The organism is Lactobacillus sp. PV034 (assembly GCF_014522305.1).
GTDB lineage: Bacteria > Bacillota > Bacilli > Lactobacillales > Lactobacillaceae > Lactobacillus.
On sequence record NZ_CP041982.1, the window covers coordinates 1,158,430 to 1,273,772 of the forward strand.

The 115,343-nt window shown below is 34.4% G+C and carries 102 protein-coding genes, 1 tRNA gene and 9 pseudogenes (1 of these 112 running past the window's edge); 35 read left to right on the forward strand and 77 right to left on the reverse strand.

The annotated features are described in order from the left end of the window. Positions 1-61 precede the first annotated feature (61 nt). The gene (locus tag FP432_RS05855) at positions 62-1,117 is read right to left on the reverse strand and encodes an AI-2E family transporter (protein ID WP_265488388.1); all 1,056 of its coding nucleotides are present in this window, start codon (positions 1,115-1,117) and stop codon (positions 62-64) included. 837 nt (positions 1,118-1,954) lie between these two features. Here FP432_RS05855 and FP432_RS05860 point away from each other — a divergent pair. Next, positions 1,955-2,131, forward strand: a complete 177-nt coding sequence (locus tag FP432_RS05860) for a hypothetical protein (RefSeq protein ID WP_265488389.1) — start codon at positions 1,955-1,957, stop codon at positions 2,129-2,131. A 137-nt stretch (positions 2,132-2,268) separates the two neighbouring features. On the opposite strand, the gene FP432_RS05865 is transcribed toward FP432_RS05860, so the two are convergent. The 4 genes from FP432_RS05865 to FP432_RS05880 all read right to left on the reverse strand — a co-directional run bounded on the left by FP432_RS05865 (position 2,269) and on the right by FP432_RS05880 (position 4,548). Next, on the reverse strand, positions 2,269-2,598 hold the full coding sequence (locus FP432_RS05865; RefSeq protein ID WP_265488390.1) for a type II toxin-antitoxin system PemK/MazF family toxin: 330 nt from the start codon (positions 2,596-2,598) through the stop codon (positions 2,269-2,271). Between the two features lie 27 nt (positions 2,599-2,625). Continuing rightward, a complete protein-coding gene (locus FP432_RS05870) occupies positions 2,626-2,904 on the reverse strand; it encodes an AbrB/MazE/SpoVT family DNA-binding domain-containing protein (protein WP_265488391.1) in 279 nt (92 codons plus the stop codon). Positions 2,905-3,039: 135 nt separating this feature from the next. Beyond that, entirely contained in the window at positions 3,040-3,135 is a 96-nt protein-coding gene (locus FP432_RS05875) for an SH3 domain-containing protein (RefSeq protein WP_265488392.1), read from the reverse strand. Between the two features lie 135 nt (positions 3,136-3,270). Continuing rightward, a complete protein-coding gene (locus tag FP432_RS05880; RefSeq protein WP_265488393.1) occupies positions 3,271-4,548 on the reverse strand; it encodes an MFS transporter in 1,278 nt (425 codons plus the stop codon). Between the two features lie 94 nt (positions 4,549-4,642). On the opposite strand from FP432_RS05880, the gene FP432_RS05885 reads away from it, so the two are divergent. Continuing rightward, complete coding sequence (locus tag FP432_RS05885; protein WP_265488394.1) at positions 4,643-5,497, forward strand: helix-turn-helix domain-containing protein; 855 nt, start codon at positions 4,643-4,645, stop codon at positions 5,495-5,497. A 204-nt stretch (positions 5,498-5,701) separates the two neighbouring features. Then, the gene (locus FP432_RS05890) at positions 5,702-5,764 is read left to right on the forward strand and encodes a putative holin-like toxin (protein ID WP_265489613.1); all 63 of its coding nucleotides are present in this window, start codon (positions 5,702-5,704) and stop codon (positions 5,762-5,764) included. Positions 5,765-5,978: 214 nt separating this feature from the next. Here the strand turns inward: FP432_RS05890 and FP432_RS05895 are convergent, their stop codons facing one another. Both FP432_RS05895 and FP432_RS05900 read right to left on the reverse strand, forming a co-directional pair. Continuing rightward, a complete protein-coding gene (locus FP432_RS05895) occupies positions 5,979-6,356 on the reverse strand; it encodes a type II toxin-antitoxin system PemK/MazF family toxin (RefSeq protein WP_265489614.1) in 378 nt (125 codons plus the stop codon). Further along, positions 6,356-6,598, reverse strand: a complete 243-nt coding sequence (locus FP432_RS05900; protein WP_265488395.1) for a hypothetical protein — start codon at positions 6,596-6,598, stop codon at positions 6,356-6,358. Before FP432_RS05900 ends, FP432_RS05895 begins: the two co-directional genes overlap by 1 nt. 126 nt (positions 6,599-6,724) lie before the next feature. Here FP432_RS05900 and FP432_RS08025 point away from each other — a divergent pair, with 126 nt between their 5' ends. Continuing rightward, complete coding sequence (locus FP432_RS08025; protein WP_416202890.1) at positions 6,725-6,796, forward strand: putative holin-like toxin; 72 nt, start codon at positions 6,725-6,727, stop codon at positions 6,794-6,796. A 169-nt stretch (positions 6,797-6,965) separates the two neighbouring features. Here FP432_RS08025 and FP432_RS05905 read toward each other — a convergent pair whose 3' ends face one another. The 8 genes and pseudogenes from FP432_RS05905 to FP432_RS05940 all read right to left on the reverse strand — a co-directional run bounded on the left by FP432_RS05905 (position 6,966) and on the right by FP432_RS05940 (position 15,838). Further along, complete coding sequence (locus FP432_RS05905) at positions 6,966-7,838, reverse strand: alpha/beta hydrolase (RefSeq protein WP_265488396.1); 873 nt, start codon at positions 7,836-7,838, stop codon at positions 6,966-6,968. Between the two features lie 5 nt (positions 7,839-7,843). After that, a complete protein-coding gene (locus FP432_RS05910; protein WP_265488397.1) occupies positions 7,844-10,672 on the reverse strand; it encodes a DUF3427 domain-containing protein in 2,829 nt (942 codons plus the stop codon). Positions 10,673-10,797: 125 nt separating this feature from the next. Next, positions 10,798-12,048 (reverse strand): MFS transporter, encoded by a 1,251-nt coding sequence (locus FP432_RS05915; RefSeq protein WP_265488398.1) that lies wholly within the window; start codon positions 12,046-12,048, stop codon positions 10,798-10,800. Between the two features lie 21 nt (positions 12,049-12,069). After that, positions 12,070-13,362 carry an alkaline phosphatase family protein gene (locus FP432_RS05920; RefSeq protein WP_265488399.1) on the reverse strand — a complete coding sequence of 431 codons (1,293 nt, stop codon included), beginning with the start codon at positions 13,360-13,362 and terminating at the stop codon, positions 12,070-12,072. Positions 13,363-13,456: 94 nt separating this feature from the next. Beyond that, entirely contained in the window at positions 13,457-14,284 is an 828-nt protein-coding gene (locus tag FP432_RS05925; RefSeq protein WP_265488400.1) for an exodeoxyribonuclease III, read from the reverse strand. Between the two features lie 33 nt (positions 14,285-14,317). After that, positions 14,318-15,149: pseudogene (locus FP432_RS05930) on the reverse strand (exodeoxyribonuclease III). 146 nt (positions 15,150-15,295) lie between these two features. After that, a complete protein-coding gene (locus tag FP432_RS05935) occupies positions 15,296-15,556 on the reverse strand; it encodes a GlsB/YeaQ/YmgE family stress response membrane protein (protein ID WP_265488401.1) in 261 nt (86 codons plus the stop codon). Positions 15,557-15,664: 108 nt separating this feature from the next. After that, positions 15,665-15,838, reverse strand: a complete 174-nt coding sequence (locus tag FP432_RS05940) for a CsbD family protein (RefSeq protein WP_265488402.1) — start codon at positions 15,836-15,838, stop codon at positions 15,665-15,667. Between the two features lie 238 nt (positions 15,839-16,076). Between FP432_RS05940 and FP432_RS05945 the strand changes: the two genes are divergently transcribed. From FP432_RS05945 to FP432_RS05955, 3 genes are all read left to right on the forward strand, one after another. Next, positions 16,077-16,268: a hypothetical protein gene (locus FP432_RS05945; protein WP_265488403.1), complete on the forward strand. Its 192-nt coding sequence runs from the start codon at positions 16,077-16,079 to the stop codon at positions 16,266-16,268. 149 nt (positions 16,269-16,417) lie between these two features. Then, on the forward strand, positions 16,418-17,254 hold the full coding sequence (locus FP432_RS05950) for a DegV family protein (RefSeq protein WP_265488404.1): 837 nt from the start codon (positions 16,418-16,420) through the stop codon (positions 17,252-17,254). A 23-nt stretch (positions 17,255-17,277) separates the two neighbouring features. Next, positions 17,278-17,424: a hypothetical protein gene (locus FP432_RS05955; protein ID WP_265488405.1), complete on the forward strand. Its 147-nt coding sequence runs from the start codon at positions 17,278-17,280 to the stop codon at positions 17,422-17,424. Positions 17,425-17,480: 56 nt separating this feature from the next. Here the strand turns inward: FP432_RS05955 and FP432_RS05960 are convergent, their stop codons facing one another. Both FP432_RS05960 and FP432_RS05965 read right to left on the reverse strand, forming a co-directional pair. Then, positions 17,481-18,188: a YjjG family noncanonical pyrimidine nucleotidase gene (locus FP432_RS05960; protein WP_265488406.1), complete on the reverse strand. Its 708-nt coding sequence runs from the start codon at positions 18,186-18,188 to the stop codon at positions 17,481-17,483. Between the two features lie 47 nt (positions 18,189-18,235). After that, a complete protein-coding gene (locus tag FP432_RS05965) occupies positions 18,236-18,748 on the reverse strand; it encodes a GNAT family N-acetyltransferase (RefSeq protein ID WP_265488407.1) in 513 nt (170 codons plus the stop codon). Between the two features lie 82 nt (positions 18,749-18,830). Here FP432_RS05965 and FP432_RS05970 point away from each other — a divergent pair, with 82 nt between their 5' ends. After that, positions 18,831-19,781 carry a low temperature requirement protein A gene (locus FP432_RS05970; protein WP_265488408.1) on the forward strand — a complete coding sequence of 317 codons (951 nt, stop codon included), beginning with the start codon at positions 18,831-18,833 and terminating at the stop codon, positions 19,779-19,781. Between the two features lie 218 nt (positions 19,782-19,999). On the opposite strand, the gene FP432_RS05975 is transcribed toward FP432_RS05970, so the two are convergent. Beyond that, entirely contained in the window at positions 20,000-20,326 is a 327-nt protein-coding gene (locus FP432_RS05975; RefSeq protein ID WP_265488409.1) for a putative quinol monooxygenase, read from the reverse strand. 151 nt (positions 20,327-20,477) lie between these two features. Here FP432_RS05975 and FP432_RS05980 point away from each other — a divergent pair, with 151 nt between their 5' ends. Further along, on the forward strand, positions 20,478-21,185 hold the full coding sequence (locus FP432_RS05980) for a TMEM175 family protein (RefSeq protein WP_265488410.1): 708 nt from the start codon (positions 20,478-20,480) through the stop codon (positions 21,183-21,185). 181 nt (positions 21,186-21,366) lie between these two features. Here the strand turns inward: FP432_RS05980 and FP432_RS05985 are convergent, their stop codons facing one another. The 7 genes and pseudogenes from FP432_RS05985 to FP432_RS06015 form a co-directional block, all read right to left on the reverse strand. Beyond that, positions 21,367-21,699 (reverse strand): hypothetical protein, encoded by a 333-nt coding sequence (locus FP432_RS05985; RefSeq protein WP_265488411.1) that lies wholly within the window; start codon positions 21,697-21,699, stop codon positions 21,367-21,369. 60 nt (positions 21,700-21,759) lie between these two features. Continuing rightward, entirely contained in the window at positions 21,760-22,338 is a 579-nt protein-coding gene (locus FP432_RS05990; RefSeq protein ID WP_265488412.1) for an ATP-binding protein, read from the reverse strand. A gap of 51 nt (positions 22,339-22,389) precedes the next feature. Then, positions 22,390-22,590, reverse strand: a pseudogene (locus tag FP432_RS05995) (transcriptional regulator); the annotation flags it as partial. 234 nt (positions 22,591-22,824) lie between these two features. Continuing rightward, positions 22,825-24,201, reverse strand: a complete 1,377-nt coding sequence (locus FP432_RS06000; RefSeq protein ID WP_265488413.1) for an MFS transporter — start codon at positions 24,199-24,201, stop codon at positions 22,825-22,827. Between the two features lie 169 nt (positions 24,202-24,370). After that, a tRNA-Thr gene (locus FP432_RS06005) sits at positions 24,371-24,443 on the reverse strand. Positions 24,444-24,538: 95 nt separating this feature from the next. Beyond that, positions 24,539-25,189 (reverse strand): NAD(P)-dependent oxidoreductase, encoded by a 651-nt coding sequence (locus tag FP432_RS06010; protein ID WP_265488414.1) that lies wholly within the window; start codon positions 25,187-25,189, stop codon positions 24,539-24,541. Positions 25,190-25,298: 109 nt separating this feature from the next. Next, positions 25,299-26,402 carry an ATP-binding protein gene (locus FP432_RS06015; RefSeq protein WP_265488415.1) on the reverse strand — a complete coding sequence of 368 codons (1,104 nt, stop codon included), beginning with the start codon at positions 26,400-26,402 and terminating at the stop codon, positions 25,299-25,301. Between the two features lie 359 nt (positions 26,403-26,761). Here FP432_RS06015 and FP432_RS06020 point away from each other — a divergent pair, with 359 nt between their 5' ends. Beyond that, positions 26,762-28,093 carry an APC family permease gene (locus FP432_RS06020; protein ID WP_265488417.1) on the forward strand — a complete coding sequence of 444 codons (1,332 nt, stop codon included), beginning with the start codon at positions 26,762-26,764 and terminating at the stop codon, positions 28,091-28,093. A 77-nt stretch (positions 28,094-28,170) separates the two neighbouring features. After that, entirely contained in the window at positions 28,171-28,497 is a 327-nt protein-coding gene (locus FP432_RS06025) for a toxin-antitoxin system (RefSeq protein WP_265488419.1), read from the forward strand. A 199-nt stretch (positions 28,498-28,696) separates the two neighbouring features. Here FP432_RS06025 and FP432_RS06030 read toward each other — a convergent pair whose 3' ends face one another. The 4 genes from FP432_RS06030 to FP432_RS06045 are packed head-to-tail and all read right to left on the reverse strand — an operon-like array spanning position 28,697 to position 31,430. Beyond that, on the reverse strand, positions 28,697-29,737 hold the full coding sequence (locus tag FP432_RS06030; RefSeq protein WP_265488420.1) for an ATP-binding protein: 1,041 nt from the start codon (positions 29,735-29,737) through the stop codon (positions 28,697-28,699). 15 nt (positions 29,738-29,752) lie between these two features. Then, positions 29,753-30,430, reverse strand: a complete 678-nt coding sequence (locus FP432_RS06035) for a sensor histidine kinase (RefSeq protein WP_265488421.1) — start codon at positions 30,428-30,430, stop codon at positions 29,753-29,755. A gap of 24 nt (positions 30,431-30,454) precedes the next feature. After that, positions 30,455-30,763, reverse strand: a complete 309-nt coding sequence (locus tag FP432_RS06040; RefSeq protein WP_265488422.1) for a hypothetical protein — start codon at positions 30,761-30,763, stop codon at positions 30,455-30,457. Next, positions 30,753-31,430: a response regulator transcription factor gene (locus FP432_RS06045; RefSeq protein ID WP_265488423.1), complete on the reverse strand. Its 678-nt coding sequence runs from the start codon at positions 31,428-31,430 to the stop codon at positions 30,753-30,755. Before FP432_RS06045 ends, FP432_RS06040 begins: the two co-directional genes overlap by 11 nt. A gap of 167 nt (positions 31,431-31,597) precedes the next feature. On the opposite strand from FP432_RS06045, the gene FP432_RS06050 reads away from it, so the two are divergent. Next, complete coding sequence (locus tag FP432_RS06050) at positions 31,598-32,137, forward strand: transposase (RefSeq protein ID WP_265488425.1); 540 nt, start codon at positions 31,598-31,600, stop codon at positions 32,135-32,137. Positions 32,138-32,158: 21 nt separating this feature from the next. Here FP432_RS06050 and FP432_RS06055 read toward each other — a convergent pair whose 3' ends face one another. The 5 genes from FP432_RS06055 to FP432_RS06075 form a co-directional block, all read right to left on the reverse strand. After that, entirely contained in the window at positions 32,159-32,482 is a 324-nt protein-coding gene (locus FP432_RS06055; RefSeq protein WP_265488426.1) for a DMT family transporter, read from the reverse strand. Between the two features lie 138 nt (positions 32,483-32,620). Then, the gene (locus FP432_RS06060; RefSeq protein ID WP_265488427.1) at positions 32,621-32,827 is read right to left on the reverse strand and encodes a DUF3923 family protein; all 207 of its coding nucleotides are present in this window, start codon (positions 32,825-32,827) and stop codon (positions 32,621-32,623) included. 174 nt (positions 32,828-33,001) lie between these two features. Next, on the reverse strand, positions 33,002-34,048 hold the full coding sequence (locus tag FP432_RS06065; RefSeq protein ID WP_265488428.1) for an LLM class flavin-dependent oxidoreductase: 1,047 nt from the start codon (positions 34,046-34,048) through the stop codon (positions 33,002-33,004). A gap of 230 nt (positions 34,049-34,278) precedes the next feature. Further along, positions 34,279-34,671 (reverse strand): MerR family transcriptional regulator, encoded by a 393-nt coding sequence (locus FP432_RS06070; protein ID WP_265488429.1) that lies wholly within the window; start codon positions 34,669-34,671, stop codon positions 34,279-34,281. A 55-nt stretch (positions 34,672-34,726) separates the two neighbouring features. Next, positions 34,727-35,833, reverse strand: coding sequence for an ATP-binding protein (locus FP432_RS06075; protein ID WP_265488430.1), 1,107 nt, complete (start codon positions 35,831-35,833; stop codon positions 34,727-34,729). Between the two features lie 185 nt (positions 35,834-36,018). Between FP432_RS06075 and FP432_RS06080 the strand changes: the two genes are divergently transcribed. From FP432_RS06080 to abc-f, 4 genes and pseudogenes are all read left to right on the forward strand, one after another. Then, positions 36,019-36,738 (forward strand): alpha/beta hydrolase, encoded by a 720-nt coding sequence (locus FP432_RS06080; RefSeq protein ID WP_265488431.1) that lies wholly within the window; start codon positions 36,019-36,021, stop codon positions 36,736-36,738. A gap of 296 nt (positions 36,739-37,034) precedes the next feature. Then, positions 37,035-38,258, forward strand: a complete 1,224-nt coding sequence (locus FP432_RS06085) for an ATP-binding protein (protein ID WP_265488432.1) — start codon at positions 37,035-37,037, stop codon at positions 38,256-38,258. 61 nt (positions 38,259-38,319) lie between these two features. Beyond that, positions 38,320-38,493: pseudogene (locus tag FP432_RS06090) on the forward strand (alpha/beta hydrolase); the annotation flags it as partial. Between the two features lie 289 nt (positions 38,494-38,782). Beyond that, positions 38,783-40,285 (forward strand): annotated as a pseudogene (gene abc-f, locus FP432_RS06095) (ribosomal protection-like ABC-F family protein). 73 nt (positions 40,286-40,358) lie between these two features. Here the strand turns inward: abc-f and FP432_RS06100 are convergent. Next, complete coding sequence (locus FP432_RS06100) at positions 40,359-41,315, reverse strand: zinc-binding alcohol dehydrogenase family protein (RefSeq protein ID WP_265488433.1); 957 nt, start codon at positions 41,313-41,315, stop codon at positions 40,359-40,361. 30 nt (positions 41,316-41,345) lie between these two features. Continuing rightward, complete coding sequence (locus FP432_RS06105) at positions 41,346-41,726, reverse strand: iron chaperone (RefSeq protein WP_265488434.1); 381 nt, start codon at positions 41,724-41,726, stop codon at positions 41,346-41,348. Positions 41,727-41,846: 120 nt separating this feature from the next. On the opposite strand from FP432_RS06105, the gene FP432_RS06110 reads away from it, so the two are divergent. Both FP432_RS06110 and FP432_RS06115 read left to right on the forward strand, forming a co-directional pair. Next, a complete protein-coding gene (locus FP432_RS06110) occupies positions 41,847-42,548 on the forward strand; it encodes an MgtC/SapB family protein (RefSeq protein WP_265488435.1) in 702 nt (233 codons plus the stop codon). A gap of 133 nt (positions 42,549-42,681) precedes the next feature. Then, positions 42,682-43,836: an Mbeg1-like protein gene (locus tag FP432_RS06115; RefSeq protein ID WP_265488436.1), complete on the forward strand. Its 1,155-nt coding sequence runs from the start codon at positions 42,682-42,684 to the stop codon at positions 43,834-43,836. Between the two features lie 55 nt (positions 43,837-43,891). On the opposite strand, the gene FP432_RS06120 is transcribed toward FP432_RS06115, so the two are convergent. The 14 genes from FP432_RS06120 to dnaA all read right to left on the reverse strand — a co-directional run bounded on the left by FP432_RS06120 (position 43,892) and on the right by dnaA (position 59,843). Continuing rightward, positions 43,892-44,776 carry an ROK family protein gene (locus tag FP432_RS06120; protein WP_265488437.1) on the reverse strand — a complete coding sequence of 295 codons (885 nt, stop codon included), beginning with the start codon at positions 44,774-44,776 and terminating at the stop codon, positions 43,892-43,894. A 68-nt stretch (positions 44,777-44,844) separates the two neighbouring features. Continuing rightward, on the reverse strand, positions 44,845-46,224 hold the full coding sequence (gene dnaB, locus FP432_RS06125; RefSeq protein ID WP_265488438.1) for a replicative DNA helicase: 1,380 nt from the start codon (positions 46,222-46,224) through the stop codon (positions 44,845-44,847). Between the two features lie 5 nt (positions 46,225-46,229). Next, entirely contained in the window at positions 46,230-46,685 is a 456-nt protein-coding gene (gene rplI, locus FP432_RS06130) for a 50S ribosomal protein L9 (RefSeq protein WP_265488439.1), read from the reverse strand. Between the two features lie 11 nt (positions 46,686-46,696). Next, on the reverse strand, positions 46,697-48,715 hold the full coding sequence (locus tag FP432_RS06135; RefSeq protein WP_265488440.1) for a DHH family phosphoesterase: 2,019 nt from the start codon (positions 48,713-48,715) through the stop codon (positions 46,697-46,699). A 122-nt stretch (positions 48,716-48,837) separates the two neighbouring features. Next, positions 48,838-49,758, reverse strand: a complete 921-nt coding sequence (locus FP432_RS06140) for a magnesium transporter CorA family protein (RefSeq protein ID WP_265488441.1) — start codon at positions 49,756-49,758, stop codon at positions 48,838-48,840. Between the two features lie 116 nt (positions 49,759-49,874). Continuing rightward, positions 49,875-50,111 (reverse strand): 30S ribosomal protein S18, encoded by a 237-nt coding sequence (gene rpsR, locus FP432_RS06145; RefSeq protein WP_008471430.1) that lies wholly within the window; start codon positions 50,109-50,111, stop codon positions 49,875-49,877. 24 nt (positions 50,112-50,135) lie between these two features. Next, positions 50,136-50,657: a single-stranded DNA-binding protein gene (gene ssb, locus FP432_RS06150; protein WP_265488442.1), complete on the reverse strand. Its 522-nt coding sequence runs from the start codon at positions 50,655-50,657 to the stop codon at positions 50,136-50,138. A 35-nt stretch (positions 50,658-50,692) separates the two neighbouring features. Further along, on the reverse strand, positions 50,693-50,989 hold the full coding sequence (gene rpsF / locus FP432_RS06155) for a 30S ribosomal protein S6 (RefSeq protein ID WP_117118256.1): 297 nt from the start codon (positions 50,987-50,989) through the stop codon (positions 50,693-50,695). 175 nt (positions 50,990-51,164) lie between these two features. After that, positions 51,165-53,657 (reverse strand): DNA gyrase subunit A, encoded by a 2,493-nt coding sequence (gyrA, locus tag FP432_RS06160; RefSeq protein ID WP_265488443.1) that lies wholly within the window; start codon positions 53,655-53,657, stop codon positions 51,165-51,167. Between the two features lie 14 nt (positions 53,658-53,671). Then, positions 53,672-55,633, reverse strand: a complete 1,962-nt coding sequence (gene gyrB / locus FP432_RS06165; RefSeq protein ID WP_265488444.1) for a DNA topoisomerase (ATP-hydrolyzing) subunit B — start codon at positions 55,631-55,633, stop codon at positions 53,672-53,674. Beyond that, positions 55,634-56,758 (reverse strand): DNA replication/repair protein RecF, encoded by a 1,125-nt coding sequence (gene recF / locus FP432_RS06170; protein ID WP_265488445.1) that lies wholly within the window; start codon positions 56,756-56,758, stop codon positions 55,634-55,636. Between the two features lie 3 nt (positions 56,759-56,761). Further along, complete coding sequence (gene yaaA, locus FP432_RS06175; RefSeq protein WP_265488446.1) at positions 56,762-56,983, reverse strand: S4 domain-containing protein YaaA; 222 nt, start codon at positions 56,981-56,983, stop codon at positions 56,762-56,764. A 189-nt stretch (positions 56,984-57,172) separates the two neighbouring features. Then, a complete protein-coding gene (gene dnaN, locus FP432_RS06180; RefSeq protein ID WP_265488447.1) occupies positions 57,173-58,303 on the reverse strand; it encodes a DNA polymerase III subunit beta in 1,131 nt (376 codons plus the stop codon). A 175-nt stretch (positions 58,304-58,478) separates the two neighbouring features. Beyond that, entirely contained in the window at positions 58,479-59,843 is a 1,365-nt protein-coding gene (gene dnaA / locus FP432_RS06185; protein WP_265488448.1) for a chromosomal replication initiator protein DnaA, read from the reverse strand. 480 nt (positions 59,844-60,323) lie between these two features. Between dnaA and rpmH the strand changes: the two genes are divergently transcribed. From rpmH to gndA, 7 genes are all read left to right on the forward strand, one after another. After that, entirely contained in the window at positions 60,324-60,464 is a 141-nt protein-coding gene (rpmH, locus tag FP432_RS06190) for a 50S ribosomal protein L34 (protein ID WP_117118249.1), read from the forward strand. Between the two features lie 48 nt (positions 60,465-60,512). Continuing rightward, positions 60,513-60,881: a ribonuclease P protein component gene (rnpA, locus tag FP432_RS06195; RefSeq protein ID WP_265488449.1), complete on the forward strand. Its 369-nt coding sequence runs from the start codon at positions 60,513-60,515 to the stop codon at positions 60,879-60,881. A 1-nt stretch (position 60,882) separates the two neighbouring features. Beyond that, on the forward strand, positions 60,883-61,755 hold the full coding sequence (locus FP432_RS06200; RefSeq protein WP_265488450.1) for a membrane protein insertase YidC: 873 nt from the start codon (positions 60,883-60,885) through the stop codon (positions 61,753-61,755). 104 nt (positions 61,756-61,859) lie between these two features. After that, complete coding sequence (mnmE, locus tag FP432_RS06205; protein WP_265488451.1) at positions 61,860-63,245, forward strand: tRNA uridine-5-carboxymethylaminomethyl(34) synthesis GTPase MnmE; 1,386 nt, start codon at positions 61,860-61,862, stop codon at positions 63,243-63,245. A 9-nt stretch (positions 63,246-63,254) separates the two neighbouring features. Further along, on the forward strand, positions 63,255-65,180 hold the full coding sequence (gene mnmG, locus FP432_RS06210; protein ID WP_265488452.1) for a tRNA uridine-5-carboxymethylaminomethyl(34) synthesis enzyme MnmG: 1,926 nt from the start codon (positions 63,255-63,257) through the stop codon (positions 65,178-65,180). Positions 65,181-65,469: 289 nt separating this feature from the next. After that, positions 65,470-67,272, forward strand: coding sequence for a pyruvate oxidase (spxB, locus tag FP432_RS06215; RefSeq protein WP_265488453.1), 1,803 nt, complete (start codon positions 65,470-65,472; stop codon positions 67,270-67,272). Positions 67,273-67,439: 167 nt separating this feature from the next. Then, positions 67,440-68,828, forward strand: coding sequence for an NADP-dependent phosphogluconate dehydrogenase (gene gndA, locus FP432_RS06220; RefSeq protein ID WP_265488454.1), 1,389 nt, complete (start codon positions 67,440-67,442; stop codon positions 68,826-68,828). A gap of 157 nt (positions 68,829-68,985) precedes the next feature. Here gndA and FP432_RS06225 read toward each other — a convergent pair whose 3' ends face one another. Further along, positions 68,986-70,257, reverse strand: coding sequence for an MFS transporter (locus FP432_RS06225; protein ID WP_265488455.1), 1,272 nt, complete (start codon positions 70,255-70,257; stop codon positions 68,986-68,988). Between the two features lie 332 nt (positions 70,258-70,589). Between FP432_RS06225 and FP432_RS06230 the strand changes: the two genes are divergently transcribed. The 4 genes from FP432_RS06230 (at position 70,590) to FP432_RS06245 (ending at position 75,128) form a co-directional block, all read left to right on the forward strand. Beyond that, a complete protein-coding gene (locus tag FP432_RS06230; protein WP_265488456.1) occupies positions 70,590-71,441 on the forward strand; it encodes a hypothetical protein in 852 nt (283 codons plus the stop codon). 16 nt (positions 71,442-71,457) lie between these two features. Then, positions 71,458-72,240 (forward strand): DUF4097 family beta strand repeat-containing protein, encoded by a 783-nt coding sequence (locus FP432_RS06235; RefSeq protein ID WP_265488457.1) that lies wholly within the window; start codon positions 71,458-71,460, stop codon positions 72,238-72,240. A gap of 244 nt (positions 72,241-72,484) precedes the next feature. Further along, a complete protein-coding gene (locus FP432_RS06240; RefSeq protein ID WP_265488459.1) occupies positions 72,485-74,044 on the forward strand; it encodes a ClC family H(+)/Cl(-) exchange transporter in 1,560 nt (519 codons plus the stop codon). A 115-nt stretch (positions 74,045-74,159) separates the two neighbouring features. Next, positions 74,160-75,128: an AEC family transporter gene (locus FP432_RS06245; RefSeq protein ID WP_265488460.1), complete on the forward strand. Its 969-nt coding sequence runs from the start codon at positions 74,160-74,162 to the stop codon at positions 75,126-75,128. Positions 75,129-75,354: 226 nt separating this feature from the next. Here FP432_RS06245 and FP432_RS06250 read toward each other — a convergent pair whose 3' ends face one another. The 4 genes and pseudogenes from FP432_RS06250 to FP432_RS06270 form a co-directional block, all read right to left on the reverse strand. Beyond that, positions 75,355-75,858: an Rgg/GadR/MutR family transcriptional regulator gene (locus FP432_RS06250; RefSeq protein ID WP_416202891.1), complete on the reverse strand. Its 504-nt coding sequence runs from the start codon at positions 75,856-75,858 to the stop codon at positions 75,355-75,357. Between the two features lie 191 nt (positions 75,859-76,049). Then, positions 76,050-77,257, reverse strand: a pseudogene (locus FP432_RS06255) (IS110 family transposase). Positions 77,258-77,519: 262 nt separating this feature from the next. Further along, positions 77,520-77,858, reverse strand: a pseudogene (locus FP432_RS06265) (helix-turn-helix domain-containing protein); the annotation flags it as partial. Between the two features lie 348 nt (positions 77,859-78,206). Then, the gene (locus FP432_RS06270; protein ID WP_265488466.1) at positions 78,207-79,085 is read right to left on the reverse strand and encodes a LysR family transcriptional regulator; all 879 of its coding nucleotides are present in this window, start codon (positions 79,083-79,085) and stop codon (positions 78,207-78,209) included. 128 nt (positions 79,086-79,213) lie between these two features. Between FP432_RS06270 and FP432_RS06275 the strand changes: the two genes are divergently transcribed. From FP432_RS06275 to FP432_RS06285, 3 genes are all read left to right on the forward strand, one after another. Then, positions 79,214-80,851: a malolactic enzyme gene (locus FP432_RS06275; protein ID WP_265488467.1), complete on the forward strand. Its 1,638-nt coding sequence runs from the start codon at positions 79,214-79,216 to the stop codon at positions 80,849-80,851. 116 nt (positions 80,852-80,967) lie between these two features. Beyond that, positions 80,968-81,138: a hypothetical protein gene (locus tag FP432_RS06280; protein WP_265488468.1), complete on the forward strand. Its 171-nt coding sequence runs from the start codon at positions 80,968-80,970 to the stop codon at positions 81,136-81,138. A gap of 266 nt (positions 81,139-81,404) precedes the next feature. Beyond that, positions 81,405-89,747, forward strand: a complete 8,343-nt coding sequence (locus FP432_RS06285; protein ID WP_265488469.1) for a Rib/alpha-like domain-containing protein — start codon at positions 81,405-81,407, stop codon at positions 89,745-89,747. 114 nt (positions 89,748-89,861) lie between these two features. On the opposite strand, the pseudogene FP432_RS08030 reads toward FP432_RS06285, so the two are convergent. After that, positions 89,862-90,093 (reverse strand): annotated as a pseudogene (locus FP432_RS08030) (MFS transporter); the annotation flags it as partial. Between the two features lie 538 nt (positions 90,094-90,631). Next, on the reverse strand, positions 90,632-91,192 hold the full coding sequence (locus FP432_RS06290) for a hypothetical protein (RefSeq protein ID WP_265488470.1): 561 nt from the start codon (positions 91,190-91,192) through the stop codon (positions 90,632-90,634). Between the two features lie 90 nt (positions 91,193-91,282). On the opposite strand from FP432_RS06290, the gene FP432_RS06295 reads away from it, so the two are divergent. Beyond that, positions 91,283-91,936, forward strand: a complete 654-nt coding sequence (locus FP432_RS06295; protein ID WP_265488471.1) for a Crp/Fnr family transcriptional regulator — start codon at positions 91,283-91,285, stop codon at positions 91,934-91,936. A 16-nt stretch (positions 91,937-91,952) separates the two neighbouring features. On the opposite strand, the gene FP432_RS06300 is transcribed toward FP432_RS06295, so the two are convergent. The 9 genes and pseudogenes from FP432_RS06300 to FP432_RS06340 all read right to left on the reverse strand — a co-directional run bounded on the left by FP432_RS06300 (position 91,953) and on the right by FP432_RS06340 (position 99,565). Next, positions 91,953-92,417 carry a hypothetical protein gene (locus tag FP432_RS06300; protein WP_265488472.1) on the reverse strand — a complete coding sequence of 155 codons (465 nt, stop codon included), beginning with the start codon at positions 92,415-92,417 and terminating at the stop codon, positions 91,953-91,955. A gap of 26 nt (positions 92,418-92,443) precedes the next feature. Further along, positions 92,444-94,365, reverse strand: a pseudogene (locus FP432_RS06305) (copper-translocating P-type ATPase). Further along, positions 94,365-94,652: a cupredoxin domain-containing protein gene (locus FP432_RS06310; protein WP_265488473.1), complete on the reverse strand. Its 288-nt coding sequence runs from the start codon at positions 94,650-94,652 to the stop codon at positions 94,365-94,367. Before FP432_RS06310 ends, FP432_RS06305 begins: the two are co-directional and overlap by 1 nt. A 16-nt stretch (positions 94,653-94,668) precedes the next feature. Beyond that, positions 94,669-95,046, reverse strand: a complete 378-nt coding sequence (locus FP432_RS06315; RefSeq protein ID WP_265488474.1) for a cupredoxin domain-containing protein — start codon at positions 95,044-95,046, stop codon at positions 94,669-94,671. A 10-nt stretch (positions 95,047-95,056) separates the two neighbouring features. Beyond that, positions 95,057-95,494 carry a CopY/TcrY family copper transport repressor gene (locus tag FP432_RS06320; protein ID WP_265488475.1) on the reverse strand — a complete coding sequence of 146 codons (438 nt, stop codon included), beginning with the start codon at positions 95,492-95,494 and terminating at the stop codon, positions 95,057-95,059. A 104-nt stretch (positions 95,495-95,598) separates the two neighbouring features. Continuing rightward, positions 95,599-96,012, reverse strand: a complete 414-nt coding sequence (locus FP432_RS06325; protein WP_265488476.1) for a peptide deformylase — start codon at positions 96,010-96,012, stop codon at positions 95,599-95,601. 2 nt (positions 96,013-96,014) lie between these two features. Further along, complete coding sequence (locus tag FP432_RS06330; protein WP_265488477.1) at positions 96,015-97,322, reverse strand: NCS2 family permease; 1,308 nt, start codon at positions 97,320-97,322, stop codon at positions 96,015-96,017. 142 nt (positions 97,323-97,464) lie between these two features. Then, positions 97,465-98,055, reverse strand: a pseudogene (gene ribB / locus FP432_RS06335) (3,4-dihydroxy-2-butanone-4-phosphate synthase); the annotation flags it as partial. Between the two features lie 199 nt (positions 98,056-98,254). Then, positions 98,255-99,565, reverse strand: coding sequence for an NCS2 family permease (locus FP432_RS06340; protein ID WP_265488478.1), 1,311 nt, complete (start codon positions 99,563-99,565; stop codon positions 98,255-98,257). 204 nt (positions 99,566-99,769) lie between these two features. Here FP432_RS06340 and FP432_RS06345 point away from each other — a divergent pair, with 204 nt between their 5' ends. Next, positions 99,770-101,020: an alpha-hydroxy-acid oxidizing protein gene (locus FP432_RS06345; protein ID WP_265488479.1), complete on the forward strand. Its 1,251-nt coding sequence runs from the start codon at positions 99,770-99,772 to the stop codon at positions 101,018-101,020. A 76-nt stretch (positions 101,021-101,096) separates the two neighbouring features. Here the strand turns inward: FP432_RS06345 and FP432_RS06350 are convergent, their stop codons facing one another. From FP432_RS06350 to nagB, 3 genes are all read right to left on the reverse strand, one after another. Further along, a complete protein-coding gene (locus FP432_RS06350; protein WP_265488480.1) occupies positions 101,097-101,786 on the reverse strand; it encodes a deoxynucleoside kinase in 690 nt (229 codons plus the stop codon). Positions 101,787-101,818: 32 nt separating this feature from the next. Further along, on the reverse strand, positions 101,819-102,466 hold the full coding sequence (locus FP432_RS06355; RefSeq protein WP_265489615.1) for a deoxynucleoside kinase: 648 nt from the start codon (positions 102,464-102,466) through the stop codon (positions 101,819-101,821). Between the two features lie 179 nt (positions 102,467-102,645). Continuing rightward, complete coding sequence (gene nagB / locus FP432_RS06360; RefSeq protein ID WP_265488481.1) at positions 102,646-103,350, reverse strand: glucosamine-6-phosphate deaminase; 705 nt, start codon at positions 103,348-103,350, stop codon at positions 102,646-102,648. 118 nt (positions 103,351-103,468) lie between these two features. Here nagB and FP432_RS06365 point away from each other — a divergent pair, with 118 nt between their 5' ends. Further along, on the forward strand, positions 103,469-104,308 hold the full coding sequence (locus FP432_RS06365) for an aldo/keto reductase (RefSeq protein ID WP_265488482.1): 840 nt from the start codon (positions 103,469-103,471) through the stop codon (positions 104,306-104,308). Positions 104,309-104,335: 27 nt separating this feature from the next. Here the strand turns inward: FP432_RS06365 and FP432_RS06370 are convergent, their stop codons facing one another. The 8 genes from FP432_RS06370 to FP432_RS06405 all read right to left on the reverse strand — a co-directional run. Beyond that, entirely contained in the window at positions 104,336-105,433 is a 1,098-nt protein-coding gene (locus tag FP432_RS06370) for a BMP family lipoprotein (protein ID WP_265488483.1), read from the reverse strand. A 114-nt stretch (positions 105,434-105,547) separates the two neighbouring features. Beyond that, positions 105,548-106,471, reverse strand: coding sequence for a prenyltransferase (locus FP432_RS06375; protein WP_265488485.1), 924 nt, complete (start codon positions 106,469-106,471; stop codon positions 105,548-105,550). A gap of 19 nt (positions 106,472-106,490) precedes the next feature. Beyond that, positions 106,491-108,236, reverse strand: a complete 1,746-nt coding sequence (gene cydC / locus FP432_RS06380; protein ID WP_265488486.1) for a thiol reductant ABC exporter subunit CydC — start codon at positions 108,234-108,236, stop codon at positions 106,491-106,493. Then, positions 108,233-110,041, reverse strand: a complete 1,809-nt coding sequence (gene cydD, locus FP432_RS06385) for a thiol reductant ABC exporter subunit CydD (protein WP_265488487.1) — start codon at positions 110,039-110,041, stop codon at positions 108,233-108,235. The genes cydC and cydD overlap by 4 nt, the downstream gene beginning before the upstream one ends. A 20-nt stretch (positions 110,042-110,061) precedes the next feature. Further along, complete coding sequence (cydB, locus tag FP432_RS06390; protein WP_265488488.1) at positions 110,062-111,096, reverse strand: cytochrome d ubiquinol oxidase subunit II; 1,035 nt, start codon at positions 111,094-111,096, stop codon at positions 110,062-110,064. Beyond that, positions 111,096-112,493 carry a cytochrome ubiquinol oxidase subunit I gene (locus FP432_RS06395; protein WP_265488489.1) on the reverse strand — a complete coding sequence of 466 codons (1,398 nt, stop codon included), beginning with the start codon at positions 112,491-112,493 and terminating at the stop codon, positions 111,096-111,098. Before FP432_RS06395 ends, cydB begins: the two co-directional genes overlap by 1 nt. Before the next feature lie 231 nt (positions 112,494-112,724). Beyond that, positions 112,725-115,067: an ATP-binding cassette domain-containing protein gene (locus FP432_RS06400; protein ID WP_265488490.1), complete on the reverse strand. Its 2,343-nt coding sequence runs from the start codon at positions 115,065-115,067 to the stop codon at positions 112,725-112,727. Between the two features lie 123 nt (positions 115,068-115,190). Next, on the reverse strand, positions 115,191-115,343 hold the final stretch of the coding sequence (locus FP432_RS06405) for a YdcF family protein (protein WP_265488491.1). The gene runs 945 nt beyond the window's last position; 153 of the gene's 1,098 nt are visible here — the last part of the coding sequence; the start codon falls outside the window, past its right edge; the stop codon is at positions 115,191-115,193.

Consider the following 115,343-nt stretch of genomic DNA (forward strand, 5'->3'; position numbering starts at 1 on the left):
GTATTTTTTAAAATTCACTATTGGGTAATTTGGTAGCACTTTTGAGTCCACCAAATTTTCCTTATTTAAATATTTTTTCTGTTTTCTTAAGATGAAGCTGATGTTTGGTCTTCACCGGTTTAATTCCTAAAATATCTAATAAGAAGGTAAAGATTGGCACCGCAACAATTAAACCCCAAATTCCAAAGAAGTGCTCCCCTACTAACAAGCAAACAAAGGTATAGAAAATTGGCAATTCAGTTTTGCTAGCCATTAACTTCGGGTTAAGCACATAAGATTCAACTGCATGAATCACCATAATCATGATGAAGATATAGATCACATATTGAATGCCGCCGACAGTATAAGAAACTATCCCAAGAGGTATCAATGAAATAATTACACCGGCTACTGGAATCAAACTTAAGACGAAGACAATAATTCCTAAAGCAAAAATCTGCGGAATGCGTAAAACAATCAAGCCAATTAAAGTCAAAACTGTATTACAAATTGCTATCAAAAATTGGGCTTCTAGTACTACGCCAAAAGTATTAACGAATTTTTTACCAAAATAAAAAATATCTTCAAAGAACCATTTTAAGATTCCTGTATTGACGAATGCTTGGGAGAACTTGTGTAAGTCTTTTAAATCAATAGTATAAAAGAAACTCAGCAGCAAGGACATCACAATTGAAACTGTTAAAGTTCCAAATCCCGTTACTGCATGGAAAACTATTCCCATCCCTTTCTTAGCCTGAGCAGCTAGTTCTGCATTGCTGACATAATGGTGAACAGATTTCATAATCCAGTCCCAATCATTATTTTGATAAAACTTCACTACAGAATGAACCATTTTGACCGTCTGGTGAGAAATAATTGGAATATAAATTGTGACTCCCAGATAAATTAGCGCAATCACCAATAAATACGTCACTACAACTACTACCTGGGACGGTAGTTTAGGTAAATGCTTTTTAACCAAATTAATCAAATGAACTATTAAATAAGTAAAGATGAAAGTCAGCAGGATTGTATTCATCAGCGAACGTGCCAAATAAAGCACACATATTATAATCGCCAGAACGACTGTCCGTCGCAGTGGCACATTTGCTTTAAAATTTTGCCAGGCTTTTTGCATTAATGCTCTCCGTTTCTTAAGGTTTATTTAATCTTCATTATAATATAAAGCACTACTTAGGAGAATAAAAAAAGGCTCTGCTTAACGCAGAACCCAAATAAGGAAAATCCTTAATTTATATACATACCAAATTTACTTTCTATTAAAATTATAACACCATAAGTTAAAATCACTGTTTTTAACGCTTATAAATTATAAAAAGTGTGACAAAGTTCATTACTTGTACCAAATACTAAGTACAACTACTAAAAGCTGCAATCGTTTATTTATAATATCTAAGTTAAAATAGTAATAGGCTTTTGGGTCGCTCCCAATAGCTTAGTAACTTTGAATGGCTCCTTCACCCCTCACCTATTTAAAAGTTACGGAGGTGAAAGCCATGAATAATCGAATAGACTGGAGTAGAAGCTTGCTTTGCCCATAGCTTTGGCTATTGCACTAGGGCTTGTGCTTAATGCTTTAGGCAATTTTGCGATCAAGTGTGCCAAGGCCTACGCAATAATAAAAAAAGCTAATCACAAAGATTAGCTTCCACCCAGTCATTCAAGTTACGATTGGGATTAACGAGTTGGAGTCGTTAATCCCTTTTCTTTTACAATTATACAAATAGATTGGGGTATTTTCAAGATAGTGAGTCCTTTTTAAACTTAACAAAAAAGGCTTACTCTGAGTGGTGTCTGAGTAAGCATTTTTGCGTTCAGTCTATTGAAATTGTGAACATATCCTTAATTTATAAGTTAATTATACATATTATTCTGACTACATTCAATTCCTAAAATAGAATGTATTAAAATATGTACTTATATAATGACATAATGTAAATACGAGGTGATAAAAATGAACAAAGAATATATGCACCTGAATGCAGGAGATAAATTTAAAAAAACAATCTCTCCAGATGGTCAAGTACTTCCTTTTAAGAAGAAACAAAAAATAAGTGCCGCAACTTTAAATATGATTAACGCGCTCTTTGATGAAAACAAAGAATTGATGGAAAAGCTCAAAGATAAATGAAATACCTATCATAGGATTTGCCCCGGGGGTGGTCTTCTTTTTTATCATTATAATTTAAAATAAACAATTAATTGAAATTAACAAAAAAAGCCTTATACTGTTTATAGGATATATCAAAACAACATAAGACTTAATTATTAGTAGGTAAGTGCAATGATCCTATCAACTTCTTTTACGAAGTCAGCTGGTGCCTTGCCTACTTTTTTATGTGGTCTGGAATTTAAGTCAATCGCTTTTTCTTGGGACAATAAAAGCTGACCGTGAACTGGCAGACCTTCTGGTAAATTTATATTTAAAGGGAAATCTTTAATTTTTGATGTAATAGGAACTATTTTATACATTCCATTACACATCTTATTAAAACCATTATTAGAAACAATCATTGCTGGACGCATACCAGCCTGTTCATGTCCCTTTACTGGATTAAGATTTACCAAGATTAAATCTCCCTTTTCTAAATAATTCAATCTGTCACCGCCTTTCAATTATTTTTATTACCAAATTTCTCTGCCTTGTGGTTCACCCCAGTCATATTCAACAGACTCATTAGGATGTTCTTTTTCCCAATCAGCCCAATACTTCTTATAATCAAAACCCTCAAATAGTTCTTCAATTGTTTGAGGCTTTTTCTTTTTTTCTAGAATAATATTTTTATTTTTATCAATTCTTACGATAAAAGTATCATCAGGTTTTACATGAGCTTCAGTTAAAATACTTTTGGGTAATCTTATACCTTGAGAGTTACCCCATTTTTTCAGTTTTACATTTTCCATAAAAAACTCCTTAGATCAAGTTCACGTGTTACAAGCTAAGTATAAACTATTGTATAAACTATGTAAATAAAAATAAGCCATCCAGGAATAATCCTAGGTGGCTTGTCGCCTTCACGGCAAACTAGATAAGCGTAGCTATCTAATCCAGACATATCCACCGTGACGAGAAAAAGCATCATATTTAATTGATGTTCCAGCTGGGAAGGTGGTAATTAGTTTACTTTGCGTCATAACATCCCAGCGAAGATTAATTTGAGTACTTCACTATTTCTAAAAAATATTGTATTAAATCATCATCTCAAAGCACTTCAATATTTCAGAGATAACTTTTATATTAGAATATAATTTCAAACTATCTATATTTCTTTATCCTTCACTTACTAAATCTGCATCTTCAAGATTATTTTTTTGCTTAAGCTTCATACTTACCCAACTTGCTACAACCAAAACAATCAAGATCAAACCCAACAATCCCAATAAGGCGTAGTTCACATTAGTAAGACCAGAAATTGTTGTAAATAAAGTCGTTAGCGCTGGTGAAGACACCATGATAATTGAATTTAATAAGCCCATAGATGAAGCGAGAATTTTGCGATCAATTACTTCTACTAACCACTGAGTCATCTTAATTGAAGCCGTACTGATCACAACTGCTAAAGAGAAGTATAAAGGTAAAATTACAAAAATATTTGCGACAAGTGCGGCAATAGTTGTGAATGCACTAAGAATGACGGCACTAATTATTAAAGTAAAAACTGAAATCTTTTTAAATAATTGTTGGCCAAACATACTTCCCAAGATAAAACCACAACTAACTACTACTCCAATAATAGCAATCGTAAAACTATAAGTAGAAATAATCATCGTAGTTTTGTGAGCTGCAATTACAATTGGGACTAAAGCGCCGATTACACCTAAGGTTCCATTTAGCATGGCAATTACCAAGATAATGGTAATTAAGCCGTGCTCTTTTTTTAGCTGCGTAAAGGAAGACTTCATTGTTGCCAAGAAATTTTGATCATTAACTTCTTCTGGTTTAACTGCTGCCTGGTCTTTTTTACGATACTTTAAGCCGATACTTGCATAGAGCAAGCCAGCAATTAAGAAAGTGGCCGCATTAACAAATGCCAAGTTTGAGTAAGATAAGAAAAGTAATAAACTTGCTCCTGCAAATTGAGCAACCATATTAATAATTTCACTTATTCCAGAAGTAAAACCTTCAGCTTCACCAAATTCTTTTTCACCAACTAGATTAACAATCAAAGGTGCAGTTAAGCCACCGGAATAGGAACCAAAAGTATCAGAAATCAAATTAATTCCAATTATCGCCAGCACAATATTCCATTGATTCAAATTACTAATTAATAAAAGTCCAACAATGCCATAAAGTACGAATCTACTGAAAGCCATCCAGACAATATTTCTAAATTTATTTTTAGTTTTATCAGCTAAATAACCAGCAAAAATTTCAAATACTTTTGGAACTGACTCAGAAATTGCAATTAAAGAAAGAGCCAAAGAGTAATTCTTTAACTTACTAGCATAAGTCATTAAAGCAAGATAAAAGAGAATATCCCCTGCTCCTGAGAGAAAACTTGCAATAGAAAACTTACGATAATCTTTGTTTCTTAAAAATACATTCATAAAATCCAACTCCTTTTTAAGCTTGATTTAATCTTAACAAGGAAGTAGACTATTTTTTGAAAATGTCATATTTGAAATTTTGGAGGAGATTTTTATGACAATTGGCGAGTTGCTAAAAGAATACCGGATTAGGCAAGATAAAAAGCAAAAAGAATTTATCGGTAATATCATTAGTCCCTCTTATTACTCTAAAGTAGAAAAAGATTTACACCGAATTACTGTTGAAGATCTCACTGCTTTACTGCATTACAATAATATTCCCCTATGGGATTTCTTCAGTCGCTTAGATTCAAGTGATGAATTTAACCATCAACAAATCAAAAATCTTAATGATATGATGCTTGATGCTTATTATTCAGGCGATAAAGAACGTTTTTCTGAAATTAGCAATTTAATTGATGAGAGCAACTTATCTCCTAAAGATAAAGAGGAACAAAAATTACTAGTAGCTGGATGGGTAGAATCAATGAAGAATGAAGAGGATCCAGCCGATGAAGAATTACGTAATAAATTAAAAGAGAAAATTTTTAGTATCCCTAATTTTAATGAAGATAAAATTGTTTTATTTTGTAATTTTATGGCATTTTATGACTTTGAGAGTAATAAAACAATTACTCGCCAAATTATGCTTCAATATCAAAATACCCAAAACAGAAAGATTCAAGAGGATATCTTAGCTATTATAGGTAATATGCTGGCACTTATTACCATTAATAAGAAATATGATCAAGCAGTTTTTTATATTGAAGCAGCTAACAAAATAAAAACTAGACCTGAGACTTTTTTCTATAAAAATATCATTTTCTTTCATGAAAACTTTATTAATTATCATTTAACAAATAATATTCTATATTTACAAAATTGCGAAAAAGCTGTTGAAGTAATCAATACATTGGGGATGTTAAACTATGCACATAAATTAAAAAAATTTTATCTTACATATAAATAAAAATGTCATATGTAGAACTTAAAAAGCCCGCAAAATTGCGAGCTTTTCTTCTTGTTCGTCTTCTATTCCGAACATATTTTCGCTATAATTATTTCTGCAGAAAGTTTTATGAGCGGTGGTTGTTTTTCCTCCCGGAGGTGAGGCCTATGGTCAATATACTAGTGAAAGGGTTCAACCATGTCGATTTACGATTGCATTTCTTTGATGCTTTCTTTTGGGATGTTCGTGTTAGCGTTGCTGACCTACATCGACAAGCACGACAAATAAAAAACGCCGCTCAATCTATTAACTTTGGAAGAGTTATTGAGCAACGTTTCTGACGTCTAAATAATATCGACCACCGCTCTTAAAGCGGGCTGCAAAGGAGACCTTTAGGTCTCCTTTTTTCATATAAATTATACCATATTTTTTCAATTAAAATTTCTTTTAGTGACTAAATGAAGTCAGAATGAAAAACAATTGTTCATTAATTGAGCGTAAATTATTCATGCCCTACCATATCGTCAACATATTGTTGTAATTCATCCATTAATTGTACTCCAATATGATTAACTATTTTTCCATTACGCGAATCAAAATCAAAATTTTGAAGTTGCCATAAAACTATGTATCCTTTTACGCCACTTCCATTAATTCCTGGTATTAAAATTGATTTATAGCGTGGATTATCTTTATACTTGCTCGATGTAGTTATTGGCATCCCTACAAACATATGAGTAGCTTCATTGTACTCAGTTGTACTCATGACCACATAATGTCGTCTTATATTTCCTTTGTTAGGATTATGACCACCCATTTCATGACCAGAATGTGGTTCTGCATCTACAACAACGATATCTCCCTTTTTAGGATACATTATTAATCTATAACCTCATGTCCTACAGATTTTACTGACTGCAATTCAGGATCGTTAGCTATATCCCTTTGATAGTCATAATTTTTCCAATCAGTAGTAGCAAAAATATTTTTTCTCTTAGTAATGGGCATAAAAACTATATCTGCACCATCATTTTTAACCATGTATTCATCACTAATTGTATTTATACCCTTAGGAACGGTCAAAGTCTTGGAATTACCAACTTTTCTTAATTTAACAGTCATTTAAGCCATCTCCATTCATGTATACTAAGTATACACCGTAGAATTTCCCCTTTCAATTATTTTTATAAATCATTTTGAGCCCGAATACATCTACCACTGGTTGCTCAAAATTAATTCAGAGACTGTATTTCCTTAATACTTTCGTTTGGGATGTTCGTGTTAGCTTTACTCACCTACATCGACAAGCACGACAAATAAAAAACGCCGCTCAACTGATAACTTTGGACGAGTTAGTGAGCAACGTTTCTGACGTCTAAATAATATCGACCACCGCTCTTAAAGCGGGCTGCAAAGGAGACCTTTGGGTCTCCTTTTTTCATGTAAATTATATCACATTATTAACGTTTTTATATCCTATACTTCACTCTTATTCCCACAGAAAATTAATAATATCCCTTTCTACTTGTGAGTTAAAAGTTAATCTTCCATGCTCCGCATTATGCCCAGTATAAGTTAAAACTTGATAAGATTTTGCCCGATCTTGTACTAAATATCCTAAAGACAAACTGGAAACATTTTTTACTACTCCATCACTATTATTTTGAGTATTACCAATAATATTCAATACCTCTACTTGATGAAGCGGATAGGTATGCCGTAGCTGCAACATTTGTTTATAAGCCTTGTTCATCTTATTAGGTTTACCATTCACTACTTTTAATCCCTTTGGCTGCGTCAAATCAGCGGTTAAGCCAGGTGAATCTACCCCATCGAAGTGGCCGGCAATATCTACTTGCTTTTGGAGTTGGGGCAAATTAGAATTAGTATCATTTTCTAACATATAATACATAATCGACATATTACCTAAAGAATGGCCCACCATATTCATTTTGGTAATGCCATACTTTTCTTGCAAAGCTTTGACAACATTAGTGGCGTAACGTCCCGCCTTATAAAAATCTATCTGCACATTATTCTTGTAGTTCACCATTACAATTGGGTTAACTGCGTTTTGCGGAATAGTTCCAACCAATTTGACTTTTCCATCTGCATTCACATCAGCACGAATCACGCTATTAGTTACCCCTGCTTTTTCGGCAGCCTTAACCAATGATTCTTCACTATGATAATTACTTAGTGCTCCGTGAAAATACAGGGTGGGGGTAGCTTTAACAACATAAGCTCGCGCAAAATGTTGTTCCTTAGGCTTTTTAGCAGACTGCGGTGTCTTACTGCATCCCACCAATCCCAAAACTAAAGTCATCAAAAATAAAATTTTTACTAGCTTAATCTTTTTCATTATCTCTACTCATCTAACAATAAAGCATACATTTGACTAGCCAGCGGTGTGGTTAATCTGAGATTCATCCCCACTGCTGGCTTTTTCTTACTGCCAATTAGTTCTTCTTTTACAGAATCTTTTTGAATAGTAGCTGGACCTAAATAGAAAAAATCTTTCCCTGCCGCATCACTTCGCTTCACAAATAATTCTAATCTCATCTTCGGTTCAAGCAATCTTTTGACTTCATCAGAATCAAGATGGCGTGGCGTGCGTGTATACCAGCGCAAACTACGACCGTCTTCAAAGGTATTTTGATAAATTGCGTTGCGTTTTTTATCCGAATCCTTTTTATAAGTAATAAAAATCGGGGTAACTTTTTCATCAACACGATAGCCATACATTGGTGCGCTGACATCTAAAGGCCAATTAAGCAGACGACAAACATCTTTACGATCATATTTTTGATAAAGCGTAAATTGTGTCTGCCCATCATATTCCTGGTTTAACTTAAGTCCCACTTCAATTGCGTCTCTAAATAGTTGTACAAAATCAGAATTTTTAAGACTATGCTTAATTGTTTCATTCAGCTCATATTTATCTTCATTAAATGAGACAAGTGCTTGCTTACCATATTGTTCCTTCTTAGTTGTCTCACCTGCTTTCACATCAAAAAATGCCAAACTTAGAATTTTTTCAATTGAATCAATTACCTCATCATCAATGTAAGCACCATTTTTGGCTAAATTTGTAAGATACGTTTCACGTGAAACTTGATTATTTTCTAACAGTAATTTTAACAAGATTAACTCATGTGGTCGTTTACCCAAAGCAAGTTCTTTAGTTACAAACGAGAGTACTTGCTTTTCATATTCGGTTAATTGAACTCTTTCTCCCATTTTCATCAAAAAGTCAGCATAGGAATTTAAAGCTTTATTTTTAATCAAAACAGTTGGGCTAGTTGAACCATATTTTGCAAAATCCATTAAATAAGGAATACGACCAATTTTATTCTTAAGGTCCTTGTAAGAAGCACGCAATTCTTTCATGCTATCAAGTTTAACTTGATCAAGTGAGGCTAGAATTTTTTCACTAGCAATCTTCGAAAAGTTAATTGTTGAAACACCAATAACTTCTGGCAGCTTAACCTCAGCCCGAGTTCTATCTTTATCCCTACTATTATCATTATTTAATGCCAACGGAATTAAATAGTTATTCTTATAATTACCAATGAAGTCAATTACCGTAACATAATCCTTACCAGGATATTTACGCAGCCCGCGCCCAAGTTGCTGAATAAAAACAATACTTGATTGCGTATTACGCAACATCACAATTTGATTAAGTGCGGGAATATCTACACCCTCATTGAAGAGGTCTACAGTAAAAATATATTCTAAATCTCCTACCTCTAATTGCTTGACGACTTCTTGCCGTTTCTTTTCACTATCTTGATTAGTTAAGGCTTTTGCAGGATGTCCCTTTTTAGTAAATATATTAGCTAATTCTTTAGCTTCATCTTGACGACTACAAAAAACTAGTCCCTTCGCCTGCTTACCACAATAACCATAATAAGCTAGTTCTTTTAAAACATAATCAACTCGGGCTTGAGCCGTCAAGCGACTCAAGTTACTAGTTTCATCAATTACTTCACCATCTTGTTCATAGTCTTGGACACCAACATAGTGAAATGGCGCCAGCATTTTATCTTCTAAGGCATCTTGCAGCCGAACTTCATAGGCTAAATTATAATCAAAGATTTGATAGACATCTTGTTCGTCCATTCGTTCTGGTGTAGCCGTCATCCCCAGCAAAAATTCTGGTTTAAAGTAATTGATGATTTTTTGATAAGAAGGTGCCGCTGCCCGGTGAGCTTCATCAATCAAAATATAATCGAAGCTATCTTGGTCTAATTTAGCTAAAACATTTTCTTGACTCAAAGTTTGGACGGTCGCAAATAAATATTTTTTATCTAAATCATGATGATGACCGGACAAAACTCCATAATCTTTACGGTCACCACCAATTACCTGGTAAAAACTTTCCATGGCTTTCTTAGCAATTTGTTCACGGTGCACCACATAGATGAATTTTTGGGGCTTAAAGTCTTTTACTGCAAATGCACCTAAATATGTTTTCCCCGTTCCTGTAGCAGAAACAACCAAGCCTCTTTTTTCTTTTGCCTTAACTAGACCATTTAGTTCCTTTAAGGCAGCTGCTTGCATTTGATTAGGTCTAATTTCTTTTGTAGGTACCAAAACCTCTTTCTTAGCAACTGGTCTACTCCAATTTTGACGATAAATTTCAATCCAGTCTTTTGTCAAAGGCTGACTATCTTTTTCCAATTCCTTAATTTGCTTTTTAATTGTCTGGGTTAAAGCTGCATTTGACTTAGTACTTACCTTTAACGCCCATTCATAATTAGCTAATAAGGCATTCCGAGTAAAATTAGGGCTCCCAATGATTAAAGTTTCGTAATCTTCATGATCAAAAAGATAACCTTTGGCATGAAAGCCATCTCTTTGACTGAGCTTCACTTCCAAATTTGGAATTTTTAACAGCTCTTCAAAAACTACGGGATCATTAAAGTTTAAATAATCGCTAGTAATTAAAGTACCACTTCTTCCCTGCTTGGCTAGATCAGCCATTACAACTTTAAATGGCACTAACATATCACGAGTCACAAAAGCAACAGCCCAGGTAAAATGTTTGGCACTTAATAATTCTTGTCTCAGAGTAAACCAAATTTTTTCTTGGTCATTATTTGATAATAATTTAGGCCCATATAATTCATGTCCCTGATAATTTTGGTCATAAAAGCCATTTAAGATTGCTTCTTGAACTGGATCTTTCACTACTTATCACTTCCTTAAATTAAAAAAACCTCGAAATTCATTTGAATTCCGAGGCCCACATGAAGTTCTACCAACTTTTGCTTGTATTATACTCCTAATTTATTTTGATAACTTTTAAGAAGTCATTAATTTTTTTCTTTTCTTAAAGGCATTGTCATAAAGAAAATTAAGCCAATTAAAAATAGAATACTCAATGAAGCGGCACCAACAGTTGATTTACCCGTCCACTGGGTTACAATTCCTACAATAACCGGACCTAAGATAGCTGAAAATTTTCCTAATATATTATAAAAGCCGTAAAATTCACTACTTTCATCTTTAGGGACCAAACGACCAAAATATGATCTACTTAATGCCTGAATTCCGCCTTGACTTGTTCCAACTAAGATTGCCAAAATCCAAAAGTCACGCAAACTATGCAAGTTTAAAGCATACAAACAAATCCCTAAATAAATGATAATTCCCATCATGATCGTATAACGTGTAGAAATTTTGTTGGCTAGCCAACCATAAAGAATTGAAAAGGGAAAGGCAATTAGCTGCACTACTAAAAGCACCAACATCAGATCAGTGGTCTTGATCCCAAGGTCAGTTCCAATCACTGTTGCCATTGTAAAAATCGTATCTACCCCATCAATATAGAAGAAGTAAGCTACTAAAAACCACACTAACTGACGATAATTATTTAAATGTTGGATAGTGAGTTTCAAACGACGCAAGCTATCTTTTAAAGGATTAGCAGTTGCTGCCACACTATAAACTTGCTTTCCATGGCACATCAGTGGCCACGCAAAAATAATCCACCAAACTGCTGCCAAGAGAAAACTAAATTTAGCGACACCATAACTATCCAGCAGACCATTAAAACCATGACTTAACTGCGCTGCCAAAAAAATGATAAAGGCCAGCACACCACCTAGATAGCCCATCCCATAACCATAAGAAGAGACCCGATCCATCTGCTTATCATTGGCCACATCAGTTAGAAAGCTATCATAAAATAAATTTCCTCCTGAATAACCAATTAGTGAGCCAATATAAATTACTAGGAGCCATAACCATTGCCCAGTTGGCACCAAGGCTAAAGCAAAAGTTAAAGCAATTCCAAGACCTGTAAAAATATTTAACCAACGCTTTTTAGCATGTGGGTAATCGGCCAGAGCCCCAAGCAACGGTGCTAGAACTGACACAATTAAAGTACCAAAACTATTGGCATAACCCCAATAAGCAGTGGAATTAGCAGCACTTAACCCAGCATTCTTGGCGACTGCCTTAAAATATACGGGTAAAACTGCCGTTACGACAACAATACCATATCCAGAATTTGCCCAATCATAAAAAATCCATTGCCATTGTTGTTTTGTAAGTTTCTTCATTCTTAATATCCGATCTTAATTTTATTTTTTGAGTACTTCTTTAATTTTTTTACCCGCAATGGGCTCAGGAAATTTAAGGTTTAATAAACGAGCTAACGTTGGAGCTTCATTTACCATTGCTGATTTTTCAACTGTAATACCTGACTTTACATCAGGTCCAAAGAAAATTGCAGAAGTATAATAATCTGGTTCATTAGGATCAAAGCCATGCATCCCGCGATAACGATTAGGTTCATCTAAAGTTGCTGGATCCACCTCTTCTACAACTGCTGGGCGATTAACTTCATCAGTGAAATAGTAGCCAGGTTTAGCTGCAACTAAAAAGGCACAATGTGGATCTGCCCCGCGCGCAATGGCTTCTTTTTGATCATAAATCGCTTTAATTCCTTCCACATGTGCAAAACTTTCTTTCACTTTTGCCAGGTCAACTTTTCCACATGTGTATATGTAAGTTTCACCATCGCAATTTTTGGCCGTCACTTGCCAATTCTTTTTAAACGTTGTTTTCCTAGGAATTCCCTCAAGCCAACCATGTTGTTCAAAGATCATATTCAAGTGGATCATTTTTTTGACATCAATTTGATAATGGTCACCAACAATGACAAAATTAGTATGCTCATAAGTCCCAGCACTCTTTGTTGCGGCAATTATTTGTGCAATACGTTTATCTTGGCGTCCCCAAGCTGCTCTAGCTTCGGGAGAATTAACTCCATAACGGTGGCGCATACTATCCATGTCTACCAAGTGAAGCAACATCAAATCCGGCTGTTTATTTTTTAAGGTATCAACTGCACAAGCAGTAATAAAGTCATCACGCCAAGGTTGCTTTATTCCTTTTAACATATGACCATATTTTTTATTCATGTCATAGATAAATTTAGGCGAACTAGATTTCAACGATACTAAAACTTGATTACTCCAGGGACGATTTGAAAAAATTTCAGCTAAATTATAATCAATCTTGCTTGAACCGGTTACTGGCCAAAGAAGGGCAGCAGTTTTTAGCCCCTTTTCATGAGCTAGGTCATAAAGTGTTGGAACTTTGATATAGCGACGATACCAGAGCCAGTCTGGACTTTCCCGCTTTGGCTGAAGTTTCGTATTATTGATTACCCCATGAACTGCCGGATACTGGCCAGTGACAATGGTGGTATGAGAAGGATAAGTTAGTGTCGGAGAAACACCTTGAACTCTTTTTACCCAACTTCCCTGATCGCGTAACTTGGTTAATGTTGGAGCTAAATCGGTTTGTTCAGCTAAATCTTTATATCCCATTGCATCAATGGAAATTACAACTAATTTTCTTTGCGCCATTGTTCTAATTACTTTCTAAATAAGCTAGCTTTACTCATTTTAAACTAAAAAGCGCAAAAAAATAAGGCGATTTTCATCGTCTTATGGTCTATCTTTATAAATCAATTTCTAATAATAAAGGGGCATGATCTTTACGCTCCCCCGTATCTATCATTTCTGAACGCTTAACTGCATCCGCAATACGGTTAGAAACTAGATAATAATCAATCCGCCAGCCTGAATTATTGGCTTTACTGGTACGCACTCTTTGTGCCCACCAAGAATATACGCCCTCTACATTACCATGAACTTTACGGAAAGTATCGGTAAAACCTTTCGCTAGCAATGCTTCAAAGTCTTGACGCTCTTCATCAGTGAAGCCAGCATTATGATGGTTATTTTCGGGATGCTTTAAATCAATTTCTGTATGTGCCACGTTATAATCCCCGCTGGCAATAACCGGCTTTTCTTTATCAAGTTCTGCCAAATAATCGGCATACTGACGATCCCAACCTTGACGATCAGCCAAGCGTTTTAATTCATTCCCAGAATTTGGGGTATAAACTTGAGTGACAAATACTTCGGGAAATTCCATCGTAATAATACGGCCTTCATCATCCATCGTGTCAGGTGCATCAATTCGAGGATAAGTTACTTTAGGGTCATATTCTTTTTTATATAAAAACATAGTCCCAGCATAGCCCTTACGCGCTGGTTCTTCTGATGAACGCCAAACATAATCATAATCTGGAAAAAATTCTGCCAATTTTTCTTGGTGTTTTTTTGTTGGTCCAGTTGCCCTTAATTTTGTTTCTTGAATAGCGATAACATCTGGATCATTTTCCTTGATTGTTTTTAAAACAACTCTAGTTTCTTGCGCGCGATTAGAATCACTAGTTAAGGCGGCATTTAAAGAATCAATATTCCATGAAATTAAGATCATTATCTTCTTTTCCTCTCCAATTATTTTTTAAAATTATACCGTTAAATCTAATTCTAACAAAATTGGAGCATGATCTTTACGGGTGCCACTATCTAATACTTCTGCTTTCTGAATCAAATCCTTAATACGATTAGAAACTAAAAAGTAATCAATTCGCCAACCCAAGTTATAAAGTTTGCTAGTTCTAATGCGTTGATCCCACCAAGTATAGTCTCGTCCTTCGGGATGCTTAAAGCGATAAGTATCAGTAAAACCAGCATCAATTAGATTTTCAAAGTCTCTTCTTTCCGTTGGTGTAAAGCCAGCTGAAGTTTGATTTTTTTCAGGATGCTTTAAATCAACCATGCCATGGGCAACATTATAATCACCGCTAGCAATAACAGGTTTTTCAGCATCTAATTTTTTCAGATATTCACAATATTTTTTATCCCAAGCTTCACGTGCTTCTAAGCGCGCTAATTTACTACCAGAATTGGGCGTATAAACTTGGGTAACATAAAATTTACCAAAATCTAGCGTGATAATTCTTCCTTCATCATCCATTGTTTTCCGGCGCATCAATTCGAGGATAAAGAACTTCAGGATCGTATTCTTTCTTATATAAAAACATTGTTCCTGAATAACTTTTTTTAGCCGGTTCTTCGGACGAACGCCAGACATATTTATAATCAGGAAAAATTTCCGTTAATTTTTCAATTTGTTTTGGAGTTGGGCCAGTAGGACGTAACTTTGTTTCTTGAATTGCAATCACATCAGCATTTTTTTCTTTGATTGTCTGCAAAACTTCGCGTGTTTCTTGGGCTCTACTTGAATCACTAGTTAAGGCGGCATTTAAAGAATCAATATTCCACGAAATAAAAATCATCTTATCATTTTCCTTCAATAACTTACTCTTTCACTCTTATCTTACTCCTAACTTATCAAAACATAGAAAAAGCAGCCCTTGCGGACTGCCGTTTATTTTTTGGAGTTTTATTTGAATTTTAGAATATATCTAATTATTACTTTTTACTAAGCCTCTTTACCATGAATCATTGAAAGAACCCAGGAAACAATAATTACCAAAATAATTGCGCCTAGTAAGGAAGGGATAATTGCCATACCTGCTAGTTGTGGGCCCCATGCTCCCAAAAGTCCTTCACCAATTGATGATCCTACTAAACCGGCAATAATATTTAAGATCCAGTTCATTGAACCACCTTTGTGTGTAATTGCGCCTGCAATTAAACCGATAATTCCACCTACTATTAAAACCCATAACCAGTGCAACATAATTGTGCGCCTCCTTTTAAAATATTGATATTAAGTTAAATTTGTATTTTATATTTATTCAGATATTAAGATTAATAAAACTAAGTTAGTAAGTTAAGATTAATTATTTTAATTTTTATCTTTTACATCATCAATTACCTTATTAACTTTATCAGTAGCTTTGCCTTTGGCTCCTTGAGCCTTGCCTTCAAGTTCACGAGCTTTATCTCCCGTAATCTTGCCTTCAATCTCCTTAAGCTTGCCTTCGACTTTGTCTTTTAGACCATGTTTATCATTTGTCATAAATATATCCGTCCTTTCTGGATAGGTATAATTTAAGAAAATAAGCGATTGGCCAATCTAATTATTTTTCTTGTTATAATTATATTATCATTTACTTATATATGTGTCGATAAAAAGAGTGCTATAATTTAATCTCTTAAGCTTTTCTTAATAAGTATTTACTCATTTTCAATAACGACCTATTGTATAATATAGAAGAGAAATATTTTGATAGTAATTTACCTAAAAGGAGATTACAATGTTTTCATTACTTTTAAGCCTCTTTATACTTTGGCTATTGATAAAATTAGGCTTTTCCCTTACTAAAGCCACAATTATTTTAATTGCAATTGGGATTGTAGCAATTTTTCTTTCTTACATTTTATTGCCCCTACTTGTCATCGTAGCCTTAGTTGGAATTGGGGCCTTATTATTCAATAATAATGACTAACGGTTCTATTTTAATAGAATCGTTTTATTTTTTATTAAATTAAATTTAATATTTAGCTTAAATTTTGACAGTTTTTTTGCCCTAAATTAGACTAAAGATAAGTATTTAAATTTTCAAATATATAATTTTATAACTTCAAGGAGTTTATTATGACAACAAGAATTATCACAGATTCAAGTGCAAATTTTTATGACAAAAACATCGATGGCGTTGAACACATCAGTGTGCCTCTTTCATTAAGAGTCGATGATAAAGAGTGGACAGATGATGAAAAACTTGATCTAACAGCTTTTCAAGCAGCCTTAAAAGCTACTGATGATAAATCAACTTCTTCTTGTCCTAACCTAAATGCATGGCTTGACGCTTATCGTGGCGCTGACGAAATTTTTGTTATTACAATTACCAGTGCCTTATCTGGAAGCTACAACGCGGCAGTCCAAGCAGCAAAAATTTATCATGAAGAAGATCCTTCAGCTAAGATACTAGTCTTTGATTCACGTTCAGCAGGTCCTCAACTTCAACTTTTAGCTCGTAAAATTGCTAGTCTAGTTAATAAGGGATATTCTTTCGAAGAAATTGTTAAAGAGGCTGAAAGCTACCAACACCACATTGCTTTGATCTTTGCTTTGAAAGACTTAACCAATCTTGCAAACAACGGGCGTGTTTCTAACACCGTGGCTAAGATGGCTGGTTTATTAAGACTAAATATTATTGGAACTGCAAATAATAAAGGTGAATTCGAACTTGCCGGCAAGGCTCGTGGTGCCAAAAAAGCTCAAACTAAGATGCTTTCTGATATGATTAAAAATGGTTATATTGGCGGAAAAGTTCAAATCGATCAAGTAAATAATGTTGAAGGTGCCGAAGCTTTTAAGCAAGTAATCTTAGATAAATTTCCAGAAGCTGATGTACACATTGGTGAATGTGGCGGCTTATGTAGTTACTATGCTGAAGAAGGCGGCTTAATGGTTGGCTATGAAAAATAATTAAAACGTAAAGCGATAAAATTATGAAACAAGCATTACACAATTTTTTAAAATTATTTGCCACTGATAAACCCCATTGTGTTTTACTACGCTTTAATCAGCATCTTCAAGATTTTGATGATGGAGAAACTAAAAGTTTAAGTTCTCAAAAAAACAAAAAAGATAAATAGATTTAAATAAAAAGTCTTACTAAGATTGTTGTACTTCACATTCTTAGTAAGACTTTTTAATACGCTTTTTCAAAATCATTTTGCATCAATTTAACAAATTCAGGATAAGTTTCTACTTCAAATAAAGGATGCAAATTTAAGGTGTTTTTACGGTGACGGTGATTATACCAAATACTATCTACACCATATTTCTCAGAACCCAAAATATCGGATTGAAGCCCATCACCAAAAAAGATTGTTTCATTTGGCCCAATTTCAGTGCGACTGAAGAAATAATCAAAGGCATGTTCATTAGGTTTAGAATAATGAGCCTGATCAGAGGTGACAATTAAATCAAAATAGTCTTCAATTCCAGCTAGCTGTAAGCGATGATGTTGCATAAAGTTCTCACCATTGGAAAAAACAGTTAGTTTATAACCCTTTTTCTGAGCAAAACGTAAAGTATCCTCTACTCCAGGAAGTAACTTGTGAGTTTCACCAAAATAAGAATGATATTCATCCATTACTTCTGGGCCATTAATTGCTTCACCATAAATTCTTTTAACAAAATCACGAAAAACTTTTTCATTCAGTTCATCAACCGTGATCTCTTCTTGTTCAAGTTGACGCCATAAAGCTTGATTATAAGTATGGAATTGTTTTTGAATTTCAGGTGTTAATTTCCAATTATGTAATCGGAATAAAGTACGTAAGGCATAATCTTCTGTAGAAGCAAAATCAATCAAAGTATCATCTACATCAAAAATTATTTGTTTATATTTCATTTGAATCACTTCCATTCTTTAAGTAATAGCTTTGATTATATCAGAGATTATTCTTTTAAAGGGATTCGAACATAATATTCTTTTTCATCTTCATGGTCAAGATAGCCGCCATTATTTTGCATTACCTTTAGTGAAGCAGGATTATCCTTGTGACAAGCAAGATAAAGCTCAGGTTCAGGAATAATACTTTTGGCTTTTTCTAATGCTAAATGTAGCCCCTGGCTAGCTAAGCCTTGGCCGCGATATTCTTTTTTAATACCATAGCCCAAATGTCCAGGCCCTTGGCGTAAAAAATCAGTTAAATGATGGCGTAACTTAAAAACTCCAACAGCTGCACCATTTAGCCATAAAACATAAGTGGTTGCAGGAACATACCCAGCTGGCAAATTCTTTCCTGCTGCCATATCTAACATAGCAGGAATTGCCTTAGTCTTAAATTCATCAAAAGTTAAACCAGCATATTCATTCTCAAAACCATTTTCATCTTTGGGCATTGATGAAAATAATTCATATTCTTCTGTAACATGAGTTAAATCAATTTCTTTTAATTCTAGCTTCACTTTTTCTTTCCTCGCGATTCATTTACTTTCTAGAGCTTCCTTTTATATAATTACAATTATTAATAAGAGAAAGGTTTTTACTATGAATCATATTTTAACAAAACGCGTTTCATTAATTGAATTATTTTACGACTTAGTTTATGTTTACATGATTTCCCGGGCAACAAGTTTAATTCACCATCTTCATCATGGAATTATAACTCCAGTAACCCTTGCTATCTTTGCCTTGGTGATCATTATCTTTATTAATTCATGGATGTTTCAAACCGTCTTTACTAATCGCTATGGAACTTCTTCCTGGACCAATATTATCTTTTCCTTTATTGATATGGGAATTGTCCTCTATATGTCGAATGCTTTTTCTGCAACTTTCGACCAACACCTGGCGACTTTCTTTCTAGCGGCGGGATTACTTTCTTTGACTTTGTGTATTCAATATATAATTGTTTATGCGCAAGTAAACAAAAAATACGATAAAGAAATTTCTCGTGCCTTTGCCCTTATTTTGGCAGTTCGTACAATTACTCTTTTAATCGGCGGGATTTTTCCTAATAGAATTGGTACAACAATTGCTCTTATAGGAATTATTATCACTTGGATTGCTCCAGCATTTACCGGGAAATATACTTCCCATCATCCAATTATATTTTCTCATTTATTAGAAAGACTCATAGCCTTAATAATTTTGATGTTTGGAGAAACTATTGTTGGAATTGCTAATTATTTTACTCAAACCAATTTATCTATTTATTCAATTTTAATTTTTATTAGTGTTGTAAGCTTATTTTTTACATATATTGTTGAATTTGATCATATGATTAATGAAGAACAAACAAAGGAAACCGGAAACTTATTGATTTATTTACATTATTTCATTTTATTTGGTATTAGTCTCGTTACTGTTTCACTTAATTTTATTAATGAAGAATCAGCACAACCAATTTTTGCGATTACTTGTCTATTTATTGGCTTAGTACTCTTTTATATTGGTCTATGGATTGCTAATTATTTATATTGGTCTATGGATTGCTAATTACTATAACAAAATCGTTGTTAATAAAACTATTATTATTGCCTTTTCTCTTACTACATTAGTTGGTTATCTGATTTGCTTTAGCTGGCATATTTTTCCTATTTTTGCTATTGTTGCTGCGTTTGTGACACTATTAAACGCAATCTATTTAACTAGTTACATGATTAAACATAGTAATAATTAAACCCCCAATGAAAAAAAGAGTCCTGAGACTCTTTTTATTTTCTGATAAATTTTTCATCATTTTTTGGTTCCGGTGCAGGAACATAGCGTTCAACTTTCATATGCAAATCATATTTTTCACGAAGCTTTGCTAACTCAGCCATCATTGGACTTGCATGGTGCTTGTCAATAGCCGCTTGGTCCGCCCAACTATCAATCAATAAAACAGTTTCTGGATCATTAACTGGAACGAAATACTCATAGCGCTCATTTCCCTCTTCTTCTCTAATGTGTTGCGCAATTCCGCTTTTTTCCATTTCTTCTACAAAACGATGCGCACTACCATTTTTACCAGTATAGTAAAGGTTAATAGTTAAACTCATTATTATCCTCCTTAAAAATATTAAATTTTATTAATTTCCCGGGCAATATCCTTTCTTTAATTTTAGCGCTTAAAATTAATAATTGCTTTTCAAAAGTTTAAAATAGTATTATTGAAAGGAAATAACATTAACTAGAGGAGTATTGATTAAAATGCCAAATAGAAATCAACACGGCTTTGAAAGATTGACAGATAAAGAAAAAGAAATTTTAAATCAAAATCGAGAAAAAATTCATCAAGCTCAAGCTAAAGAACCAGAAAAACTACGTGAACACTTACAAGCATTCAATGATGGTGTTTTAGCAATTATTATCACAATTATTGTTTTAGAAATAAAACCACCACTGGCACCAAATACTTATTCAAAATTTATTGGCGATATTTTCATTTTCTTGATTACTTTTTTTATAATTGCTGACTTTTGGTATGACCTTCACTTAGATTTTTCTTATTTTATTTTCAAACCAGGTAAGGCTACAGCAATTGTAGATTTCCTCTTGTTAGCTGATCTATCATTATTACCAATTATGACCAAGTGGATAATGGAAGATACTTCTAGTTTTGCGGTGGCTAATTTTGGAATAGTATTTTTAATTGCTAAAATTCTTAGAATTATTGAACAATATGTAGGTACCATGCCGACAATGAAGGATTACAAAATTATGAATGTTTTTATTACTCGAGCTTCTTTGCGTCGAATGATTGGGATTTTAATATTAAATATCGTCTTAATTATTCTTGCTTTATTCCTACCACGTTTAGCTATGGTCCTATATCTAGCAATTCCAATTCTTTCATTTATTTTTCTTTCAAATAACTTCTCAGGAAGACATAGACAAAATAAAAGTTCTGCTGATTAAGCAGAACTTTTTTAATTAAGCAAGTGTATAACTATATATTCTAGAGCTTTCAAAAAGCATGTTTTGCTTCAAAAATTCATTACATTTTTATAAACTTTTAAACATAATTACAACTTTGAGCAAAAAAGCGTTAAAAAGCGTTAAAAAGCGTTAAAAAGCGTTAAAAAGCGTTAAAAATACACTAGTATTTTTCATACTGCGTACTTACAGAATTTCCTATTTTTCTTACTTTTCCCTCATCAATAAGACTTTGCAGTAACTTTCTCACTTGATAAGGAGTAGTATTTAGTAATACTTGAATATCCTTACGTGATTGTCTACCATTTTTTTCTAAAATCAAAAGAACTGATTCTTTACTTATATTTAGATTCTCTAATGTTTGATTACTATGATTAAGATCTATCTTTTCTTCTGACTGATCTTTCCAATTCACATTTGGCAATATAACTTTAAAAGAATTTTCTCTTACTTCAAATTTTGGTTCTAACTTGGGATCCTCATAAACTTCATACATTCTTCGTATCCCGGTTCCAAAATTCTCTATATATTTGATTTTATCTAAAATATGAACTAATTAAGGATTTCTTACCGCTGTCATTCCATCTTTAACTTCCTCTAAAGTTAATCCATCTGGTATACCGCCCGGCGATAAAATCTCTAATCTATCATCAAATATTTCAATTTTTATAAACGAATGCAATAAATAATCTCTATGCGCAAACGCATTAACTATAGCTTCACGTATAGCAATTTCCGGAAAATTTTTAACCTCTTTTCTTTCAGCTGATCCTGTAATTTGAATTTTAGTTTGATTATTTAGGGAAATATAATAAAGCAAGTCATTTATTTGAGTGATAATTGATCCCTTAAATTCTCTTTTATCTTTAAACTCAGCAACATCATTTCCCTGATAAATAGCAATTTTGGTTCTAATTGTATTTTGATCACTTACTAAATAAGCAGCATTATTGTAAAAATGAGAATTATTTACCATTCGAAGCGAACCAGGATTAAAGTCTCTTCCTGTTTCTTTAAGTCTTTCCGATAGCTTTTCAAAACTAAGATCTTGATTAGGAGATTTTTCTGCATCAAATTCTCCACTCTCTATATTTTGTTGAAGCATTCTTTTAACTTGCTCATTAGTTGCTCTCACTGAGGAACTTCCCACTCTAAGATATACGCCCGATGAATCTAAACCATTTTTTTCAATTGAATAAGGCTTATGACGACCTTCTTTTACTCTTAATAAAAACGGATCATTATTAACCTCTATATCTAATAAGCTAAAGGGTGTAGGATAAAACGCATTAGTATACCAATGATTGAGAGTCTCCTCCCATTTGTGCTTTTGTTCTTTAGTTACATTTAACGGCTTTAAAGTTCTGTCATCTACACCTAAATATATTCTTCCACCCTTTTCAAAAAAGCGACAATTTCTCTTTTTAATTTATTAGTGAGTTCTCTTTTATACTCAACAAAATTATCCTCATTTTTCATAATTTCCTCTCAAAATATTATATTTATACTAAAAATGGCGGTCATCTGACCGTCATTTTTAATTAACTCTATTAATATTGATAGCTAAATTTTATCATATATCTATCTAAGGGCAAAAATACTCTTTAAAACTTAAAATATTTTATTTACTTTGCATTCTTGGGTTACTTTTTTCTTTAAACATAATGTAGATGAGAAGCAACAATGCTAAACCGGCAGCACTATATAAAACTACGTTACTTGCAAGCCAACCAAATTTACTTACCAAGATACCAATTAAAGCAGTTGCCAAGGTTTCACCGAATAAGTACTGGAAGAATCCCATAAATCCAGTTGAAGAACCAACAGCAAACTTAGGTACGGCTTCGTTAACCATTAAACCAACCAGAGTTAATGGAGCGTAAATCAAAGTACCCATCAGCATCAAAATTACAACAATTAAAGTATGGTTAGTTGCAAAGAAGTAAATACTCAAACATGCAATTAAGCCAACTACACAAGCGATACATACAGCTGCTCGACGGCCCTTCAAAAGGTCAGAAACAGCACCAAGAATGATAACACCTGGTACAGCAGCAATTTCAAAAATACCAATTAACCATTTAGCAAAACTATCACTAAATCCCTTTACGTCAGTTAGGTAACTTGGAATCCATGACATAATACCGTAACGAACTAAATATAGTGACATTGATGTAAGAGTAATTGCCCATACAAGCTTATTCTTTAAAATATATTTAACGAAAATTTGAGGAAGACTTAAACTAGTAATTTCTTCTTGATCAATTTTTCCTTCTTCAGTTGTAGGTGCATCACCATCATGCTCAGCAATAGGTGGTAATCCAACACTAGCTGGACGATCAGAACCAGTAATTAAAACAAATGCAGCTATTAATAAAGCAACAATTGAACCAGTATAGAATACCATTGGAATTGAACTATGGAATAACCAAGTTGCCAATTGAATTACGGCTACACAAGCAGCAGCACCGGCATTGTGAGCAGATGACCAAACAGAATATACAGTTCCACGGTGTTTTTTACCCCACCAAAGTTGAACTAACTTTTGACATGGAGCAGCCCCCATCCCTTGAGCCATCGACATTACCAGCATTAAAGCCATAATAATCACTAGTGAAACGGTTCGATTATTAATTTTGAAAAAGAAGGCAAAGTTAAGACCTAGACCAAAATTCAAAATTGCGGAAATAATCAATCCAGTAGCTAAATAGTGATTAGGATTACTTTTATCACTCAATGCTCCTAAAAACAGTTTGGAAATAGCATAACCAACACCAAAACAGGACATTACTAAACCTAACTGAGCTGTACTTAAACCATAAGTTTGGCTAATACTCTTTTGTTCAGTAGTAAAGATCAAACGAATAATATAGTATCCAATATAACCAATAACAATTGCTAATAAGACACCCGTTTGATGCCATAAATATGAAGATTTTATTTTCTCCTTCGGAACCTTCTTCGTGGCAGTAGGAGCAGGTTTCAAAAATTTAAACATTACTTTTTCCTCCTAATATCTTTATCTCACAATAAGATTATATATTAAGATTGTTTAAAATGGAAGCGCTTTCTTTGAATTGCGTTTATAAATTCTTAAATTCTTTGTCAAATACTTGTAAATTGGGACAACAAAAAAGCTCCAAGCAATACTTGGAGCTTTTTATCTGTGCTGACTAAAGGATTCGAACCTTCGACCTCATCATTACTAATGACGTGCTCTGCCAACTGAGCTAAGTCAGCAATTCATCAACAGATATTAGTATAGCAAAACTATTTTTATTTGCCAAGGAAAAAATTAATAAAAAAAGAACTTTTTCAAGTTCTTTTTCTACTAACTATTTATCTATAATTGTAATTCGTTCTTGGTGGTGAGTTGGATGTAAAATTTCATTTACTACCAAGCGAGCCATTGTACCTGAGGTAACTTTTGATTCGCCTTTATCATTGTAAAGTAAATCATCTCCACCTAAAGCATATTCAGCAGCTTCTGGGCCTGCTTCAAACATCATTGAAGGTGAAATACCAACCCAATCTACGTCATTAACGCCACGTAAATATTCAAGCTCCTTTAATTGTTGCTTTGGTGTATTAAGCCAAGCATCGCTTCCGGCCATCTTTTCAATATCTTCTACTACTAGGTGATCATCATCACCAGTGTGAAGACTTCCTGCACCTAAAATAAAGATAATGCGCTGCTTAGTACCCTTACTTAAATTAATTAATTTTTTAGCTAGGTCTATTTGTTGTGCAGCATCTTTTGGAGCAGTACCAAAAGCATCGACAATTACATCAAAATCCTTAAGCAAGGCATCATCCATGGTTAAGACGTCCCCCACTAATAAATGGGCATCTTTACCTAGAACTTTTTCTGCCTTATCTTTATCGCGAATAATTCCAGTTACTTCCAAATCTGCCTGTTGATTAGCTAACTTATAAATCGCACTTCCTGCCATTCCAGAAGCACCAATAATTCCGACTTTAATCATTTTGCAAAGCCTCTTTTCTTTAATCTATTCACCCTTACTTTACCGCAAAAATAATTAAAGGTGTTAAATTAAGCTTATAAAATGTAAGTATAAAATTTAAAACTAGCTTTTATTCAACTTCAAACTCTTCCATTTCAGCTATAAATTCTTTAAAGTATGGCAAGGTAAAAGTTACTTTGCCATACCCATTGCTTTCAATTACTTGAGCATCTAATAAGCGTCTCCGATACATTGAAATATAACCGCTGCTTTTTCCCATTTTATTTCTAATTTCAGTTATCGAAACAGTAGTTTTATTAATAGCAGCCATCGCCTTTAGAAATAGCCGATCTTTTTCAGAAAACTCTTGATATATCTTTGAATAAGAATTTTTTTCTAGTTCAGCTATATAAGTTGGAAGAAGCTGATGCAACATTTTGGCAGTTATCTTTCCCGTCTCTCGGCCATCTTTCCAAGCTAAATAACCTAATAATTGAAAGGCATAGGAATAGCCCTTCGTCATTTTAGCCATTTCTCCGGCTATCTTATCGCTAATCTTAATCTCAGATTTTTCGAAGATCTTTTTATAGGTTGCCTTTATTTCAAAAAGACTAAGTGGTGAGAGGCCTATACGTGGACTTCTCAATAAAAAGGTAAGTACATCTTCATTTTGTAATTCAGAAATATTCTCTGGAAGGCCAGTCATTAATAAATTTACAAACAGATTCTTTCTAATCAACAATTGATAAAAAGCTGCAAAAGAACGCAACTCTTTGGTAGCTTTTACTTCATCAATAGTTATCAAAACATGGATCCCTTGATCAGTTAATGTAGTAAGGATACTTTGTAAAATACCTTGATAAGTTGAAACTGTTGGTTTACCTACAGAAGCAGATATTTGCAAGCCTACTGCAGAAAAACTAATTCCCTTTAATGAATCTAGCATTTTTTGGACTTTACTTGTTGATTTACGATATAAATCATCGATTAAATTTTCTAGTAAATTTGTTCCCATTGCTAAATCAACTACAAGCCAGTCTTCTTTTTCAGACAATTTTTGACTTACTTCTGTTAAAAAAGTAGTTTTTCCTACTCCTCTCATGCCATAAACAATTGCCGTTTGATAAGGAGTATTGGGATTATTTAGCTCTTCTTCGTAATCTTCTCGAATTTCTTTTCTCCCCAATAAAACTGGGGGAATTTTTCCAAAACTAGGATTAAATGGATTATGCATTTTATTTTTATATCTCTTTATATCTTTATTTTGTTTTTATATCTCTTTATATCTTTTTATATCTTAACATTATTTTACCTAAATATCTTCTCCTTAACTTGATTTTCTAAGACCTATCCCTAAAGTCATTGCCTTCTGGTTTTATCCATGCTATTCTTTTTTATAAGATTATGAATTAAAGAGGTACACCTATGATTTACACCATTATCAACGTAAATTCATCTTCCTCCTCAATCTCCTCTAGTGAGATTGAGTGATTTGGCGTACTTAAAATTAATTTTAAAGCCCAATTCACTCTTAATACTTTAACTAAAGTAGTGAATTTGGGCTTTTTCTTTTTGTTTTAGGAGGGAATTAAAATGAATAATCAACCGCCTGCTGATAAACTTAAACGCTCAATTGGCTTTTGGTCAGCACTATCAATTGTTATTGGAACCATCATCGGATCAGGAATCTTTTTTAAGCAAGCTTCTGTTTTAGATAGTGCCAAAAGTTCAACAATGACCATTTTAGCCTGGGTCTTAGGTGGATTAATCACTTTAACTGGTGGATTAACCATTGCTGAAATTGGTGCTCAAATGCCTTATACTGGGGGACTTTACGTTTATATTGAACGACTTTATGGGCGAATCATCGGCTTTTTAGCCGGCTGGATGCAAGTTATTGTCTACGGTCCCGCTATTATTGCTTCAGTGGCTGGTTTTATGAGTATTCTAATGGTCAATTTCTTTGGTTTATCCAGTGCTTGGCGCATTCCTTTAGCTCTCATCACCATCATTCTTATTGGTATTTTGAACTTTTTTGATAACAAAGTTGGTTCTGCATTTTCTGTAATTACCACCATCGGAAAAATGGTTCCCATTGCCGCTATCATTATCTTTGGCATCTTTTGGGGTAAACAAGATGCCTTTGGGCAGACTCTTACCCAGCTCAATCACACTAGTGGCGGTTTTGGAGTAGCTATTTTAGCAACTTTATTTGGTTATGATGGTTGGATTTTAATTGCTACTTTAGGAGGAGAAATGAAAAATCCTCAAAAAGTTTTACCAAAGGCAATCATCTTAGGGATCAGTGCAGTTTTAATTATTTACACTTTAATTACTGCCGGTATTTTACGTTTTATTCCAGTCAACTTAATCCATCGTCTTGGAGAAAACACAACGGCTTACTTAGCTACTAAGGCTTTTGGTAAGATTGGTGGGAAACTACTAACTGCCGGCATTATTATCTCAATGATGGGAACCCTAAATGGAAAAATTATTACTTTTCCTAGAATTGTTTATGCCATGGCAGAAAGACAAGACTTACCATTTTCAAAATTTCTTTCTTACTTAACCCCTAAAGGCAAATCTCCCTTAGTAGCTACTGCATTTATCGTCCTTTTAGCTACTGTTTTAATGATCTTCTTTGATCCAGACCACTTATCAGATTTGTGTGTATTTACTATTTATTGTTTCTACGTGTTAGCCTTCTTTGGAATTTTTATTTTAAGAAAGAAAAACAGTCAGCGCCCGTTTAGTACACCTTTATACCCACTAGTTCCAATTGTTGCTATCATTGGTGGACTTTATATCATCGTCAGTGAAATTATTAATGATCCAGCAGGTGTTGGCTTATTCTTAAGCATGGTAATTATTGGTTTACCAATTCTCTATCTTGTTAAAAAATATTACTCACAAAAAGAAAATTAACCGAAAAGCAATTAATTAGCTGCTTCATAAGTAATTACTTATGAAATTAAATATAATATACTTATGAGGTGAATATAATGGACATATTAAAAGCACGTAAACAAGGAAATTCTCTTATGGTTGCCATTCCAAAGTCATTTAACATTTCCTCAGGAACAAAACTTAGACCTAAATTAACCAAAAAAGGAATTTACTATGAATTCGTAGATGAAGATAACTTTTTTGATTTCGATGAAGATATTTTAAAAGATTTAATTACCCAAGGATATGAAGGTGCTGATCTTATTAAACAATTTCATAAGATGAAAAAAACTATTCCTGCAGCCCTCAATACCTTAGTTACTGAAACTGAAGATACCACTCCACTTACCAAAGAGGAGGCGGCAAAAGAGTTTGGCATATAGTGTATTAATTAACCACAGAGTTAGAAAAATTGAACGCTTCAAATATTCCTGAAAATTAAAGAATCTATTATGATTGGCACTTCTGCTGCGAATTGAAGTTGTCTCAAGTTTATTGATGATTATTGTTTTCCATATTCGCACCAAGAAATAACTTTATCTTGAACCTGAAATCTAAAAAAAGCACCCACATGGGTGCTTTTTACTTAGGTAAGATAATTTCAAAAAATGTACCTTTATTATTTTGATAATCAGATAAAATATTGATCTTACCGTTCAATAAATTAATTATCTTGCTTACGATTGCTAAACCTAAGCCCAGTCCTTGACTTTTAGCATCAGTTTCCCCTTGATAAAATTTATCAAAAATCTTCTGTTTATCTTCTTCACTAATTTCTGGGCCATTATTTCCAATCAGCACCCTGACCTGACTTTTATTTTCTTTGCAGGCCACAAAAATCGTGCCACCTTCTGGGGTAAATTTAATCGAATTATTGATTAGGTTAATCCATACTTCTTTTAGTAATTCTGCATTAGTGTGATAACTAATTTTTACAAGATTCAATTCATAATTAAGCTTTTTTGCTTCAATTGCTGGTAATAAAGAAATTATTGTTTTACGTAATTCTTCATCAATTTCGATATTTTCTTTTTTAGTTACGATTGACCTATTTTCTAAGTTAGTCAACATCATAACTTGTCCCGATAATTTGCTTAATCTTTCTGATTCTTCTGCAATGATTGCTGCATATTCTTCTTTTTTAGTAGCTGGAACATTCTTATCAGTCAGTAATTTTGCAAAGCCATTAATTGAAGAAATTGGTGTTTTAAACTCATGCGAAAATTGACTAACAAAATCTTCCTTCAATAATTCTGTGCTATCTAATTCAGCTGCCATTTTATTAAAGTTCTCAAATGGTTTCTTAAGTAAACGACTAGATTTATCAGGTAAGCGCGTCTTTAAATCCCCATCAGCAACTTTTTGCATTCCTACTACTAATTTGTTCAATGACCTGAGCAATGGATTTAAAATTAGGTAAACAATAATAAATACTAAAACAAATAAGCTTACCGTTGCACCTCCACCTACAATATAGGGAGCACCATTCTTGGGCATTATTCCATAAGGTGCATATACTATAATCCCATAAAGCAGCACGCAAATAAGACATACAATAATAAAAGCTATTACACTTGAATAAATAATCGTTGATCGCGAATATAATTTTTTCTTATTTTTCAATATATTATTCCTAACTTACAAAGTGATTTCAAAAAAAGTACCTGCGACGTTTTGATAACTTGATTTGATATCAATCTTTCCACCAATTAATATTAAAACTTGTCTAACAATCGCTAAACCTAAGCCAAGTCCCGCATGTTTTTCAGTTGTATCTCCTTGATAGAATTTATCAAAAATCTTTTTTCGATCTGCTTCTGCAATTTCAGGTCCATCATTACCAATTACTATTTCAGGTTGTCCCTCTTTTTCCTTACAACTCACATAAACTGTACCACCAATAGGTGCAAATTTAATAGAATTATTGAGTAAATTTAACCAAACTTCTTTTAATAATTCTGGATCTGTATGATAAGTAACTTTTTGTAAATCCAATTTATAATTAAGCTTCTTGTTTTCCATCAATGGGAGCAAAGAAATAATACTCTTTCGCAGTTCCTCATCAATCTCACCCATTCTTTGATTAGTAATAATCTTTGTATTTTCCAAATTAGTTAAATTCATAATCTGACTTGATAATTGTGTCAATCTCTTAGATTCTTCAGCAATAATCTTTAGATACTCTACTTGTTTTTCTTTATCCAGCTTTTTTGTTAACAACAAATTAGCAAACCCATTAATCGAAGTAATTGGAGTCTTAAATTCATGCGAAAATTGACTAATAAAATCTTCCTTCATGATTTTAGTACTATCCAATTCAGAAACCATCTGGTTAAAATCTCAAAAAGTAGTAGCCAACGGATTAAAACGTCGACTCTTTAATCGAATACTAAAATCTCCTTCTGCCACTTGTTTAATTGCCTTAGTTAAATCTTTAATATAAGCAAATAAATAAGCTATAACAATATAATTAATTAAAAAGCTAGCTGTAAATATTGCTCCCAATATAACTCGGCTCATGATATAAGTACTTGTACCCATATGGACAGAGATACCTACCGCGGCACCAAATAAAGGTGTAGCAATTAGTGCAAGAAGGGCTGCATAAATAACTACTAAAAATGAAAAAGATACCTTTTTATTTTTCAATTATTTCTCCTTTATATCCCAAACCTCTGACAGTGGTAATTTTAAATACATCCTCAAAAGGAGCACATAGTTTTCTCAATTTACTAATATGAGTTTTGACAGTATCTCCCGTGCTAAAAGAATCTTCTCCCCAGACTGCATCCAATAATTGTTCTTTATTAAATATTTGATTAGGTGAAGAAAGTAACTTATAGAGTAATTCAAATTCTTTCTTTGAAAAATCTATTTCTTTTCCATCACGTTGAGCTGTATAAGTTTGCTTATCGATAATTACATTACCGATTTCTAATTTTTGAGGATTTTCTCTCTTAGTTCTACGTGCCAATGCTAACAAACGCAACTTTAATTCTTGATAATTAATTGGTTTACTCATGTAATCATCTACACCATTAGTAAACCCGATTGTCTTATCTTGAATACTATCTTTAGCCGTTAACATTAGAATTGGAAAATCATATTTTTCTTGTCTTAGAACTTTAACAAGTTCGAAGCCATCCATCTTAGGCATCATTACATCAGTAATTAAAAGATCAATCGAATTTTTATGGATGTAATCTAGCGCTTCTTGCCCATCATATACTTGCGCAACTTCATACTCTGCTTCTAAATAAACTTTTAGCAATTTTTGAATATTTTTATCGTCTTCAACTATTAGTAATTTCGTCATTTTATATTTTTCTTTATTATTTTACGTTAATTTTACATTTACCCTTTATATTATAGTTGTAAGTTAATTAGTAAACAATTATGTCTACAAACATAAAAAAATAAATTTTATATATAAAATCGCAATATTGATGAAAATATCATATAGAAGGAGTAGTGATCAATAACGTGAGTAAGTTCACCTTTGAAGAAAAACAACTAGCTGTTAAATTATATTTACAAGGTACTAGTTCAGAAAAAATCATTAAAGAACTCAAAGTAGCTTCACATTCTCAACTTTTATTTTGGGTAAAGCAATACAAGGAACACGGTTCAAGTGCTTTACGTGAAAAACGTAGCCACCAAGAATACCCTTATGAGTTTAAACTTGAAGTTTTAAAATGGAAAAATGCAAATAATGCTTCTTATGAAGCTACTGCTTTGCATTTTGGTATTTCTAGTTCATCTTTGGTTTATAAATGGAATAAGCAACATGAACAGGGCACTTTAGCAGTGCCTGCAAGAAGAGGTCGCCCACGAAAAAAAGACTCGATCCCTCCTCATCAAGAAGAATTAATCCAATTACGTAAACAAAATCAAGCTCTTTTAGAAGAACTCAACCGCCTCAAGCAAGCGCAAAAAATTTCGGGGGGGGAAATGATCAACCCAACTTTTTTGATCTTGCCTTTTAAACAAGAAAAAATCCAAGAATTAATGAGAAATCACTAATTTTTGGATTTTTTTTTGCTTTTAATGGCCTTTTGCAAAAAAATTAGTTATTACTACTCCAATAACAATTAAAACAATACCGAATAATTGTGGTAGATTGATTCCTTGTTTCCAGTAAACTACTCCTACAACAGTAGTTAAGATAATTCCTACTCCGCCCCATGTTGCATAAGCGACACTAAGATTGAGAGTTTTCAAAGATAGAGAGAGTGCATAAAAGCAAATAATATAAGAGATTATTGTTGCAACTGCTGGTACCAATTTTGTAAAGCCTACTGAAGCTTTCATCAAATTAGTACCAATCACCTCTGCTACAATTGCAATTGCCAATTCTAAATATCCCATTTTCATGCTCCTTTTCTAGTTTTTTCTATTATAATTAAGTAATTTTTAAAAAACTAGACTTGTATTTTTGATTTTTCTCGCGTGGTTAGTTTCACGTGAAACTAAAAATAGAGCTTCAATTTAACTTTGAAGCTCTATTTATTTACTTTTTCTTAAAGAAAACAACCAAACAATATGAACCAGAAGAACAATCATACCAAAACAGGCTAAAATTATTAGTCCATTTTGTTTTATTGTCATTGCATCCTCTACTTCTATATCCTGGCTAGTTTGCATTAATATCATGCCAGCTCTTACGGAGAACAGAGCTATCCATGCGAACATGCTCGTAATCCAATATTTCATTTATCTCCTCCAAGATTAATTACCAATTTTATATCTTATCCTTACCCTTTATTTTCTCATAAATCCCACAAAATTTCTTCCTTTAAAACTGTAAAGTAATTTTGAAATTATTTGATATAAAAGAAAGATATTTATAGTACTATATTTTAACATTTAGTACCTTTTATTAAGACGCTAATTAATTGCATCTACTACTTCTTTTAATAATTTATATGAATAGTACTGTGCCTTAATATCATAAATATAACTATTAACCATTAATTCATCGAATTGAACATACTTTTGAAGATATTCAATTTGTTCTTTCACACTAGCCTTATCACCGATAAAAGTTACCTTTGCCATATTTTCAGCGATTTGTCTTTTTTTATGAATAATTGCGTCGGCATTAAACCGTACTGGTCCAAAATTTGGTACATCTTTATTATCTACCTCTCTTATTTTGTCCCAAACTTGATCATCATTATCAACAGGTGGTTGTAAAGGCAAAAAATTATTAGATACTAAACCAGCAAGGGCTTGAGTCTGAGTAGTGCTTAAGCGCTCAGCTTCTTCATTTGTATCAGCCAAATAAGCATTAGCCCCTACAATTACATAAGGGTTTTCTAGTTCTTTTGATGGTTTAAATTCGTCACGATAAATTTTTACTGCATCAATCAACATATCAGGGGCAAAATGTGAAGCAAAAGCATAAGGCAATCCCAATCGTGCTGCCAAATGCGCACTATCAGTACTTGATCCCAAAATATAAATAGGGACTTTTACTCCAGCAGCTGGATAAGCATGAACTGAATTTGTATCATCAAAATATCCTGCTAATTCTTGTACCTCTTCTGGAAAATGAGCAGTTGTTTCAGTTCTTCTTAAGGCTTGTGCTGTTCTCATATCTGTTCCAGGAGCACGACCTAGTCCCAAATCTACTCTATTAGGGTAAAGAGTAGCCAAAGTTCCATACTGTTCAGCCACGATATAAGGACTATGATTTGGTAACATTACCCCACCAGAGCCAACCCTAATTTTCTTAGTTGCCATTAAAGTTTGATCAATTAAAATTTGCGTAGCTGAACTAAGAATTGACTTGCTATTATGGTGTTCAGCAATCCAGTAACGTTCATAGTCCAAGTCTTCTGCTTTTTGAGCTAATGCAATCATATTTTCAATTGCATCACGTTGAGTATCACCTTGTCTTAAAGGCACCAAATTTAAAATAGATACTTTCATTTTCTTTCCCCATTCTCTATACTCTTTTTCTTCATTGTATTGACTTACAAAAAGTTAGTCAATTAATTTGATTTTAGGAAAAGAAAAATGCCAAATAAGCTATTTATCAATAAAGGATAATCAACTCTATAGTAATTATCGACAAATCGACGTTTTATTAATTAAGAGTACTAAAAATCTATCCTTTTATTCTCAAAAGAGTCTTTTGTTTTAGATACCCAATTATTTTCTTACTTATGTTTTACAAAATAATTGTTATCTTTTATCTTGCCTGTTTTATAGAGATCAATTTTATAACTAAGACGTTCAATAGAATTATCTAATTCTTCTCTTTTTTGTTTTAAATTATCTAGCTGTTCTTGCAATAATTTTTCTCTAGCCTTTAGACTTGCATCCCCCAAAGAGAGCAAATGAGCATAGTCAATTAACTTTTCAATTGGTACGCCAGAATGTCGCAGGCAAACAACTAATTCTATCCAATCTATAATTTCTTGTGGGTAATAACGATTGCCATTTTTTTGGCGCGGAACAGTCGGTAATAAACCAATTCGTTCGTAATATCTTAAGGTGTCAGTAGTTAAGCCAAATTTTTTGCTAACTTGAGTAATAGTTAAAGCTGTCATTGTATCCTCCTTAAATTTAGCTTACTACTTGGAGTTAACTTCAGGTCAATAGTTTTTACTCTAATTCCTGTTCAAACTGATACTGCTTAAGTACATAGTCTTTAAAGTAAGGTAGTATAAATGCTACTTCTCCATAACTTGTAGCTTGAATAACCTGATCATCTAATAAGCGTCTACGATAATTAGCTACAAAATTACTTGGTCGTTGTAATTTCTCACGAATTTCTTTAATTTGAACATGATTTTTATCGCTTTGTGCCATTGCATATAAAAAGTTTTTATCCTGCTTTGATAAACTATCAAAAATTTTTGTATAAGCATTTTGATCTAATTCCAACAAATACTCTGGCATAATTTTATCAATTATTTCTTGATTAATTACTTTCTTATCTTTTGCACCATTCCACACTAAATAACCTAAAAGTTGGAAAGCATATGAATAACCCTTAGTCATGATTGCCATTTTATGCAAAATATTTGGTGCTATCTCATAATTCCCTGCATTAAATACAGTTTGATAGCTATATTCAATTTGACTCAAATTTAACGAAGATAATGCTATTCTTTTACCTCTTAATAAAAAAGTCATTACGTCTTCATTCTGAAGCTCTGAAATATTTTCTGGTAATCCCGTCATCATTAGTGCAACAGGAAAATCTTCTCGATTTAATAATTGATAATAAGAAGCAAAATTTTTTAATTCTTTCGTACTTTTAACTTCATCAATTGTAATTAATACTTTTATTCCTTCTTTTCTTAATTGTGAAAGCATTTGAGTTAGAATACCTTGATAAGTTGATAATGTATGCTTTATTTGAGTAGATAATTCTAAACCAAAAGCAGAAAATGATAAGCCATCAATAGACTGAAGAATCTTTTTTAACTTTGAAGAAGAATTAATATACAAGTTATCAATTAAAGTAGCTAACAAATTTGATTCCATTGCCAGATTAACTACTATCCAATTATCTTTCTCCTTAATTTTGCGTCCAACTTCAGTTAAAAAAGTTGTTTTCCCTACTCCACGTGTTCCATACACAATGGATATTTTATACGGACTATTAGGATTCTCTAATTCATCAGTCACTTCATCAATTAATTGGCCACGATTTAGGAATATCTCTGGTATTCTTCCAAAGCTTGGATTAAATGGATTATTCATTTTCTTCCACTTCCTTTCTTTCATATATCTTACCATTTTTTGTGTATCTTTATGTATCTTTGTGTATCTTAATTTATTTTGTGTATCTCTGTGTATCTTACAAAATACTTACCAAACTCACTTAAAATAAGGCATAATTTACAGTAATGATACTCACCAAATTAGAAAAGTTAGGACAAAAATTAATGAATAAAGTTAAAAAAATTATTATCGGTATTATTAGTACAATTGCAGTTTTATTAGTAGTTGCAGCTGGATGGGTACATTTTTCAACTTATCGTCCTTCTGCTTCAGCTCAAAGAGTAGCTCGCAGTGCCCAACATGTAGACAATACCACGATCTTTCCAGCCAAACACAACAAAATGACAGTTATTTTCTACACCGGAGCTCTCGTTGCACCAGACTCTTATTCAATCTGGGCTAAACAAGTTGCAGCTGCTGGTTATAGCGTTAAAATCGTTCACTTTCCTTTAAACATGGCATTTTTTAACGTTAATGCTGCTGACAAATTAGCTGGTAAAAATAACAATTACGTTGTTGGTGGTCACTCTTTAGGTGGAGCAATGGCTAGTCGGTATGCTCATAACACCCATAACAAGCATCTTCGTGGTATTTTTTTACTTGGTGCTTATGCAGATGAAAAAGGACGCTTAGATAAAACTAATTTAAATGTTCTCTCCATTACTGCTAGTCATGATAAAGTTTTAAATTGGCAAAAATACCAAGCAAATAAAAAATATCTTCCTAAAACTACTAGTTATCAAACAATTAAGGGTGGTAATCACGGTGGTTTTGGCTCTTATGGTCAACAAAAAGGTGACGGGCAAGCTACTATTTCCAATGCTAACCAACAAAAACAAGTGGCTAGCTTGTTAATTAATTGGCTTAATAAGGTTAGTAAATAAAAAATATTCTGAAGCTAAGTTTTTCTGACGATCAAGAGCAGCAATATGTAATCAAAACATTTTTTAATCTTACTGGTTACGAAAAGTATCTATCTAGTTTGATGCTAGAGTAGATGCTTTTTATGTAATTTGTAAATATTTATTTCATTATAGTTTATTAAAAAATATATCCTCCTCATAAAAATTTAGAGTTAACTCCAAAAAAATGCTATTTTTATGATTTATTTGGAGTTAACTCCAAATAATGATAATATTTAAATAGATCTAGTACATTATGTTTAAGTGCGGGGTGTCTTATGGAAAAATATGTTGCTCGTCCTGAATATCTTGATTTCTTAACTCGATGGAAAGACAAAAATATTATTAAAGTAGTATCAGGTGTTCGACGAGCGGGAAAGTCTACTCTATTTTATCTTTTCAGAGAACAATTAAAATCTCAAGGAATAGCTGAGAATCAACTGATAAACATCAATTTTGAAAATATGAAATACGACGAACTGCGTAATCCATATAAACTTTATGATTACTTAGAATCAAAAATTAAAAATGATAAACAATACTATATCTTCTTAGATGAAATTCAACATGTCAAAAATTTTGAACGAGTTGTAGATTCCTTATTTTTGAAAAGTAATGTTGATATTTATTTAACCGGATCCAATGCGTATTTCTTAAGTGGTGATATAGCTACGCTATTAACAGGAAGATATGTTGAACTTAAAATCTTACCATTATCTTTCTCAGAGTTTGTAATTTGGCATAAACAAAATAATCTGTTCACCGATAACAATGATATGTTCAATAAATATCTTGAGAGCTCATTTCCTTATACCTTGTTTACAGATAATTCTAAGGAAAGAAATGAATATTTACAGGGAGTATATTCGACAATAGTGTTAACAGATATTGTATCAAGATTGAACGTAAAAGATACACCAATCTTGGAAAGATTAATACAAAGTCTTTATTCCAATATTGGTAGTCAAATTTCGATTAACAAGATAACTAATACATTAAAAAGTGGTGGATATAGCACAAGTAATAAAACAATTGATCGATATTTGGGTGGAATTCTTGATAGTTTGTTAATGTATGAAGCACCAAGATATGATGTACATGGCCGACATTTATTAAATAGTCCAAGCAAGTATTATGGTGTTGATATGGGAATTAGAAATATTCTTTTGCCAGATCACCAACAAGACTTTGGACATATTATTGAGAATATCGTCTATTTAGAATTATTAAGACGCTTTAAAGCTGTTTATGTTGGTGAGAACAAGCGATATGAAGTAGATTTTGTCGGTATTGATATTGATAATCATCCAACTTATTATCAGGTAGCACTTTCAACTTTAGATGAAAATGTATTAAGCCGAGAACTGCGTTCTTTAGAGATGATAAGGGATTCTTATCCAAAATATTTATTAACGCTTGATTCATTTAATAAGACAGCAAATTATAATGGAATTCAGAAGCTCAATTTGATCGATTGGTTGCTAAATAAAAGGAAAGATTAATGAAAAGCAATTGAAGTAAAATATTTTGTCTCTCCATACTACTTAAATTGAAATTTAAGTAAAAAAATATCTTCCTAAAACTACTAGTTATCAAACAATTAAGGGTGGTAATCACGGCGGTTTTGGCTCTTATGGTCAGCAAAAAGGTGACGGGCATGCCACTGTTTCCAATGCTAACCAACAAAAACAAATTGCCCGTTTGCTCATTACTTGGCTTAATAAAGTAAACAAATAAGTAATTCAATTTACCTTGATTATCTAGACAAGGATTATTTCATAAGTTATAATCATCTCATCAATTGAAATTTACTAAAGAAAGAAGGATTGCCGTTGCGTTATTTAATCTTGCAATAAGTGTAGTTAAATAATTTTTCTTTTATTTAAGAGACTACTATGCACTTTTGCCAAGATTAATGTAGACGGTAATCCTTCTTTTTTATACATAAAATATCTTTAATTATCTTAAGGGGAAGAGTCTATACTTGTGCAAAGTGTAGGCTCTTTTTGCATGAGGTGATTAATTAGTGAGCAATATCAGAATTAGCAATCTTTCATTTAGATATGAAGACAATAGTAAAAATATTTTTAATAATCTTAACCTTAATTTAGACAGTGCTTGGAAATTAGGCTTAGTAGGACGAAATGGCCGTGGTAAAACAACCTTTTTGAACTTATTATGTAAAAAGCTTAAAGGTCACGGGAAAATCCAATCAAAATTAAACTTTTCCTACTTTCCAATTAAAATTAAAAATCCTACTAATATCGTATTGTATGAATTACAAGAGCAAATAGAATTTGAAGTATGGCAGTTACAACGTGAATTAAATTTAATGAATATAGATACTGATCTGCTTTGGCAACCATTTAATACTTTAAGTGGTGGTGAACAAACTATGGTTCTCTTGGCCTTATCCTTTGTAGATCAAAATTCATTTACCTTAATTGATGAACCCACTAACCATTTGGATGAAAACAATCGTATTCAGATCATAAATTATCTGAAAAAGCATAAATCAGGCTACATTGTCGTAAGCCATGATCGTGAATTTTTAAATAAAATCAGCGATCATATTTTAGCTATCGAAAATAGTGAAATTCACTTATATCAAGGTAATTTTGCAGCTTATGAAGATACTAAAAAGAAGCGTGATGAATTTAACCAAAGCAAAAATGTTAAGCTAAAACATGAAATTGCCTCCCTAAAAAAGAGTGCAGCTCAAGTTAAACAATTCTCTAAAAAATCTGAGAAAAACAAAACTGCGGCTGCCCATAATAATGAGATTCATGCTGATATTAATAAGGGATACTATGGGCATAAAGCTGCCAAAATTATGAAAAGATCTAAGACGATGGCGCATCGTTTAAATAAAAAAATTGATGACAAAGAAGGCTTGCTCAATAATATTGAACAAGCTCCTGCCCTATCAATGAATTTTGTTCCAAACTATCATCAAACCTTACTTGAATTGCAGCATTTTGGTTTAAAGATTTCAGAGAAAAAGTTATTTACAGATTTAAATTTACTAATTAAAAATCATGGAATTGTTGCACTTGAAGGACAACACGGTTCAGGCAAGTCCTCCCTTTTAAAATTTATTCAAAATAAAAATACGTTCCAGGCTTCAGGAAAAGTTATTCTAAGTAATAATTTGAAAATTTCTTACTTACCCCAAGACTTCTCTAGTTATACTGGTACATTAGAAAATTTTGCTAATAAATATCATATTTCCTACAATGACTTACTCAATATTTTAAAAAAGATGGGATTTCCTCGAAAAGATTTTTAACTTAAGATCGAAGCCATGAGCATGGGCCAACAAAAAAGAGTTGCCCTTGCTAAATCATTAGTGGAGGAAGCGAATTTATATTTATGGGATGAACCGGCTAATTATTTGGATATTTTTAATCAAGATCAACTTATTAAATTATTAAAGGAAAAACAGCCGGCGATGCTTTTAATTGAACACGACCAATACTTCATTAACCAAGTAGCTAAAACCAAAATCAATTTAAAACCGACAAAATAAAGCATAAATTGAGTATTTAGCCAGTATTAAAAGGGTCACAAAAGCACTAAACTTTTGTGACCCTTTATTAATTCTACTTTTCTACCACAACAACTTTTCCAAAGCTATTTTGTCCCTCTAAATAGCGATGAGCATCAGCTACATGCTCAAGGTCAAAGACTTTTTCTGGTTTAACATCAACATGATATTTTTCTATATAAGCAAACATTTCATTAATTCTATTCTGATCAACATTATCCGAATAGAAACTTGTTAAATAGCCATTTGGCGATATATCCATGATAGGATCAAAGTGATTTAGGTACCATTCATTACCAAGCTCACCTGTTGAACAAACTATTCCGCCTTCATTTGTATGCTTAAAACTATCTTTAATAGTTTTCGGACCAATTAATTCTAGAATTTTATCAAATTTCTTAGAAGTTTGTAATTTTCCATCTTTATCTACTACAACTTCTTCATAGCCAACTTCTCTCATAGCCTCAGCTTTAGCTAAGCTACGTGACGTACCAGCAATTTTAATTTGAGGATATTGTGCCTTAATTAATTTTGTAAACGCAATTCCTACTCCACTAGTACCTCCACGAACAAGAATAGTGTCACTAGGCTCTATTTTTAAATTAAGTAATGACCCAAAAGCGGTGTAGTATGTTTCCGGTATGGTTGCTAAGCTTGCCCAGTCTAAATTAGTAGTAATTGGATAAATTTGTTTATTTGGTAAAAGTGCATATTCTGCATAGGAGCCATCAAAATCTCGTCCCATTTCTCCCATGATAGAGATTACCTTTTGTCCTACTGGTAAACGTTCAGGATCAGTAGTTTCGGCAATTACTCCGACACATTCAATTCCCAAAACTCGAGGAAATTCAACAGTTGGTGATAAGCCCTTACGGGTAAAAATTTCTGAATGATTAATTCCGAAACCCTTTATTTTTACTAAAGACCATCCTGGCTTAATAGTGGGTGTTGGGACATCTTCATACATTAATTTTTCCGGGCCACCTGGTTCATGAATTATAACAGCTTTCATTATAAAGCCTTCCTACTTTATATTTATGTTCTAATCCTTTCGCTTATCCCAAAAAGTCGTTATCTCTTTTTTATCCTCAATAATATAATTAATTATCTTAGTAAGTAAATCATGGGGAATTTCATCTGTGAGGGCAATTTGAAAAGTATTCGTGCCATGCTTAATTCCCTCTTGCTCTAAAAGAGGAACAAAATGTTGTAAACTTCTAGTTTCTAGTCCAACTGTAAGATGTTTTTTAGCTACACTAAAACCAATAATATAAGTATCATGATCCGTAAAAACCGGCTGCTTCCATTTAATTTGTAATTCTAAATTAGGAAAAGTTTTTGTTACCCACTTTAAAAGCTTACTTAATTTTGCACGTTGATTTTCTTCAGAAATATTTGCCAAATATTCATCAATTTGATTCATTTAAAACTTCCTTTCGCCAAGAATATAATTTTATTTAGTTTACCATATTTTCTAAAACGCCTATATTAATATTCAAAAAAGGGCTACAATAAAGACCAGTATGTAACAAAAGGAGAATTTATGTCTGTATTTACTTCATTTTCAACCGAAATAGATTGGTTCTGTCGTCTTTTAATTGCGGCACTTTGTGGTGGAGCAATTGGTTATGAAAGAGCTACTCAGCGTAAAAGTGCTGGTATGCGTACACACATGGTGGTTGCTGTAGCAGCAGCTCTATTCATGTTAGTTTCTAAATACGGTTTCTTTGATATTTTGAACCTACATAACATTGCCCTTGATCCTTCAAGAATTGCTGCTCAAATCGTTACCGGTATTTCCTTCATTGGTGCAGGTACAATTTTAGTTCGTAAAGAGCAGGTTTCTGGATTAACAACTGCCGCTGGAGTTTGGGCAACCGCTGCTATTGGTATGGCAATCGGTGCTGGCATGTACTTCATCGGTATTATTTGTACCGTTCTCCTCTTCTTTATTCAAATTCTTTTCCACGATGATTCTTTCATCAACTTTATTATCTTGCATGTTCGTTTCAATGCGAAGATTGATGCTAATAACAGTCCTAACATCTTACAAGATGTCAAAAAACAGCTTCAAGAAAATGAAGTTGAACAAATTAGTATGAAAATCTTAGATGTTTCATCTGACCATATTTTGATTAATGTTGATGGTGTTATCAAAAACCGTAAAGATGAAAATGACATTATTATGTCACTTGAAAAATGCCAAGATATTCACCGCGTAATTCATAATCGTGGCGGAATGTAAAAATTATTTAACTCATTACTAACTGACAGAGTTTTCTGCCAGTTTTTTTGTACTTTTAAAGTCTTTGTACTAACTATATTCACAAAAAACTATTAGAATTAATTTGTCAGAAAAAATCAGAAAGGAGATTATTATGCCAAAATTACTTGATTATGTTCGCTGGCGTGGCGACCTTACTTTTGAACAAGATCCATTTAATAGTCTTGATGCAGCATTTTTTGCTACATTTTCTTATCTTCCTTTCGATGAATCAGTTGCTAATCATACCCTTGAAGAAGCTTCTAAAAGATTACTTTACAAACGTACTAAGCCTTATCAACTTAATACTACTGATACCACTACCCTACATTTAATACCGCTTAGTGCTCGCTACAAAGATCTAGAAATTCTTGATTGGACCGATAAGCAACAAAAAGAACCAGCAGTACAATTTACAGCTATGACTTTACGTCTAGATAAAAATACAATTCTCGTAAGCTTTCGTGGTACTGATGGTTCAATGATTGGTTTAACTGAAGATATTAATATGTCTTATCAACCACAAATTGTTGGTCAAACAGTTGCAGCAGACTATTTAAAAGAAATTGCTACTCGTTTTCCTAATGATCGAATTTACACTACTGGGCACTCTAAGGGTGGTAATTTAGCTACTTATTCTGTCACAGGTTTACCAATTGGTGATGAAGATCGCATGATTAAGGCCTATAGCTTTGATGGTCCTGGCTTTATGAAATCTACTTATTCTTCTCCTGCCTTTCAACGAATGATTCCAAAGATGATTACCTATGTTCCAGAAGGTTCGATCTTTGGTATGATGTTAGACCACCCAGAGCGTACATTGGTAGTATCCAGTGATGTTCATATGGTCAACCAACATGATCCACGTCGCTGGCGAGTAGCTCGTAACGGTTTTGTTTTAGCCCCTAAAGGCTTAAATACAGCTAGTCGCGTAATCCGTCATTCGCTAATTTCATGGAACACTGCTATTCCACGTGAGCAACGCGAAGAACTTTGGATGGCACTCTTTACTACTCTAGAAGATGAAAACATTACTGAATTAAATCAACTAACTGCCCACAAATTACGTGGCGCTATTCAATTTAGTCATGCTTATTTAGCTCTTGATCCTGAAATTCGACTTCTAGCTAATAAGATAGTTACTGATCTTGCTTCTACTAGTCGTGGTCATATTCATATCCCCTTCATTCACAAAGGTGAACTACTTGATCCTTTAAGTAACGACTCAAGTAAAGGACCAATCGTACTTGATTCATACGAAGGTTCATAATGTTACACGTGAAACTAAAAAATGCTTCCTAAATAGGAAGCATTTTTTATTAGATTTATTTATTTTCTAAAGCTTGTTTAGCTAATTCAAAATCACCTAAAGTAGCTGAACCATTATCAGCAACAGCCGGACGAACAATAAGTTCATCTAAATCAGGTGTAGCAACATAGTTGTTGTTAAATTCATCAAAGTATTTTCTGACTTGCTTTAAGTCATCTTCATTTAATACCGAACCACCAACAACCATTACATCAGGACGCATTGCCATGTATGAATTGTAGAGCACTTGGGCCACATAATAGTTTAAATAAGTGAAAACTTTATTGTCTCTTGGTAGATCTTCACCAGCAATGCCAGTGCGTCCTTTAAGAGTAGGGCCAGCAGCCATCCCTTCAGCACATTTATTACCATGGAATGGGCAATTACCAGCATAATCATCCCCTGGATAAGTACGAATAAACATATGACCAATTTCTGGGTGATTATTTAAACCAACAAACTTACCACCCTGAACAATTCCGGCTCCGATTCCAGTACCAATTGTAATGTAGTAATAAGTCTTGTCATTATCTTTTCCACGAGCAATGTATTCGCCATAAGCTGAAGCATTAACATCAGTAGTCATTACTACTGGAATATGTAGATTATCTTCAAAAAATCCCTTAAAGTTAGTGCCAGACCAGCCACGCTTAGGAGTATCTAAAATATATCCAAAAGTACGAGAATTTTGATTAATATCAATTGGCCCAAATGTTCCAATTCCCAATGCATCAACTGGATGCTCTTTAAAAAAGTCCAAGCTCTTTTGTAAAGTTTCTTTAGCATTAGTAGTAGGTACTCGTTTTTTAGCTACAATTTCTCCGGTTTCAGTATCCTTAACGGCTAAAATAAATTTAGTTCCGCCAGCTTCAATACTTCCTAAAAAGTTTTTTTGAGGCATTACTAATCTCCATTCTTCTTAATTAATTATTTATCACATTATATCAGTAAATGTAGCGCTTTCAAAGGCTAATTATTAGGTACATCATGAGCATAGTCAAGATTAGAAAAGCGATTATACGGCTTGGAGAACATCAATTTTACTGTTCCTCGACTACCAGAACGATTCTTTTCAATAATTACTTCAACTTCGCCATTATCATCTTCAGGTGTAATTTCTCCGCTATCTTGTTCTTCACCTTCATCACGATAATAATCATCACGATAGAGGAAAGCAACAATATCAGCATCCTGTTCGATAGATCCAGATTCACGAATGTCAGATAAAACCGGTCGCTTATCTTGACGTTGTTCCACTGAACGTGATAACTGTGACAAAGCAATAACAGGAATTTTAAGTTCCTTAGCTAACTTCTTTAATTGACGTGAAATAGCTGAAACTTCTTGTTGACGTGACTCACTACGTGGTCCTTCAATTAATTGTAAATAATCAATTACAATTAAACCTAGATTGCCTTTTTCCTTAGCCAATCTACGTGATTTAGCCCTAATTTCGCTCATCTTAATTCCAGGCGTATCATCAATATAAATATTGGTTCGATCTAATGATCCAGCGGCAACTACTAGCTTACGCCATTCTTCTTCAGTCAACTGTCCTGTACGTAAATGCTGCGAATCAATTAATCCTTCTGATGCCAGCATTCTTTGTACTAATTGGTCAGCCCCCATTTCCAAAGAAAACATGGCCACAGTCTTATCTGTGTGCAGGCCTACAAATTGTGCTACATTCAAGGCAAACGCAGTTTTACCTACACCAGGACGAGCAGCCAAAATAATTAGCTCATCTTCATGAAAACCGGTAGTCATTTTATCTAGCTCTTGGAACCCGGTTGGTAAGCCCGTTACCGCATTGCCGTCTTCAGGAATATTATTAATGGCCTCTACAGTGTCATTTAAGACCTCATGGATAGACTTAAAGCCCCCTGCATTATTTTCTTGAGAGACGTTCAAAATAGCACTCTCAGCATCATCGAGAATGTCAGTAACATCATCAGACCCACTAATAGCATTTTGAATAATTCTTTGACTAGTAGTTACTAGATTTCGCAACAGCGCTTGTCTTTTTACGATGTTCGCATAATAAGTAACGTGGACAGCAGTTGGCGTTGCTAGAGTAAGCTCTGAAACATAAGCAATACCACCAATATCTTCAAGCTGATTATTCTTTTTTAGTTCATCCTGCAATGTAACAGGATCAATTTCATCCCCACGATCTGCAATATTGAGCATCGCCTGAAAAACGATCCGATTAGCTCTTTCATAAAAATCGTCCGGTTGCACAATATCTGAAGCCTCAATAATTGCCTCAGGATTTAAAAAGACGGCACCTAAGACCGCCTTTTCTGCATCGCTATTATGTGGAATTTGTTGGGAAACAAGATTGTCCATTTTATTTAATTTTGCTCCGTAATATGTACTCTAATGGTTGATTCAATACCTTTAAATAATTTAACTGGTACGTTAGTGTAACCTAATGCCTTAATTGGTTCCGGTAATGCTAATTTATGTTTATCGAGTTTAATTCCAAATTGCTTATCTAAGCCTTCAATGATTTTCTTCCCAGAAATTGAACCAAATAAACGTCCATCAGTGCCAGCCTTTGATTTAAATTCAACGACCGTTTTATCATCCTCAAGCTTACTTTTAATTTTTTGTGCTTCTGCCTTTTCTGCTTCATAAGCATCCTTTTCAGCCTTTTCAACACGTTTTAAGGTATTTAAATTGCTACTAGTAGCTTCTTTGGCAAAACCACGTTTAATTAAAAAGTTTTGTGCGTAGCCATCGGGAACGTCTTTAACGTCTCCTCTTTTACCTTTACCCTTCATGTCTTTTACAAAAATAACTTTCATTTTATGCCCTCCTATTCATTTTCTGCGCTATATTCATTAATTGCTTTTAAGAGTTGATTTTTTGCATCTTCAACACTGACATCTTTTAATTGAGCGGCTGCATTGGATAAGTGTCCTCCGCCACCTAGTTTTTCCATTATAATTTGAACATTAATTTTACCAGTAGAACGCGCAGAAATTCCAACCTCATCTTTACTACGACGCGCAATAGCAAAACTTGCTTCTACATCTTCTAAGGATAAAGCTGTATCGGCTGCCTGAGCGACAATAACTGAATCATAGATTTTATCATCTTCACCCGTTAATAAAGCCATTGTTGAATTCATCATTTCAATTGTAGAAACTAAGTGACTACGTTGTAAGTAATTATTAATGTTTTCTTTTAATAATTCTGCTACCACTTCTGAATTAGCACCAATTGATCTTAAATAACTTGCTGCATCAAAGGTTCTAGTTCCAGTTCGTAATGAGAATTCCTTAGAATCAACTGTGATACCAGCTAGCATTGCTGAAGCTTCAAGATTATTAAGAACTCCCTCACCACCTTGTGGCTGATACTCTATCATTTCTGTTACTAGCTCACAAGTTGATGAAGCATAAGGCTCAATATAAACCAGCATTGGATTTTCAGGAAATTCTTCTCCCCGACGATGGTGGTCAATAATAATTAAGCGACTCTTTAAGCGTTCATACACATCTTGACTATAGGTAATTGATAATTTTGAATGGTCTGTTAATACCAATAATGAGTCATCTGTTGCCTTATTAAGAGCCTCAGCTGGTGTCATAAACATATCTTTATCTACTCCAGCATCCTTCATCTTTGCAAGCAAACGACCAACATCATAGTTAACATCCCCTGTATCCAATACCACATGTGCATCTACGCCATGAATTTTGGCAATTTTAACAATTCCGATAGCAGAACCAATGGCGTCGAGATCAGGATTCCGATGTCCTTGAACAAAAACATGGTCTACGCCCTTGAATAATTCTTCAACTGCTTGCGAAACCATTCGTGCTCTAACTCGAGTTCGTTTCTCCATTGGGTTAGATTTCCCACCATAAAAACGAGCATTTTCCCCAGGCTGTCTAACAACAACCTGATCTCCTCCTCGACCTAAAGCCAAATCAAGATTGGATTGTGCTTGTTTAGCAATTTCATTTAAGCTTTCTGATCCAAATGCAATTCCTACAGAAAGTGTTAACGGTGTATTACGGCGACTTGAGTCCTTTCTAACTTTATCTAAAATAGAGAATTTGTCTTCCTCCATCTTTTTTAAGTCTGCCATATGAGTTAAAAGAATAAAGTGATCCTCATCAATTCGTTTTAAATAAGCATGAAATTGTTTTACATAAGCATTTAGTGCTTTTTGCACATATGAACTCATATCAGTAAGATTTTCATCACTCATTGATTGGCTTAATTCATCATAATTATCAATAAAGATTAAGCCAATTGCCAAACGTTGTTCTTTGTATTTTTGTTCAATATTGGCATATTTAGTTACATCTAAAAGATATACAACACCTAAATCATCTTGTACGATCATTTGGAACTTATGATTAGCCAAATCAATTACTTTACTTTGGATTGTTTTATCAGTAATTGCATCTTGAATATATTCATAAAGTTCCGGATCAACTGATTTAATTGAAGAACCAATTAAATCCTTATTCTTTAGGTAAAGTTGTAAATATGGGTTAACCCACTGAATTTGTTCATCTTTATCATAAAGCAAAATACCCAGAGGCATTTTTATCATCGCTTCTTGCTCTCCTCGTTTAATACGATAAGACAAGTTAGCGGCATAATTATTTGCATTATTAGCTAAAACGTAGGTTCCATAAACTGCAAAAATACAGGTTAACAAGAACAACAGTAACATAGCTATTCCATATAAGGGACTAATAATAAATCCAATAATTGCTCCCAACAATGAAAGAGCTAGGACAATAAAAATTGATGCTGTTAATCTTGAATCCTTAATAAATGCAGGTAATTCTAATTTTCGTAAAAAATCTTTCATAAAGATTCCTTCCTAATTACTGTACGCTGCGTTAACTTATATTATACCCTATCAAAGCCGTAATAAAAAAAGAAGATAAGCCATCCATTTTTAAGATCAACCTATCTTCTTTATATTATTTTTTAAAACATATTATGACGCTTTAAATACCAAAGCAGCCAAGCCATTACAGCAATTGTACCAATCGTAATAATTACCCAATCAATTGGCTTATTTAAAATTGGTAAAGATACATTCATTCCAAAAAATCCAGTTACAATAGTTGGAACAGTTAAAAGCAATGACCAGACAGTCAAAAACTGCATTGTGTCATTTAGGTTATTATTCAAAATATTATTTGAGGTTGCTGAAATTTCTTCAGTAACTTCGTTATAGATCTTTACCGTTTGTGAAGCCTGCTGTACCTCAATGATAATATCGTCACACATTTCTTCTTCCGAAGCATTCATATGTAAGCCTGATTTTTTATTTTTTAAACTTTCAAGCATCATTAAATTAGTTCTAATTGAACTTGAAAGGAAAACCAAACTTTTTTCTACTTGTGCTAGTTCTTGAAGATCACGATTTTTAATTTTACTACCACTCAAATGAGCATCAAGTACAATACGTTGACTATTCAATTGACTTAAAGCTCTTTGGAAATACTTAGTGACTGAAAACAAAATCGCAAATACCAATTCTTTATTGCTATGAATATCTTTTGGAGCGGTGTTTTTAAACTCCTCAATCATATAAGTCGTTTCCGGCGTATGAACCGTAAATAAAATATCATGAACCATTAAAAATTTTATTGGTAAACTCGTAAAGTGATCAGTATCTGAAGTTGGCCAAAGAGGGACATCATAAACAAATAAATCACTATTAGTTATGTAATCGTGATCAAAGTGAGGACGTTCATGAATATCCGAAATATAAGATATTATTTCACTCGTTAAATGAAATTTATCTTTCAAAATCTCACTATCATGTTCATCAAGATTATAAATATCGAACCATTTATAATCAAAATCATAATCCCCAGGTAAGGTTTGCTTAATAATCATCCCTATCCCTCTTTTCTTTTAATACACTAATTTATAATACCTTAGAAAAATCAAATTAAAAAGAGCACACAATAACTTTGCGTACTCTTTTTATAATTTGTTTTGATCTGTATTGCTTAGTCTTCTGCAACAAATGGCAATAAGCCCATAACGCGAGCTCTCTTAATAGCAACAGTCAACTTACGTTGGTTCTTTGCGCTAGTGCCAGTTACACGACGTGGTAAGATCTTACCTCTTTCTGAGATAAAACGTTTCAACAAATCAACGTCTTTGTAGTCGATGTAGTCGATGTGGTTAGCAGCAATGTAGTCAACCTTACGACGACGACGGCCACCTCTTCTTTGTTGAGCCATGTCAAAGATCCTTTCTATCTAAAATTAAAATGGAAGATCATCATCTGAAATATCAATTGAATTGCTTGAATCTGCAAATGGATCTTGTGGTTGTGGGGTAGAACTTGGAGTAGCATTATTAGTGCTTGGAGCACTATTGCCTCCAAAGTTATTTGTGCTTGGGGCATCATTACTTTGTGGAGCAAAGTTTGTGTTACCACCATTAGCTTGACGATTCTCACGATCACGTCGTGATTCTAAAAATGAGAAGTTATCTACGACTACTTCAGTCACATAAACACGTTGCCCATCTTTATTATCATAGCTTCTACTTTGCAGTCTACCCTGAATTCCAACAAGTGATCCTTTTGAAGTAAAGTTTACAAAATTCTCTGCAGCTTTACGCCAAATTACACAGTTGATGAAATCAGCACCACGTTCTCCTTGGCTATTGGTATATTGTCGATCCACAGCAAGGGTAAACGTAGCAACTGAGATTCCACTCCCAGTAGTACGTAAATCAGGATCACGTGTTAAACGGCCAACAAGTACAACATTATTAATCATACTTTTGTCCCCTTTCCTAATTCACGAATAATCAATTACTTGTCTAATTTAACAGTCATTGAACGAAGAATTGAGCCATCAATACGTGAAAGACGACCGAATTCGTTAACGGCATCTGCGTTTTCAGCAGTAAAAGTTAAAATGTGGTAAGTACCTTCACGGTATTTTTCAATTTCGTAAGCGAAACGTCTCTTACCCCAATCTTTTGAGTCAAGGTCTTCAGCACCATTGTCTTTAACAACCTTGTCATAACGTTCAACTAATGCCTTCTTTGAATCTTCATCAATATCTGGCTTGATGATGTAAGTAACTTCGTACTTAGTCTTTGCCATCAAAATGCACCTCCTCTTGGACTAAATGGTTCTTGTAAATCAAGAACAAGGAGTAATGAATATTATTACTCACAATGCTTGATTTTACCATAATTCTAAAAATTTACAAACCTTTTTTCACGTGATCCTGAGCACATTGCTCATTAATTATTACGTAAAATGATTCTTTTTTCTTTTATTCTTCAGAATTCTCACTATTATTTTCTGAAGTATCATTATCCTCATCGTCTTCTGTTGAGGCCACACGAGTTATACTTGCTACTTTAGCACCATCATCAACTTTAATTAGACGAACACCCAAAGTGGCACGACCTGTTTGAGAAACATCATTTACGTCAAATCTAATCATGACGCCAGCATCAGTGATTAACATGATATCTTCATCTCCATTAACCACCGTTACACCAGCTAATGGACCATTCTTTTCAGTCACATTGATGGTTTTAATACCTTTACCACCACGACCCTTAACTGGATACTCGCTCGCTGCAGTACGTTTTCCATATCCATTTTCTGAAATAACTAATACTTCAGATTCTGGATCCAGTACTTCTGCACCAACAACATAATCGTTATCACGTAAATTAATACCACGTACCCCAGCAGCCGTACGTCCCATTGCACGAACATCATTTTCATTAAAGGTTACAGCGTAACCCAAATGAGTTCCAATGAAGATATTTTGATTACCATCAGTAGTTAAAACATTGTTTAACTCGTCATGATCACGCAATGTTAATGCAATCAAACCACTTCGTCTAATATTTTCAAATTCAGAAACTGGCGTACGCTTTACAGTACCTAATTTAGTTACAAAGAATAAGTAGTTATCATCAGCTTCTTCCGGAATATTAATAACTGCTTGAATCTTTTCGCCCTTATCTAATTGGAGTAAGTTGACAATTGGTAAACCTTTAGCATTACGCCCAAATTCTGGAATTTCATAGGCTTTCTTAGAGTAAACTTTACCAAGATTAGTAAAGAACAGAAGGAAATCATGGGTACTTGAGAAGATTAAATGATTAATAAAGTCATCATCTTGCACACCCATACCTTTAATTCCACGACCACCACGGTTTTGAACCTTAAATTCACTAGCTGGCATTCTCTTAATGTATCCGTTATGGGTTAAAGTCAAAAGTACATCTTGTCTTTCAATTAAATCTTCATCTTCAATTGAGACAACTTCACTAGCTGCAATTTCAGTTCTACGTTCATCACCAAAGCGTTTTTGAATATCAAGTAATTCATCATAGATAATTTTATCAATACGTTCTGGTTTAGCTAAGATATCCTTGTAATCAGCAATTTTTGCTTGTAAATCTTGGTATTCGCCCTCAATCTTATCTCGTTCTAAGCCAGTTAAACGAACTAAACGCATATCCAAAATAGCTTGTGATTGACGATCGTCTAAACCAAAGCGTGAAATTAATTGGGCCTTAGCAATGTCACTAGTCTTTGAACCACGAATGATAGTAATAATTTCATCAATGTGATCCAGTGCAATTCTCAAACCTGCAAGAATATGAGCTCGAGCTTCTGCTTTCTTGAGGTCAAATTTTGTTCTACGAGTAATTACATCTTCTTGGTGGTCTAAATAGTATTGCAACATTTCTTTAAGAGTCAAGAAATGAGGAGCGCCATTAACAATGGCCACCATATTAATACCGAAGTTTGCCTGCATTTGAGTTTCCTTAAATAGATTATTTAAGACAACGCTAGCACTAGCATCTCTTCTAATGTCAATTGTTACCCGCATACCAGTCTGGTCGGATTCATCACGCACGCCAGTAATACCATCGATTACTTTTTCACGTGCTAATTCTGCAATCTTTTTAACTAATTCTGCCTTATTGACTAAATAAGGTAGTTCAGTCACAACTATTCTTTCGCGACCATTTTTTTCGGTTTCAATGTTAGTTTTGGCCCGTACTACGATATTACCTTTACCACTTTCATAAGCATGGTAAATACCACTACGTCCCATTACAATCCCACCAGTTGGAAAGTCTGGTCCTGGAATTACTTGCATCAATTCTTTCACTGTTACGTCTGGATTTTCCATTAACATGTGAAGTCCACTAATAATTTCAGCTAAGTTATGAGGCGGGATATTAGTAGTCATACCTACCGCAATACCACTAGCTCCGTTAACCAAAAGATTAGGAATACGAGCTGGTAAAACTTCAGGTTCATTTTCAGTTCCATCATAGTTAGGAACCCAGTCAATAGTTTCCTTATTGATATCACGAAGCATTTCTAGCGTGATTTTACTCATTCTTGCTTCGGTATAACGCATGGCAGCTGGCTCATCACCGTCGACAGAGCCAAAGTTTCCGTGTCCATCAACTAGCATATAGCGATAAGCAAAATCTTGCGCCATGTGAGCCATCGCTAAGTAAATTGATGAGTCACCGTGAGGGTGGAACTTACCCATTACATCCCCAACAATTCTGGCAGATTTTTTGTAAGGCTTATCTGGTGTAACTCCTAATTCATTCATACCGTACAAAATACGACGTTGAACGGGCTTCATTCCATCACGAACATCTGGTAAAGCACGGGCCACAATAACTGACATAGCATAGTCTAAGAAAGAACTACGCATAGTTTGAGTTAAATCAACATTTCGAATTCTATGGTCTTGCATTTGATTATCATCAGCCATTTACTACTACCCTCCTATGCATCTAGATTTTCTACGTATTTAGCGTTCTTTTCAATAAATTCACGTCTTGGAGAAACTTCGTTACCCATCAAAAGTTCAAACACTTCGTCAACGTCTTTTGCCATTTCAGGACTCACGCGATCTAAACGACGGTTTTCTGGGTTCATAGTAGTTTCCCATAATTGCTCTGGATCCATTTCCCCTAATCCTTTGTAACGTTGAACGATTGGTTTTGGACTAGGTTGAAGTGTACCCAGATAATCTTTTAATTCTTCATCAGTATCAAGGTACTTAATAACCTTACCTTGACGTACTTGATACAGAGGTGGACGAGCGATGTAAACATATCCCTTTTCAATCATTGGGCGCATGTAGTTATAGAAGAGCGTCAATAATAAAGTACGAATATGCGCACCATCCACATCGGCATCAGTCATGATAATTAACTTATGGTAGCGGGCTTTAGAAATATCAAAGTCTGCACCAAATCCAGTACCAAGAGCAGTAAATAAAGATCTGATTTCTTGGTTAGCTAAAATTCGATCCATTGAAGCTTTTTCAACGTTCAAAATCTTACCTCTAATTGGCAAAATAGCTTGAGTTAAACGCGAACGTCCTTGCTTTGCAGATCCTCCGGCTGAGTTACCTTCGACGATAAACAACTCTGAAATTTCAGGGTCATTACTAGTGTTGTCAGCTAATTTACCTGGTAGGTTAGCAATTTCTAAACCAGATTTTTTACGAGTAACTTCACGAGCACGTTTGGCGGCAACACGAGCACGTGCAGCTAATTGACCCTTTTCAACGATCTTACGACCAACTTGGGGATTTTCCATCAAAAACTTACTAAAAGTTTCAGAAAATGCCTTATCTACGGCTGCTCTTGCATCAGAGTTACCTAATTTTGTCTTAGTTTGGCCTTCAAATTGAGGGTTTGGGTGTTTTACAGAAACAACTGCTGTCATTCCTTCACGAATATCTTCACCAGAAAGATTATCGTCTTTATCCTTAAAGATCTTTGATTTGCGTGCATAATCATTCACTACACGAGTTAAGGCTGTTTTAAACCCTGATTCATGCATTCCACCTTCATAGGTATGGATGTTGTTAGCAAAGGTCATCATCGTGGTCTTGTAGCCAGTAGTATATTGAAGAGCCACTTCCACATCAATTCCATCATAAGTTCCTTCGACATAAACGGGTTCATCAAATAAAATTTCTTGCCCCTTATTTAAGAAGGAGACGTACTCTTTAATACCACCTTCAAAGTGATATACATCTGTTTCAGCAGTCTCTTTACGCTTATCAGTAAAAGTTAATTTTAATCCCTTATTTAAAAAGGCTAATTCACGAATTCTATTTTTTAATACTTTATCATCAAATACTGTTGTTTCAGTAAAAATATCAGGGTCAGGATAGAAGTGCACAATTGTACCATGTTGCTCTAATGGAACTTCGCCGACTTCTTTCATTTCTTGAACTACACGACCATGATCAAAAGCAATCGTATACTTTTTACCATCACGCATAACAGTAGCATCTAACTTGGTTGAAAGAGCATTAACAACGGAAGCACCAACCCCATGCAAACCACCTGATACTTTGTATCCGCCACCGCCGAACTTACCACCAGCGTGAAGCACGGTAAAGACAGTTTCTAGCGCTGGACGCCCTGTTTTCTTTTGAATATCAACTGGAATACCACGACCATCATCTTGTACAGTTACGCTACCATCTTCATTAACTGTGATTTCAATTTGAGTAGCAAAACCAGCTAAACGTTCATCAATACTATTATCTATAATTTCCCAAACTAAGTGGTGTAACCCTTGAATACTAGTTGATCCAATATACATACCAGGACGCTTACGAACAGCTTCAAGACCACCTAGAACCTGAATTTGACTAGCATCATAGCTATCGGCTCTTTTTTCAAATTCTTTAGCCTCATTTAAATTATTTTTATCTTCAGCCATTTAATTCTCCTCTTTCGTCACAACACCATTACTAATTTGGAAAACATTGGGAGCTTTAACAATTTCCCAAGAAATACCTTCTAAATCAGTAGTAGTTATAAATGTTTGCGTCTTTCCATGGATATAACTTAACAAACTACTCTGTCTTGTATGATCAAGCTCACTCATAACATCATCTAACAATAAAATGGGGTATTCATTTGTTAATTGATGAACCACATTAATTTCAGCTAACTTCATGCTTAAAGCAATTGTCCTTTGTTGCCCTTGAGATGCATAGTCATGAGCATTTTTCTCATCAATAAAAAATTCTAAATCATCTCGATGCGGTCCAGTCAGAGTAGTGCCCTTTCGAATTTCCGTATTCTTATTTTTTTGAAAACTATCTAAAACCTTATGGTAGATTGTTTCAACGTTATCATCTACTTCAATTCCAGTAATTGAAGGCCGATATTGCACTAATAAATTTTCCTTTTTCCCACTAATTTGTTGATGGGCTTCATGAGCATATTTGTTTAACAAACTTACATATTTTATTCTTCTAGAAATAATTTCTGCGCCCACACCAGCCAATTGATCAGACAATACGTCTAAAAATAATTTATCTTTAGCTTTTCCAATTGAAAGTTGCTTTAGATAATTATTTTTCTGTTGTAATATCTGACGATATTGGCTAGAGAAGTACAAATATTCTGGATTAATTTGGCCAAATTCCAGATTCATAAAATGTCGTCGAATTGAAGGAGCACCCTTTACTAATGCCAAATCTTCTGGTGAAAATAAGACCGCATTCATTTGGCCCACATAACCAGACAGCTTTTTTTGTTCTAAGCGATTTACCCATGCTTTCTTCCCTTTAGAAGTAAGTCTTAAACGTAAATCTACTTCAATTTGGCTTTTATGAAGATGTCCTTGCATCCCAGCAAATTTACTTCCAAAGCGAATCAATTCTTTATCATTATTGGTTCGATGAGATTTAGTTAGTGCTAAAAAATATATTGCTTCAAGTAGATTAGTTTTACCTTGGGCATTTTGACCAATAAAAATATTTATATTCGGATCAAAATCTATTTGAAGATCAGAAAAATTACGAAAATCCTTTAAAGTTAAATTTTCAAGATACATTAATTATTCCGTAATAAACTTGTACTCTTCCCCTTGAATTTCTAAAGTATCACCTGCATGTAACTTTTTTCCACGACGATTTTCTAGTTCGCCATTTAGTCTGACAGGATTATCATGCAGATACCACTTCGCTTGTCCACCCGACGAAATGATTGCTTCTTCCTTTAAAAATTGGGCTAAAGTAATAAATTCACCTTTAACTATAAATTCTTTAATTGTACTCACCCCATTACCTTGTTACAACACGTTATTATACAGTTTTTTTTAAGCTTTCGCAATGTGATTAAGCCTTCTGAGCGGCTTTTAGGCTTCGTAATATCCCTGTATTAAAACCAACAAAAAAAGCTGAAAAAGGCTAAATTTGCCTTTTTCAGCTTTTAAAACAAAAATCATAGATTTAATATTCACAAAAAATTAGAAAGTTCTTACTGGAGTAATTAATTGGGTATATTCCACGTCATCTTTGCCAGGAATCACAGTAAATGGACGTAAAGGCTGAGTGAAATTCATGACTACTGAATCAGTAAATGAAGCTCTTAAAGCATCACGCAAGTAATCTGGATTAAAAGCAATTAATAAACTTTCACCAGTCAATTTTTTAAAGGGAAGTTCTTCTTCTACATTACCAATTTCAGCAGAATCACCAGTCATCTTAACTGTTTGATTTTCAGTATCTAAGTTCAATTTAACCACATTATTACGACTTTCGTGGGTTAACAAACTTACACGATCAAGTGCACGAGCAAGCGTTGATAAATCAAATTCTACTTCTGTAGTAGATTCAGTAGGAATTAAACGATCAGTATCTGGATATGAGCCCTCTAGTAAACGAGAATAGAATGCTAAGTTTCCAATAGTGAATAATACTTGGTTTTCTCCAGGGGTTACTGTGATTTCTGGATCACTTTCACCAATAATACGTGAAAATTCAACTAAACTATTTCCTGGAATTACCAATGTTGCATTAGTCTCAGGACCATTTTCTAATTTAATTGTCCTTTGCGCTAAACGGTGACTATCGGTCGCTACAGCTTTAATTTGGTCTTTACTAAAGTTAAAGTTTACACCATTTAAAGTTGGACGACTTTCTTGATTAGCTACTGCGAACACTGTTTCATTAATGATATCTCTAAAAGTCTTTCCAGATAATGTAAAAGCAGAATCATTAGGGATTTCTGGTAATCGTGGATAATTATTTGCATCCAAACCATTAATCATAAACTCTGTATTTTCTGAAGTGATTTTTGTTTGAAAACTTTCTTTAACTTCAAAAGAGAAGTCTTTACCAGGCAACTTTTTAACGATTTCACTAAAAAAACGAGCAGGTAAAACTATAGATCCCGTTGATTTAACTTTTAAATCATCATTAACTGGAATTTTTATTTCAATAGAAATATTAGTATCGCTACCAGTTAAAACTAGTTCTGTTTCGGATAAGTCTAATTTAATACCACTTAAAATTGGAATAGTGGTTCTTGAAGAAATTGCTCGCATAACATTATTTAAATTTTCCAGGAACAAATTTCGATTGATTGTAAATTGCATCGTTTACCTCCTGTTTTTTCGAATACCTTTTATTTAATTATATATTAAATATATAGAAGTAGTAGTAGGTCCAGTGGATTATGTTGAAAACTAGAGCTAACTATAAAGAATAAAGCAAAGTGCTTGTAAAAAACGTGTGGAAAAACTCAAAAGTTATCCACATGTTATTAACTTCTTAGTGATCTAACATTGCTCTTAAATCATACACAGCAGATTTAATTTCAGCATCAGTTTTTAGGGCACGACTAATTTTATCGCAAGCATGCATAACTGTTGTGTGATCTTTTCCGCCAAATTCTTGTCCAATTTTTGGCAAACTTGAATCTGTCAATTCACGTGATAAATACATAGCGATTTGACGTGGAATAACGATTTGCTTGACACGCTTTTTACCCTTTAACTCTGTAGTAGAAGTTTGGAAATAGTTAGCAACAACTTCTTGAATCTTAGAAACTTGGAGACCACGATTTTTTTGTACTAATTTTAAATCAGCTAAAGCTTCTTTAGCTAAATCGATATTAATGTCCTCTTTTTCGATGGTTGCATGTGCCTGAACTTTTACAAGCGCACCTTCCAGTTCCCGGATATTGGTATCAACTTGAGAGGCAATATAGTCCAATGTATTATCGTCGATGGAAAGTCCATCAGCTTCAGCCCTCTTTCGTAAGATAGCGATTCTGGTTTCTAAATCTGGTGGGGTAATTTCAACTTGAAGCCCCCAAGTAAAACGCGAAACTAATCTTTCAGACAAAGCAGGAATTTCATTGGGGAGACGATCACTAGTCATAACGATTTGTTTTTGATCGTTATAAAGAGTTTCAAATGTATGGAAGAATTCTTCTTGAATTCCTTCTTTTTTTGCAAAAAATTGAATATCGTCCACTAGTAAAAGATCACAGGTTCGATATTTTTCGCGAAATGAATCTTGGGTCTTATTTTTTATGGAGTTGATGAAGTCGTTGACAAAGGTCTCACTTTGAATGTAAACAACTTTAGCGTTTGGCTTTTCAGCAAGCATTTGATGACCAATGGCTTGCATGAGGTGTGTTTTACCAAGACCAACTCCTCCAAAAATGAATAAAGGATTATAAAAGCTACCAGGATTATCGGCTACTGCCAGAGCAGCTCCTGCCGCAAGCTTGTTGCCTTCGCCTTGAACAAAAGTATCAAATGTGTAGTTACTATTCAGTTGCAGATCCTTTGTAAATTCATCAGGTTGCTCTGGTGAAGTACTGTGAGGCACCGGTTTAGGGATTGAAGGAGTAACTAGTCTTTCTGGACTCTTTGTACCTGCAACTTCAAATACAGGGGAAATTTCCATATCAGCATAAGCATAGGCCTCTTGTACTAATTGGGAAGCAAGATTTTTTTCCCAATAACCCTTGGAAACTGGTGATTCAACTGAAATTACTATTTCTTTGGTATTTTTATTAAAAGAAAGAGGCTTTGTGTTTTTAAACCAAGCATTGTAGGCAACTTCACTATAGCGAGATTTCATCTCTGAATTAAAAAATTGCCAAAATTTATCTAAATCAAACAAAAAAATACCTCCAATAACGGATGAATCAAATAATAAAGCAAAATAAGTTTAGCATTTTTTATAATAGTTTTCCACAAGGTGAAAAATGAAAATAACAAATTAACAAGTATGTGGAAAATTTTTTTGAGAAATGCACAGATAAAATAAAGTAATACAAAAAAATATAGTTATACACAACATATTTGTGGAAAAAGTTTTCTTTATTTGAAAGGGATTAAGTCACTTTTAAAAAATTATTTCCACAGGCTGTGAATTAACTTTTTCACACGATGTTAATTGTGCATAAATTTGGGTATTACCCTGTTGAAAAGAGTTTTGTGATTTTTTCATGCTCAAGATATCCACAAAAATAAAAAGATAAAAAATTTTATCTTGAGTCTTTTTTCCTATAGAACGTCTTGGTTTTTTAAAAAAACTATGGTATTCTTTTTAGTAAATTGTGCGTAAAGTACTAAAAACGGAAAACGGAGGTGCAAATAAATGACCACTAAAAGAACTTACCAACCTAAGAAACGTCACCGTTCACGTGTTCACGGTTTCATGAAGCGTATGGCTACTTCAAATGGCCGTAAGGTTTTAGCAAGACGCCGTAAAAAAGGTAGAAAAGTTTTATCTGCTTAAACCACTGAAACCCAGTGGTTTTTTTTATCTAAGTTAGGATGATTTATTTTGAGAAAATCCTATCGAGTTAAATCCGAAAAAGATTTTCAAACAGTTTTTGAAAAGGGCGAATCGATGGCAAATCGAGCTTTTGTTCTATATACACTACCTAAGGAAGGTCAAAAACATTTTCGTGTTGGCATTTCGGTTGGAAAGAAGGTAGGACATACTGCTGTTGCTCGAAATCGGCTTAAAAGATATATTCGCGCTGTTCTTACAGAAATAAAACCTACTATAAAACCTGATTTAGATTTTTTAGTAATTGCTCGGCCCTATGCTCGTGATTTTAATATGGAACAAACAAAAAAGAATCTTGAGCATGTGATGAATTTGGCACATATCTTAACGATTAAAATGACGGAAACAGAGGAAAAATAGAGTGAAAAACCTTTTAACTAAAAAGAATTTCAAAAGGTTAGTATTAATTCTTGGAATGGCTATATTAGTCTTAACCTTAAGTGGATGTGCTACTAATACAGGTCATGTTCAACCAGTTTCTCACACCAGTGGAAGTTGGTGGAGTAGATATGTTATTTACTATCTATCACAATTTATTCTTTGGATTGCTAACTTAGTAAACAATTCATATGGTTGGGCAATTGTAATTTTTACTCTGATTATTAGAATTCTTTTATTACCATTGAATGCCATTTCGATTAAAAGTATGGCTAAACAACAGCAAGTACAACCTCAAATGGAGGCTTTGCGTAAAAAATATAATGGTAAAGATATGGAGTCTCGTCAGAAACTCCAAGAAGAAACTAGTAAACTCTATAAAGAAGCTGGAGTAAATCCGTATGTAGGATGTTTACCATTATTGATTCAACTTCCAATTATGTGGGCTTTATATCAAACTATTTATAGAACTCCAGAATTGATGAATGGTAAATTTCTTTGGATGGATTTAGGTCATCCCGATCCATTCTTTGTAATGCCGGTATTGGCAGCTGTATTTACGTTTCTGTCTTCTTATATTAGTCAATTGTCGCAACCAAAATCATCACAAAATGGTATGACAAAATCAATGACTTATGTAATGCCAGTTATTATTGGTATTTCAGCCGTTGGAATCCAATCAGCAATTGCTCTGTATTGGGTTATTTCTAACTTATTCCAAGTTGTTCAAACTTTCTTTCTTCAAAATCCATTTAAATACCAACGTGAAATGGAAGCAAAAAAAGAACAGGAAAGAGAACGTCAACGTCGTATTAGAAAGACTTATAAACGATTAGGTCGCAAGAGAACTAAATAATTATCTAAGTTTATAGATAAAGTAGTGAAAGTGCTTTATCCATCATTATTTTTATTGATGGAATTAGCGCTTTTTTTATTTAAAAAATAGTTAAGGTGATAAAAATGGCACAAGTTTTAACTCAGTTTGATACTATCGCAGCAATTTCTACGCCAATTGGTGAAGGAGGCATATCAATCGTTCGTCTATCAGGTGAAGAAGCTGTAAAAATTGCAAATAACGTTTTTAAGGGTGCAGATTTAGCCAAAGTTCCCACTCATACAATTCATTACGGACATATTGTTGATCCTCAATCAAATGAAGTGATTGATGAAGTAATGGCTACAGTGATGTTGGCTCCCAAAACTTTTACAAGAGAAAACACTGTGGAAATTTCTTGTCACGGTGGAATGGTTGTAACAAACGAAATTTTGCAGTTGTTATTGGCTAATGGAGCGCGCATGGCAGATCCTGGAGAGTTTACACGCCGGGCTTTTATGAATGGAAGGATCGATTTAACGCAGGCAGAGTCTGTGATGGATATGGTGCGAGCAAAAACTGATAAAGCTCGTTCGGTTGCAATGAATCAGCTTGAAGGTGGTCTAATGACACAAATAAAAAATTTGCGTCAGGAATTACTTAATACAATGGCACAGGAAGAAGTGAATATTGATTATCCAGAATATGATATGGATGATATGACTGGTCAGGAAATGAAGCAAAAAGCTATTTCAGTATCTAAAAAAATCGATCATTTACTTGAAACTGCGAAAGAAGGAAAAATTATACGTTCTGGCTTGGCTACAGCAATTGTTGGGCGACCAAATGTTGGAAAATCATCATTACTTAACTATTTATCACAAGAAGAAAAAGCCATTGTTACTGATGTGGCAGGAACTACACGAGATACTCTGGAAGAATATGTTTCTATCAAGGGGATTCCTTTAAAATTGATTGATACAGCTGGAATTCATCAGACTGATGATAAGGTAGAAAAAATTGGTGTCGAACGATCTAAAAAGGCTGTTGATGAAGCTGATCTGATTTTACTTTTATTAGATGCTAGTCGTGAACTTTCTGAAGAAGATAAAACCCTGTTAGAGCTCACTAAGCATAAAAAACGTATTATTGTCTTGAATAAAAATGATTTAGGAGTCAAAATTTCCCGGGAAATGATTGAAGCTATTTCAGATGATCCAGTTATTGAAATCTCAATTTTGCAAAATGAAAATATGGATCAACTGGAAAGTGCAATTGAGCAATTATTCTTTAGTGGAATTGAAAATAAAGCTAATGAAGTAATGGTTACTAATCAACGCCAAGCATCCCTTTTAACTAAAGCAAAACAATCTTTACAAGAAGTAATTAATGGAGTAGATAATAATATGCCATTAGATCTAGTTCAGATAGATTTAACTAATGCGTGGGATGAACTAGGTGAAATTACAGGTGAAAGTGCACCTGATGAATTAATTACAGAACTATTTAGTCAATTCTGTCTTGGAAAATAGGAGTATAAAATGAAAACTTATGATTCAAAAGAATATGATGTAATTGTAGTTGGAGCTGGACATGCAGGCAGTGAAGCAGCTTTAGCAGCAGCTCATATGGGCCAAAAAACTCTCTTATTGACAATTAACTTGGATATGGTTGCTTTTATGCCATGTAATCCATCAGTGGGAGGACCGGCTAAAGGAACAGTAGTACGTGAAATTGATGCCCTGGGTGGTCAAATGGGTAAAAATATTGACGCTACCTACGTACAACTGAGAATGCTTAACACAGGGAAAGGACCTGCTGTGCGTGCATTGAGAGCACAGGCAGATAAGTGGCAATACCATGAACACATGAAGGATGTAATTGAAAACACACCTAATTTGACTTTAAGACAAGGTATTGCGAATGAGTTAATTGTTGAAGATGGCGTATGCAAGGGGGTAATCACCAATACGGGTGCGCGTTACTTAGCTAAAAGTGTAGTTTTAACTACTGGTACTGCAGCGCGTGGAAAGATTATTATTGGGGAACTTTCTTATTCATCTGGTCCCAATAACTCTATTCCTTCAATTAAACTTTCAGAAAATTTAGAAGAATTAGGCTTTAAGCTAAGAAGATTTAAGACTGGAACCCCACCTCGTGTGGATGGAAATACTATTGATTATTCAAAGACTGAAGAAGAGCCAGGAGATGAGGAACCACGTCACTTCTCTTACACCAGTAAAGATGAAGACTATATTCCAGTAGAAGAACAAATGTCTTGTTACATGACTTATACTAATCCAACAACTCATGAAATTATTCGTGAAAATTTGGATCGGGCACCAATGTTTTCTGGTGTAATTAAGGGAGTAGGCCCACGTTATTGCCCTTCAATTGAAGATAAGATCGTCCGTTTTGCGGATAAAGATCGTCACCAAATTTTCTTGGAGCCAGAAGGTCGTAATACCAAAGAGGTTTATGTAGGTGATTTTTCAACTTCCATGCCAGAAGAAGTTCAGTTAAAGATGTTGCACTCAGTTGTTGGGTTAGAAAACGCTGAATTAATGCGTCCGGGCTATGCAATTGAATATGATGTAATTGAACCATGGCAACTTAAGCACACCCTTGAAACCAAGAATATCAAAGGCTTATTTACAGCAGGTCAAATGAACGGAACTTCAGGTTATGAAGAAGCAGCTGGTCAAGGGTTAATTGCTGGAATTAATGCCGCCTTAAGTGCAGAAAATAAACCTGGTTTTACTTTAGATCGTGATGAAGCTTATATCGGTGTCTTGATTGATGATTTGGTTACTAAGGGAACTAATGAACCATATCGTTTGTTAACCTCACGTGCTGAATATAGATTACTCTTACGTAATGATAATGCTGACCTGCGTTTAACTGAAAAGGGTCATGATTTGGGCTTAATTGATGATGATCGTTATGAAAAATTTGTTGAAAAGCGTGCGGCAATTGAGGCTACTTTAAAGAAAATGCACCAAGTTAAGATTCATCCAACTGATGAAGTTCAAGAATATTTAGCAAGCATTAACCAAGATAAGTTAAATGCTGGTGTGACCGCTGCTGACTTTTTGAAGCGTCCAAGAGTTACTTTTGATGCAATTGAAAAGATTATTGGTGAACAACTTGCTGAAGACCGCTATGTCAAAGAACAAGTTGAAATTGCCCTTAAATATGAAGGCTACATCAAGAAAGAACAAAAGTTAGTTGAACGTCTCCACCGTTTAGAATCTAAGAAAATTCCTGAAGGAATTGATTATTCTGCAATTTCTAGTTTGGCAACTGAAGCTCGTCAAAAATTTGAAAAAATTCGTCCAGAATCAATTGCACAAGCTGAAAGAATTTCAGGAGTTAATCCAGCTGACTTAGCTATTTTAACAGCTTATATTCAACAAGGAAGAATAGCTAAATTACCAGGCTATCGTCCTGAAGATAAGAAAAATTAAGATAAATAACAATTTGAAAAGAGAGCAAGTAGAATTTAAATTTTACTTGCTCTTTTTTGTTGTAAACCAAATTTTTTCAAGCTAAAAGACGTCTTCATGATCAATTAATCACAACTAAAAATGGCGAGTTCCGGCAAAGTTTACCCGGATTAATTATAATAATTGTGAAAAAAATTATCTTTTAGTTGAAAAAATATTGCTATATCACAAATGCAAACGCTTTTACTTTGTGAATGAAAGTGCTTTAATAATGAGTGTAAAGAAAATGGAAATAAGGAGATGCTTTAAAATGGCAAAAATTAATAGTGCTGATGCTATGTTCCAAGTAATTTATGATTGGGGTATTGATCACATTTATGGTTTCCCTGGTGGTTCTTTTGATTCAGGGATGAATGCTATTCATGATTGGAAAGATAAGATTAAGTTTATTGAAGTTCGTCATGAAGAAGCTGGTGCTCTAGCAGCTTCAGCTGAATATAAATATACTGGTAAGCTTGCTGTCTGCTTTGGCTCAGCAGGTCCTGGTGCCGTTCACTTAATGAATGGTCTTTATGATGCAAAATACGATAAGGTGCCTATGGTAGCGATTGTTGCTAATGTGCCAATGAATCGTCAAGAAATAGATTTCTTCCAAGCCTTTGATGAAAAGCCGTGGTTTGAACCAGTAGCGGTTTGGAATCGTGAAGCTAAAACTAAGGAACAGCTTCCAGTATTAATGGATGAAGCTATTCGTCAAGCTTATGCTAAGAAGGGTCCTGCTGTAATTATTGTACCTAAGGACTTTGGTTGGGATAAAATTGAAGATAATTTCCGTGTAAATGCAAATGCTCACCGTGTAAATACACCAGATCCTAAGAAAGAATCAATTGAAGAAGCTGTTAAATTAATTAAAGAAGCTAAGAACCCAGTAGTTTACTTTGGTTTAGGTGCAAAACATGCACGCAAGGAATTAGAAGAATTTTCTGATAAGTTTAAGATGCCATTAATGTCATCTGTTCTTGGTAAAGGAATTGTGCCAGATGAGTTCCCAGCATATATGGGTTCAATTGGACGTGTTGCACCAAAGCCAAGTGATGATATTCAAACTCATGCTGATTTGGTTGTGTGGGTTGGTAATAACTCACCATTCTCACTTTTCTTCTTCAATCCAAATGCTAAAGTAATTCAAGTTGATACTGATTCAGAAAAATTAGGTAAACGTCACAAGGTCGATGTGCCAATTTTAGCTGATGCAAAGAAGACTTTAAGAGCTTTGATTGAAGGTGGGGATGAAAGAGAAGAATCACCACTTTACAAAGCTGCCTTAGCTGACCGTAAGAACTGGAATGAATGGCAAGATAGCTTTAAAGATTCTGATCAAATGCCAGTAAGACCTGAACCAATCTTTGATATTATTAACAAATATGCTGATGATGATGCTATTTTTGCTATTGATGTTGGTAATGTAAATATCGATTTTGATCGTTTAATGAACTTGCATGATAAACAAAAGTGGGCAACTTCTGGTTTGTATGCAACAATGGGATTTGGTTCTCCAGCTTCTTTAGCCGCAGCTACTGCCTATCCTGATCGTGAAGTATGGCAATTAGCTGGTGATGGTGGTTTTGCCATGATGAACCAAGAATTGCTTACCCAAGCTCGTTACAACATGCATGTTTTGAACATCGTATTTACTAATGAAACTTTGGGTTACATTCAAGCTGAACAAGAAGATGAATCTCACCAACCATTATCAGGTGTCTTACTTCCAGACAATGACTGGGCAAAAGCTGCTGAAGGTATGAATGTTAAGGGTATAACTGTTCGTACTAAGAAAGAATTCGAAGATGCAGTTAAGAAATTTAAGAAGATGGATGGACCAATGTTAATTGACATTAAGTTCACTCACAATATGCCTTACTCAACTGAATTGAATGATTTAGATAATCCAGAATTCGTTCAAAAGTATCAAGCTCAAGCTTTGAAGCCATTTAGCTACTTTGCTGAAAAGTATGGCGTAGATCTTGATGCTGAAACTGGTGCTTCTGAACATGATGATAAAGATGAAAAAGAAGAATCTGTTGATACTTCAAGCGGTGCCTCAAGACACTAAGAATAAATAGTTAAAAAATATTGATTTAAAAAGTCTGTCTCTTGAATTGAGACAGGCTTTTTATTATGATTTATTAATAACTAAAAGTAAGTAAAAAGTTAATAAATTTTAAGAAAAAAACGGTTATACTATATAACTAGAGATATTAAGATTATGGAGGCGCAATTATGCAACAATTTGGTGTTATTGGTCTTTCAGTTATGGGAAAGAACCTAGCTCTTAATGCAAAGAATCATGGCTTTTCTGTCGCAGGCTATTCAATTGATAAGCCTGAAGTTGATGCTTTAGCAAAATATGAAGATAAAGACCTTAAACCTACTTATACTTTAGAAGACTTTGTAAATTCTTTAGAACGTCCACGCAAAATTTTAGTACAAATTATGGCAGGCGCACCAGTTGATGAAGTTATTCAAAGACTTATTCCTTTGCTTGATAAGGGTGACATTATCATTGATGGGGGTAACTCTAATTTCCACGATACTGTTCGTCGTTCACGTGAATTAGAATCAAAGGGAATTCACTTTATCGGTATGGGTGTATCTGGTGGTGAAGAAGGTGCTCTTAACGGTCCAGCTTTAATGCCAGGTGGAGATGAAGAAGCTTATAAAGAAGTAGCTCCTATTTTGGAAGCAATGGCTGCCAAAACTCCAACTGGCCAAGCTTGTGTTGGTTACATTGGGCCTGAAGGTAGTGGACACTATGTCAAGATGGTTCACAATGGTATTGAATATGGTATTATGCAAATCATTGTTGAAGTGTATGACATCTTGCGTACCATTGGTAAATACTCAAATGAAGAAATGAGTGATATTTTTGCCAAGTGGGATGAAAGTGCTCTTAAGAGTTACTTGATTGAAATTACTGCTAAAGTTTTGAAACAAAAAGATGATTTAACTTCCGGCTATGTAGTTGATCACATTTTAAATGAAGCATCTTACAAGGGAACTGGTAACTGGATGCTCGAAGATGCAATTAAATTGGGTGTTCCAATTACTGTAATTGCTGAAGCTGTTATGGCGCGTTTCATGTCAAAAGCAACTTTTAGAGATGATCCTGAACTAGCTACTGTTCCTGAAAAGGCACCTAAGGATTTAGTTGAAAAGTTGGGCAAAGCTCTTTACTTAGCTACCGCTGTTTCTTATGCTCAAGGTTTTGAACAAATGACTGCAGCTGCTAAGACTTACAGTTGGGGCCTTCACTACGATACAATTGCTCAAAACTGGGAAGCTGGATGTATCATTCGTTCAGAAATGTTACAAGATATTAAGTCTGCTTACCGTGCTGACGAAAACTTGCAAAATCTCTTTAAAGCTCCATTCTTTGATAAAGTGAAGAAGGAAGATATTGGTGCTTTACGTGATATCATCAAATTAGCTACTGATGCTGGCATTCCAACCCCAACTTTAAGTGCAGCGTTGAATTACTTAGAATCAATTTTCAATCCAAACTTGCCACAAAACTTACTTCAAGCACAACGTGATTACTTTGGTGCTCATACTTACCAAAGAAATGATCGTCCAGGTACTTTCCATACTGAATGGTATGAAGAAAAATAATTATTTCACACGAAACAATGAAAAACTCATAATGAGATAGAGTCTGAATTTAGGATATATCATTTATGAGCTGCTAATTAAAAGCCATATGTCGATATTGAGTTGATATATGGCTTTTAATTTAATATTTTTTAAAGTTAAAAATTAATATTACAAGTTAGTCATTAATTACAGTGGGTACTTTAACTTCAACATTTACTTTATCTTTAGCATATAATTTAATAGCTACGAATAAAATAATAATTTCAACTACTAACAGTGTAAGTAATGCATATTTAACATTAGTTGAACCGGAAATGGTTGTTAATATTGTAGTCATTACTGGTGCTGTAGCCATAACAATTGTATTAAGCAGGCCCACACTTGAAGCTAAAATCTTCTGATCAATTGTAGTAACTAACCATTGTTGCATTTTTAGGGAAGCAATACTTACAACTGCAGCTAATAAAAAGTAAAAAGGCAAAATTATAAGAATATTAGCAAATAAACCAGCTACTGTAGTCATTACACTTAAAGCAATTGCTATAAGAACCATAAAAAATACTGTCTGCTTTTTAAATAATTGTAGTCCAAGAGTACTACCCAAGATCGCACCAGCACTTACTATTAGTCCAATTAATGCGAGAGTGAAACTATAAGTAGAAATAAGCATAGTTGAACGATGAGCGGCCATTACTATTGGTAATAATGAACCGATGGCAGATAAAGCTCCATTAAGAAGTGCAATTACTAAAACTACCGATAATAAGCCTGAAGATTTTCTTATTTGAATATATGAAGACTTCATTGTAGCCCAAAATTTTTGCTCATTTACTTCTTGTGCATCTTGGAAGCTTATTTCTTTTTTACGACGAAGTCCTACACTAGCGTATAAAAAGCCTGCAAATAAAAATGTAAATGCATTAACGAATGCTAGATTAGAGTAAGACAGAAAAAGTAACAAGCCTGATCCAATAAATTGAGCCACAGTAGTAATAACTTGACTGATCCCATTGGTAAAACCCTCAGCTTCTGCAAATTCTTCTTGGCCAACTACTTCTACGATTAAAGGAACATTGAGTCCACCCGAATAAGCACCAACTGTATCAGAAATAAAATTAATAATAACTACAGCAATTACTAGGCTCCATTGAGATATATTCGTAACGAATAATATTCCTACTAGTCCATAAAGAATGAATCTAACGACAGCCATTAAGAAGATATTTTTGAATTTATTGTGTGTTTTATCAGCTAAATAGCCACCAAAAATATCAAATAATCTAGGAATAGATTCTGAAATTGCAATTAATGATAGTGCTAGGGAATAATTCTTTAATTTACTTGCGTAAGTCATAAATGCCAAATAAAAAAGAATATCTCCGGCACTAGATAAGAAATTAGCGATTGATAGTCTGCGGTAATCTTTATTTTTTAAAAATACATTCATAATGTTTAACTTCCTTTTTGATGTTAAACACATAATATCTGCTTTATAATGAAAACATCGAAATAGTCGTATTTGAAAGCAAAATTCAAATACGACTATTTTATTTCTCTTATATTTTCTTAAATATACTAAGACTATCAAGTTTAAATGTTTGGAGGTATTAGAAATGGGAGAAAGTTAAGTTATTTAATTTATAAATTTATATTAGGAGATTGTTATCATAAATAGGAGACTTATGTAAATGGGACATCGTAATGGACCAGCTCCATATATTGGAACTTGGTAAAAGTATATTATCTTAATTAATAATCATAGCGGAAAAAGCTGTAATAGTGCAAGAAATTAAGCAATATGGAAATAGTAGACTAGAAAAATTTGCTAATATTGCGAGAAATTGTTCCTTTAAAAGTTCTAATTTATTTGATGATGAAGTATTAGGCAGTATAACCGATATTTCAAATTTTTCGATGCAAGATGTTCGTAAATTTCTTAATACTCACTTAGTAAAAGAAAATATTTCTATATTAATTGCTGGGAATAAGCATTCCTTATATCAAATTAAATCCATTTTAAATAGATATAACTTAAGAAAAGCAACATTTTCTTCGTTAATAATTAATTCATCTGAATCACAATCTCTTTCTTTAGAAAAAATAATAATTGGGAATCAGAAAAATAAAGAACTTGCTCAATTATCTACTATATTTAAAATTTGTCATAAGCCACTAAATGAAAATAAAATCTTAGCTTTAAGTATGTTATTTTCTATTTTAAATTCAGGAAAATATTCATTATTATCTCAAATGCAACATTTTGTACCTGAACTATACTTTTTTCAAGCTATTCCAATTTTTAGAAAATCAGGCATTTATATACAATTATTAACTTCGTGTAGTATTCAAGATACAAAAGTAATTGAAGAAAATATAAATAAAATATTTGTAACTCTATCAAATTTAAGTGTAGCTACTTTAAAAGATATTATTCATAATTTGTATTTTCATCAAAATTTATTATTTGATGGAGTAGAAAAAAGCATTTCGTCTTTTGCAAATATGCAAGCTGAACAGGAGAAAATTATAAATTTACATAATATTGATTCAATTGCTACAATTAATAAATTTAAAGAAATAGTCAATAAATTAATAGATCATGCTGGAAGTACTGTGATTGCTTATATTTAAAAAGGGAGTATTTGTTATGTTTATTTCTGAAAAAATTTTCTTATCATCAATTGCAATTGTTTTAACTTTGTTCAGTGGTGGTATAGCGATTCAAAATGTTTCTGCTGCAAATTACCAATCTAAGAACACTACAATTACTAGTCTGCCTTCCCAAGTGATTAACCAAGTATCAATTTCTAGTATTAATGATAATGTTTATGTTAAAGTCGGGAACAAACTAAAGGTAAATTATGATGGCCCTCAAAAATATGCCCCAACAGTGCAAGTTAAAAATAAATGTTTAGAGATTTCTTCTTCTCGTCATTTTGCTTTTAATTTCTTCTCAAAAAAGAATTATAATATCACTATTACTCTGCCAAAAGATTACTTACAAAGTTTTTCAATTAATTCATCAAATGGAAACGTAACTGTAGAACAAATTAATACCCAAAAGGGTTCAATTTCAAGTTCAAATGGCGATGTTAATATCTCTAATCTTACTTCACAATTAGGATTTGACTTATCAAGCTCAAATGGTGATATCGTAGTAGAACACCTTAATGCTAAAAAGGGTTCAATTTCAAGTTCAAATGGCGATATTAATATTTCAAATCTTACTTCACAATTAGGATTTGAATTATCAAGTTTAAATGGTGATATTGTAGTAAAAAATACTAATGCTTCAAGATATGACCTTTCGAATTCTAAAGGGCAAAATAGATTTAAAAATATGGATGTATCAGAATCATTTTCAAAAGGGAAGTCAAGAATTAATTCATTAAAAGTTGATAACTCAAATGGTGATATCACAGTAGATTAAAGTAAGTGGTCTATTGTAACGCTTTGAAAAGATTAGAAAAATATCAACAGCATATCTCAAAAAATTAAATTTAGTAATAAGACAAAAAGGCAGCCTAAATGGCTGCCTTTTCAGATGCAATAAAAATAGCGAAATTATTCTCCTAGTTTCATAGTTTATATTAAGAAATTTTCTATGAGTTTTTTATTTTGGCTTATAATATGAAGGGTACAAAAATAGAGTAATAAAAGTTATGGATTAAGTTATGAAAAAAACACTTACAGCTATATATTGGAAGCTTATTTTTCAATCAATTATTGTCGGTGCACTAGTTGGTGCAGTCGTTGGTGCCTTTCGCTGGGGGCTAGAATATGTAACAAATTGTTGGCAAAAGGTATTTTCAAATGCACATGAGAATGCTGTTTGGTTCGTAGTAATTGTTATTGGTTTTATTTTAATTAGTGTGATATCTGGTTTGCTAGTAAAAAGACATCCCCATGTGGGTGGTTCTGGGATTCCAGAAGTTAAGTTAGAATTAGCTGGTAAATTATCTTTGAATTGGTGGCCAACTTTGTGGCGCAAGTTTATTGGTGGAATTTTAACAATTGGTTCGGGACTTTTTCTTGGACCAGAAGGTCCATCTTTGCAGATGGGAGCAATGGTTGGTAAAGGTGTAGCTCAAGGGTTTAAGCAATCTAAAACTAATGCCAGAGTGTTACTCGCTAGTGGGGGTGCTAGTGGCCTAGCTGCTGCTTTTGGGGCACCTTTAGCTGGGAGTATGTTTATTTTAGAAGCAGTCTTTCGTGATTTTGCACCTCGTGTTTGGATGACGGCACTAGCAGGTGCGATTTCAGCTAATTTTGTGGTATCAAATATGTTTGGTCAACATGAAGCCTTACCACTACATTATGGACATATGTTACCGCTGAATTTATATTGGCACTTAGTAATTTTAGGTTTATTAATTGGACTTTTAGGTCACCTATATAAAGTTGGTTTATTTAGTATCAAAAAGATTTACGCTAAAATTACTTTCTTGCCTAGTTGGTTATATAGCTTGATTCCTTTAGCAATTTTAATTCCAATTGCTTACTATATGCCAGCTATTACAGGATCAGGTAGCCGCTTAATTATGGCACTTAACAAAATGATTGGGCCATTGGGATGGACGGTTGTAGGGATGTTAGGAATTTACTATTTGATTCGGTTGGTATTTTCAATTGTATCCTACGATTCAGGTGTACCAAGTGGTGTCTTCTTGCCGGTTTTAACGTTGGGAGCCGTGATTGGTGCAACTTATGGCGCCTTTATGGCGCAATTAGGTTTATTGCCCGAGCGTTATATCATTAATTTGATTATCTTTTCTTTAGCTGGTGCATTTGCTTCAGTAATTCATGCTCCATTTACAGCGATTTTATTAATTGCTGAAATGGTTGGCTCAATTTTCCAATTAATGCCACTAGCTGTAGTAGCCTTTATTGCCTTATTGGTAGATGACTTTATGGGTGGCCATCCAATTTATGATCAATTGGCTAACTTGATGGAAAAATCAGGCGATTATCATGAAGAAAGAACTGGCAGACAAGACCAGATAACGTTACCTGTCTATGAAGATAGCAAGCTAGTAGGTAAAAAGATTGCTGAGATTAAGTGGCCGGAAAATACTTTGGTCCGTATGATTAGACGTAACAGTGAAGATTTAATTCCAGTAGGAAAGACAATCATTCAAGCTGGAGATATGTTAGTAATCGAGGTAGATGAAGGTGAACGAGGTAAAATTTATAATGCAATGAAGAAATTACAAGGTGTTGAATTAGACGGATAATTAAAAATAAGTCTTTAAAAATTTTTAAAAAGTGTTATAAATAATTCGTCCGGGAAATGCACATATAGGCATTTCATTACACTAATAAAATTTTATTTATATGAGAGGGGATTAGATGCAAGCATTTCTATCATCTATCCAAAGTGTAGTCGTTATCGTTTTGATTATGCTTCTAGGATACATTCTTAGAAAACAAAGATGGCTCGCAGATTCATTTGGTGGCAATGTTTCTAAGTTAATTACTCAAATTGCCTTGCCTGCTTCCATTTTTATGTCTGTTCAAAATAACTTAACTAGAGGTAAGTTATTTAACTTATTTGCAGGCTTACTTTTACCATTTATTGGGGTAGTTATTTCCTACATTGTAGCCTTTATTTTAGTTAAGGTTCTTAAGGTTAAGGTTGGTCGTCGAGGGGTATTTATCAACACCATTGCCAACGCCAACACAATCTTTATTGGGATGCCTTTGAACTTGGCACTTTTTGGTAGTGCTGCAACTTCATACTTCTTAATCTACTACATCATTAATACCGTTTCTACTTGGGCATTTGGTGTGTTCTTGATTAAGAATGATGATCCAACTTTAGTTAAGGCTGAAAAGCAACATAACAAGATTAATTGGAGAAAGATTTTACCAATGCCTTTGGTTGGTTTCTTCGTAGCTGTTATTTGGTTATTAACTGGAATTCAATTACCTAAATTCCTTGGTGATACCTTTAACTACGTTGGTAGCTTAGTTACTCCATTATCATTAATCTATATTGGTATTGTGTTAGCTAATGCAGGTCTTAAGAGTATCCACTTTGATAAAGATACAATCTTTGCTTTACTTGGACGTTTTATTTTAGCTCCAGTAGTAATGATTTTATTGGTTAAGTGGTTTGGACCTTCAGTACTTCACTTAGATATTGCAAGCCTAATGGGTAAGACATTTATTGTTCAATCTGCTACTCCAGCGCTTGCTGTTCTTCCAATCTTGGCTGGTGAAGCACATGGTGATGTTGACTACGCAACTAACGTTGTTGTTTTGAGTACTTTGCTCTTTATCATCGTAGTACCAGTTTTAATGTTTATCATTGGTTAATCAACTAAAAAATAAGGCTTCAAATGAAGCCTTATTTTTTACGTTAAAATGTTCCATAGTGTTTCTTTTATAGTATAAGTTTAAATAAGGATAGTAAGAGTACCTGTGTTCATAAGTTTTTCCTCCAATTAAATAAATATTTATTGGAATTAAGTATATTAGTAAATGATTAAGAAAATTAAAATAGTCATATTTGAATTTAAGTTTCAAATATGACTATTTTAATTTATTTATATTTAAGTAGAAGACGCTGTAAAGTCGCTCCATATTGTGACATATCAATACTTATTAATATATTTACTACCTCTTTACTTTTATTAAAAAATTTAGTATTTTTTGTTGTTCTGTAATTTATCATATTTTCAAAAAATGATAATGCTAATTTGTAGAAAACTAATTCAGGTCGTATTTTTATCTTTTTAGCATTAGTAATAAAGTAATTAACGTCTTTTTCATTATTTTCATCAAGTGAAACGGCTAAAACATTTACAATGATAGCGGATAAAGCAATCTGCATTTTAATATTATTACTTAATATATATTGATTAATAATTTTTTTAGCAATTATCTTGTTACTTTCTAAGTCATAAAAAGGCATAAAATTACAAAATAGAGCTACCTTGTTTTCGTTAAAGTTGGGAATGCTAAAAATTTTTTCTTTAACTTTATCTCTAAGCTGTTTGTCAGGTTTTTCAGTTGTCTCTTTCATTATTTCTAGCCAAGCATCAATAAGTAATAGTTCCTCTTTTTTCTACGTAAAGTCAAGCACAATACGATGTTTGACTATGTTTTTAGCTTGAATTTTAGTTTAAGTAGCTATTAATGTCGATATATTTTTGGAATTAAGCACGATAAATAAGCCCAAGTTTATATCTGATTTTTGGGCTTAGCGTTATAATGTAGTTGATCAATTAATTACGACTAAAGTCTTTTTTGGTTATGTGTGGCTACGTTGTAATCATATAGTTGATCATTAATAATCAGGGCATAAATTGTTCTGATTAGTTTATGTATTGAAGCAATAGCTATCTTTTTAAACCCTTTGGTTTGAGAAGATAGCTTTTTGCTTTCATAATAATCTGCTATGTGACACGGATTAGTCTTAGCCGCATTATCAATTTGACCAATAGCACGATAAAGCAATTTACGTGCTATTGCATTACCATGCTTAGTAATACTTAAATTAGAATCCATTTCACCTGACTGATATCTACCTGGATCTATGCCAATAAAAGCATTAATTTTATTGGGATTGCTAAATCTGCGTACATCTCCCAATTCTGCTAAAACTCTAACTGCAGTAGTTTGGGCAAAACCTGGAATACTTTCTAGATTTTCTAAATCATGATTAGGTAAAGTCTTAGCGAGTTTAACCATTCTTGTAATTAATTGTTCTCTTTGCTTACTTAGATTAAGTAGTCTTTGGGTATAATATTGTACTTGTTGAACTTCTATACTAGTCTCGGAGACAACTGGATAAGCTTGATAAGCTAATTCAATAAGTTTATCAGCAGTTTTTTGAGCATGTTTAAATGCAATACCTTTTAAATTCATTAGCCAATTAATAATTTGATTTTTGTTCTCTTGTCTTACTAAATCGCAATGAGGGTAATGAGCAACTATTTGCCAGTAATTATTACCTTTAGCAGTAGAAAATAGATTTTCAATTTCGGGAAAAGTTGATTGTAAAGCCTGGTGAAGTCTATTTTTAGCTGTGACTAAATCATCTGTTAGCTGGTCATAGAAACGACTCAAAGCATTGAGTTGCTTATAAGACTGAGACTGATTTTGACTAACTGGATGATGATAAAGTCTTTGAATTAAGGCTAAATGATAAGCATCAGTTTTATCAGTCTTATTATGACGTAGTCCCAAATCCATTTCTTTTTTTGCTTTAAGAGGATTAAGCACAACATATTCATAACCGTAATCTTCTAGAAAAGCTTGTAGTCTGCGTGAATAAACACCAGTAGCTTCTCTGGCTGTTTAGTAAAAGCAGCTAATTCGTGCAGTAATTTAATAAAACCAGGACGGTCGTTAGTAATGGTAAATTCATTTTTACTTTCACCAATTAGCTCACAAATAGTAGAAGTAGACTTACTTACATCAATTCCAAAAGTAATTTGCATTATATAACCCCCTAAGCTTAAGTAGTAAAACGTATTTACTTAAGAAATCAGATCTAATTTTCTAAACTCGACATCAACGTGTCCACATTCTTCGAAGAGATTATTGATAGCCTAAGTAAAACTGCCAGTTTTGTCTACGACATCAAGTGTCTAAAAAGGCTTTGACATATCGTTTTACTACTACTTAAATTCTACAAGAGAATAAAAAATAGTGAATTAATTATCCCGTCGGATAACTAATTCACTATTTAGCTTAGAATGTTTTGTCTTTTTCAGAAAGATTACTTTCTTTTACTAGTGGCCGTAATCTTATTACTTTCTGTTTATTATTTTCATAATAAGCTTCAATTAGTGTATTATTAAAATCTTGAATTTCTTGATGCTTAATTTCATCATTTTGATTTAATCGACTAAAGAATTCCCATAAAGGAATGTTATTGTAATGAAGAAGATCAATTAAACTATCAGCCGTAATTCTATGAGCATTCTTTTCTACTTTAGAGTAATAAGATTGACTTATAATTGTGCCTTTGTTAGTAAATTCTTTTTGTTTCTTCGCTTGTGCAATTCTGTATTCCTTAAGTAACTCTCCGATTGTCATAATTGTATGCTCCATATAAATTTAAATACGACTTTTTCATTAATTATATTATAAAACTAATATCGTTAGATAAGTTTAAAAGGAAAATAAAGAAAATTAATGCATTTTAAAAACATAATTATTAACATACAAAAGTAAGAAGTTAAAATTTCCCTATTTACGTAAAAGCTTATTAAGCTCTCGTGCAGAATTTCACGTACGAGTAGTAAAAACAAGATAATATAAGGCGTGCATAGTGTCCTTTGGTGGTTCTTAGGACGGGCAAGGTCTTGCAGGGACGGTCAGATGCCCGTCTTTTTTGCTAAAAATATCTAAGGAAAGAATAAAAATAAGACTTCAAACGAAGCCTTATTTTTTTTGCGTTAAAATGTTCCATAATACTTCTTCTTTTGCAGTAAGAAGATGATTTTTTCTTGTTGCAGCTGCGAAAAGAAATTCTGGTTGATCCTTATCTAAAAGTGGGATAGAAACTACATTATCATTGTCATGAATAGAAAGAGTAGTTACATAAGAAACACCCAAATTTTGCGCAACTAATGACTTAATTACCGCAACATCAGGACTACGATAAATGGTATTAAGTGTAATATGATTTTGATGTGCCAGCTTTTCTAAAGCTTGAGTATGGATGTAGTCTTGAGTCATGCCAATGAAGTTTTCTTGAGATAATTCTTTGAAATAGATTCCTTTTTTTTGAGCAAAGGGATGATTTTTTGAAACAATTACTTCTATTGGATAGCGGTCGATTACATGAACTTTAATAATTGGTTCAATATCTAAAGAGGCAAGACCAAGTAAGGTAAGATTAATTTCACCTTCAATTAGCATTTTACGTAAATCATTAGAACCACGTTCTACTACATTTAAACGAGGTAAAATTCCTTTTGAAAAAAGCGTAGGTGCGATAGTAGGTAAGTAGTTACGACCAATAATTGGTGGTAGTCCAAATAAAATATCAGGGTTAGGTTGAGCCTTAACCTCAGCTTCCGCAATTGAAACTTCATTCAAAATAGCTTGAGCATGTTCATCGAATTGACGGCCGAGACTAGTGATAATGATACTTTTATGTGATTGATCACGGATAATGAATTGGCCACCGAATTTTTTCTCTAAACGTTTGATGGCGGCTGTGATAGTTGGTTGACTCACATTAAACTGTTCTGCGGTTTTGGTATAGCTCTTTAGATTTATTAAAGCATGAAAATATTTGAGATCTTGAATATTCATAATCCAGCCTCCTCATATAAACAAAAGTTTAGGATAGCCTATTCTTTGACTATAAATTTTTAACCAGTCTATACTAGGTTATGATACAAGAAAAAAGTTAGAATTACCAAGGCTAGGGAGGCAATATAATGAGTAATGCATGGTCAATTTTAAACAATCCTTTTAAAAATAAAGGGACTGCCTTTACTAATGAAGAAAGAAAGAAACTTGGTTTAGTTGGTACTTTACCAGTTGAAGTTGAAACTATTGAACAACAAGCTAAGCGTGTCTATGACGAATACAAGAATCGTCCTGAAGGCTTGCAACAACGTCAATACTTGATGGAAGTTTTTGATACTAATCGTACTTTGTTCTACTATGTGATGCAACACCACATTGAAGAATTAATGCCAATTATTTACGATCCAATTATTGCACCTGCAATTGAAAAATACAGCGAAATTTTCCAAAGACCTCAAGAAGCAGCCTTCTTATCAATTGATGATGAAGCTGATATTAAGGAAAGCTTGAAGAATGCAGCTGCTGGACGTAACGTTAAATTAATTGTTGCAACTGATGCAGAAGGTATTTTAGGTATTGGTGACTGGGGCACTAATGGTGTAAACATTGCCATTGGTAAATTAATGGTTTATACTGCTGCAGCTGGAATTGATCCTAGCGAAGTATTACCAGTTTCTTTAGATGTTGGTACTAACAACGAAACTTTATTAAACGATCCATTATACTTAGGTTTGAGAAAGAAACGTGTTTACGGTGACAAGTACTACCACTTCGTAGATTCATTTGTTGCAGCTGCACGTGAAGTATTCCCAGATGTTTACTTACACTTTGAAGACTTTGGTCGTGATAATGCCACTAAGATTTTAAAGCAATACCAAGACAAGATTCCTGTCTTTAACGATGATGTACAAGGTACTGGTATTGTATGTTTAGCTGGTGTACTTGGTGCCTTAAATATTTCTAAGCAAAAATTCACTGATCAAGTATTCTTAACTTATGGTGCTGGTACTGCTGGTATGGGTATTGCCAACATGATGTACCGTGAAATGCGTATGGAAGGTTTAAGTGAAGATGAAGCCAAGAAGCACTTCTACTTAGTAGATAAGCAAGGTCTTTTATTCGAAGATACTCCAGGCTTAACTCCAGAACAAAAACCATTTGTACGTAAGAGAAGTGAATTTGCTAATGCTGATGAATTAACTAACTTGGAAGCAGTAGTTAAAGCGGTTCATCCTAGCGTTATGATTGGTACTTCTACTAACCCAGGTGCCTTTACTGAAGGTGTTGTTAAGGCAATGGCAGCTGGTACTGAACGTCCAATTATCTTCCCAATTTCTAACCCAACTAAGTTAATCGAAGCTCATCCAGAAGACATTATTAAATGGACTGAAGGACGTGCTTTAGTTGCTACTGGTATCCCATCAGCTCCAGTAGAATACAACGGTGTAACTTACCACATTGGTCAAGCTAACAATGCTTTGATTTACCCAGGTTTAGGTTTAGGTGTATTGGCAAGTAAGACCAGACTTGTTAACGATGAAATTTTATCAGCTGCAGCTCACTCACTTGGTGGTATCGTTGATACTTCTAAGCCAGGTGCAGCAGTATTGCCACCAATCTCAATGCTTCAATCATTTACTAAGACTGAAGCTCGTGCAGTTGTTCAATCTGCCATTGACCAAGGTTTAGCCGGTGAAGGTGTTACTGATCCTGCCAAGGTTACTGAAGAAATGCAATGGACTGCAGAATATACTAACGAAGACTAATGAAAAATTAACTATAATGAAGACTAATGAAAAATTAACTATAATATAGTAGAAAAGTTCCAAGATTTATTCTTGGAGCTTTTTTGTTAAAGAGGATAAAATAGGAGTGAAAAGGGATGATTCAAATGGGATATAAACCAAAACATGAAAAAAAGAGAAAGAGTTTACTAGAAAAAACAGAAGAATTTCTCGAAACAACTGAAGATGATAAAGCAAATGATGAATTAATAGATACGATCAAAAAAGATCAAGCTTCTCGCTTAGAAGATGGAGATTTTTATCGGTAAAGAAAACTGCTACTTAAAAAAGTAGCAGTTTTTTTGTTGGAATTAAATAGTTATTTTTAATTACTTAGGGTTGTTGTTTAATAAATAAAAAATATAAAACAACAACATTAAAAATCAAGAACCCCGTAAGCACTGGGAGGGTTAAGAGTCATTTTAAATAACACTAGACATTTTATTTTTTAGTATTAAGATAATACTGTTGTTATAAATCTAATAGATTTATAAGAAAAAATATTATTTATTAAACATCAGGGGGAGTTTATTAGATGTTATCAAAAAATAATTATCAAGAACGTCTTCGTAAGATGGAACGTAAACAAGAACGTTTCTCAATCAGAAAGTTTAGCGTAGGTGCTGCTTCTGTTCTTATCGGAGTATTGTTCTTTATGAATGAAGGACCAACTAATCACGTAGTTCACGCTTCTGAAGTACCTGGTCACAATGTTACTGTTAAAAGCGATACAGGAAATGCTTCAGCTAAAAATGAAGTAACTCAACCTAAGACTGAAACACCTGCACAAACTACAGGTAATCAAGTAGCACAAAAACAAGAAGCCAGTCCAGCTTCAGTTGCACCTACTAAAGCTGTTACTGAAGCAGTTAACTCTGATGCTGCTAAATCAGACGCAGCTAAAGAGGTTAAATCTCCTGCACCAGCTTCAGAAGCCAAAGCTACTGATAAGAAGAATGCAAATACACTTACAGTAAATACTAAGGATTTAGCAAATGCTAATGGTTCATTAAATGCTTTAGCTGATAAGAATGCTTTAAATGCAAGCAAGGCTGCTGTTAAATCTGTAGCTACTGATGAACATACTGCTGATGTAGATAACTTTGCTGATCTTTCAAGAGCTATTGCAAACAAAGATATCAATACTATTAACCTTACTAAGGATATCGACTTAACCAACATGACTGAAGAACAAAGTCAAGTTGATGGTGGTTTAGTATCTGGTGGTACTGGTTTAACTGGTGATAACTGGTTACAACCTTATGAATTAGCCGCAAACAAGAATTCAAACAGTCCATATACTGGAATTGCTCGTGATTTAACTGTTAATGGTAACGACCACACTATTAACACTGGTAAGTGGTTTATTTCATTATGGAATCAAAACCAAGATGGTAACGATGGTTGGCACTTAACTTTCAACGATATGACAGTTAAGAATAACGCAACCAGTACTCGTTACACTCCAATTTACTTTGGTAACATGAATGATGCTAATAAGAAGAAAGTTAGTCTTACATTCAACAACTTTACTGCTGATTTAAACACACCATTAACTAACGATGAAGATGGTGTAGATGTTATCTTCAAAGGTAAAGATGTAATCAATGTTTCTCCTTTAGCAAATAATTTTTCTGGTTCAATTGAACAAGGTGCTGATAGAAACATTATTTATGCTAGAAATGTATTAATTGATGATAATGCCGATGTAAGTATTACTGCATCAATGACTGGCTCATTCGGTATCGGTGGTGCTACTGCTGGTGTTCAAGATGAAGAACACAACATCATTAAGCTTAGTCCTGATACCAGTGATAAGAACGACCCAGCTGGTAACATGGCTGTTGGTAAGAATGCTAAGTTAACTATTAATACTAATGGTATTGATGGTAAGGGAAGTACTACAAGTTTACGTGGTATTGTTTCACGTAATACTAATGGTACGTTAACTTTAAATGAAGGTGCTACTGTTAACATGACCTTAGGTAAAGGTCACTCGTCTGCCGTGCTTTTGTCTAACTTAGACTTAAAGAAAGGTTCAACTCTTAATATTGATACCATGCAAGACAACGGTGGTTTCTCTCAAAGAATGTCTGGTAACATGGGATCAGATGGTTGGATTTATGCTCCAATTGCTTTAGGTGCGATTAGTTTCTCACAAACTGGTAATGCACGTTTAACTGTTGCTGATGGTGCCACTTTGAAGATGAAGCGTGGAAATGTAAAAACTTCTACTGCTATGATTCAACTTGGAGGAAGTACCGTATTTGGTGGTCAAGCTTACGACTTAGAGTTTGCAGATGGCTCAACCATTGATATTCAAGATGCTTCTGACAATGAAGGTATGACTCTTGGTGTAGGTAATATTGGTATTGCTACTGGTAAGAAAGAGGCTTATAGTCCATTAATTAATATTATGAAGACCTCAAAGGTTGGAACTATTGGTCAAGTTAAATACTTAAACCTTCAAAGAACCAACCCTAATGGTTACTCAGTTGGTAATTTAATTGCTGCTGAATCAGGTCTTCATATGGACGCTGGTAAGTTTGGTGGCGTTGACATCAAGCAATGGGATAAAGGCAATAACAATACTGAGCCAAACAAGACTTGGCAAGTACAAAACTTTAGTGAAGAATCTAGCGGTAAGATTAATGCCGCTGGTATGGCACCAGTTGATAACAACAAGTTAAACGATTTCCTTTCAAGTGTTAACTTTGTTAAGGGTACGCAACAACGTTTAGTAATGACTTCAATGGATCTTGAAGCTTACAACTACGATGCTCGTTACAAGGATTCAACTGCTAAAGTTGGCGAAACTATTAACATTGATTCACCAACCTTCTACCAAGTAGGTGAAGATGGAACTCTTACTCCAGCAAATCCAAATCCTGATTTACTTGATAACACTGCAACTGGTCACCCATACCAATTAGGTTGGGCACAAACTGGTAATGTAGCAGTTCCTCAAGGTGCATCTATTGACTTTGCAACTGGTAAGATTACTTTTGCTGCTAACGAAGGCCAAGTTGGTACTGTTGTAAACATTCCTGTAACTGTAACTTACAAGGATGATTCAATTGACCAAGTTATTGCTCCAGTTTATGTTTTAGGTAACGATACTACTCCTGTATGGCAAAAGGATGATAATGGTAACACTACTGGTGCTGTTGCAATTCAATATGCTGCAGGTAACTTACCAGAAACTACTGATAAATCAGCACAAGTAGAAAACATTGCTGATAACTACAAGTTAACTTACTACGCTGTTCCAACTAAGGATAACCCTGAAGTTACTCCAGTTGATATTACTAGCTACGGTAAAGTTTCATGGGCTAAGGCTCCAACTACTGTAGTAGATACTCCAAGTGACAAGACTACTGTTACTGCTCCTGTATCTATTAGCTTTGCACCTGATTCAACTGTTGTTAAGAATGGTTACGTTAAGGGTGGTACTCAAACCGTTGACTTAAACTTAGACTTAACTGGTGCTACTGCTAAGGATACTAACCTTGGCTTCTCAAAGAAGAGCATTGATAACGGTTTAACTCAAACTCAATTCAAGCGTTTAGTTGATACTACTGCTTTAGACAACGCAGGTATTGATTACACTTTAAGTTGGGCACAAACTCCAACTACTAAAGCTCAAAACACTGGTGTTGTTCGTGTAACTTACCCATCTGTAATGCAAGCTGATGGTAGTACTCCAGCTTACTTAGATATTCCAGTTCAATACAAAGTAAACGATCCAGTTCAAACTGCTGACGATGTTGATGTAACTTACCCAACTACTGCAGTTGAAGCTAACAAGCCAGCAACTATTGCTCCAGTAATTACTGATAATGATGGTAAGACAGTTGATGTACCAGAAGGTACTAAGTTTGCAATCGATGGTAATGCTCCAGCAGGTGCAACTATTGATCCAGCAACTGGTGTTGTTACTATTCCAGCAACTAACACTACTGGTGTAACTACCGTTCCTGTAACTGTAACTTACCCAGATGGTTCAACTACTCAAACTACTGTTAAGAGTGTATCTGTTGCAACTAATGATGATGTCAAGAACCCAACTTCTCCATATGACATGATCAAGGATCCAGCTAACTTACCAGCAGGTACTAAGGTAACTTGGGCAGATGATAATACTCCTGCAGCAGGTGACAATGTACCAGCTAAGGTTATCGTTACTGTTCCAGGTGCTGAACCAATCGAAGTGACTGGTACTGCTCATTACGATGACAATGCTATTTACACTCCACAAGTTAAGAACCCTGTTCAAGCTACTCCAGAATCATTACCTGATGCAGCAGCTCAAATTATGAACATGGACAAGTTACCAGAAGGTACTACTGCAGCATGGCAAGATGGCCAACAAGTTCCAGTTACTGCAGGTCAAACTATTCCTGGTACTATTGTTGTAACTTACCCAGATGGCTCAACTGATAAAGTTTCAACTACTCTTACTACTACTGGACTTACTGATGCAGATCAATATACTCCAGAACCAGCAGCTGACTTAACTACTGAAGTTGGTAAAGTTCCAGAAGCAGCTAAAGCAATTGCTAATGCAGATCAAATGCCAGAAGGTACAACTTACACTTGGACTAAAGAACCAGATGTAAGTAAGGTTGGTGATACTACTGGTGAAGTAACCGTAACTTATCCAGATGGAACAACTGATACAGTAACAGTACCTGTAACAGTAACTGGAGAAAAAGTAGATAAGACCGCATTACAAAAGGCTGTCGATGAAGCTCCAACTGTTGAAAAGACTCCAGCTTACGAAAATGGTACTCCAGAAGCTAAAAAGGCATATGATGATGCAGTAGATGCAGGTCAAAAAGTTTTAGATGATCCAGCAGCTACTCAAGATCAAGTAGATAAAGCTACTAAGGCAATCGAAGATGCTAAGAAGGGCTTAGATGGCAAGATCAATGTAACTCCATATGAACCAGCAGCCTCAAGTTCAGCTTCAGAAGCATCAAGTGCCGCAGATGTAGCTAAGAGTAATGCAAGCTCCGCAGCATCAAATGCTTCAAGCGCAGCTAGTGCTGCATCAGTAGCTTCATCAGCTGCAGACAAGAATCCAGCAGCTAAGAGTGATGCCGACAAGGCAAGTTCCGCAGCAAGTGTTGCAAGTTCCGCAGCAGATAAAGCATCAAGTGCCGCTTCAGTAGCATCAACTGCCGCAAGTGATGCACAAGATCAAAAGAGCATTGCAAGTGAACAAGATTCAATTGCAAGTTCCGCAGCCTCAGCAGGCAACAGCTCCGCAGCCAGCGAAGCACAATCAAAGGCATCAGAAGCAGCTAAGAAGGCAAGTGAAGATGCCGATATTGCTAAGAGCGCAGCTAGTGAAGCTTCATCAGCACAATCAACTGCTTCAAGTGCCGCTTCAACTGCTTCATCAGCAGCAAGTGCTGCAGAAAGTGAAGCAGGCATAATTCCTGTAACACCATATGAACCATCAGCATCAAGCTCAGCATCCGAAGCTTCAAGTGCTGCAAGTCAAGCAAAGAGCAACGCAGATAAAGCAAGTTCAGCAAATAGTGATGCACAAAGCAACGCAGCTAAGGCTTCAAGTGCTGCAGAAAAGAACTCAGCAGCTAAGAGTGATGCAGATAAGGCAAGTTCAGCCGCATCAGTAGCATCTTCAGCAGCAGCTAAAGCTTCAAGTGCCGCTTCAACTGCTTCATCAGCAGCGAGTGATGCTAAGGACCAAAAGAGTATTGCAAGTGAACAAGATTCAATTGCAAGTTCCGCAGCCTCAGCAGGCAACAGCTCCGCAGCCAGCGAAGCACAATCAAAGGCATCAGAAGCAGCTAAGAAGGCAAGTGAAGATGCCGATATTGCTAAGAGTGCTGCTTCAACCGCATCAGATGCACAATCAGCAGCCTCAAGTGCCGCTTCAACTGCTTCATCAGCAGCAAGTGCTGCAGAAAGTGAAGCAGGTGTAATTGATGTAACACCATATGAACCTAAAGCATCAAGCTCAGCCTCAGTAGCTTCAAGTGCTGCAGATGTTGCAAAGAGCAACGCAAGTTCCGCAGCATCAAATGCCTCAAACGCCTCAAGTGCAGCATCAGCCGCATCATCAGCTGCAGAAAAGAACTCAGCAGCTAAGAGTGATGCCGACAAGGCCAGCTCAGCAGCAAGTGTAGCTTCATCCGCAGCTCAAAAAGCTTCAAGTGCCGCTTCAACTGCTTCATCAGCAGCGAGTGATGCTAAGGACCAAAAGAGTATTGCAAGTGAACAAGATTCAATTGCAAGTTCCGCAGCCTCAGCAGGCAACAGCTCCGCAGCCAGCGAAGCACAATCAAAGGCATCAGAAGCAGCTAAGAAGGCAAGTGAAGATGCCGATATTGCTAAGAGTGCCGCAAGTGAATCATCAAGTGCAGCCTCAACAGCAAGTTCAGCTTCATCAACAGCATCATCAGCAGCCAGTGAAGCAACTTCAATCGCTAATAGCTCAGCTTCAAGTGACTACGCAAGTCAAGCAAGTTCTGCAGCTAGTGAAGCAGGTAGCCACGCAAGTGATGCTTCAAGCTCATCAAGCAACGCATCAAGCGCAGCTAGCGAAGCCAAGAGCAATGCAGATAAGGATCCAAACAATTCTAAAGCAAGCTCAGCAGCCTCAAAGGCCAGCTCAGCTGCTTCAACAGCATCATCAGCCGCAAGCGAAGCTTCAAGTGCCGCAAGTGATGCATCAAGCGCAGCATCAAAAGCCTCAAGTGCACAAAGTGCTGCCTCAAGTTACGCAAGTGAAGGCAACTCAAGTGCCGCAAGTTCAGCAGAATCAGAAGCTAAGAGTGCCGCAAGTCAAGCTAAGAAGGATGATTCAGTAGCAAGCTCAGCAGCTTCAAAGGCCAGCTCAGCTGCTTCAACTGCTTCATCAGCCGCAAGCGAAGCTTCAAGTGCCGCAAGTTCAGCTTCATCATCAGCAACTCCAGGTTCAAGCTCAGCTTCAAGTGATTACTCAAGTGCCGCAAGTTCCGCAGCAAGCGAAGCAGGTAGCCATGCCAGTGATGCTTCAAGTTCATCAAGCAACGCATCAAGCGCAGCTAGCGAAGCCAAGAGTAATGCAGACAAGGATCCAAACAATTCTAAAGCAAGTTCCGCAGCTTCAACCGCCTCAAGCGCAGCAAGCGAAGCATCATCCGCAGCCTCAACTGCCTCAAGTGCTGCTAGTGATGCCTCAAGCGCAGCATCAAAAGCCTCAAGTGCACAAAGTGCTGCCTCAAGTTACGCAAGTGAAGGTAACTCAAGTGCCGCAAGTTCAGCAGAATCAGTAGCATCAAGTGCTGCAAGTCAAGCTAAGAGCGATGATTCAGTAGCATCAAGTGCTGCCTCAAAGGCCAGCTCCGCAGCCTCAACTGCCTCATCAGCAGCCAGCGAAGCCTCAAGTGCCGCAAGTTCAGCTTCATCATCAGCAACTCCAGGTTCAAGCTCAGCTTCAAGTGATTACGCAAGTCAAGCAAGCTCAGCAGCTAGCGATGCTAAGAGTCACGCAAGTGATGCCTCAAGCTCAGCTTCAACAGCCTCAAGTGCTGCAAGTCAAGCTAAGAGTAACGCAGATAAGAATCCTACTGATTCAGCAGCTAAGAGTGATGCAGATAAAGCAAGCTCAGCAGCCTCAAAGGCCAGTTCCGCAGCATCAACAGCTTCATCCGCAGCCAGTGATGCCTCAAGTGCCGCAAGTTCAGCAGAATCAGTAGCATCAAGCGCAGCAAGTCAAGCTAAGAAGGATGATTCAGTAGCAAGCTCAGCAGCTAGCGAAGCAAGTTCTGCAGCTTCAACTGCTAGTGAAGCTTCAAGCGCCGTAAATGATGACTTAAACCCATCAAGTGCTGCAAGTTCAGCTGCAACTAATGCTGGTAAATATGCTTCTGAAGCTTCAAGCTCAGCAAGTGTAGCAAGCAGTGCTGCATCAGTAGCATCATCTGCAGCCGCAACTGATCCAACTAACTCACAAGTTGCAAGTGATGCTGTAGTAGCATCATCAGCTTCAAGTGTAGCATCATCCGCAGCTTCAACTGCTTCAAATGCAGCTAGTGCCGCTTCATCAGCTGCTTCAGAAGCTAATAAGGCTCAACAAGAAGCTGACAGTTACGCAAAAGAAGGTAATTCAAGTGCCGCAACTTCAGCTCATGCTAAAGCTCAAAGCTATGCAAGTGATGCTAAGAGCGATGAATCAGTAGCTTCAAGTGCTGCTTCAGTAGCAAGTTCCGCAGCAGAAGTAGCTAAGAAAGCTGCCGATGACGCTGAAAAGACTGCTCAAGCTGATCAACACCAAGACGACCAAAATACCGGTGATAACACTAATAATAATCCTCAACAACCTACTGATAACAATAATGGTAAGTCAGATAACAATAACTCTGGTAAAGACACCAAGGATAATGGTAATAAGAAGGATAACGGTAAGAGCAACCAAGGTAACAAAGATACTAATAAAGGCACTAACGCTGAGAACCACACAGGTAAGGGAGATAATAACAAGGGTACTGGTGCAAACCAATCAGCTCCTGTAATTACCAATAATCCTACAAACTTTGCTGGTAACAACGCAGGCGATTCCCTATTAGACACTGTACGTCCATTAAGCCAAGAAGCAGAAGCATTGGCTGAAGAAGGTTACGTAGTTACTGTAGGACCTCACGGACAAATTATTGATTCTTACCCAGCTGCAGATGGTCAAGGTATGATTATCTATGTAGATGCAAATGGTAATGTAATCGGTAAGGTCAAAGTAGCTAGATCTGGTAAATTACCACAAACTGGTGCAAAGGATAATAAAGCTGGAATCTTTGGTTTAGCTTTAGCTTCAATTGCTGGATTCTTCGGATTAGCAGCAGGTAAGAAGCGTAAAAAGAATGACTAATAGATAAAATAAACTGACAATTAGTTTTATAGCTTTGCAACCATAATAAAAAGCCTCGAAATTCAATACGAATTTCGAGGCTTTTTTTACATATAATTACTTAATCTTTATTTATTAATTATTTTTATTCAAAAATTTGGGGTGAAGTTTAGGGTACCCAAATTAAACAAACAACAAAACTCATGAAGAGGACAATTACACAAACTCACATTGTTAAACTACTGCTACCAATATTAGTTAAAATTGGTAATAAAAATGTTCTGACAGCTGCACCAATACAACTAGTAGTAATACAAGTCCCCACACCTTTATCACGTACTTTGATATCAAATAGTTCAGTTGGATATGATGCAATAAAGCCAAGTGTCCAATAGATTAAAAGTTGAGTTTGTTTTTTACTATCTTCTCCTTGAAGAAGGCATTCTCTACTGTATAATCAACGGCAAGCATTAAACCTGTACCTACTCTTAGTAAAAAGGTTAAAAATAAGTTACTGGTAAAAAGACTTAGAGCAGAAAATAGTGGTAATACATACATATTAATCATTAACATGCGTCGGCGTCCGATCGATTGGTCTTGAATTGTTGAATCACCCATAAAAATAAATAAGAAATTTTTCTTATTTATGTAATAATCCCTCCTAAATTTAAAAAAAGCTAATATAACTACCTTAACAAAAAAAGGATAGGATACAAAAAACAGTCTGGTAATTACCAGACTGTTCGATTAATGCTTAATAGTTTTTAGGATATGATTGAATAAGGAAAAGGAAGCTTCTAGAAACATCCCGGCTGCCATTAAATACATTGCCGGCATCATTTTATTACTAAAAGTTAAAAAAGCAGTTATTGCATATAATAGAACAAAGAATATATTTTTAAGCACTAATCTTCAACCTTTCTAATTTTTCCGGCAGCAATTGGTAAAGTAGTATGTGGATCATAAGACATTACAGTACCTTGAACACTTGCTGGAAGTTTCATTGATTCAGGAATACCATGAACATAAACTACACGCTTATCTAATTGAAGATCTGGTGTATTAAAGGCCTTTTTAAAGGAAGCTTGCAATTCTTTGAGGGGTACATCAATTTCATATTCATAATGACCAGAACCATCGGCAACGGGATAACCATCATGAGGAATATTCATTTTATGAGGAGCATTATCTAATGGAACCATTGTGGTGCCAGAAAAAGGTTCAGTCTCTGGTAAATCGATGTAGCCATCGTGATTGGTGTCTGCTGCCACTGTAGGAACTTTAGCATCTTTACCATCAGGAAAGCCATGAAAATGTTCCCAATGTTCAATGTTTTTAGGTGTATCAAACATTTCAACATGGATATGTAAATTATCACCATTTTCAATAAATTCAGCCGTTCCATGTGGAACACAGCCAATTTTTTCTTCGTTTAAGGGTTTAATTTCAGCAATATATTTAGCCATTGTCATTCCTCCGTTTATCTTTAACTTATGGTTTTAGTATAATTAATTTGATGGAAATAAAATTGATCTAAGTCAAGAAAAGAGAAAAATATGCATGATCCGGAAAAATGTTTAAGTAAAGTGGAAATTTTTAAAACTTTACCTCATGAAATTAAAGAAAAATTAGTATCAACATCTAAGCATCAGCAACATTATCATGCTGGAAGTCTAATTAAAAGAGCCGATGAAGATAGTGGCTTGATTGTAATAGATCAGGGAAAGGCAAAAGTTTTCAGTTTAGATGAAGATGGCAATGAAGTAGTATTAAATATTTTAAAAATGGGAGAAATTGAAGGCGAAGGAGAACTATTTGGTGAAAATAAAACTAATACTTGGATTGAAGCACTAGAAGAGACAGCTGTGTGCAGTATTGATCGAAATAAATTTCAGAATTTTTTACAGGATAATCCTGGAGTAGCCATAAAATTATTAAATAATTTTGGTGAAAAAATAGTGCAAATTCAGCGACACGAAGTCTTAAAATCTGCTTTTAGTGCTAAAGAAAGAATTTGGGAATATTTAAAAGATCAAAGTATTGCACGAGGGCAAAAGGAAATAATCCTAACTTTAAAGAAAAAGGATTTGGCTGCTTATTTAGGTATTTCAGCAGAAACTTTTTCTCGGCAATTAAAGGTGTTAGAAAAGGAAGGTAGATTAAGAGTTAAAGGTAGAAAAATTGAGCTAAAAAAAAGAGCGTTTAATTAAACGCTCTTTTTTGAGATTAAAATTTAAAAGTTCGGTGATAAATTGGGTCTATTCGATGATCAAGATAAGCACCTTTTTGAGGCGTGATTTCTAGAATTCTTAGTTCTTGCTTAGCCTGTTCTAAATTATCTTTATAGATTTCATTAAGATAGGGATTTTTTTCAAAGACTTCATCTAAATATTGATGATCAATATTTTTGATAGTAGCAGTTAATGAAAAACCACACGAATCCATTGTACCATTACCTTTATAGCCATTTACTTCAATATTAGGATTATTTATTAAGCACTTAAAGAGAGGATTCTTAACTGAAGTAGTCATATACAACTTCATATCTTTGACCATTAACATATCACATACTTGAGCAGTAGGATTTCCAATAGAATTTACGCTGGAAACAACCGCATTATGGATTTCATCAACAATAAAATCTAAAAACTCTTGATTAGTGGTGTTATCGTTCAAAATACTAACTACCATAATTGACTCCTTAATAACTATTAAAACTAGGCACCAGCAATTTTAGTCTTGTTAAGTAAAAGTGAGCTTGTTACTACTGAAACTGAAGAAAAGGCCATTGCGAGTGCTGCAAATTCGGGACTTAAGGTGAAACCAATGCCAACAAAGATTCCCGCTGCAATTGGAATACCAATAGTATTATAGATTAAAGCCCAGAATAAGTTCAATTTAATTCGATTAAAGGTTTTTTTAGAAAGATCTAAGGCACGGACAACACCCAAAGATCATTTTGAACTAGAACGATACCACCGGCATCGATCGCAATATCTGTTCCTGACCCCATAGCAATCCCTACATCAGCTGTTGAAAGAGCAGGGGCATCATTTATCCCATCTCCGACAAAAGCAACTGTAGCACCATTTTTTTGCAATTCTTGAATATGAGTAGCTTTTTCGTTTGGCATTACGCCAGCAATAACCTGATCAATACCTACTTCTTCAGCAATTGCATGAGCTACTATCTCATTATCACCAGTTAACATGATAGTACGCAAACCACGAGCCTTTAATTCGGTGATTGCTTTTTTAGCACTTTCTTTTGGAATATCTTGAATTGCGATCAGACCAATAATTTCATTATTTAAGCCAACATAAACTACTGTCTTAGCTTCGTTTTGGAGCTGAGCAGACTTTTGAGAAAGATCTTTAGAGATAGGGATATTAGCTAGAAGTCGTGAACTTCCAACGAAGGCATTTTTCCCTTCAAAGCTGGCTTTAACGCCTTTACCTTCTAGAGTGGCAAACTCCTCTACTGCTTGCAGAGTGATATTATTTGCCTTAGCTTTTTTTAAAATTGCACTAGCAAGAGGGTGTTCAGAAGATTCTTCTAGGCTAGCTGCAATTTTAAGCACTAGGGCTTCATCACCAACAATATCAGTGACTTGGGGTTTACCAACAGTGATAGTACCAGTTTTATCAAAAACAACAGTATCTAACTTGCTAACTTCTTGTAATACTTCACCATTCTTGATTAAAACACCCATTTTAGCGCTACGAGCAGTACCAACCATTAAAGCAGTTGGAGTAGCAAGTCCGAGGGCACAAGGACAGGCAATCACCACAACAGCTACAGCAAATAGCATTGCTTCGACTGCAGTAGCACCTAAGAAGCTAAACCAAATAATGAAGGTTAAGATAGCAATGATCATAACAGTGGGCACAAAGATGTTAGAAATTTTATCGGTTAGGTTTTGAATTGGAGCATGGCTAGTTTGTGCTTTTTTAACTAAATCAACAATCTGGGCCAACATGGTATCGGAACCAACTTTGGTGGCTTTAAAAGTAATTACACTATTGGTATTAATCGTAGAGCCAACCACAGTATCACCAACTTGTTTTTCTACTGGCATACTTTCACCAGTTACCATTGATTCATCTAAATGAGATATTCCCTGGGTAATAACTCCATCGACGGGTACTTTTTCACCTGGCTTCACTCTAATCAAGTCCCCGACTTGAACTTGATCAAGAGGAGTTTTAACAAACTTGCCATCTTTTAAAACTTCTGCGTATTTTGCTTGTAGTCCCATTAATTTGCCTAAAGCATCGGATGCATTGTCGTGCATTTTTTCTTCCATTGCGTCGCCTAGTAAGACAAAGACGGTAACAAAGGCGGCACTTTCAAAGTAAACTGGACGATCGGTGAACATTGCAAAGATACTATAGAAATAAGCAACAGCAGTACCAGTAGCAACCAAAGTGTTCATATTAGCACTATGCTTTTTAAAAGCAGCCCAGGCACTTTTCCAGTACGGGAGAGCAGAGATAGCCATGATGATTGTAGTTGTAATTAAGGCAATCCAATTATAGTATGGCATTATCCAGTGAAATGGCATCGCAAACATTTGGACTAACATGGGAATTGAAAGAATAAATGATATCCAAAAACGTTTAATATTTGAAAGCTTCATTATTTTACAATTACCTTTCCATGAAACATATCCATCCCACAAGCAAAGTCATAAGTTCCAGGCTTATCGGTGGGAATATTAACGGTAACTTCTTTTTTACCATTAAGATCATCATGAATATCTAAATCCTTGAAATTTAATTGATCTAAACAACCTAGATTTCCTTTGGGAATAAATTTAATTTGGGCAGGTTTACCCTCTTTAAATTCAATCGTATCAGGCTTATAACCATGGTTTTCTGCTGAAACAATTACTTTTTTTACTTGATTTTTAGAAAAAATGCTCATTTGACTAGGTCCTTTCTTATTTCACAATAACTTTTCCATGGAACATATCCATACCACAAGCAAAGTTGTAAGTACCGACTTTATCTGTGGGAATATTCACACTTGTGACAGGTTGTTTAGTTAAATCCTCATTGACTCCTAATTGCTCAAAAACAACGTGTGATAAGCAAGCAGTAGAATCTTTTAAATCAAAGTTTACCTGCGCAGGAACACCCTTTTTTAAGACGACTGTAGAAGGAGAGTACCCACCATTAACAATGATCGTAGCTGTTTGTTCGTCGTTGACGATGACTGAATCTTGGGCATTTTCTTTGTGTGGACCAAAAAACCACCAAAGAATAAAGGCAATAAGAATAACACCAACGATTATTGAAATAATTTGTCCGATTCCCATAATTTACCTCCTAACAATTAACATTTTCTTTTAAACAATTGCATGCTACTACTTCAGGGGCAGTCGGCATTTTCTTATCAATTTCTGACTTAATTTTTTCTAGATCTGCTTTTGAAATAGGAGAGTCTTTAACTAAGTTAAAAATGACATCTCCCTTATTCATATTGCAGATTCGATTTAAAAGCTCTTTGGTGGCATCAAACATCATATCTGTTTGAGTAACAGTAGGGAGATAAAGAAAACCTCTACCATCTTGTTTGGCTTCGAGGAGACCTTTTTTAGTTAATCTACGAATTAAAGTTTTTATTGAAGAATCAGACCAAGTTTTTTTAGCTTGAATTTGGTCGATGATCTCTTTGGTGTGGGCTTGCTTTAAAGTCCAGATAATACGCATAATTTCCCATTCAGCATCAGAAATATCTGTACTTGATAATTTCTCTTTTTCCATGACTTGCTCCTTTCGTTTACAATTGTAATCATAATTAATAAGTTTACATTTGTCAACGATAAAACTTTAAAAAAACCATCTAGAACTTACTAGATGGTTAAAAACTAAATCAAAATACCATTACAGTGATCAATTTCATGTTGAATTACTTCAGCAGTAAAATCAGAGAATTGTTGCTCATGAGTTTCAAAATTTTCGTTTTGGTATTTTACGGTAATATTCTTAAAGCGTTTGGTAGCTCTTTGTCCACTAAGAGAAAGACAACCTTCTTGGGTAAGATATTCGTCTGAAGCCGCAATAATTGTAGGATTAAGCATAACTATGGGTAAAGGGCCAATAAAGAGGGCAATAATCCGTTTGTGTTGGCCAATCATATTAGCTGCTAGGCCAGCAGCCTTATTTTTGTTAGCTAGTAAAGTATCTTTTAAATCTTGAGCAATTGTTAAATCTGCTTGTTTAGCAGGAGTCGATTTTATACTTAAGGTTAATTGATTATGAATAATGTTTTGTTGAGTCATTTTTACCCCATATTTGTGATTAAGAAAAAGATGATAAAGAGAACAAATAAAAAGTACATCATTGGTGAAACTTCTTTATAGCGCTTAGAAGCAATCATAGTAATAGGATAGGCAATCATTCCTAAAGCTAGACCGTCAGAAATAGAGTAAGTTAGTGGCATACCAACTACTACTAAGAATGATGGAAAAGCAATTTCAAATTTATCCCAATTAATATATTTCAAATTTCCAGCCATTAAAACTCCAACAATAATTAAAGCAGGAGCAGTAACTGTTGTTGGAATAACAGCAAGTAAAGGACTAAAAATCATGGCAATCAAGAAAAAGATCCCAACGAAAATAGCTGTTAAACCAGTTCTACCACCCATGGCAATTCCAGCACTAGATTCTACTGAAGTACCAAGAGGAGCAGTTCCTAAAACTGAACCTTCAACCATAGCAAGTGAGTCTGAAAGAAAAGCTTTTCCAATGTGAGGGATTTTTCCGTTTTTATCTACCATACCAGCTTGCTGAGTCATTCCAATTAAGGTACCAGCAGTATCAAAGAAAGTTACTAATAGGAAAGTAACCACTACCATCCATAATTGGGCTGTATTAATGTCTTGAAGGTGGAAAACAGCTTGACCAAAAGTAGGCTTGATAGATGGGGGAGCAGAGATAATTCCTTTAGGCATTGGAATTTGATTAATGGCAATGCCAAAACCAGCAGTAACAATCATCCCAATAAAAATAGAACCAGGAACCTTAGCTGCCATTAAAATGACAGTTAAAATAAGACCAAACAAGGTAATCCAAATTTCAGGATTGTTAAAACTACCTAGCCCTACTAAAGAAGACTTATTATCAACAATAATTTTTCCGTTCTGAAGACCAATAAAGGCAATAAATAGACCGATTCCGGCAGAAATAGCATATTTTAAATCTTGTGGAATTGCATCGACGACTTTTTCACGCAATTTAAGCACAGTAATTAAAATAAATAAAATTGAAGCAACTAGTACAGAAGCAAGGGCAGTTTCCCAGGAAATACCCATCCCTACACAGACGTTGTAAGCAAAAAAGGCAGCACTGCCTAAAGTAGGTGCAAGGGCAATGGGATAGTTAGCAATTAGTCCCATCAATAGACAACCAATTGCAGTAGCAATTGCAGTTACGGTAAAGGCTGCGCCTTTGTTAATACCAGCTGCATGTAAGATATTTGGGTTAACAAATAGGATGTAGGAGAGACTGACAAACGTAGTTAAAGCAGCAATTAACTCACGTTTAACAGTGGTATGAGCATCCGATAAATGAAAGAATTTTTCTAACATTTTCAATTTCCTCCGAATTATTAAAATTTATAAAGAACTTTGTTCTAAAGTGTAGCACAGAAATTGCATCATACCAGAACTTTTTTGCAAAAATAAAAAGTCTGACATAAGTCAGACTTTAAAATTAGTCATTATTTGTAAGTCGTACATATTCTTGAAGTTGAGCAATAGTGAAATATGGTAAATGGTGTTCAGCGGCAAATTCCTTTAAGTAAGGACGACGAGCCATAGTACCATCTGGCTTGATTATTTCACAAATATAAGCAACTTCTGGCTCTCCAGCTAAGCGGGTTAAAGTAATGGATGCTTCAGTATGACCATTACGTTCTAAGACGCCGCCATCTTTAGCAATTAGTGGGAAAATATGTCCCGGTCTAAAGAAATCTTTTGGTTTAGAATTTTCGTCTGCTAGATGCTTAATAGTTAAAGCACGATCAGCAGCTGAAATTCCCGTAGTGGTGTCTTTGTAATCCACACTAACAGTAAAGGCTGTTCCGTAAGGATCAGTGTTATCACCAACCATTGGGTTTAAGTTTAAGCGTTTAGCAACTGATGTACCTACAGGTGCACATAAAAGTCCGCGGGCATTTTTGATAATAAAGTTAACATTCTCAGCAGTAACCTTACTGCCTAGGCCAATCATATCACCTTCGGCTTCACGATCTTCATCATCAGCTACGATAACTAAACCACCGTTTTTCATCCATTCAATTGCGTCTTTAATATTGTTCATTTCTTGAGTTGTCATCAATAATCTCTCCTTTAATTAGTACACTTGATTGTTATTTGTTAAAAGATAGATTATGTGGTGTCATAACAAGATTTAGTAATGAATTTAGCTAAAAATAATGTAAAGTAATATGGCTTACATCTCTCCTTTATCAATCTAATTCAATATATTAAATTAAGTTAAAATAATTGTCAATTACGACTTATTTTATATTAAGTACCCACATAAAGATGATAAAGATGACGAATAAAGCCCACATTACAGGGGAAACTTCTTTTCCACGACGAGCAGAAACCATTGCAATTGGGTAAGTAATCATTCCCCAAGCTAAGCCGTCAGAAATGGAATAGGTAAGTGGCATCCCAATTAAAATTAGAAATGCTGGTACTGCAATTTCCAATTTTTCCCAGTGAATTTGGGCAGTATTTTGAGCCATTAAGACACCAACGATAATTAAAGCTGGGGCAGTGACTTGAGTGGTAAAAATCCCAAGTAAAGGACTAAAAATCATTGAGATCAAAAAGAAAATAGCAACGAAAACAGCCGTTAAACCAGAACGACCACCTACTGCAATTCCGGCACTTGATTCTACGAAAGCTCCAACTGGTGAAGTACCAAAAATTGAACCAAAGAGCATGGCGGTAGAATCAGATGCTAAGGCTTTACCAACACGTGGCATTTTATTATTTTTCATTAAGCCAGCTTGTTGTGCCAAACCAATTAAGGTTCCTGCAGTATCAAAGAAAGTAACTAATAAGAAGGTAAGAACAACAATCCACATTTGTAAGGTATTGATATCTTTAACGTGAAAAATAGCTTGCCCAAAAGTTGGAGCTAAACTTGGTGCTAAAGAAACAAATTTATGAGGGAGAGCAATTTGACCAGTACAAATACCAAAAATTGAGCCGGCAATCATTCCAATAAAAATTGCTCCCGGTACACCTAAAATCATTAAGACTATAGTTACTAATAATCCAAAGATAGTAATCCAAACTAAAGGATTATCTAGGGAACCAAGACCAACTAAGGTCGAGCTGTTTTTAACAATTAGGCCACCATCTTGTAATCCTAAAAAGGCGATGAAGAGACCAATACCTGCTGAGATAGCATATTTTAAGTCTTGAGGAATAGCATCAATAATTAATTCACGTAATTTGAATAAGGTAATTAGAATAAAAATAATTGATGCAACAAAGACTGAAGCTAGCGCAGTTTGCCATTTCACATGCATTCCAATACATACGGTATAAGCAAAGAAGGCATTAATTCCTAGCGCCGGTGCTTCACCAATTGGATAATTAGCAACAATTCCCATAATGGCTGTACCTAAAGCAGCTGCTAAAGCAGTAGCGGTAAAAACCGCACCTGTTGGCATGCCACTTGCACCTAAGACACTTGGGTTAACAAATAGGATATAAGACATACTAATAAAAGTAGTTAATCCAGCTAAAAACTCGGTTCGAACGTTAGTACCTAACGTATCTAATTTAAAATATCTATTTAAAAAGTTCATTTTATCTCCATATCGAACATAATGTTCGTGTTCTATAATAATTTTAGGACTTTTTAAGTTTATCATTCATATAAACTGATGTAAATACGAATTATAAGTAATAGGGATCAAAAATGTGAAAAAGATTACAAGCTTTATTAGTAAAATTATTTGTAAAAAGATGATATAACAAGTTTGAAGGATGAAGGAAAGAGGGTTTTTATAATGACAGTTTATTACAAAGGATTTCCTCAAAGTACAAGAGAAAAGAAATTAAACATTGTAAACTTAAATGAATTAGAAAACGAAGCAAAATATTTAATTCCAGAAGCTGCATATTACTACATTGCTAGTGGTTCAGAAAATGAATGGACTTGGCGCAATAATACTCAAGCTTTTAATCATTTTCAAATTGTTCCAAGAGCATTAACTAATCGTTCAAATCCAAGTACTGATACTACTTTTATGGGTATGGATTTGAAGACTCCAGTTATGATCAGTCCAATTGCATGTAATGGTATTGCTCATGCAGAAGCTGAAGTTGATGTAGCTAAGGGTGCAAAAGCAGCTGGTGCCCTTTATAGTATGAGTACTTATGCTAATAAGAGTGTTGAGGATGTCCAAGAAGCTGTTGGTAAGTCACCAAGATTTTTCCAATTATATTTAAGTAAAAACTGGGACTTTAATAAAATGGTAATTACTGATGCTCTTAAAGCTGGATTTAGTGGCTTCTTCTTAACGGTTGATGCTACTGTTAGTGGTTACCGTGAAGCTAACTTACGTACCCACTTTACCTACCCAGTTCCATTAGCATTCTTTAACAAGTGGTCTGGTGGTAAAGGTGAAGGTCAAAGTGTAGCTGAAATGTACGCTTCTTCAGCTCAAAAGATCGGCCCAGAAGATATTAAGAAGATTAAGGAAATTGCCGGCGCTGATGTGCCTGTCTTTGTAAAGGGTGTTGAATGTGCTGAAGATGCCTTTTACGCAGTTGGTGCTGGTGCTGATGGTATTGTTGTTTCTAACCACGGTGGTCGTCAATTAGATGGTGGTCCAGCAACTATTGATGTTTTACCTGAAATTGCTAAAGAAGTTCACCACAGTGATCACCGTGTTCCAATTATTTTGGATTCTGGTGTTCGTCGTGGTTCACACGTATTTAAGGCATTAGCACTAGGTGCTGACTTAGTTGGTATTGGTCGTCCATACTTATACGGCTTAGCATTAGGTGGTGCTCAAGGTGTTGAATCAGTAATTGATCAATTGAACAAGGAATTATTAATTGATATGCAATTAACTGGCTGCAAGACCATTGAAGATGTTAAACACGCTAAGATTGATCACATTTCTTACAGTGCTGATTGGGGCGTTTCTTCAACTAGTCCTAGCGTCATGAAACCTTACCCTGTAACCAAAGAAAATCAAATTGAAAAGGGTAGCGAAGCTGACGCTGAATCAGGTGCTTCAGAACACGAATAAAGATTAGAGATTTAAAAAGATTAAGAATATAAAAAAACAGAGCTGAGTTTCAGCTCTGTTTTTTTGTTGTAGTAAATTAAGCATCAAGGGTAAGATCATCTAATTTTTTATCCCAATCTGCTGGTAGTTTCCCAATTTCTTTAAGTTTAAGGACAATTTGATCGATAACTTTCTCACGATCAGCCTCATTTGCCATAAAGTCATACTTATCTCCATCAATAGTCATTTTTGGAGAATAGTCATACTTTTCATACCATGGCTTATAGTAGCGTAATAAACGTTTGTAGTAATCTTCTAAAGTAGGATCATAACTCAGTTGTTCATAGTTACGACCACGTTTTTGAATTCGCTTAATCATCGTATCGTAAGAAACATCAATATGAACTAATAAATCTGGATGTTCTTTAGGCATACGATCTAATTCAGACATCATATTATTTAGTAATTCATAATATGTATCTACTTCTTCTTTGGTGGCACGTCCAATGTCAGCATTCATTTGGAAGAAAAGAGCGTCTTCATAAATTGAACGATCAAGCACATTATTATCGTCCTCTAAAGCATGCTTAATACTTTGGAAACGTGTATTTAAGAAATAAACTTGCAATAGAAATGCGTATTTTTCTGGATTTTCATAAAATAATGGCAATACAGGGTTGTCGTCTACACTTTCGTAAAAAGGTTTAGTATTTAAATATTTAGACAAAATTCCTGTAAGACTGGATTTACCGGCTCCAATAGGCCCGCTCAATACAATAACTGTCATCACGATCCTTCTTTTTATAACTCTTCTATAGATTAAAGATTACCAAGCTCTTTTAGTTTAGCATCAATCATTTTAATTACTTCTTTTTTGGCATTTTCATCTACAACAAAATCGTATTTATCACCATCAATAGCCATTTTTGGAGATTCGTCATAAGCTTCATACCAAGGCTCATAATATTTAATGAGTCGTTCATAATAAGCCTTTAAACTGGGATCAGTTGATAGCTGCTCAAATGAACGGCCACGTTTTTGAATCCGTTTAAGCATTGTATCTAATGAAACATGAATATAAATTAATAAATCTGGCTTTTTAGATGGGTTACCAGGCGTTTCAGCCATCATATTATGGAGAAGATTATCGTAAATTTTAAATTCGGTAGCGTCGGCGATATTGCTGTCTACATTCATTTTAAAAAATAGTGCGTCTTCATAAATTGAACGATCAGACACAGCATTCTTTTCTTGAACAGCCTGATTAATCTGAGCTAAACGGTGATTTAAGAGATAGACATTTAATAAAAATGTGTAATGGGACATGTCTTTATAATATAAAGGCAAAACAGGATTACTATCTACACCTTCATAGAATCCTTGAGTTCCCAAATGTTCAGCTAGAATACCTGTTAAACTGGATTTGCCGGCTCCAATCGGCCCACTCAATACTATAACTGTCATCACGTTCTTTCTATACAATATATTGTTTGCCTTACTAGTTTATTCCAAGATGTAGTGGGTAAACAAGAAAAATTTTAATTTTGTTCCACGAAAAAAAGTCAAGGCTTAACCCGACTTTTTTGAAAAAATATTTTGTTACTGTTTGTGAAAAATTAAGAAATATTATTTTATTTGCTGTATTTTTAGCTTAATTTGTCTGCTGCAAGTGGATCACAAATTATTGTTACATCTGGATGATCTTGTAAAATTGATGCAGGAACTTTTTCAGTAACAGGTCCTTCGATCATAGCCTTAATTGCATCTTGTTTTGCCTTGCCAAATGCTAATAGGACAATCTTTTTACTATGCATAATTGATTTAATTCCCATACAAATTGCTTTGCGTGGAACGTCTTCAATTTTATCAAAAAATCTCGAATTTGCCTTGATAGTATTCTGAGATAATTCAACCACATGAGTTAAGCTACCAAAAGGAGTGCCAGGTTCATTAAAAGCGATATGCCCATTGCGTCCAATTCCTAAAATTTGAATATCTATTGGATTTTCTTCAATTATTTTGTTGTAGCGTTTTACTTCCTCATCAAGATTTTTAGCAAGGCCATTAGGGATATATGAGTGTTTGAATGGTTTTTTATCAAATAAGTGTTGCTGCATAAAGTAGTGATAACTTTGTTTATTATCTGGAGCTAAACCATAATATTCGTCTAGGTTAATGCTGAATATGTCTGAAAAATCGAGATCACTGTGTACCATTTTGGAATATAAAGGAAGTGGAGAGGATCCAGTGGCTAAGCCAAGTACTTTGGCACCATTGGCCATACCGTTTTTGATAATTTCAAAAGCTTTGTCGCCACCTTCAATATTATTCTTTGTAATCATAAGCTTCATAATATAACCTCCTTATTGGTATAGTCCATCATAAGCTGAAAAATTACCCTAGTCAATACAAGCGGTTACATTATGTTGAAGGTAATCTTTTTGCTACAATTAACGTGAGGTGAGGCTAATGGCTAAACAATTTGAAGATTTAAATTTACCTAAAATGGGAATGGGTACCTGGAACATTGGTGGTAATCCAGGTCAAAGAAAAGAAGAAATCGCTGCTCTACGTTATGGGATTGATAATGGTATTAGCATAATTGATACAGCTGAGATGTATGGGGCAGGAAAAAGTGAAAGTTTAATCAAAAGTGCAATTAAAGGTTATGATCGAAGTAAATTATTTCTAATTTCTAAATTTTACCCATATCATGCTACTCCGGCCTTAGAAAGAGAGAGTTTAGAAAAGAGTTTACAGAGACTTGGTACTGACTATCTTGATCTTTATTTATTGCATTGGCGTGGGCCCACACGTTTATCTGATACTGTAGCTGGTCTTCAAGCATTACAAAAAGAGGGTCTAATTAAATACTGGGGTGTTTCAAATTTTGATACAGAGGATATGAAAGAACTTTTTGCACTTCCAGGAGGAAGTGAATGTTTCGTAAATGAAGATTTATATAATTTGGAACAGCGAGGAATAGAGTATGATTTGCTTCCATGGCAGGTAAAAAATAAGGTTAATTTTATTGGTTATTCTCCTTTTAATTCAGGCGATGGTAATACTATGCGGATTACCAAAAACTTGAAATTAGTAGCTAGAAATCATCAAGCTACACCTCATCAAATTATGTTGGCATGGACCATTCAAGGAGAGAATATGATATCAATACCTAAAGCAGGGAAAATTAATCATATGAAAGAAAATATTGCAGCTTTAGATATTAAATTAACTCAAGAAGATTTAAAATTATTAAATGCTGATTTTCCACCACCAACTAGTAAACAACCATTAGCATCTATTTAATTATCAACTTAGCAAAAATGCAGCTCCTTATGGAGCTGCATTTTTAGTTGAAGGAATTTTTATTTTACCATTAATTATTTTAAGACGAGCTTTTTGTGCTGCATCCCAAGCTTTATTAGAGATATTTGGCGAATTTGTGATATATACACCATTATTTTGTAGATTATAAGTTAGATTCTTTCCTCCAGGGAAATTTCCTTTAAGAGAATCCTGGGCCACGTTAGCAACAGCTTGATCCATTGCTTTAACAACTGAAGTTAAAGTGAAATTAGATGCTTGCTGGCCCTTTGCATAGTAATTTCCTAGTTGTTGTTGATTGGTATCAACGCCAATTACAAAAACCTTATTGTTTACGGGTTGAGCTTCATTGGTTAATTTAACGGCTTGAAAAACTCCGGTACCACTTTTTCCACTTGCTTGAAAAATGATATCAGCCTTCTTATTGATTAGGTTAAGAGTTAATTCTTTTGCTTTAGCTGTTTTAGAAAAACTATCTGTATAACTGTTCAAAAAGTTAATATTCTTATGAAGTTTTTTGGCGCCAGCTTTAATTCCTAATTCAAATCCAGTTTGATAATTAAGAGTAGCTTTATTTTGTTCACCACCAATAAAGCCAATTGTATTAGTTTTAGTTGTATAAGCTGCAACAATACCGGCTAAATAAGCTGCTTGTTCATTATTGAAATTAATTGATGCGACATTTTTTTGATGAGAAATAGTTCCATCAATAATTACAAAGTTATGATGAGGATTATCTTTAGCTGCTTGGCTAATATCAGTTTTTAAATTTGGACCTATGCTAAAAATTGTTTTGAAGTTTTTATTAATTGCTGTTTGAATTGCTGCCTTAGTCGTTGACGTAGTAACAAAATATTGGTAGCCATTATTGCCTTGTATAAGATGATTATTTTCACCATATTGCTTAAGTCCTTGCCAAGCTGAGTAATTATACGAGTGATCATTAATTGTATTATTATCTGTAACCAAAGCAACAGTTTTATTATCAGTTTTGTTGTTTGAATGTGAAGCTGATTTTTGGTGACTGCAGGCAGTAAGCGTAAAAATTAATAGTAAAAGCCCAATAAAAGTAAGAGCAAACCTTATTGAATTAACTTTTTTCTTCATAACTTTCCTTCATTTGCGATGTTAGATTGATTTTAACGTTTTTAAATTAACAAGTGGTTTTTAATTTGTCAAACAAAAAAAGAAGCTATTGCTAGCTCCTTTTTGATAATTACATTATTTAAGGTTAAAGATGATACCTAGTAAAAAGCCAAGTGCTTCAATAATAAATAAAGCATGAGTATTTTGAACAACTTTTGGAAAAGTAATTCGTTTATTTTGAACACGCCATAAAGCTTGCATGTTTTTTACTAGTAATGGGATGCAGATGACAATCAACAAGACAGACCAAGGTAAGATATTGATCATTACTGCCCAGATAGTTAATAAGTAACCTAGGACATAATTAACTACAAATAGATACAGACCACCTTTAACTCCAATATACGATACTAAAGTATGACGTCCATTATTGATATCTTCTTGGTAATCACAGACATTGTTTCCAAGCAATAATGTGTAATTACAAATTTCCGGAATTCCAGCTGCTAAAATCATTTTTCCTAAGAAGGACCAAGTAAAGCGATAATCTGGATAAATGTTGATGTAAACCATAACTAGAATAATTCCAAGTCCCATCGCAAAGGCAGCGGCAATTTCACCAAATGGTCCAGAAGAAATAGTATGTGAACCAGTAGAGTAGAAGATCGCAATTCCGTAACATAATAATCCTAGAATCCAAATAATCCAGTTATTGGTTTGAAATCCAATTAAAATGCCGCAAGCAGCTGAAATGATAAATAAGATAAGTGAAAACCATTTAACTTGAGCAGGATCTAGATGATACATTCCAATGGGGTTCTTTTTGTGATCACCAGTCTTAGCAGCCTTTTCTCGCTTATAATCCCAGTAACCATCGTTTACATTCATAAAAACTTGCAACACAATCATTGCAACAATCATTTCAATTGTTGGCCAAAGATGTAACTGATGGTAGTTATACCAGGCATAAAAAATACCTAAAATTAGTGGGATAACAGAGTTGAATAAAGTACGTGGTTCAATTAATTCATAGTAACCTTTTTTATAATCAGGTGACATGATAAGTTTAAGTCCTTTCTTAAAGTAACCCTTGATCCATTAAGTAAAGTTGATGGAACTGTTTGTTTTCTTTAAATAGAGTATGAGGGTTTCCTTCCATTTCGACAACCCCATCTTTGAAGAAAAGAACTTGGTCGATAAATTTCATCCCTTGTAAGTGGTGGGTAATCCAAATAACTGTCTTGTCTTTAAGCACGGCAAAAACTAATTGAAGTAATCTTTGTTCAGTTAAAGGATCTAAGCCTACTGTTGGCTCATCTAAGAGGACAATTGGAGTATCTTGTAAAAGTACCCTTGCTAAGGCTAAACGCTGCTTTTGACCACCAGAAAGACGTGCTCCGGCTTCTTGGACAGCAGTATTTAAACCATCAGGAAGTGAACGAACAAAATCTCCCATTTGTACTTTATCTAAAACTTCCATCATTTCATTTGGTGTGGCCTTTGGGTTAGCCATCTGTAAGTTTTCGTAGATAGTAGTGTTAAACAAAAATGGCTCTTGATTTAAGACAGAAAATAATTGTGCTCGCTCGTCTTGAAGTGCACGGACATTAATGCCGTTTAATTCAATTTCACCAGCATCTGGTTTTAAATCACCTAAAACTAATTGCAAAATTGTACTTTTACCAGCACCTGAAGGACCAATTAAAGCAGCTTTTTGACCTTTCTTTAAAGTTAAAGAGAAGTCTTTGATAATAGCTTGGCTTTCTCCTGGATAAGTAAAACTAATATGATTTAAAGTTAAAAGATCAGCTTTAGCTGGAGCTAGTTTTTCTTGAGCAGGTAAGTCTTGTTCTTCTGGTTTTAAAGCGTTAAGACGTTTAACTGAATCACTATATGTATGCCATTCTTCAACACCTTGTGCGACTGGAATAAAGGCATCAGAAAGTGGGAAAAGTGCTAGGACAACAGCCCCAACATAGTTAGCGGCATCTTGATTGTAAGTTAAATCTTTATTAGTAAAGAAGAGCAGAGCAATTGCAATTAAGCCAAAGATAACTTCTAAGACAAAATCACGAGCCCAATCGAATTCACCTGATTTTTTATTATGTTTAATTAATTTCTTTAAAGTTGACTTAGTTTCATTATGGAAATCTTGTTGACGACCAGAAACTTGCCAGTCACCTGCACCTAAGACTTGATCAGTATATTCAGTATAGAGAGCTGATTTTTCAGCCTTTTCTTTGGCTCTAATAGCGGCTTGGCTAAGTAAAGATACTAAAGGAACTACGAAAAGTTCAAATAAAAGTAAGATAGCAACGATACCAGCTAGTGGCCAACTAAACCAGCCAAGTAAGCAAACGGCAATAAAACCAACAATGTAACTCAAAATTGCGGGGAAAATAGTACGTAAATAAAGGTTTTGTAAGTGACCTAAATCTTCAGTCAAAAGTGATAAAAGCGTACCTGTTTTGTATTCTCCACCAACAGTTGAGGAATTTTTTTCGACAATTTCATAAAGGCGTAAACGTAAATCACTTGTAACTCGTAAAACCCAGTTGTGAGATACTAATCTTTCTAAATAGCGAAAGAGAGGACGACCAATTCCAGTGGCTCTTAACAAAACAATAGAAGTATAAATCATTAGGATATTAGCAGGATGTGTCGCAGCTTTATCAATGGTATAGCCAGCAAAAAACATTAGGGCGCCGGCACAAATAAACATTATCGTACCTAATAAAAGAGCGAGAGCAAACATCCATTTATATTTGAGCAAGTAAGGCTTAATCCAAGTCTCTGTTTTCCAAGAAAACTTATCGTTTCTCATAGTTCCGCCTCCTTTAAAGGTTCAGTAAGTTTACGATAGGCAGTACCACTTTTAGCTAAGTCACTAGGTGTACCTTGTTCAACAATCTTACCGTCTTCAATTACTAAACACCAGGCCATATCCTTGAGCCAATGGAGACGGTGGGTAGCAAAGAATACCAAGTGATTTTCCATTAATGGAGTCATTGTCTTCTTTAATTCATATTCAGTTTCAATATCAAGGTGAGCGGTAGGTTCATCAAAGAAGAGGATGTGCCGGTCATCAGCTAAAAATGCACGAGCTAAAGCAATACGTTGCTTTTGTCCACCTGAGATACCACGGCCGTGTTCTCCGATTTTAGTTTCTAAGCCATCTTTTAAACTAGAGATAAATTCAGTTAAACCAGCAGCTTCAATTGCTTGTTTGATTTCATCATCTGTTGCATTTGGACGATAAAAAGTGATGTTATACCGAATAGTATTAGCAAACATGTAAGGATCTTGAGGAATATAAGTTAGTTGGTTTTGCCAATTTTCTTGGGTTAAAGTTGTAAGCTCAGTATCGTTAACTTTAAAATTGTTAGCCTTATCTTTAGGAGTGAGATAACCAGCTAAAACATTCATTAAAGTGGTCTTACCAGCACCAGTTGGCCCAATAATTCCAATTTTTTCGTAGCCTTTAATCGATAAATTAATATTAATTAGTTCATCAATTACAGCTTTTTTAGAGTCATCCTGATTAACCATTCCAGTCATTTTTGCATTAGGATCGACAACAAACTTATCTTGATTATCATTTCCATATGTGAAGCTAAGATTATTAACTAATAAAGAACTATTTTTGTTCCACGTGAAACTTGGTAATTGATCTCTTTGTTCAACTGTCTTAAAGTCTAGGACATCAAACATTTGGCTTAAAGCATTTTTACCGTTCAAAGTTGCATGATAATCATTTCCAAAATCTCTAATTGGTAAGAAGTATTCTGGAGAAAGAACCAAAACAGTTAATGATGGTAATAAAACTAGGCGTCCATCAATTAAGCCCAAGCCCAAGAATACGGCAACAATCGCGATAGAAAGAGTAGTAAAGAAATCTAATGTAAAAGTTGAAAGAATTGCAACTCGTAATACGCGCATTGTTTGTTTACGATAAGCTTCACTATTAGCATAAACTTCTTTACCGTATCTTTTTGCTAAACCAAGAACTTTTAAGGTTCCGATACCTCTTAAGGTATCTACAAAATGGTTTTGTAACCGAATATAACCGCCATATTGTTTACTTGCTTGGTCCTGAGCAGCTTTACCCAAAATAATCATAAAGAGGATGAGAAGGGGAAAGACAATTAAAAGGATCCAGCCAGAGACAGCATTCTTAGTGAAAATATAAATTAAAATTATCCAGGGAACTATAGAAAGGGCAATTACTTTTGGAAAGATAAGGGAAAGATATTCAGAAACTTCGTCCATACCATCTAAAAGCATAGCAACCAAGTTACCAGTTCCAACTTTTGAGCTAACACTTAAACCACCTTGGTAAACTTTATCAAGAATTTGTTCACGTAATAAACTAGTAGTTTGTCTAGCGTAGCGTTTCATATACCAGTTTTGAAACCAGGTAATTCCTTGACGTAAAAGATACATAAGGAAAAAGATAAGCACATCAAAAGCGATAGCAGAAAAGGGTTGACGATGCCAAGAACCAACAATTGCTTTGGCCAGGAAAATTCCTTGCCCTAATATAGCAAATGCTTGCAGAAGAATAAGTCCTGCAAGCATTGTAAGCATGATCTTGGCTTTTGGTAATTTAAAAAGTCGTTTATCGATCATTAAATATTATCCTTTAGAATTTACATAAATTTATCAGAAATGTCATCGAGTTTAATACGATGTCTGAAAATGTAGTATGTCCAAATAATGTATGCAATTGCAATTGGTAAAAGAATACATGCAACAATTGTCATTACTTGAAGCGTTAAAGCACCGTTAGCAGCGTTAGCAATTGAAATTGTGTGAGCTGGGTTTTGGGCAATAAGTACATTTGGGAATAAACCATTGAATAGTAATGCTACTACTCCAGTTAAAGTTAAACCACTAAAGATAAATGCCCATGCTTGATGGTCTGAGTGGTTAAAGATTTGAGAAAGAATAGTAAATACTACAATTGCAATGGTAATGCAAATTGATGAAATAGGACGCTTTTCAAAGAAATCAGTTTGGAAAATAACTAATAAAGCGAAAACAACTTCACCAATATAAGCAAGAATGTAAAGTTTATTATTTAAACTTTGAGCACGTTTACTTAGTTCTGGATCATCAATTCTAAGTCTTAAAAAGTTAAGACCATGAATTAGTGAAAGTAAAACACCAGCAACGGCAGTAACGATTGAAAGCCAGTTAACGATATTCCAGAAACCTAAACTCATATTACCTTGAGCATCAATAGGAACACCTTGAATTAAACTTCCAAACATCATACATAAGAAGAATGGAGCTAATAAACTACCAAAGAATAGAGCCCAATTCCAGAAATTAAAACCTTTTCTACTTTCTGCATGGCTTGAAAATTCGAAAGAAACACCACGAATAATCAAAGCAAAAAGAGTTAAGAACAATAAAATATAGTATCCACTGAATAAACTTGCGTACCAGGCTGAGAAAGAAGCAAACATTGCACCACCAGCAGTAACAAGCCAAACTTCATTAGAATCCCAAATAGGCCCAATAGTATGAACCATTAAACGACGTTCACGGTCATTTCGTGCGATTAACCGTGTTGCAATTCCAACACCGAAATCAAAACCTTCAGTAAAGAAAAAGATAATGAATAAGAGGGCAATTAAAAGGAACCACAATAATTGTAAAGGTTGAATTCCATCAATCATTAGTACTGACCTCCTTGCAATGCTCTTTCTACACCCATATCAAGTTGACGTTTACTGTAGTAAACCATTACACCACCTAATGTAGCAAAGATTAGGAAGTACATAATGTTCGTAAATAGCAGCTCGCCGAAGGTTGTACTTGGTGAAACTGAATCAGCAATTGTAAATAAGCCGTAAACAGTCCATGGGAAACGACCTAGTTCAGTTACAAACCATCCACAAGTATTTGCTACGAATGGTAAGTAAGTAGTGATTCCCAAAATCCATAGGAACCAACGCTTGTTTTCGATAGTATTCTTCTTTGGACGAGTCCAAATTAAGCCCAAGATTGCCATTAGGAAGAACCAAGCAGCAAATCCGGCCATGATACGGAACGAGTAGAACAATGTTTTAACAGGAACATAGTAACTCATATCCTTACCAAACTTTTTATCATATTTTGCGTGTAATTCTTTATTAATTTGGTTCATACCTTTAACGCTACCACTAGTTCTGTGGTAGGTAAGAATAGTAAGAACGTCTGGAATTGAAACAGCTCCCTTATTTTCATGAGTCTTGGTGTCGAGATCAGCAACGATATCCCATGGAGCGTGCTTGCTAGTAGTATTGTATACACCTTCAGTAGCGGCAAACTTCATTGGTTGCTCGTGAATTTCGATTTGTGTTTGGTAATCACCAACATAGATTTCAAGAGCAGAGGTAATTAAAACAATCCAAAGACTAACACGCATAGACTTTTTGAAGAAATTACGATCGTGCTTGTGTTTACCTAATAAACCAAAGGCAGACATACCAACTACAACAACAGAAGCAGTTACAAAAGCACCGATGATAACGTGTGGGAATTCTGCTGATAAAGCAGGGTTCTTTAATAAAGCCCAGAAACTAGTCATTTGTGCTTTACCATCTTTGATGGCATAACCAACAGGATTTTGCATAAATGAGTTAGCAGTTAAAATCCAAACCGCACTTAGTAATGAGCCGAGGAATGATAACCAAACAGTCACACAGTGAAGACCTGGTTTAAATCTATTCCAAGTAAAAGCCCATAATCCGATAAATGTAGATTCAAGGAAGAATGCTAACAATGCTTCAATAGCTAATGGAGCACCAAAGATATCTCCCATAAATCTAGAATAATTGGACCAGTTCATACCAAATTGGAATTCTTGAATTAGTCCTGTAACAACACCAACGGCAAAACTCAGAAGGTAAATTTTACCCCAGAATTGTGCCATTTGCTTATAAACTTCGTCCTTTTTGGCAACGTAAAGAGTTTCCATGATAGAAACTACTAAACCCATACCAATAGTAAAAGGAACGAAGAAGAAGTGAAAGACAGTTGTCATCGCAAATTGAAAGCGAGCAAGGTCTAACATATCTACACCCAAAAGCATAATTTCACCTTTTCTTTATAATATCCAAATAAATTGTTTTCTCATTTATAATAAGCCTCTATTGGAACGTTTTCAATTAAATCAACAATATACCTGAATAAAAAGGTCTGAATTATTTATAAATAATTAAGGTTACAAAAAACGTTATTAAATAAAAAGCAGAAGTGACAGTGCGTTACTTCTGCTTTTTAGTATTAATATATTAAAAATAAAATATTTTTGTTATTAAAATTATTCACTTCTTAATGCTTCGGCAGCATCTCTCTTAGCAGCCATTTTTGCTGGTAAGTGACCACCAAGCATAGTTAGAATTGTTGCAATAATTATTAAACTAAGAGCTTGACCCCAATCGAGTTGAGCTACATTGGACATGTCGGTCATCTTGTAAATGACGCTACTAATTGGGAAGGTTAAAAGATAGGCAATAAAAATACCTAAAATACCTGAAAATGCTCCTAAAATAAAGGTTTCTGCATCAAAGACACGAGTAATATCACGTTTTCTGGCACCTAATGCCTTAAGAATTCCGATTTCCTTAGTACGTTCCAGGACTGAAGTATAAGTTAAAATTCCAATCATAATCATAGAAGTAATTAGAGAAATTCCAGCAAATGCAACTAATACCGTAGTAATTCCACTTAAGACGCCTCCAGTTAATTGGGTAAGGGTACCAGACATATCAGTGTAAATGATTTTATCTTTAGCTTTTTTACCCTTATTCCATTTATCAAGATAATTTAAAATCTTATCTTTAGAATCAAATGAAGTTGGGTAAATTAAGATACTAGTCGGAAGAGAAGATCCCCCTAAACTAGCTAGAACTTGCTCTTTTTGCCCATTGGCTAATGGTTGATTAGTTAAAACATTTGTATTCGAAGATTCTTGAGCTTGAACAATTTCAGAGTTTTTATTTTGATTAATAATTTCTTTTGCTAGGTTATCACTATAAGCAATTCCGTTATCAAGTAATGCCATTTGACTATTGTTCTTGCTTCGAATTACCCCTGCAAGTGTAATAGTTGTAGATGATGAATTATACATTGCTTGATTAGGTTCTTTCGGTATATAAGTCCCAGTTGGCAACTTTTGGTAATAATCATTATTAGAAATCAATTTAAATTTTTTACCAATTAATTTTGAAAGATCAATTTTTTGCCCATCTTTAACTTTAATACCTAAATTAGTCAAAGCATTGAGATTAGCTTCATCCTTGTTATTTAAGACTAAAACGACGTCTTGGCTTGATTTAGGCCAATTACCGTCAAGTAACTGGTAATTACTCTTTAAAAATGAGCCTTTTTTATTGTCCAAGGTAGTAGGAAAAACATTAGTGTTGATTCCCATGGTATTCATACTTTGTAGTTGAGCTGAAGCTAAAGGATTTTGAGAAGTATTAGAATTTGAAAATTCGACCTTTTGTACTTTTCCATTGGTTTTAGTAAGAAGATTTAATTGGGTACCGCGAATAAAGGAAATGTTATTAGCATAAGCTGGATTGATCTTTTTAATATAGTTAACGTAAGCCTGGCTAATATGATTTTCGTGAGTATTCTTTTCGTTATCTGGTTTAGCTGCAGTTAGGTAACCACGATATTTAACATTTTTGTTATTATCTTTATCTTTGGTAGAGTTACTGGTTATGTTAGTTGCAGTTTGAGAAATAGAAATTGGAAACTGGGCCAATGTTTTTGTCTGAGTTTGATCAATTTGCTTTTGAAACCCATGAGATAGAGCTAAGACAATTGCAATTCCAATAATTCCAATACTTGAAGCAAATGCGGTTAAAAAAGTTTGTCCCTTTTTAGTCATAATATTGGTAAAACTAAGTTTTAGAGCATTCCAATAAGACATTTTTGTTTTCTTTAAATGGAAAGTATCCTTAACATCTTTAGGTGGAGTGTAGGGATCAGAATCACTTAAAATCTTACCATCTTGAAAATGAACAATTCGACTTGCATATTCATCTGCTAGCTCAGGGTTGTGAGTAACCATGATGACTAATTTATCTTTGCTAAGTTCTTTAATAATCTTCATGATCTCTTCACTGGTTTTAGTATCAAGTGCTCCAGTTGGTTCATCACAAAGCAAAATATCAGGATCATTAGCTATTGCCCGGGCAATAGCTACTCTTTGCATTTGACCACCTGACAATTGGTTAGGCTTTTTATGAATATGGTCACCTAAACCAACTTTTTTAAGTGCTGCAATAGCTTTTTCGTGGCGTTCTTTGCTATCTACGCCAGAAAGAGTCATTCCTAGTTCAACATTTTCAATGATTGAAAGATGAGAAATCAAATTATAACTTTGAAAAATAAAGCCGACGGTATTATTACGATAGGCATCCCAATCAGTTTGAGTAAAGTTCTTAGTCGATTTGCCATTGATGATAATATCACCAGAATCATAGTGATCTAATCCACCAATAACATTTAAAAGGGTAGTTTTTCCAGATCCACTTGGACCTAGAATAGCTACAAATTCATGGTTCCTAAAGTTGATCGTAACATCATTCAAAGCGTGAGTTACTGTATCGCCAACTTTATATGTCTTCATTAAGTGTTCGAGCTGTAACATTCGTATCCTTTCTCATATTGCAAGATAAATAGATAGTTAGATAATTAACTATTATTTTAAAGTAAACATTATTAACTAGTCAATTTCAGAGTTAATGTGCAGAAAAAATTAATAAATTATTATCTATTTTAAAGCTAGAATTATTGCCTGGACAATAAAGCAAATTGCAATCAACCCAATAATAATAAAATGACGCTTTTTATGAATAATAAAAGTACCTGCAAATTCACGTATTATTGCATTGGGTAGAAAGTATAGTCTTGTTGTAGCACCAAT

Coding starts and splice junctions, on each gene's coding strand:
- FP432_RS05905 (WP_265488396.1), bottom strand. CDS start 7,838: ATGAAAAAGATTAAGCTAGTAAAAATTTTATTTTTGATGACTTTAGTT.
- rplI (WP_265488439.1), bottom strand. CDS start 46,685: ATGAAAGTTATTTTTGTAAAAGACATGAAGGGTAAAGGTAAAAGAGGA.
- FP432_RS05925 (WP_265488400.1), bottom strand. CDS start 14,284: ATGATCTTAATTTCATGGAATATTGATTCTTTAAATGCCGCCTTAACT.
- FP432_RS06240 (WP_265488459.1), top strand. CDS start 72,485: ATGAAAAAAACACTTACAGCTATATATTGGAAGCTTATTTTTCAATCA.
- FP432_RS06310 (WP_265488473.1), bottom strand. CDS start 94,652: ATGAGCATTTTTTCTAAAAATCAAGTAAAAAAAGTAATTGTTTCAGCA.
- FP432_RS05915 (WP_265488398.1), bottom strand. CDS start 12,048: ATGAAGAAACTTACAAAACAACAATGGCAATGGATTTTTTATGATTGG.
- FP432_RS05945 (WP_265488403.1), top strand. CDS start 16,077: ATGTTTTCATTACTTTTAAGCCTCTTTATACTTTGGCTATTGATAAAA.
- spxB (WP_265488453.1), top strand. CDS start 65,470: ATGGCAAAAATTAATAGTGCTGATGCTATGTTCCAAGTAATTTATGAT.
- FP432_RS06120 (WP_265488437.1), bottom strand. CDS start 44,776: ATGCCTCAAAAAAACTTTTTAGGAAGTATTGAAGCTGGCGGAACTAAA.
- dnaB (WP_265488438.1), bottom strand. CDS start 46,224: ATGGACAATCTTGTTTCCCAACAAATTCCACATAATAGCGATGCAGAA.
- cydC (WP_265488486.1), bottom strand. CDS start 108,236: ATGAGAAACGATAAGTTTTCTTGGAAAACAGAGACTTGGATTAAGCCT.
- mnmG (WP_265488452.1), top strand. CDS start 63,255: ATGAAAACTTATGATTCAAAAGAATATGATGTAATTGTAGTTGGAGCT.
- rpmH (WP_117118249.1), top strand. CDS start 60,324: ATGACCACTAAAAGAACTTACCAACCTAAGAAACGTCACCGTTCACGT.
- FP432_RS05985 (WP_265488411.1), bottom strand. CDS start 21,699: ATGTATGAAGTTTATGAGGATCCCAAGTTAGAACCAAAATTTGAAGTA.
- FP432_RS06395 (WP_265488489.1), bottom strand. CDS start 112,493: ATGCTTTTGGGTGTAGATATGTTAGACCTTGCTCGCTTTCAATTTGCG.
- FP432_RS06110 (WP_265488435.1), top strand. CDS start 41,847: ATGTCTGTATTTACTTCATTTTCAACCGAAATAGATTGGTTCTGTCGT.
- gndA (WP_265488454.1), top strand. CDS start 67,440: ATGCAACAATTTGGTGTTATTGGTCTTTCAGTTATGGGAAAGAACCTA.
- FP432_RS06370 (WP_265488483.1), bottom strand. CDS start 105,433: ATGAAGAAAAAAGTTAATTCAATAAGGTTTGCTCTTACTTTTATTGGG.
- FP432_RS06400 (WP_265488490.1), bottom strand. CDS start 115,067: ATGTTACAGCTCGAACACTTAATGAAGACATATAAAGTTGGCGATACA.
- FP432_RS05980 (WP_265488410.1), top strand. CDS start 20,478: ATGCCAAATAGAAATCAACACGGCTTTGAAAGATTGACAGATAAAGAA.
- FP432_RS06000 (WP_265488413.1), bottom strand. CDS start 24,201: ATGTTTAAATTTTTGAAACCTGCTCCTACTGCCACGAAGAAGGTTCCG.
- nagB (WP_265488481.1), bottom strand. CDS start 103,350: ATGAAGCTTATGATTACAAAGAATAATATTGAAGGTGGCGACAAAGCT.
- FP432_RS05860 (WP_265488389.1), top strand. CDS start 1,955: ATGAACAAAGAATATATGCACCTGAATGCAGGAGATAAATTTAAAAAA.
- FP432_RS06280 (WP_265488468.1), top strand. CDS start 80,968: ATGATTCAAATGGGATATAAACCAAAACATGAAAAAAAGAGAAAGAGT.
- FP432_RS06115 (WP_265488436.1), top strand. CDS start 42,682: ATGCCAAAATTACTTGATTATGTTCGCTGGCGTGGCGACCTTACTTTT.
- FP432_RS05955 (WP_265488405.1), top strand. CDS start 17,278: ATGAAACAAGCATTACACAATTTTTTAAAATTATTTGCCACTGATAAA.
- FP432_RS06340 (WP_265488478.1), bottom strand. CDS start 99,565: ATGAACTTTTTAAATAGATATTTTAAATTAGATACGTTAGGTACTAAC.
- FP432_RS06300 (WP_265488472.1), bottom strand. CDS start 92,417: ATGGTAGTTAGTATTTTGAACGATAACACCACTAATCAAGAGTTTTTA.
- FP432_RS06285 (WP_265488469.1), top strand. CDS start 81,405: ATGTTATCAAAAAATAATTATCAAGAACGTCTTCGTAAGATGGAACGT.
- FP432_RS05855 (WP_265488388.1), bottom strand. CDS start 1,117: ATGCAAAAAGCCTGGCAAAATTTTAAAGCAAATGTGCCACTGCGACGG.
- FP432_RS06295 (WP_265488471.1), top strand. CDS start 91,283: ATGCATGATCCGGAAAAATGTTTAAGTAAAGTGGAAATTTTTAAAACT.
- FP432_RS05975 (WP_265488409.1), bottom strand. CDS start 20,326: ATGAGTTTAACTATTAACCTTTACTATACTGGTAAAAATGGTAGTGCG.
- FP432_RS05900 (WP_265488395.1), bottom strand. CDS start 6,598: ATGACTGTTAAATTAAGAAAAGTTGGTAATTCCAAGACTTTGACCGTT.
- FP432_RS05880 (WP_265488393.1), bottom strand. CDS start 4,548: ATGAATGTATTTTTAAGAAACAAAGATTATCGTAAGTTTTCTATTGCA.
- FP432_RS05920 (WP_265488399.1), bottom strand. CDS start 13,362: ATGGCGCAAAGAAAATTAGTTGTAATTTCCATTGATGCAATGGGATAT.
- FP432_RS06070 (WP_265488429.1), bottom strand. CDS start 34,671: ATGACAGCTTTAACTATTACTCAAGTTAGCAAAAAATTTGGCTTAACT.
- mnmE (WP_265488451.1), top strand. CDS start 61,860: ATGGCACAAGTTTTAACTCAGTTTGATACTATCGCAGCAATTTCTACG.
- FP432_RS06055 (WP_265488426.1), bottom strand. CDS start 32,482: ATGGGATATTTAGAATTGGCAATTGCAATTGTAGCAGAGGTGATTGGT.
- FP432_RS06080 (WP_265488431.1), top strand. CDS start 36,019: ATGAATAAAGTTAAAAAAATTATTATCGGTATTATTAGTACAATTGCA.
- FP432_RS06025 (WP_265488419.1), top strand. CDS start 28,171: ATGGACATATTAAAAGCACGTAAACAAGGAAATTCTCTTATGGTTGCC.
- FP432_RS06045 (WP_265488423.1), bottom strand. CDS start 31,430: ATGACGAAATTACTAATAGTTGAAGACGATAAAAATATTCAAAAATTG.
- FP432_RS05970 (WP_265488408.1), top strand. CDS start 18,831: ATGAATCATATTTTAACAAAACGCGTTTCATTAATTGAATTATTTTAC.
- FP432_RS06330 (WP_265488477.1), bottom strand. CDS start 97,322: ATGTTAGAAAAATTCTTTCATTTATCGGATGCTCATACCACTGTTAAA.
- FP432_RS06350 (WP_265488480.1), bottom strand. CDS start 101,786: ATGACAGTTATTGTATTGAGCGGGCCTATTGGAGCCGGTAAATCCAGT.
- FP432_RS05875 (WP_265488392.1), bottom strand. CDS start 3,135: ATGACGCAAAGTAAACTAATTACCACCTTCCCAGCTGGAACATCAATT.
- rpsF (WP_117118256.1), bottom strand. CDS start 50,989: ATGGCAAAGACTAAGTACGAAGTTACTTACATCATCAAGCCAGATATT.
- FP432_RS05885 (WP_265488394.1), top strand. CDS start 4,643: ATGACAATTGGCGAGTTGCTAAAAGAATACCGGATTAGGCAAGATAAA.
- FP432_RS06085 (WP_265488432.1), top strand. CDS start 37,035: ATGGAAAAATATGTTGCTCGTCCTGAATATCTTGATTTCTTAACTCGA.
- cydD (WP_265488487.1), bottom strand. CDS start 110,041: ATGATCGATAAACGACTTTTTAAATTACCAAAAGCCAAGATCATGCTT.
- FP432_RS06135 (WP_265488440.1), bottom strand. CDS start 48,715: ATGAAAGATTTTTTACGAAAATTAGAATTACCTGCATTTATTAAGGAT.
- FP432_RS06270 (WP_265488466.1), bottom strand. CDS start 79,085: ATGAATATTCAAGATCTCAAATATTTTCATGCTTTAATAAATCTAAAG.
- FP432_RS06235 (WP_265488457.1), top strand. CDS start 71,458: ATGTTTATTTCTGAAAAAATTTTCTTATCATCAATTGCAATTGTTTTA.
- FP432_RS06020 (WP_265488417.1), top strand. CDS start 26,762: ATGAATAATCAACCGCCTGCTGATAAACTTAAACGCTCAATTGGCTTT.
- rpsR (WP_008471430.1), bottom strand. CDS start 50,111: ATGGCTCAACAAAGAAGAGGTGGCCGTCGTCGTCGTAAGGTTGACTAC.
- FP432_RS05935 (WP_265488401.1), bottom strand. CDS start 15,556: ATGTTGCACTGGTTATGGGTTTTAATAGTAGGTGGAATTATCGGTTTA.
- FP432_RS06225 (WP_265488455.1), bottom strand. CDS start 70,257: ATGAATGTATTTTTAAAAAATAAAGATTACCGCAGACTATCAATCGCT.
- recF (WP_265488445.1), bottom strand. CDS start 56,758: ATGTATCTTGAAAATTTAACTTTAAAGGATTTTCGTAATTTTTCTGAT.
- FP432_RS06375 (WP_265488485.1), bottom strand. CDS start 106,471: ATGTCACCTGATTATAAAAAAGGTTACTATGAATTAATTGAACCACGT.
- FP432_RS06275 (WP_265488467.1), top strand. CDS start 79,214: ATGAGTAATGCATGGTCAATTTTAAACAATCCTTTTAAAAATAAAGGG.
- gyrB (WP_265488444.1), bottom strand. CDS start 55,633: ATGGCTGAAGATAAAAATAATTTAAATGAGGCTAAAGAATTTGAAAAA.
- FP432_RS06345 (WP_265488479.1), top strand. CDS start 99,770: ATGACAGTTTATTACAAAGGATTTCCTCAAAGTACAAGAGAAAAGAAA.
- FP432_RS06010 (WP_265488414.1), bottom strand. CDS start 25,189: ATGATTAAAGTCGGAATTATTGGTGCTTCTGGAATGGCAGGAAGTGCG.
- FP432_RS06290 (WP_265488470.1), bottom strand. CDS start 91,192: ATGGCTAAATATATTGCTGAAATTAAACCCTTAAACGAAGAAAAAATT.
- FP432_RS06140 (WP_265488441.1), bottom strand. CDS start 49,758: ATGATTATTAAGCAAACCTTACCTGGGGATTATGATTTTGATTATAAA.
- FP432_RS05950 (WP_265488404.1), top strand. CDS start 16,418: ATGACAACAAGAATTATCACAGATTCAAGTGCAAATTTTTATGACAAA.
- FP432_RS06105 (WP_265488434.1), bottom strand. CDS start 41,726: ATGAATCAAATTGATGAATATTTGGCAAATATTTCTGAAGAAAATCAA.
- FP432_RS06325 (WP_265488476.1), bottom strand. CDS start 96,012: ATGACTCAACAAAACATTATTCATAATCAATTAACCTTAAGTATAAAA.
- dnaN (WP_265488447.1), bottom strand. CDS start 58,303: ATGCAATTTACAATCAATCGAAATTTGTTCCTGGAAAATTTAAATAAT.
- FP432_RS06065 (WP_265488428.1), bottom strand. CDS start 34,048: ATGAAAGTATCTATTTTAAATTTGGTGCCTTTAAGACAAGGTGATACT.
- FP432_RS06315 (WP_265488474.1), bottom strand. CDS start 95,046: ATGGGAATCGGACAAATTATTTCAATAATCGTTGGTGTTATTCTTATT.
- FP432_RS06320 (WP_265488475.1), bottom strand. CDS start 95,494: ATGGAAAAAGAGAAATTATCAAGTACAGATATTTCTGATGCTGAATGG.
- FP432_RS05940 (WP_265488402.1), bottom strand. CDS start 15,838: ATGACAAATGATAAACATGGTCTAAAAGACAAAGTCGAAGGCAAGCTT.
- FP432_RS06365 (WP_265488482.1), top strand. CDS start 103,469: ATGGCTAAACAATTTGAAGATTTAAATTTACCTAAAATGGGAATGGGT.
- FP432_RS05870 (WP_265488391.1), bottom strand. CDS start 2,904: ATGGAAAATGTAAAACTGAAAAAATGGGGTAACTCTCAAGGTATAAGA.
- FP432_RS05960 (WP_265488406.1), bottom strand. CDS start 18,188: ATGAAATATAAACAAATAATTTTTGATGTAGATGATACTTTGATTGAT.
- ssb (WP_265488442.1), bottom strand. CDS start 50,657: ATGATTAATAATGTTGTACTTGTTGGCCGTTTAACACGTGATCCTGAT.
- cydB (WP_265488488.1), bottom strand. CDS start 111,096: ATGATTGATGGAATTCAACCTTTACAATTATTGTGGTTCCTTTTAATT.
- FP432_RS06245 (WP_265488460.1), top strand. CDS start 74,160: ATGCAAGCATTTCTATCATCTATCCAAAGTGTAGTCGTTATCGTTTTG.
- gyrA (WP_265488443.1), bottom strand. CDS start 53,657: ATGGCTGATGATAATCAAATGCAAGACCATAGAATTCGAAATGTTGAT.
- FP432_RS06075 (WP_265488430.1), bottom strand. CDS start 35,833: ATGAATAATCCATTTAATCCAAGCTTTGGAAGAATACCAGAGATATTC.
- FP432_RS06015 (WP_265488415.1), bottom strand. CDS start 26,402: ATGCATAATCCATTTAATCCTAGTTTTGGAAAAATTCCCCCAGTTTTA.
- FP432_RS06100 (WP_265488433.1), bottom strand. CDS start 41,315: ATGAAAGCTGTTATAATTCATGAACCAGGTGGCCCGGAAAAATTAATG.
- FP432_RS06060 (WP_265488427.1), bottom strand. CDS start 32,827: ATGAAATATTGGATTACGAGCATGTTCGCATGGATAGCTCTGTTCTCC.